At 49.9% G+C, this 115,343-nt stretch carries 106 protein-coding genes (2 of these 106 running past the window's edge); 53 read left to right on the top strand and 53 right to left on the bottom strand.

Annotated elements, in window-relative coordinates; genetic code table 11:
- The 8 genes from M0R33_RS03490 to M0R33_RS03455 form a co-directional block, all read left to right on the top strand.
- Positions 1–2,196, top strand: the 3' portion of a protein-coding gene (locus M0R33_RS03490; protein WP_292565117.1) for an EAL domain-containing protein. The gene continues 1,857 nt to the left of window position 1, outside the view; 2,196 of the gene's 4,053 nt are visible here — the last part of the coding sequence; its start codon lies off the left edge, out of view; it ends in the stop codon at positions 2,194–2,196.
- Complete coding sequence (locus M0R33_RS03485) at positions 2,189–2,668, top strand: DUF4381 domain-containing protein (RefSeq protein WP_292565115.1); 480 nt, start codon at positions 2,189–2,191, stop codon at positions 2,666–2,668. Before M0R33_RS03490 ends, M0R33_RS03485 begins: the two co-directional genes overlap by 8 nt.
- Positions 2,665–3,651, top strand: a complete 987-nt coding sequence (locus tag M0R33_RS03480; RefSeq protein WP_292565112.1) for a VWA domain-containing protein — start codon at positions 2,665–2,667, stop codon at positions 3,649–3,651. Before M0R33_RS03485 ends, M0R33_RS03480 begins: the two co-directional genes overlap by 4 nt.
- Positions 3,651–5,552: a VWA domain-containing protein gene (locus M0R33_RS03475; protein ID WP_292565109.1), complete on the top strand. Its 1,902-nt coding sequence runs from the start codon at positions 3,651–3,653 to the stop codon at positions 5,550–5,552. The genes M0R33_RS03480 and M0R33_RS03475 overlap by 1 nt, the downstream gene beginning before the upstream one ends.
- A 556-nt stretch (positions 5,553–6,108) precedes the next feature.
- Entirely contained in the window at positions 6,109–7,221 is a 1,113-nt protein-coding gene (locus tag M0R33_RS03470) for an efflux RND transporter periplasmic adaptor subunit (RefSeq protein ID WP_292565106.1), read from the top strand.
- A gap of 19 nt (positions 7,222–7,240) precedes the next feature.
- Positions 7,241–10,399 carry an efflux RND transporter permease subunit gene (locus tag M0R33_RS03465; RefSeq protein WP_292565103.1) on the top strand — a complete coding sequence of 1,053 codons (3,159 nt, stop codon included), beginning with the start codon at positions 7,241–7,243 and terminating at the stop codon, positions 10,397–10,399.
- A 6-nt stretch (positions 10,400–10,405) separates the two neighbouring features.
- Positions 10,406–11,842, top strand: coding sequence for a TolC family protein (locus M0R33_RS03460; protein ID WP_292565100.1), 1,437 nt, complete (start codon positions 10,406–10,408; stop codon positions 11,840–11,842).
- 82 nt (positions 11,843–11,924) lie between these two features.
- Positions 11,925–13,616, top strand: a complete 1,692-nt coding sequence (locus M0R33_RS03455; RefSeq protein ID WP_292565096.1) for a BatD family protein — start codon at positions 11,925–11,927, stop codon at positions 13,614–13,616.
- 35 nt (positions 13,617–13,651) lie between these two features.
- Here the strand turns inward: M0R33_RS03455 and fae are convergent, their stop codons facing one another.
- Entirely contained in the window at positions 13,652–14,203 is a 552-nt protein-coding gene (gene fae, locus M0R33_RS03450; RefSeq protein WP_292565093.1) for a formaldehyde-activating enzyme, read from the bottom strand.
- A gap of 106 nt (positions 14,204–14,309) precedes the next feature.
- Here fae and M0R33_RS03445 point away from each other — a divergent pair, with 106 nt between their 5' ends.
- Positions 14,310–14,504, top strand: coding sequence for a hypothetical protein (locus M0R33_RS03445; RefSeq protein ID WP_292565090.1), 195 nt, complete (start codon positions 14,310–14,312; stop codon positions 14,502–14,504).
- 150 nt (positions 14,505–14,654) lie between these two features.
- On the opposite strand, the gene M0R33_RS03440 is transcribed toward M0R33_RS03445, so the two are convergent.
- The 4 genes from M0R33_RS03440 to apaG form a co-directional block, all read right to left on the bottom strand.
- A complete protein-coding gene (locus M0R33_RS03440) occupies positions 14,655–15,350 on the bottom strand; it encodes an OmpA family protein (RefSeq protein WP_292565088.1) in 696 nt (231 codons plus the stop codon).
- A 36-nt stretch (positions 15,351–15,386) separates the two neighbouring features.
- Positions 15,387–15,788 (bottom strand): exosortase system-associated protein, TIGR04073 family, encoded by a 402-nt coding sequence (locus tag M0R33_RS03435; RefSeq protein WP_292565084.1) that lies wholly within the window; start codon positions 15,786–15,788, stop codon positions 15,387–15,389.
- Between the two features lie 289 nt (positions 15,789–16,077).
- On the bottom strand, positions 16,078–16,902 hold the full coding sequence (locus M0R33_RS03430) for a symmetrical bis(5'-nucleosyl)-tetraphosphatase (RefSeq protein WP_292565081.1): 825 nt from the start codon (positions 16,900–16,902) through the stop codon (positions 16,078–16,080).
- Positions 16,902–17,279, bottom strand: coding sequence for a Co2+/Mg2+ efflux protein ApaG (apaG, locus tag M0R33_RS03425; protein WP_013816821.1), 378 nt, complete (start codon positions 17,277–17,279; stop codon positions 16,902–16,904). The genes M0R33_RS03430 and apaG overlap by 1 nt, the downstream gene beginning before the upstream one ends.
- A 67-nt stretch (positions 17,280–17,346) precedes the next feature.
- Between apaG and M0R33_RS03420 the strand changes: the two genes are divergently transcribed.
- Both M0R33_RS03420 and mpl read left to right on the top strand, forming a co-directional pair.
- Positions 17,347–17,889: an ankyrin repeat domain-containing protein gene (locus tag M0R33_RS03420; RefSeq protein WP_292565072.1), complete on the top strand. Its 543-nt coding sequence runs from the start codon at positions 17,347–17,349 to the stop codon at positions 17,887–17,889.
- Between the two features lie 14 nt (positions 17,890–17,903).
- Entirely contained in the window at positions 17,904–19,253 is a 1,350-nt protein-coding gene (mpl, locus tag M0R33_RS03415) for a UDP-N-acetylmuramate:L-alanyl-gamma-D-glutamyl-meso-diaminopimelate ligase (protein WP_292565337.1), read from the top strand.
- A gap of 342 nt (positions 19,254–19,595) precedes the next feature.
- Here the strand turns inward: mpl and M0R33_RS03410 are convergent, their stop codons facing one another.
- Entirely contained in the window at positions 19,596–19,841 is a 246-nt protein-coding gene (locus tag M0R33_RS03410) for an EexN family lipoprotein (protein ID WP_292565069.1), read from the bottom strand.
- A 231-nt stretch (positions 19,842–20,072) separates the two neighbouring features.
- Here M0R33_RS03410 and M0R33_RS03405 point away from each other — a divergent pair, with 231 nt between their 5' ends.
- Positions 20,073–20,720 (top strand): DUF2959 domain-containing protein, encoded by a 648-nt coding sequence (locus M0R33_RS03405; RefSeq protein ID WP_292565066.1) that lies wholly within the window; start codon positions 20,073–20,075, stop codon positions 20,718–20,720.
- Between the two features lie 73 nt (positions 20,721–20,793).
- On the opposite strand, the gene M0R33_RS03400 is transcribed toward M0R33_RS03405, so the two are convergent.
- Positions 20,794–21,363 (bottom strand): YceI family protein, encoded by a 570-nt coding sequence (locus tag M0R33_RS03400; RefSeq protein ID WP_292565063.1) that lies wholly within the window; start codon positions 21,361–21,363, stop codon positions 20,794–20,796.
- Positions 21,364–21,518: 155 nt separating this feature from the next.
- On the opposite strand from M0R33_RS03400, the gene M0R33_RS03395 reads away from it, so the two are divergent.
- The 5 genes from M0R33_RS03395 (at position 21,519) to fdxA (ending at position 26,223) form a co-directional block, all read left to right on the top strand.
- Positions 21,519–21,863 carry a DUF2069 domain-containing protein gene (locus M0R33_RS03395; RefSeq protein ID WP_292565061.1) on the top strand — a complete coding sequence of 115 codons (345 nt, stop codon included), beginning with the start codon at positions 21,519–21,521 and terminating at the stop codon, positions 21,861–21,863.
- Between the two features lie 11 nt (positions 21,864–21,874).
- Positions 21,875–22,567 carry a DnaA regulatory inactivator Hda gene (gene hda / locus M0R33_RS03390; RefSeq protein WP_292565058.1) on the top strand — a complete coding sequence of 231 codons (693 nt, stop codon included), beginning with the start codon at positions 21,875–21,877 and terminating at the stop codon, positions 22,565–22,567.
- Positions 22,564–23,496 (top strand): 2-dehydropantoate 2-reductase, encoded by a 933-nt coding sequence (locus M0R33_RS03385; RefSeq protein ID WP_292565055.1) that lies wholly within the window; start codon positions 22,564–22,566, stop codon positions 23,494–23,496. Before hda ends, M0R33_RS03385 begins: the two co-directional genes overlap by 4 nt.
- 141 nt (positions 23,497–23,637) lie before the next feature.
- Positions 23,638–25,743: an elongation factor G gene (fusA, locus tag M0R33_RS03380; protein WP_292565051.1), complete on the top strand. Its 2,106-nt coding sequence runs from the start codon at positions 23,638–23,640 to the stop codon at positions 25,741–25,743.
- Positions 25,744–25,899: 156 nt separating this feature from the next.
- Positions 25,900–26,223, top strand: coding sequence for a ferredoxin FdxA (gene fdxA, locus M0R33_RS03375; protein ID WP_292565049.1), 324 nt, complete (start codon positions 25,900–25,902; stop codon positions 26,221–26,223).
- A 172-nt stretch (positions 26,224–26,395) separates the two neighbouring features.
- On the opposite strand, the gene M0R33_RS03370 is transcribed toward fdxA, so the two are convergent.
- From M0R33_RS03370 to M0R33_RS03325, 10 genes are all read right to left on the bottom strand, one after another.
- The gene (locus M0R33_RS03370) at positions 26,396–28,648 is read right to left on the bottom strand and encodes an EAL domain-containing protein (RefSeq protein ID WP_292565046.1); all 2,253 of its coding nucleotides are present in this window, start codon (positions 28,646–28,648) and stop codon (positions 26,396–26,398) included.
- A 328-nt stretch (positions 28,649–28,976) separates the two neighbouring features.
- Complete coding sequence (locus tag M0R33_RS03365; protein WP_292565043.1) at positions 28,977–29,597, bottom strand: protein-methionine-sulfoxide reductase heme-binding subunit MsrQ; 621 nt, start codon at positions 29,595–29,597, stop codon at positions 28,977–28,979.
- 2 nt (positions 29,598–29,599) lie between these two features.
- Entirely contained in the window at positions 29,600–30,532 is a 933-nt protein-coding gene (gene msrP, locus M0R33_RS03360; RefSeq protein WP_292565040.1) for a protein-methionine-sulfoxide reductase catalytic subunit MsrP, read from the bottom strand.
- Between the two features lie 147 nt (positions 30,533–30,679).
- Positions 30,680–31,111 carry an SDR family oxidoreductase gene (locus tag M0R33_RS03355; RefSeq protein WP_292565037.1) on the bottom strand — a complete coding sequence of 144 codons (432 nt, stop codon included), beginning with the start codon at positions 31,109–31,111 and terminating at the stop codon, positions 30,680–30,682.
- 38 nt (positions 31,112–31,149) lie between these two features.
- Positions 31,150–31,620 (bottom strand): DoxX family protein, encoded by a 471-nt coding sequence (locus tag M0R33_RS03350; RefSeq protein WP_292565034.1) that lies wholly within the window; start codon positions 31,618–31,620, stop codon positions 31,150–31,152.
- Between the two features lie 16 nt (positions 31,621–31,636).
- Positions 31,637–32,407, bottom strand: a complete 771-nt coding sequence (locus tag M0R33_RS03345) for a DNA-binding domain-containing protein (RefSeq protein WP_292565031.1) — start codon at positions 32,405–32,407, stop codon at positions 31,637–31,639.
- Positions 32,391–33,278, bottom strand: coding sequence for a DUF692 domain-containing protein (locus M0R33_RS03340; protein WP_292565029.1), 888 nt, complete (start codon positions 33,276–33,278; stop codon positions 32,391–32,393). Before M0R33_RS03340 ends, M0R33_RS03345 begins: the two co-directional genes overlap by 17 nt.
- 6 nt (positions 33,279–33,284) lie before the next feature.
- Positions 33,285–33,551 carry a DUF2282 domain-containing protein gene (locus M0R33_RS03335; protein ID WP_292565026.1) on the bottom strand — a complete coding sequence of 89 codons (267 nt, stop codon included), beginning with the start codon at positions 33,549–33,551 and terminating at the stop codon, positions 33,285–33,287.
- A 114-nt stretch (positions 33,552–33,665) separates the two neighbouring features.
- Positions 33,666–34,763: a beta-propeller fold lactonase family protein gene (locus M0R33_RS03330; RefSeq protein ID WP_292565024.1), complete on the bottom strand. Its 1,098-nt coding sequence runs from the start codon at positions 34,761–34,763 to the stop codon at positions 33,666–33,668.
- Positions 34,764–34,808: 45 nt separating this feature from the next.
- On the bottom strand, positions 34,809–35,084 hold the full coding sequence (locus tag M0R33_RS03325; RefSeq protein WP_292565021.1) for a DUF2282 domain-containing protein: 276 nt from the start codon (positions 35,082–35,084) through the stop codon (positions 34,809–34,811).
- Between the two features lie 265 nt (positions 35,085–35,349).
- On the opposite strand from M0R33_RS03325, the gene M0R33_RS03320 reads away from it, so the two are divergent.
- Entirely contained in the window at positions 35,350–37,227 is a 1,878-nt protein-coding gene (locus tag M0R33_RS03320; protein WP_292565019.1) for a sigma 54-interacting transcriptional regulator, read from the top strand.
- A 57-nt stretch (positions 37,228–37,284) separates the two neighbouring features.
- Here the strand turns inward: M0R33_RS03320 and M0R33_RS03315 are convergent, their stop codons facing one another.
- The 7 genes from M0R33_RS03315 to M0R33_RS03285 all read right to left on the bottom strand — a co-directional run bounded on the left by M0R33_RS03315 (position 37,285) and on the right by M0R33_RS03285 (position 44,780).
- Entirely contained in the window at positions 37,285–37,719 is a 435-nt protein-coding gene (locus M0R33_RS03315) for an RNA-binding protein (protein ID WP_292565016.1), read from the bottom strand.
- A 23-nt stretch (positions 37,720–37,742) separates the two neighbouring features.
- Positions 37,743–38,471: a DUF3240 domain-containing protein gene (locus tag M0R33_RS03310; RefSeq protein WP_292565013.1), complete on the bottom strand. Its 729-nt coding sequence runs from the start codon at positions 38,469–38,471 to the stop codon at positions 37,743–37,745.
- A gap of 101 nt (positions 38,472–38,572) precedes the next feature.
- On the bottom strand, positions 38,573–38,878 hold the full coding sequence (locus M0R33_RS03305; RefSeq protein ID WP_292565010.1) for a DUF3240 family protein: 306 nt from the start codon (positions 38,876–38,878) through the stop codon (positions 38,573–38,575).
- Positions 38,875–41,937, bottom strand: coding sequence for a CusA/CzcA family heavy metal efflux RND transporter (locus M0R33_RS03300; RefSeq protein WP_292565007.1), 3,063 nt, complete (start codon positions 41,935–41,937; stop codon positions 38,875–38,877). Before M0R33_RS03300 ends, M0R33_RS03305 begins: the two co-directional genes overlap by 4 nt.
- Positions 41,937–43,028 (bottom strand): efflux RND transporter periplasmic adaptor subunit, encoded by a 1,092-nt coding sequence (locus tag M0R33_RS03295; RefSeq protein ID WP_292565003.1) that lies wholly within the window; start codon positions 43,026–43,028, stop codon positions 41,937–41,939. Before M0R33_RS03295 ends, M0R33_RS03300 begins: the two co-directional genes overlap by 1 nt.
- A complete protein-coding gene (locus tag M0R33_RS03290) occupies positions 43,025–44,338 on the bottom strand; it encodes a TolC family protein (protein WP_292565001.1) in 1,314 nt (437 codons plus the stop codon). Before M0R33_RS03290 ends, M0R33_RS03295 begins: the two co-directional genes overlap by 4 nt.
- Before the next feature lie 88 nt (positions 44,339–44,426).
- The gene (locus M0R33_RS03285) at positions 44,427–44,780 is read right to left on the bottom strand and encodes a hypothetical protein (RefSeq protein WP_292564998.1); all 354 of its coding nucleotides are present in this window, start codon (positions 44,778–44,780) and stop codon (positions 44,427–44,429) included.
- 179 nt (positions 44,781–44,959) lie between these two features.
- Between M0R33_RS03285 and M0R33_RS03280 the strand changes: the two genes are divergently transcribed.
- Positions 44,960–45,910 (top strand): Tim44-like domain-containing protein, encoded by a 951-nt coding sequence (locus M0R33_RS03280; RefSeq protein WP_292564995.1) that lies wholly within the window; start codon positions 44,960–44,962, stop codon positions 45,908–45,910.
- 2 nt (positions 45,911–45,912) lie between these two features.
- Positions 45,913–46,530, top strand: coding sequence for a methyltransferase domain-containing protein (locus M0R33_RS03275; protein ID WP_292564992.1), 618 nt, complete (start codon positions 45,913–45,915; stop codon positions 46,528–46,530).
- A 112-nt stretch (positions 46,531–46,642) separates the two neighbouring features.
- Here the strand turns inward: M0R33_RS03275 and M0R33_RS03270 are convergent, their stop codons facing one another.
- Complete coding sequence (locus M0R33_RS03270) at positions 46,643–46,834, bottom strand: hypothetical protein (RefSeq protein WP_292564989.1); 192 nt, start codon at positions 46,832–46,834, stop codon at positions 46,643–46,645.
- A gap of 379 nt (positions 46,835–47,213) precedes the next feature.
- Entirely contained in the window at positions 47,214–48,059 is an 846-nt protein-coding gene (gene speE / locus M0R33_RS03265) for a polyamine aminopropyltransferase (RefSeq protein ID WP_292564986.1), read from the bottom strand.
- An 86-nt stretch (positions 48,060–48,145) separates the two neighbouring features.
- On the opposite strand from speE, the gene speA reads away from it, so the two are divergent.
- The 5 genes from speA (at position 48,146) to M0R33_RS03240 (ending at position 53,456) form a co-directional block, all read left to right on the top strand.
- A complete protein-coding gene (gene speA / locus M0R33_RS03260) occupies positions 48,146–49,972 on the top strand; it encodes a biosynthetic arginine decarboxylase (RefSeq protein ID WP_292564983.1) in 1,827 nt (608 codons plus the stop codon).
- Between the two features lie 50 nt (positions 49,973–50,022).
- Positions 50,023–50,628: a GDSL-type esterase/lipase family protein gene (locus tag M0R33_RS03255; protein ID WP_292564980.1), complete on the top strand. Its 606-nt coding sequence runs from the start codon at positions 50,023–50,025 to the stop codon at positions 50,626–50,628.
- Between the two features lie 51 nt (positions 50,629–50,679).
- A complete protein-coding gene (locus tag M0R33_RS03250; RefSeq protein ID WP_292565335.1) occupies positions 50,680–51,537 on the top strand; it encodes an NAD(P)-dependent oxidoreductase in 858 nt (285 codons plus the stop codon).
- 21 nt (positions 51,538–51,558) lie between these two features.
- Positions 51,559–52,878, top strand: coding sequence for a UDP-glucose/GDP-mannose dehydrogenase family protein (locus tag M0R33_RS03245; RefSeq protein ID WP_292564978.1), 1,320 nt, complete (start codon positions 51,559–51,561; stop codon positions 52,876–52,878).
- Between the two features lie 188 nt (positions 52,879–53,066).
- Entirely contained in the window at positions 53,067–53,456 is a 390-nt protein-coding gene (locus M0R33_RS03240) for a hypothetical protein (RefSeq protein ID WP_292564975.1), read from the top strand.
- 80 nt (positions 53,457–53,536) lie between these two features.
- Here M0R33_RS03240 and M0R33_RS03235 read toward each other — a convergent pair whose 3' ends face one another.
- The 10 genes from M0R33_RS03235 to hldE all read right to left on the bottom strand — a co-directional run bounded on the left by M0R33_RS03235 (position 53,537) and on the right by hldE (position 61,920).
- Complete coding sequence (locus M0R33_RS03235; RefSeq protein WP_292564973.1) at positions 53,537–54,463, bottom strand: matrixin family metalloprotease; 927 nt, start codon at positions 54,461–54,463, stop codon at positions 53,537–53,539.
- A gap of 414 nt (positions 54,464–54,877) precedes the next feature.
- Positions 54,878–56,272 carry an amino acid permease gene (locus M0R33_RS03230; RefSeq protein WP_292564970.1) on the bottom strand — a complete coding sequence of 465 codons (1,395 nt, stop codon included), beginning with the start codon at positions 56,270–56,272 and terminating at the stop codon, positions 54,878–54,880.
- Positions 56,273–56,284: 12 nt separating this feature from the next.
- On the bottom strand, positions 56,285–57,034 hold the full coding sequence (locus M0R33_RS03225; RefSeq protein WP_292564968.1) for a pentapeptide repeat-containing protein: 750 nt from the start codon (positions 57,032–57,034) through the stop codon (positions 56,285–56,287).
- Between the two features lie 159 nt (positions 57,035–57,193).
- Positions 57,194–58,057: a 4-hydroxybenzoate octaprenyltransferase gene (ubiA, locus tag M0R33_RS03220; protein ID WP_292564965.1), complete on the bottom strand. Its 864-nt coding sequence runs from the start codon at positions 58,055–58,057 to the stop codon at positions 57,194–57,196.
- A gap of 118 nt (positions 58,058–58,175) precedes the next feature.
- A complete protein-coding gene (locus M0R33_RS03215; RefSeq protein WP_292564962.1) occupies positions 58,176–59,006 on the bottom strand; it encodes a hypothetical protein in 831 nt (276 codons plus the stop codon).
- Positions 59,007–59,346: 340 nt separating this feature from the next.
- Positions 59,347–59,514 (bottom strand): hypothetical protein, encoded by a 168-nt coding sequence (locus M0R33_RS03210; protein ID WP_292564959.1) that lies wholly within the window; start codon positions 59,512–59,514, stop codon positions 59,347–59,349.
- Positions 59,515–59,623: 109 nt separating this feature from the next.
- Positions 59,624–59,893: a helix-turn-helix transcriptional regulator gene (locus M0R33_RS03205; protein WP_292564956.1), complete on the bottom strand. Its 270-nt coding sequence runs from the start codon at positions 59,891–59,893 to the stop codon at positions 59,624–59,626.
- 20 nt (positions 59,894–59,913) lie between these two features.
- Positions 59,914–60,180 (bottom strand): antitoxin, encoded by a 267-nt coding sequence (locus M0R33_RS03200; protein WP_292564953.1) that lies wholly within the window; start codon positions 60,178–60,180, stop codon positions 59,914–59,916.
- Positions 60,170–60,448 carry a toxin gene (locus M0R33_RS03195; RefSeq protein ID WP_292564950.1) on the bottom strand — a complete coding sequence of 93 codons (279 nt, stop codon included), beginning with the start codon at positions 60,446–60,448 and terminating at the stop codon, positions 60,170–60,172. The genes M0R33_RS03200 and M0R33_RS03195 overlap by 11 nt, the downstream gene beginning before the upstream one ends.
- Before the next feature lie 41 nt (positions 60,449–60,489).
- Positions 60,490–61,920: a bifunctional D-glycero-beta-D-manno-heptose-7-phosphate kinase/D-glycero-beta-D-manno-heptose 1-phosphate adenylyltransferase HldE gene (gene hldE, locus M0R33_RS03190; RefSeq protein ID WP_292564947.1), complete on the bottom strand. Its 1,431-nt coding sequence runs from the start codon at positions 61,918–61,920 to the stop codon at positions 60,490–60,492.
- A 72-nt stretch (positions 61,921–61,992) separates the two neighbouring features.
- Here hldE and arsC point away from each other — a divergent pair, with 72 nt between their 5' ends.
- The 4 genes from arsC to M0R33_RS03170 all read left to right on the top strand — a co-directional run bounded on the left by arsC (position 61,993) and on the right by M0R33_RS03170 (position 64,713).
- Complete coding sequence (gene arsC / locus M0R33_RS03185) at positions 61,993–62,343, top strand: arsenate reductase (glutaredoxin) (protein ID WP_292564944.1); 351 nt, start codon at positions 61,993–61,995, stop codon at positions 62,341–62,343.
- A gap of 259 nt (positions 62,344–62,602) precedes the next feature.
- Positions 62,603–63,223, top strand: coding sequence for a DUF2490 domain-containing protein (locus M0R33_RS03180; RefSeq protein ID WP_292564941.1), 621 nt, complete (start codon positions 62,603–62,605; stop codon positions 63,221–63,223).
- Between the two features lie 21 nt (positions 63,224–63,244).
- Positions 63,245–63,841, top strand: a complete 597-nt coding sequence (wrbA, locus tag M0R33_RS03175; RefSeq protein ID WP_292564938.1) for an NAD(P)H:quinone oxidoreductase — start codon at positions 63,245–63,247, stop codon at positions 63,839–63,841.
- A gap of 83 nt (positions 63,842–63,924) precedes the next feature.
- Complete coding sequence (locus M0R33_RS03170; protein ID WP_292564935.1) at positions 63,925–64,713, top strand: glycosyltransferase family 2 protein; 789 nt, start codon at positions 63,925–63,927, stop codon at positions 64,711–64,713.
- Positions 64,714–64,753: 40 nt separating this feature from the next.
- On the opposite strand, the gene M0R33_RS03165 is transcribed toward M0R33_RS03170, so the two are convergent.
- The 5 genes from M0R33_RS03165 to M0R33_RS03145 all read right to left on the bottom strand — a co-directional run bounded on the left by M0R33_RS03165 (position 64,754) and on the right by M0R33_RS03145 (position 75,482).
- On the bottom strand, positions 64,754–65,548 hold the full coding sequence (locus M0R33_RS03165) for an FkbM family methyltransferase (RefSeq protein WP_292564932.1): 795 nt from the start codon (positions 65,546–65,548) through the stop codon (positions 64,754–64,756).
- A 33-nt stretch (positions 65,549–65,581) separates the two neighbouring features.
- Positions 65,582–67,396, bottom strand: coding sequence for a tetratricopeptide repeat protein (locus M0R33_RS03160; protein ID WP_292564929.1), 1,815 nt, complete (start codon positions 67,394–67,396; stop codon positions 65,582–65,584).
- Positions 67,397–67,499: 103 nt separating this feature from the next.
- Positions 67,500–72,770, bottom strand: coding sequence for a hypothetical protein (locus M0R33_RS03155; protein ID WP_292564927.1), 5,271 nt, complete (start codon positions 72,768–72,770; stop codon positions 67,500–67,502).
- A gap of 330 nt (positions 72,771–73,100) precedes the next feature.
- Positions 73,101–74,348 (bottom strand): hypothetical protein, encoded by a 1,248-nt coding sequence (locus M0R33_RS03150; RefSeq protein WP_292564925.1) that lies wholly within the window; start codon positions 74,346–74,348, stop codon positions 73,101–73,103.
- Positions 74,349–74,498: 150 nt separating this feature from the next.
- On the bottom strand, positions 74,499–75,482 hold the full coding sequence (locus M0R33_RS03145; RefSeq protein ID WP_292564922.1) for a DUF882 domain-containing protein: 984 nt from the start codon (positions 75,480–75,482) through the stop codon (positions 74,499–74,501).
- A gap of 478 nt (positions 75,483–75,960) precedes the next feature.
- Between M0R33_RS03145 and M0R33_RS03140 the strand changes: the two genes are divergently transcribed.
- The 11 genes from M0R33_RS03140 to M0R33_RS03090 all read left to right on the top strand — a co-directional run bounded on the left by M0R33_RS03140 (position 75,961) and on the right by M0R33_RS03090 (position 85,568).
- Positions 75,961–76,620, top strand: a complete 660-nt coding sequence (locus tag M0R33_RS03140) for a CerR family C-terminal domain-containing protein (RefSeq protein WP_292564919.1) — start codon at positions 75,961–75,963, stop codon at positions 76,618–76,620.
- The gene (locus M0R33_RS03135) at positions 76,617–76,778 is read left to right on the top strand and encodes a hypothetical protein (RefSeq protein WP_292564916.1); all 162 of its coding nucleotides are present in this window, start codon (positions 76,617–76,619) and stop codon (positions 76,776–76,778) included. The genes M0R33_RS03140 and M0R33_RS03135 overlap by 4 nt, the downstream gene beginning before the upstream one ends.
- Positions 76,771–77,880, top strand: a complete 1,110-nt coding sequence (locus M0R33_RS03130; protein ID WP_292564914.1) for an efflux RND transporter periplasmic adaptor subunit — start codon at positions 76,771–76,773, stop codon at positions 77,878–77,880. Before M0R33_RS03135 ends, M0R33_RS03130 begins: the two co-directional genes overlap by 8 nt.
- Complete coding sequence (locus tag M0R33_RS03125; RefSeq protein WP_292564912.1) at positions 77,877–80,984, top strand: efflux RND transporter permease subunit; 3,108 nt, start codon at positions 77,877–77,879, stop codon at positions 80,982–80,984. Before M0R33_RS03130 ends, M0R33_RS03125 begins: the two co-directional genes overlap by 4 nt.
- A 16-nt stretch (positions 80,985–81,000) precedes the next feature.
- Positions 81,001–81,690 (top strand): EamA family transporter, encoded by a 690-nt coding sequence (locus M0R33_RS03120; RefSeq protein ID WP_292564909.1) that lies wholly within the window; start codon positions 81,001–81,003, stop codon positions 81,688–81,690.
- Complete coding sequence (locus M0R33_RS03115) at positions 81,588–81,878, top strand: EamA family transporter (protein ID WP_292565332.1); 291 nt, start codon at positions 81,588–81,590, stop codon at positions 81,876–81,878. Before M0R33_RS03120 ends, M0R33_RS03115 begins: the two co-directional genes overlap by 103 nt.
- Positions 81,879–82,020: 142 nt before the next feature.
- Positions 82,021–82,188, top strand: a complete 168-nt coding sequence (locus M0R33_RS03110) for a hypothetical protein (protein ID WP_292564906.1) — start codon at positions 82,021–82,023, stop codon at positions 82,186–82,188.
- 27 nt (positions 82,189–82,215) lie between these two features.
- Positions 82,216–82,854, top strand: a complete 639-nt coding sequence (locus tag M0R33_RS03105) for a GNAT family N-acetyltransferase (RefSeq protein ID WP_292564903.1) — start codon at positions 82,216–82,218, stop codon at positions 82,852–82,854.
- A 295-nt stretch (positions 82,855–83,149) separates the two neighbouring features.
- The gene (locus M0R33_RS03100; protein ID WP_292564900.1) at positions 83,150–84,238 is read left to right on the top strand and encodes an alkene reductase; all 1,089 of its coding nucleotides are present in this window, start codon (positions 83,150–83,152) and stop codon (positions 84,236–84,238) included.
- Between the two features lie 79 nt (positions 84,239–84,317).
- Positions 84,318–85,109: an SDR family oxidoreductase gene (locus tag M0R33_RS03095; protein WP_292564897.1), complete on the top strand. Its 792-nt coding sequence runs from the start codon at positions 84,318–84,320 to the stop codon at positions 85,107–85,109.
- Positions 85,110–85,154: 45 nt separating this feature from the next.
- Entirely contained in the window at positions 85,155–85,568 is a 414-nt protein-coding gene (locus M0R33_RS03090; RefSeq protein WP_292564894.1) for a GFA family protein, read from the top strand.
- Positions 85,569–85,721: 153 nt separating this feature from the next.
- On the opposite strand, the gene M0R33_RS03085 is transcribed toward M0R33_RS03090, so the two are convergent.
- The 8 genes from M0R33_RS03085 to dnaA form a co-directional block, all read right to left on the bottom strand.
- Positions 85,722–86,126 (bottom strand): VOC family protein, encoded by a 405-nt coding sequence (locus M0R33_RS03085; protein ID WP_292564891.1) that lies wholly within the window; start codon positions 86,124–86,126, stop codon positions 85,722–85,724.
- A gap of 362 nt (positions 86,127–86,488) precedes the next feature.
- Complete coding sequence (locus M0R33_RS03080; RefSeq protein ID WP_292564888.1) at positions 86,489–87,175, bottom strand: uracil-DNA glycosylase family protein; 687 nt, start codon at positions 87,173–87,175, stop codon at positions 86,489–86,491.
- An 84-nt stretch (positions 87,176–87,259) separates the two neighbouring features.
- Entirely contained in the window at positions 87,260–87,430 is a 171-nt protein-coding gene (locus M0R33_RS03075; RefSeq protein ID WP_292564885.1) for a hypothetical protein, read from the bottom strand.
- Positions 87,427–87,699, bottom strand: coding sequence for a nucleotidyltransferase family protein (locus M0R33_RS03070; protein WP_292564881.1), 273 nt, complete (start codon positions 87,697–87,699; stop codon positions 87,427–87,429). Before M0R33_RS03070 ends, M0R33_RS03075 begins: the two co-directional genes overlap by 4 nt.
- A gap of 2 nt (positions 87,700–87,701) precedes the next feature.
- Positions 87,702–90,107 carry a DNA topoisomerase (ATP-hydrolyzing) subunit B gene (gene gyrB, locus M0R33_RS03065; protein ID WP_292564878.1) on the bottom strand — a complete coding sequence of 802 codons (2,406 nt, stop codon included), beginning with the start codon at positions 90,105–90,107 and terminating at the stop codon, positions 87,702–87,704.
- Positions 90,108–90,223: 116 nt separating this feature from the next.
- Entirely contained in the window at positions 90,224–91,297 is a 1,074-nt protein-coding gene (gene recF / locus M0R33_RS03060) for a DNA replication/repair protein RecF (RefSeq protein ID WP_292564876.1), read from the bottom strand.
- A 9-nt stretch (positions 91,298–91,306) separates the two neighbouring features.
- Positions 91,307–92,410: a DNA polymerase III subunit beta gene (gene dnaN / locus M0R33_RS03055; RefSeq protein WP_292564874.1), complete on the bottom strand. Its 1,104-nt coding sequence runs from the start codon at positions 92,408–92,410 to the stop codon at positions 91,307–91,309.
- A 188-nt stretch (positions 92,411–92,598) separates the two neighbouring features.
- A complete protein-coding gene (gene dnaA / locus M0R33_RS03050) occupies positions 92,599–93,915 on the bottom strand; it encodes a chromosomal replication initiator protein DnaA (protein ID WP_292564871.1) in 1,317 nt (438 codons plus the stop codon).
- 151 nt (positions 93,916–94,066) lie between these two features.
- Here dnaA and gmk point away from each other — a divergent pair, with 151 nt between their 5' ends.
- The 13 genes from gmk to M0R33_RS02990 all read left to right on the top strand — a co-directional run bounded on the left by gmk (position 94,067) and on the right by M0R33_RS02990 (position 111,876).
- Positions 94,067–94,681: a guanylate kinase gene (gmk, locus tag M0R33_RS03045; RefSeq protein WP_292564867.1), complete on the top strand. Its 615-nt coding sequence runs from the start codon at positions 94,067–94,069 to the stop codon at positions 94,679–94,681.
- Positions 94,682–94,696: 15 nt separating this feature from the next.
- Entirely contained in the window at positions 94,697–95,164 is a 468-nt protein-coding gene (locus M0R33_RS03040; RefSeq protein WP_292564864.1) for a hypothetical protein, read from the top strand.
- 78 nt (positions 95,165–95,242) lie between these two features.
- Entirely contained in the window at positions 95,243–96,523 is a 1,281-nt protein-coding gene (hemL, locus tag M0R33_RS03035; RefSeq protein ID WP_292564861.1) for a glutamate-1-semialdehyde 2,1-aminomutase, read from the top strand.
- The gene (rmuC, locus tag M0R33_RS03030) at positions 96,523–97,869 is read left to right on the top strand and encodes a DNA recombination protein RmuC (RefSeq protein WP_292564858.1); all 1,347 of its coding nucleotides are present in this window, start codon (positions 96,523–96,525) and stop codon (positions 97,867–97,869) included. Before hemL ends, rmuC begins: the two co-directional genes overlap by 1 nt.
- Positions 97,870–98,257: 388 nt before the next feature.
- Positions 98,258–99,181, top strand: a complete 924-nt coding sequence (locus M0R33_RS03025; RefSeq protein ID WP_292564855.1) for a hypothetical protein — start codon at positions 98,258–98,260, stop codon at positions 99,179–99,181.
- A 193-nt stretch (positions 99,182–99,374) separates the two neighbouring features.
- Positions 99,375–100,448 carry an efflux RND transporter periplasmic adaptor subunit gene (locus tag M0R33_RS03020; protein ID WP_292564851.1) on the top strand — a complete coding sequence of 358 codons (1,074 nt, stop codon included), beginning with the start codon at positions 99,375–99,377 and terminating at the stop codon, positions 100,446–100,448.
- Positions 100,445–103,552, top strand: coding sequence for an efflux RND transporter permease subunit (locus M0R33_RS03015; RefSeq protein ID WP_292564848.1), 3,108 nt, complete (start codon positions 100,445–100,447; stop codon positions 103,550–103,552). The genes M0R33_RS03020 and M0R33_RS03015 overlap by 4 nt, the downstream gene beginning before the upstream one ends.
- A 126-nt stretch (positions 103,553–103,678) precedes the next feature.
- Positions 103,679–104,488: a sulfite exporter TauE/SafE family protein gene (locus tag M0R33_RS03010; protein WP_292564845.1), complete on the top strand. Its 810-nt coding sequence runs from the start codon at positions 103,679–103,681 to the stop codon at positions 104,486–104,488.
- 353 nt (positions 104,489–104,841) lie between these two features.
- Complete coding sequence (locus M0R33_RS24365; RefSeq protein ID WP_366042991.1) at positions 104,842–105,015, top strand: IS3 family transposase; 174 nt, start codon at positions 104,842–104,844, stop codon at positions 105,013–105,015.
- A 160-nt stretch (positions 105,016–105,175) separates the two neighbouring features.
- Positions 105,176–108,781 (top strand): response regulator, encoded by a 3,606-nt coding sequence (locus M0R33_RS03005; protein WP_292564842.1) that lies wholly within the window; start codon positions 105,176–105,178, stop codon positions 108,779–108,781.
- Entirely contained in the window at positions 108,778–109,158 is a 381-nt protein-coding gene (locus tag M0R33_RS03000; protein ID WP_292564840.1) for a response regulator, read from the top strand. Before M0R33_RS03005 ends, M0R33_RS03000 begins: the two co-directional genes overlap by 4 nt.
- 11 nt (positions 109,159–109,169) lie before the next feature.
- Positions 109,170–109,544: a response regulator gene (locus M0R33_RS02995; RefSeq protein WP_292564838.1), complete on the top strand. Its 375-nt coding sequence runs from the start codon at positions 109,170–109,172 to the stop codon at positions 109,542–109,544.
- Position 109,545: 1 nt separating this feature from the next.
- Complete coding sequence (locus M0R33_RS02990; protein WP_292564835.1) at positions 109,546–111,876, top strand: EAL domain-containing protein; 2,331 nt, start codon at positions 109,546–109,548, stop codon at positions 111,874–111,876.
- Between the two features lie 105 nt (positions 111,877–111,981).
- On the opposite strand, the gene typA is transcribed toward M0R33_RS02990, so the two are convergent.
- From typA to M0R33_RS02970, 4 genes are all read right to left on the bottom strand, one after another.
- A complete protein-coding gene (typA, locus tag M0R33_RS02985) occupies positions 111,982–113,790 on the bottom strand; it encodes a translational GTPase TypA (protein WP_292564832.1) in 1,809 nt (602 codons plus the stop codon).
- 73 nt (positions 113,791–113,863) lie between these two features.
- Entirely contained in the window at positions 113,864–114,256 is a 393-nt protein-coding gene (locus tag M0R33_RS02980; RefSeq protein WP_292564829.1) for a rhodanese-like domain-containing protein, read from the bottom strand.
- Positions 114,257–114,259: 3 nt separating this feature from the next.
- Positions 114,260–114,841: a methyltransferase domain-containing protein gene (locus tag M0R33_RS02975; protein ID WP_292564827.1), complete on the bottom strand. Its 582-nt coding sequence runs from the start codon at positions 114,839–114,841 to the stop codon at positions 114,260–114,262.
- Positions 114,838–115,343, bottom strand: partial view of a LysR family transcriptional regulator gene (locus M0R33_RS02970; RefSeq protein ID WP_292564825.1) — the 3' portion only. Its footprint extends 400 nt past the window's final position; only the last 506 of its 906 coding nucleotides appear in the window; its start codon lies off the right edge, out of view — the gene reads right to left on this strand; its stop codon occupies positions 114,838–114,840. The genes M0R33_RS02975 and M0R33_RS02970 overlap by 4 nt, the downstream gene beginning before the upstream one ends.

Genomic DNA, 115,343 nt, shown 5'->3' with positions numbered 1-115,343 from the left:
CTATCCTTAAATTCGGAAATCAGGAACTTTAAAGGAAATACCTGCTGGTTGGAAAGCACGGCGGTCCCGCTGCGCGACGATGAAGGCCATATTACCGCCCTGCTATGCATGGCCAGGGATATCACGGAACGGAAAACGGCCGACGAGAGGCTTAAACTGGCCGCTCGGGTATTCGGCGAAGCCCACGAGGGTATTTTGATTACCGATGCGGCCGGTAATATTATCGACGTCAACCCCACTTTTTGCGACATCACCGGTTACAGCCGGGACGAAGTGATTGGCAAACGGCCCAGCGTACTCAAGTCCGGCCGACAGGACCCCGCTTTTTACCGGGATATGTGGCGAGCCATTAATACAGACCTGCATTGGCAAGGCGAAGTGTGGAACCGCAAGAAAAACGGCGAACTGTATGCTGAATTGTTGAGCATATCGGCGCTATGCGACGACCAGGGCCAGATTATTTATTTCATCGGTTTGTTCTCCGACATCACCCAAATCAAGCACCAGCAACAAATGCTGGAATTGATGGCGCATTACGATCCGCTCACCAGCCTGCCCAACCGTACTTTGTTCAGTGACCGCCTGTCGCAAGCCATTGCCCGCAGCAAACGCGACAAATTGCTGTTAGCAGTCTGTTTCCTGGATTTAGATGGTTTTAAGCCCATCAACGATCAACTCGGCCATGGCGCTGGCGATCAGGTGTTAATCGAGGTGGCAAACCGTATCAAACAAAGCCTGCGCGAAGAGGATACCGTCTCCCGGCATGGCGGCGACGAATTCGCCTTACTACTGACCGGCCTGCATAGCGTGGATGAAATCGGCCAGACCCTGACCCGAATTCATCAGGCCATTGCCAAAGTTTATTCAATAAACGGCCAAACCGTGCAAGTCGGTGCCAGTAGCGGTGTCAGTGTTTTTCCGCTGGATGACGCCGATGCCGACACTTTGATTCGCCATGCCGACCAAGCCATGTATCAAGCCAAACTGACCGGTAAAAATCGCTTTCAGCTGTTCGATACCAGTCAGGATCAGTTGCTGCTTGACCATCAAAATCAACTGCACGAACTGGAAATAGCCTTTACCAAACAACAGTTCTGTTTGCATTACCAACCCAAAATCAATCTAAAAACCGGCCAGGTAACCGGTGCCGAAGCGTTGATACGCTGGCAACATCCCGACCGGGGCATGGTATCGCCGCTGAATTTTCTACCCGCGATGACAGGTACCGAGCTGGAAATCAAATTGGGTAATTGGGTAATCGAGCAAGCCTGGCAGCAATTGTATCTTTGGCGGCAGCGGGGCTTGAAAATCGAAATCAGCGTAAATATTTCCGCTTATCATTTGCTGTGGCCGAACTTTGTTTCTCACTTGGAGACCATACTGGCTAAATATCCGCGGATTGCCTCGCATTATCTACAGCTGGAAATCCTGGAAAGTACTGCCTTGGACGATTTATCGGCGGTCAACCGCACCATTAAAACCTGTCATGAAGCGCTGGGCATCGGCGCCGCGCTGGACGATTTTGGCACCGGCTACTCGTCGTTGACGCATCTGCGGCACTTACCGGTAAACACGGTTAAAATCGATAGGAGCTTCGTTAGGGACATGCTTGACGATCCGGATGATTTTGCTATTGTGGAAAGTGTGATCAGCCTGAGCCAGGCTTTCGGCAATCAGGTCGTCGCCGAAGGCGTGGAAACCCAGGAGCAGGGTTTGGCCCTGCTATTATTGAACTGCTATGTTGCACAGGGCTTTGCCATTGCCAAACCCATGCCGGCAATAGAGATAGTCAATTGGATCAATCATTACCAACCCTTTCCCATCTGGCAAGCCTACGCGAACATGGAGCTGTCGATCAATCAAACCCAAATTGCCTTACGCCGGCTTGATATTCAGCAATGGCTGCGGCGAGTCAATCAATGTCTGACCAGCAATCAGAATAGCATGTCAAACTGGCCGACTATGCATCCCCACAAAAGCCATTTTGGCCGCTGGCTTAAACAAGTTCAACAGCAAGAACAGTATAATAAGGATTGGCTACACCGATTGAACACTTTACATGAACAATTACTGCATAAAGGAGATATGCTTATGCATCAATTCTGGCAAGGAGAAGCGCAAACAGCCAGGGCCGGCTTTGTAGAATTGGAAAATATTCAACAACAATTGGATAATTGCCTTAAGGAATATGTCTGATTTAGCCATGGAACCGTTGCCTTTAAAAGACATCCATTTACCTGAAAATATCGGCTGGTGGCCACCGGCGGTGGGCTGGTGGTTGCTGCCTATCCTGCTGATTTTATTGATTCTGGCTGGCCGCTATGTATATCGCCGCCTGACTCGAAAAACCGCCATCAAACGGGCTCAATTCTTGTTAACCCAACTCCGCCGACAACCGAGCGATCCGCGACAAACCTTGACCGATTTATCAGCACTGTTGCGACGCACCGCCATCAGTACCGATACCCGCAGTGCCGTAGCGGATTTGCGCGGGCAAGCCTGGTTGGAATATTTGGACGGCAGGTTCGCGGATGCGCCTTTTAGCCAAGGTGTGGGTCGCTGTCTGGCGGATGCGCATTATCGTCCCGCCATACCGGAACACACTGACCTTGAGGCCCTGTTTGCCTTATGCGAACGCTGGTTAAAGCAACGGAGCAAGCAGTCATGATGGCATTTCAATGGCCTTGGCTCGGCCTGATACTACCCCTACCGTTTTTATTGCGTTGGCTGATGCCGGCCATACCGCAAACCCAGCAAGCCGCCTTGATCGTACCCTTTTTGGATGACTTTCCCACCAACCAGCCAACCAGTGCGCATACTCAACAACGCTGGCCGCTGCGCTTGGCTGCTTTTGCCTGGATTTTTCTGGTCATTGCCTGTACCCGTCCGCAGTGGTTGGGCGATCCGCTGGAACTGGCCGTGAATGGCCGCGACCTGATGCTGGCGGTGGATGTCTCCGGCAGTATGGAGGAAAAGGACTTCCTGATTAACGATAAACGCTACGACCGGCTCACCGCCACCAAATACGTGGTTAGCGATTTTGTGAAACGCCGGGTGGGGGATAGGATTGGTCTGATATTATTCGGTACCCAGGCTTATTTGCATGTGCCATTGACCTTCGACCGCCAAACAGTTGAAACGCTGCTTAACGAAGCTTTTATCGGCATCACGGAGGATGATCCGCAAACCTCCATCGGCGATGCGATCGGTTTGGCTGTCAAACGCCTGCAGGATCAGAAAAACGATAGCCGGGTATTGATTTTGTTAACGGACGGCGCAAATACCGCCGGCGAACTAAGCCCGTTAAAAGCCGCTGAAATTGCCGCGGAACATCACTTAAAAATCTATACCATCGGCATTGGCGCCGACGAAATATTGGTGCGCAGCCTATTCGGCACCCGCCGCGTCAATCCTTCCGCGGACCTGGATGAAAAAACCCTGCAAGCCATCGCCGACACCACCGGCGGCCGTTATTTCCGGGCCCGCAATACTGAAGAACTAGAGCAGATATATCAAATTCTCGACCAACTGGAACCGGTGGAAAAAGATAAACAGTTTTTCCGCCCGCGCGCCGAGCTATACATCTGGCCGCTGGCCATTTCCATGGCATTAGCCGCACTATTGGCCGTCGGACGCTTGAGGTGGCGCTGATGTTGGCCGAATTCCATTTCCTGCGCCCTTGGTGGTTGCTAGCCATATTCCCGGCGGCAATGTTGCTGTACTTTTTGGCTCAACACACCTATCAGCGCGGCGACTGGACCTCCGTCTGCGATACCGAACTGTTGCCGTTTATCCTGCAGGACAAACCGGATCGGGTTCGCCCCGGTGGATGGATCGCGACCGCACTTGCCAGCTTGCTATGCATTCTGGCTCTGGCCGGCCCAACCTGGGAACGCTTGCCGAGTCCAGCCTTTCGTAACGATTCCGCCTTGGTCATCGCGCTGGATTTATCCAAATCCATGAACGCAACCGATATAAAGCCCAGCCGAATCAGCCGGGCCCGCTATAAAATCAGCGACATACTGAAACAGCGCAAGGACGGTCAAACCGCATTATTGGTGTATAGCGGTGACGCCTTTACCGTCACCCCGCTGACGACCGATACCGCCACCATCAATAGCCAGATAGAGGCGTTGACTACCGACATCATGCCCAGTCCGGGCAGCAACACCGGCGTTGCCATGGAAAAAGCCGTGGATTTATTACATCAGGCCGGACTGGCGAAAGGCGACATCTTATTGGTAACCGACGGTGCCGACGCCGATAGCATCCGTCAGGCGAGCCGCCTATTAGGCGACTACCGTTTATCGGTATTGGCGCTGGGTAGCCCGGAGGGCGCGCCGATTCCTGTCCCTGGCGGCTTTTTGAAAGACCCTCGGGGTAATATTGTGGTAGCCCGGCTGAATAGCGCGGAATTATCGCAACTGGCGAGCAACGGACACGGTATTTTTCAGCCGGTTACCGCCGACGATACCGATGTCGAGCGACTGGGTAGCTTATTTAACCAAGTGAACCGCAACGATTCCGCCCCAAAAACCCATATGCTGCTGGAGCAATGGCACGAAGTAGGGCCGTGGCTATTATTGTTAGTCTTGCCATGGGCGGCGTTACGGTTTCGAAAAGGTTTACTGACGCTTGCCTTACTCTGTCTGCTGCCGCTGCCCAAACCCGCCGCCGCGCTGGATTGGCAAAGCCTGTGGCACACGCAGGACCAACGTGGCCAACAAGCCTTTCAGCAGCAGCAATATCAGCAAGCCGCGGATCAATTCAGCAATCCCGAATGGCGAGCCGCCGCTCAGTATAAAGCCGGGCAATTTCAGGAAGCGGCAGAAACCCTGAAAAACACCCAAACCGCGGACGGCTATTACAACCGCGGCAATGCCTTGGCTAAAGCCGGTCAATTACAAGAAGCCATCCAAGCCTATCAAGAAGCGCTAAAGCTTGATCCTAACCACTCCGACGCCCGATACAACAAAGAACTGCTTGAAAAGCAATTGCATGAACAACAAAAACAGCGGAATCAGAATAAGCAATCTTCCGACCAGAAAGACCAGAAAGACCAGAAAGACCAGAAAGACCAGAAAGACCAGAAAGACCAGAAAGACCAGAAAGACCAGAATCAACCAGATCAACAATCTCCGCAATCGGACCAGCCGAAGCAGGACGATCATAAGGACCAAGCCCAACAGCAGAAACAGAAACAAAACCAAGACAAGCAACAACAACAACAACAACAACAACAACAACAACAACAACAGAATAGCGACCAAGCGGCCAACAAGCCCGAGCAAACTCAGGATAAACAGCCGCAACCAAACCAGCAGGCGGAGCAACCGGACGATGCCCGCCGCGAACCTAAGAATCCCAAACCTGAACAGTTGCCCAACAACCAGCCGGTAGCACGGCCGGCCGCTGAACAGGACGAAGCCAAACGTGCCAACGAACAACTATTAAAACGCATCCCCGACGAACCCACCGGTTTGTTGAAACGCAAATTCAAGTATCAATACGGTCAACGCGACCCACCTCCTCATAGCGGCCCGGACTGGTAAGGGCCGGCAGCTAAAGCATTAAACTTTATCCACTGAAATTCATAGCGCTTGCACACCTGGCAATAGCGGTTATAAATCCAATTTACCGTGGCGCTATCAGCTAGCTGTTACCGGGCCGGAAGAGCGTACTTTCTCTCCCCGGCGGTGATATGACTCGACCGCTGGTTTATCTGAAAAATGTATTGAAAAGAGATACTCAAAATCTTATGATAGAAATTGAAGTTACAAATAATTTTTTTCTTGAAAAATCAACTGATAGCCGATATTTTCTGGCCCAAATTGAGAATATTCAAAAGCTGTTATTTGGCCAGGTTAAATTGTATTTATTCGATATTATTCTACTTTCAAGTTGCCAAAAAATCATCTTTAGCTGGATATGCTTTGTCCCGGCTGAGCATGGACGCAAGTAAATTAATGTTAAGCAAATACACCTGCTTCGCGATGCAGGAGCAAATTCCTAATCCTCACCACGAAACCTTACTAAGCGCGACAGCTGTAAAGCTGGATGCCATAAGTTTCGTTTTGCCGGCAACAACTCATCATAAATCCTTTCAAAATGAAAATTAGTCAATTCCTATTAATGGCATCATGCTTAATCGTAACGGCATGCTCATCGGAAAAAGAAGTTGAAGTACAGCCCGAAAGCTATGAAGTCATCAGCCCCATCGTAAAAGACACACCTTACAGCAGCGAGTATGTGGCTGAAATTCAATCAGTACGATATGTAGAGGTTAGAAGTAAAATTAAGGGCTTCATAGAAAAAAACTATGTGGACGAAGGCCAAACTGTTAAAAAAGGTCAGCTTTTATTTAGCCTCAGCTTTATGGAGCACGAAAAGGAATTACAAAAAGCCAACGCGGATTACAAGGTGGCCATAGCCGACCTGAAAGCGTCCGAAGTTGAATTAAATAACGTCAAGCGATTGGTTGAAAAAGATATTGTCTCGAAAACAGAGCTTGAGGTATTGGAGGCCAAAATCGATGCGCTAGAGGCCAAAATAGAAGAAGCCCAGGCTAATAAAGAGCAAGTGGCTTTACATCTTGATTTTTCGCAAATTAAAGCCCCTTATGACGGTGTCATTAATCGTATCCCGCATAAAGTGGGTAGTTTGATCGAAGAAGGCGACATGTTGACCTCTATTTCAGACAATAGCGAAATATTTGCCTATTTCAATTTATCTGAAATCGATTATCTCAATTATATCAGCAGCGGAGACAAGGAAATAAAAACCGTTAGTCTAAAGCTGGCGAATAACGAACTCTATCCCCATCAAGGTGAAATAGAAATGATTGAAAGTGAATTCGATCGCGAAACCGGCAATATCGCTTTCAGAGCTCGCTTCCCCAATCCTGATGCTATTTTGAAACATGGCGCTAATGGCAAGATCATTATTAACAAAATACTGAAAGAGGCTTTAATTATTCCGCAAAAATCGACCTTTGAAATTCAGGAAAAATTATATATTTTCGTAGTAGATAAAGACAATAAACTAAAGCAGCACAATATCATTCCAAAAATGCGATTTCCTGATTATTATGCAATCGAATCAGGCTTAACCAAGGAGGATAAAATAATATTCGAAGGTGTTGAAAATTTAAAAGATGGCGAAAAAATACAACCGGTTATTATCGATTTATCGAAAGCCATGACCGAAAGCGAACACAATTAACCGGGCCTGATAAACTATTATGACTGCTAAATTTATTCACCGGCCGGTACTGTCCATTGTCATATCGGTGCTTATAACCTTGTTGGGTTTATTGTCCTTGACCCAATTGCCCGTCACCCAATTTCCGGATATAGCTCCGCCCGAAGTCAATGTCACCACCAAATTTACCGGCGCCAATGCCGAGGTGGTAGTAAAGGCCGTCATTACGCCTCTGGAGAGAGCCATCAATGGCGTACCCGGGATGGCCTATATGTCGTCCGTTTCCGGTAATGACGGCAGTGGCGAAATCCAGATTATTTTTAAAGCGGGTACCGACCCGGAGGTTGCGGCCGTTAACGTACAAAACCGGGTGTCTTCGGTATTGGATGAATTGCCGGCGGAAGCAATTAAAGCCGGGGTAATTGTCGAGAAAGTCCAAAACAGCATGTTGTTGTATATCAACATCCTCAGCTCAGACCCGACATTAGACGAGAAATTTCTTTATAATTTTACAGATATCAACGTTTTAAAAGAGCTAAAACGAATCGAAGGGGTCGGTTTCGCGGAGATTTTGGGTTCCAGGGAATACGCCATGCGGGTGTGGCTTAAACCCGACAAATTGGTGATGTACAACATCTCGGCGACGGAAGTCATCAATAAGTTGAAGGCTCAAAACGTGGAAGCGGCACCGGGCAAAATCGGCGAAAGCTCGGGCAAGGAAGCACAAGCACTGCAATATGTTTTGAAATACACTGGTAAACACAATACTCGAGAAGCCTATGAAAATATCGTCTTAAGCAGTACCGAAGACGGTGAGATCTTGCGCCTGAAAGATGTGGCCGAAGTCGAATTCGATTCGCAGGATTACAATGTGCTTTCCAAGGAAAATGGTCATCCTTCCGCCGCTATCTTGTTAAAGCAGCGTCCGGGCAGCAATGCCAAGGAGGTCATCGACAATATCAAAACCACCATGGCGGAAATCAAGGCCAACTCTTTCCCGCCCGGCATGAATTACACCTTAAGTTACGATGTATCCGCGTTTCTGGACGCCTCCATCCATGAAGTACTTAAAACATTGGCGGAAGCCTTCGTATTGGTGGCTTTAGTAGTCTTCATTTTTTTACAGGATTTTCGTTCTACCATCATCCCCATTATTGCCGTACCGGTATCTCTGATCGGTACCTTTTTCTTCATGCAATTATTGGGATTTTCCCTCAACCTGATCACCCTGTTCGCACTGGTGCTGGCCATCGGCATCGTGGTGGACAATGCGATTGTGGTGATCGAAGCGGTACATGCCAAAATGGAACATACCAGCATGGGCCCGCGCCGCGCCACCGAGCACGCCATGCGCGAAATTAGCGGAGCGATTATTGCCATTACCCTGGTAATGTCGGCGGTATTTTTGCCGGTGGCCTTCATGGGCGGCCCCGAAGGAGTGTTTTATCGGCAATTTTCTCTGACCATGGCGATTTCCATCGTCCTGTCGGGTATCACCGCACTGACCTTGACGCCCGCGCTATGCGCAATGTTTCTTAAGAAACATCATCCGACGATCAATGAAAAAAAATCAGCGTTACAAAAATTCTACGATTTATTTAACCGACATTACAACGCATTGTCCGATCGTTACAAAAGTCTGATCCGCCTAATTGCCAATCGACGCATCGTCACCTTTACGATATTACTGGGTTTTTCGATAGGCGCCGGATTGATTGGCCGTTCCGTGCCTACAGGTTTTATTCCCGAAGAAGACCAGGGCACTATCTACGCCAATATCACGGCACCTTCTGGCGCCACCTTGGAACGTACCGAAAAGGTCTCCGATGAGGTACAGCAAGTCGCATCAAGCCTGGATTCAGTGGCGTCCGTTTCCGGTCTGGCCGGATTCAGCCTACTGTCAGAAGGCACCGGCGCGGTTTATGGCATGAATCTGATCAGCTTAAAAAACTGGGAAGACAGAACGGCGTCCGATAAAGAAATCATCCTAGAGCTGGAAGAGAAAACTCGACACATCAAAGATGCCAGCATCGAATTTTTCACACCGCCCCCAGTGCCGGGCTATGGTAATTCCAGCGGCTTTGAAATGCGCCTGCTGGACAAATCCGGTTCGGATGACCTCAAAAAGTTGCAGAAAGTGGCGGACGCCTTTGTCGACGCACTAAACCAGCGGCCGGAAATTATGAATGCTTTCACTACCTACAATGTAGGGTTTCCGCAATTTTTACTGCACATCGACACCGATAAAGCCGCTCAAAAAGGGGTGACGGCCGAAAATGCCATGAGCACGCTACAAACCCTGATTGGCAGCGAGTATGCCACTAACTTTATTCGTTTTGGGCAGATGTATAAGGTTATGGTTCAGGCCTTGCCGGAATACCGCGCTCAACCCGAAGATCTGTTAAAGCTTTATATAAAAAACGACGCTGGACATATGGTGCCGTTTTCCGCCTTTCTAAACCTCGAGAAGGTCTACGGTCCGGAACAGGTCACGCGTTACAACATGTATACCTCCGCCATGGTCAATGGCCAGCCCGCCCTCGGCTACAGCAGCGGACAGGCAATCGCCGCCATCAAAGAAGTGGCCGCAAAGAGTTTGCCGAAGGGCTTCGGTTACGATTGGGCGGGCTCGTCGCGCGACCAGGCAAATGCAGGCAACCAGGCCATTTACATTTTCCTGATCTGTCTGGTTTTCGTTTATCTGCTGCTGGCCGCCCAATATGAAAGCTTCATGTTGCCTTTTGCGGTGATTTTTTCGCTACCGATAGGCGTGTTCGGCGCCTTGTTTTTACTGATGGTGATGGGCCTGGAAAATAATATTTATGCACAAATAGCCATGATTATGCTGATCGGTATTCTTGGCAAAAACGCTATTTTGATCATTGAATTCGCCGTGTTGAAACATAAGGAAGGCAAATCGTCTTTTGAAGCCGCCATCGAAGGAGGGGTATTGCGTTTGCGGCCTATTTTGATGACCTCCTTCGCCTTTATTGCCGGCTTGATTCCATTAATGTTTGCCTCCGGTGCCGGTGAAATAGGTAACAACACCATCGGCTCTGCCGCTGCGGGCGGCATGATTTTCGGCACTATTTTCGGCGTCATTATTATTCCGGGTTTATATGTGGCTTTTGCCGGCATTCAGGATAAACATCATCGCAACGGCAAAAAAGAAGAAGCCCCCTTTACCGAAACTTTTTAATAGTTCATGAAGCGTACACATCACTCACCTTTGGTCATCTCCCTGTTGACGTTAACGCTACAGGCTTGCGGACTTAATACCGACTTATCCATCCAGGAACAGTCCCTACCGATAAACTACCCTGCGCAGGCAGATAAACAGCAGAACGCTAACGTTACCGATATTAACTGGAGAGAGTTCTTTGCCGACCCTCATTTGATCGGTTTGATCGATACGGCTATTGGCAATAATCTTGACATGCAAATCGCCTTGCAACGTATTGAAACCGCGCGTTCCAGCGTAAAGCTGGCAAACGCCGCCATGCTGCCGAAAGTCGACCTTGCCATCGGCGGCAGCATGCGGAAATTTGGGCTGTACACCATGGATGGAGCCGGTAACCATACCACCGAAATTACCCCTGGCAACACCGTTCCGGAACATTTACCGGATATGTTTGTCGGTTTACAGTCATCCTGGGAAATCGATATATGGGGTAAATTGGAAAATCAACGTAAAGCTGCCGTTTCGGAATATTTATCGAGTATCGAAGGCACCAACTTCGTTATATCCAATCTGGTTTCCGATGTTGCCATTCACTATAACGACTTGCTGGCGCTCGATAATGAATTGGAATTTATCAGACAAACCATTAAGAAACAGCAAGAAGCCCTGGATGTCATTAGACTGCAAAAGAAAGCCGGCAGAGCCAACGAATTAGCCGTACAGCAATTCCTTGCGGAACTTCTCAGCATGCAAGTATTGGAAGTCAATGTGTTGCAGCAAATTACCGAAACCGAAAATAAAATTAATTACTTGTTAGGCCGGTTTCCACAACCGATTGAAAGAGCCAAAAATGACTTTTTTAAAGAAAGCTCGTACGAAATCTCGACAGGTATTCCGTCGCAGTTACTGGAAAACCGCCCCGATATTCGGGCAGCGGAATTTCAGATTGAAGCCACAAAATTCGATTTAAAAGCAGCGAAAGCCGCTTTTTACCCGAATTTTAATATTACGGCAACTTTCGGATTTCAAGCGTTTGACCCGCAGTTTTTATTCACCTCCCCGGCCTCAATGGCATACTCGTTTGTCGGTACATTAATTGCCCCGCTAATTAATATGAAAGCTCTGGAGGCTCGCTTCAATACGGCCCAAGCCAATCAATTGAGCGCCATGTACAATTATCAAAAGACTATTTTAAATGCGTATGTTGAAGTAGCCAATCAACTGGCCAACATCAAGAACTTACAGCAAATTAATACCCTGAAAAAACAACAGAGCGAAGTGTTGAAACAATCGGTTGACGTTTCCAAGGAATTATATCGCTCCGCCAAGGCAAGTTACCTGGAAGTGCTTATCGCTCAGCAAAGCGCATTGCAATCCAACATTGAATTAATCAACGTTACCAAGCAACAACGCATATCCAAAATCAACCTGTACAAAGCGTTGGGCGGGGGATGGAAGTAATGCCACGGAAATTATGCCGCCACCTAGATTGCATAGGCTGATTTGTTGGCCGGTTTTAATACCCTAGAGAAATGATACCTTTATGCTGATGCCGAATAGTTGCAATTCAAAAAAATGGCTCTGGATCCTTACAGGCTGGCTGCTGAGTTTCTCGGTGCTGGCCACCGACATACAGGTCAGCGTCGACCGTAATCCAGTCAGCTTGAATGAATCCTTTCAAATTACCTTTACCGCCCCGGAGACCCCGGAAGGTGCTCCGGATTTTACACCGCTACGAGCCAATTTCGACATTTTGAACCAAGAACGCAGTAGCAATATGTCCTGGGTAAACGGCAAAAGCAGCCGTAGCGAACAATGGGTAGTGAGTGTGATGCCCCGGCAAACCGGCGAATTATTGATCCCGTCGATCGCCTTTGGCAGCGATAGCAGTCAACCCAGTAAAGTTTTAGTGAACGACGCTTCGCAAGCCCAACCCAGCAACAACGACGAGATATTTCTCAAAGTAGAAGCCACTCCTGAAAAGCCTTACGTGCAATCTCAAGTGTTGTATACCTTGAAACTGTATAGAAGGGTGCAGATCACCCAGGCCAGTCTGAACGACCCGGAAATCAAGGACGCTTTGGTGGAAAAGCTGGGCGAAGATAATACTTACAGCACACAAGTTAACGGCATGGATTATTGGGTAACAGAACGCAAATACGCCATTTTTCCCCAACAAAGCGGCTTGTTTAGCATAGCTCCACTGACCTTGACCGCCGAGGTAGTCAGCAACGCAAACAACCGGCGCCCGCGATTCAATGGTTTTTTCAACCGCCAGACTACCGAAACCCGCCGCGTCTCTTCAGATGCCATCACCTTAACTGTGTTACCTGTACCACCAAGCTTTACCGATCCGGCTTGGTTGAGCGCCGAATCATTACAGCTCAAGCAAAGCTGGTCTACCGACAACCTACAAACCAAGGTTGGCGAACCCCTGACACGAACCATTACCCTTATCGCAAAAGGCGCGACAGTAGGGCAATTGCCTGAATTGTCCAGGCCCTCGAACATTCAAGGCATCAAAACCTACCCGGACCAGCCGCTGCTGCAGGAAGATAAACAAAACGATGGTTTAATTGCTATACGCGAAGAAAAAATCGCTTACATTCCCAGCCAACCCGGCCAATATACCTTGCCGGCCCTGGCCATCAGCTGGTTCAATACCAAAACCCAAAAAACTGAAGTGGCCCGCCTGCCCGAGGTTAAACTGACTGCATTGGGTGCTAGCGGCAGTCAGCAAACCACCGCGCCTGCCGCTCAGCCGCAACAGCAATCGCCAGCCGGGCAACTCGTCACGAACCCGTCCAATAGCTTGCCCTATTGGCAAGCATTATCGGGATTTTTAGGCCTTGGCTGGCTAACGCAGGCGCTATGGATTTATCGCAACAACAGGATTAATGCCGCTTCCAGGCCTAGTAAGCCCGATAAACAAGCTGCGGTCGACCGACAAAAGCCCTTAAAAACAGCCTGCCTGCATAATAACCCTCAAGCAGCCAAACTAGCCTTATTGCAATGGGGGAAACATCATTTTGCCACGGACAACTTAACAGCCCTTGCCCCCCATTGCGCCGAACCGTTGCGGACGGAAATTCTGTTATTGAATCATTATCTGTATGCCGAAGTGCACACCAGCTGGGACGGCAGACCGCTCTGGGATGCATTTACCAAAAACAGTACCGCCCTTAAAACCGATTCCCGGCAAGATGATGTTTTAGCGCCGCTATATAAAATTTAAGCGCCCAAAGCCAATATCGGTGGGCCCGAGATTTTTTACCATTGAGATTCGCCGGTTTCCGGATCGTACATCTCATGCGATATTTTATGCCGATTGGCGATTAATTCCTCGATACTGGGCGAATTGGTCATGGCCCGCTGAATGGCCAGCTTCATGGCTTCGTAATTGGTTCTATATAAATCTTTTCGGTCCAGATCCGGGTTGATGGCGCAAGCGGGATCTATCCATAACATGGCAATAATGCATAATTCATTGGCTTGCAGACGAGGGATTACGCCATTAGCAACACTATCTATCACCGCGTCGGCCACAGCCGATTGCACAGGTCCACCCAGTAAGTTGACGTACGCCGACGATTTGATGGTCACCTTCGGCACCATGATGGTGGCGGGCCTTACCTGCTGGTTACAGGCACGAATGGCAAACATACGCGTGTGGCCTTCGGTCTGCCCCATCAAATTGGCAAAGGCATGCCCTGCGGGTCCTTTTACGTCGCCGATTAAAATTTCCGGCATGGCGTCGGTGCCTTGTCCCTCGCTGGAAAATACCGTGGCTTCGCCAGTTCTGAACCAATATGAATCTGACATAGAATTATCCTTACGCTGATGAAATAAAGAGCGCATTCTATGCTCTCGATCTGGCACTCGGCAACAGCCGAACTCAATGTTTAATGCGTTACAGGAGAGAAAACTTATGAACCCTTTAATATCGGCAACATTGACCACCCTGCTGATAGCCGGCTGCTCTTCATCCAACGACTCGGAGGTTAGCGGCAGTAATAAAGAAATTGTCAATAATATCCATCAGCCCTTGGAAAAAGCCAACGCTGTGGAGCAGGAAATTCTGGACAGAGCAGAAATGCAACGAAAACAAATGGAAGATTTATAAGCTCAACCAAGCTAATTTGCTCCCCGTACACACTGTTTACGGAAGGGACTCAATATTACCTTGTTATAGACACTGATTAGCAGAAGGGGCGGCGGTTTAAACAGGCCACTCCGGCAAGTGTGTTTGGACTTGCGGAGTGGCCATTAACCCTTATTTCAGATTAGGGCAATCGACATAGCCAGGGTGAGAGGTAATCACGATTGCCACCCGGTTTTCTTGATTGGCGGTGTTATCCGGGCCCAAAGCTTCACCAATGGCTTTAACTTGCAATTGGCTAACGCTGGCTCCTTTGGAAACTAACCGATCGACGATCGCCTGAGCGCGTCTTTCCGACAGGGCTTGGTTGTAGGCAGGTTTGCCGACCGTATCAGTCGATGCGGTGACAGTCGCACTAGCATCGGGATGATGATGCAGCCAATGGGCGACATGGGCGATTGACTCGTCCTTGATTCTGAACGGCACCGCACTAGCGGTTTTAAAATAGGCCACGGTTTCATGAATCGGCTCATGAAGATGATGATTTTGCTTGTGCACTTCCGTCAACCACAAGCACATCTCTTTTTCAGATTCCAGACGGTGTTCCGCTGCCGATTTCGCGGCATCCAGACCTTTTTGCTTTTCGTTAATGTTCCAATAGTAGTCTTTTTCGATATGCTCCAATACGTTATTGGCTGCTTCCAGTTGTTCTTCCGACATTTCCTCATGCAGCATGGCTTGTCCATAGTGCCCCGCTCTTGCCGAATCAATTTCGGCTTTTAGATCGGCGGAATCCATTTTTGGTGTTGAACAAGCTGTCAGCGCGAGAGCCAAAGCCGCAAGCGGCAGGTATAAATATTGTTTTTTCATGATGTTATCCTCGTGATTCAATTAGTCGCAATTCGTTTACTCGCCATCATCCAATGGACCGTAAGTAGTCCAATAACCTGGATAATGCAGGCCGAAATAACGACTGTCCTCACTGAAACGATCCCAGACATAGGCTGGAGCGGCAAATTCACTGGTTGGAATGGGCGAAGTCACAAGCTCCGCGGTTCCGACCAATGTACGCCCAACAGTATGTCCAACTCCGCGCAAAAGTCCCCAGGTCATGCCGACAAAAATATTTTGTTCACTCGAGATATTGATGACATTTTTAGGGATTTCGACAAATCCAAACGCAATATTTGCGAAACCTTGGCTAACTTTATTGGAAAAGCCCTGAATATAACTTTCCGCATGAGCAGTTGGTGCCGCCATTAATGCGCCGGATAAAACGCAGGCGGCCAATATTTTATTTTTATTCATGAGTAGCTCCTTGTTTTACAGATTTATACCACCCGATACTGCGCAGGCTGGCACTAAAAAAACTTGCATCAGTTGTCTAGACCCTTCAACCCTAAGCATAGACGCTAACCACGAGATTGGAAAGGTTGTAGGGCAACAATGCGCTCTAGCATGGGCATTTGTCAAATTTGATTTACCCGAAATTGCATGGCATTAACGCCTAGCACGACACTTGGCATTCTAACGCATACCGACATATTGAAGACGGTTTTTGGAACTAACACAACACTTGCTTAACTGTCCGATTAGGCTAATTCGGGATTTGTGCACACCGACAATCGATACTGATTCGCAGGGGATTGACGGCATCCAGTTTTAAAGCAGTTAATTGCCCGCCCCATAAACAGCCCGTATCTATCGAATAGACGTTGTAGCCGTGGTAAAAGCCCAGTGTCGACCAGTGACCAAAAATTATGCGCATATCCAAACTTTTGCGCCCCGGCACCGTGTACCAAGGCAATAAATTCGGCCCCTGGCTGCCAGGCGGGCCTTTTTGATGGAAATCCAGGTCGCCATCGGGCGTGCAATATCGCAAACGGGTAAAGCAATTCACCGCAAAGCGTAGCTTTTCGGTTTTGGGGAAATCATCCTGCCAAGCCGTCGGTTTATTACCGTACATAGATCTGAAAAAGCGCCGATAGTCGTCACCCCGAATGGCCTGCTCGACTTCCGCAGCCATGGCTTTAGTCTGTTGAAAATCCCATTGCGGCGGCAAACCCGCATGCAGCATGCAAAAGTGTTCATTAAAATAAAACAGGCGCTGCCGGCGCAGCCAATCGATTAACTCTTCACAATCGGCGGCGCGCAAGATAGGACCTAAGGTATCTTTTTTACCGGCTTTACTTAATGACACCACGGTCGCAATCAAATGCAGGTCGTGGTTACCTAACACACTGATTGCAGAATCACCCAAGCCCTTGATAAAGCGTAAGGTTTCCAAGGAATGCGGGCCCCGGTTGACCAAATCGCCCGCCAACCATAATTGGTCGTCGCCCGGATCGAATTTAATAAGGTCCAGCAGGCGACGTAATTCGTCATAGCATCCCTGAATGTCGCCAATCGCATAAATCGCCATCAGTGCAGGGTTCTGGGAATTGACAAGGTAAATTTTGGAATGGCGGCACTGAAATTTTCGCCCGTGTCGGACACCATCTTATATTTACCCTGCATGACTCCCACCGGAGTTTCAATCATGGCCGCACTGGTATATCGAAACGAATCGCCGGGATTTAAGTGCGGGTTTTCGCCCACGACCCCGTCGCCATTCACTTCCTGGACCTTACCATTGGCATCGGTAATTAACCAATGTCTGGTCAGTAGACGCGCGGGTACGGCACCGACATTCGTGATAGTGATGGTATAAGCAAACACAAAACGATTTTGCTCAGGCGACGATTGACTCTCGATGTATTGAGGCTTTGCCTCAACTAATACTTTGTTTTTTTCGCTCATTGATAGATTATGTCATTCTGTATCCACTGTATTTCAACCCAACTGATTTGCAAACGCAAGCCAACTCATGAAGATAAACCGCCTCTTGTTTGCTTTAACACTGGCACTATCACCCGTTTTATCAACAGCCGAAGACGGCAACGACTTATTTGCGGCTGCGTCCACCGGAAAATTCGAGCGGGTGCAAGCTCTGTTGGCGCAAGGTATTGACGTCAACAGTAAAATCGAACAGGACAGAACACCCTTGATGGCCGCCAGTTTCAACGGCAATCTCCGCATCATCAAGTTGCTGATGGGCTACGGCGCAAATGTTAACCTTGCCGATAAACTTGGCTCAACAGCACTTTCCGATGCGGTACTTTTTGGTAATGCCGACGCAGTCAAACTACTGATTGTCGCAGGCGCTAATGTCAACGCGGCCGACAGCCAAAACGCCACGATTCTGGACAAAGCTAAAAAAATCGGCCGCGCCGACATTATCAAGTTATTGGAAGATGCCGGCGCAAAAGTGGCCGAGGCAGCCACAGAAAATAATCCCGCGGCCGCTACCGAAGCACTGCCGGACTCGCAGCCCGCGGCAGAAGATAAACCCGCAGAACCTAATCCATGACATCACAACGACCTTTGCACATTCACATCCTCGGCATTTGCGGCACCTTTATGGGCGGCCTGGCTCTGATTGCCCGCGAGCTGGGTTATACCGTTAGCGGTTCCGATCAAAACGTCTACCCCCCCATGAGCACCCAGCTTGAAGAACAAGGCATCCGCTTAATGAACGGTTATCGGGCGGCAAATCTGGATTGCAAACCCGATCTGGTGGTGATCGGCAATGCCTTGTCGCGCGGCAATCCCGAAGTTGAAGCGGTTTTAAATAGCAATCTGCCCTATATCTCAGGCCCACAGTGGTTGGCGGAGCATGTCCTGCAAAAGCGCTGGGTGCTGGCGGTCGCCGGTACACACGGTAAAACCACGACTACCAGCATGCTGAGCTGGATCCTGGAATTCAACGGTTTCAAACCGGGCTTTTTAATCGGCGGCATTCCCTTGAATTTCGGCATTTCCGCTCGGTTGGGCGAGTCGGATTTTTTTGTCATTGAAGCTGACGAATACGATTGCGCATTTTTCGATAAACGCTCTAAATTCGTGCATTACCGACCCCGCACAACGATCTTGAATAATCTGGAATACGACCACGCCGATATCTTCGAAAATCTGGATGCAATTAAAAAACAATTCCATCATCTGATTCGTACCGTACCCAGCGAAGGCCTGATCATCGCCCCATCCTGCGAACAGCATATCGCCGAAGTGCTGGAAATGGGTTGCTGGACACCAGTGGTAAAAACAGCAATCGGCGTCGAAGCCGACTGGCACGCTGAATTAATTAAAGCGGACGGCAGCGGTTTTAGGGTTCATTTCGCTGGAGAAGAGCAGGGCACGGTGAGATGGGAACTGAGCGGCCAACATAACGTATACAACGCGCTTTCCGCTCTGGCGGCCGCTCGCCATATTGGTATTTTGCCTCAAGACGCAATCGCCGCCCTACAACAATTCCAAAACGTCAAGCGTCGGATGGAGGTCATCGTCAAAACCAAGGGCCTTACGGTATACGACGATTTTGCCCATCACCCGACCGCAATCAAAACCACGCTGGACGGTTTGCGAAAACAAGTAGGTAACGAAAAAATCCTTGCCATCGTCGAACCGCGCTCCAATACCATGCGTCTGGGCGTTCACACGCAATCGTTGGCCGAATCGTTGGCTGAAGCCGATCAGGCCATTGTGTATCAGCCGGATAATCTGGGGTGGGACTTGAGTCAGTTACTGCAATACGCCACCAACATTCGAATTTGTAACGACTTGGAAACCATCATCCGAACTATCAAAGCCGAAACGGGTAATGACTGCCATATATTGTTAATGAGCAATGGTAGTTTCGGCGGTATCTATCAGCGCTTAAAAGCCGAATTGTAATCCGGAGCGACAAGCTTAAACGATAGGCAAAAAAAAAAGCGGCCTGGAGAGGTCCGCTTAAAGAAGAAGGGTAAAGCAACTCAGTTGCGCATAACAATACTTGAGTTAAGCAAATTATAGACTAGGAGTAAATAATCTAAAATGTGACCGATTGTCACGTGCGTCAAACTGTCGCACATCAATAATAGAATTAAGTAACTGTCTATATTGGCCGTCAACTATTTATGCCTACAAGCAAGCCGGAAAGATTCTGGGCCAAATGAAATTATCTAGCGTTAAAAAAGGGTGGATAGACTTACCGGACAACCCACCCATCATGCTCACATGAAGGGTTAATTCAGCCTAATTACCGCCCTTAAAACTGATTTGTAAAGCGTGTAAGGCATTTTCACAATCCTCCGTTGCCTTCAGGCCGGGATTATCGAAACATTGTTGATTTTTGGCCTTTGCCTCTTTGACATTAGCCACATACCAGGCTATGGATTTAGCCTGTTCCGCCGGTTTAGTTTTTTCCTCGCTGATCACTTTAAATGCACTTAACATTAATACCAATGACGCGACAAGCAGGATAATGCTGTTTTTTTTCATGGTTTATCTCCCTATAAAAGTGGTTGGATGTACGCTCGCAAACGCTAAGCCTTCGAGCGGTCTAAAGTCTAATCAATTAACTTGCCGCAGAAAATGTGGCGGATTGCCGCGCGGCAAATTGTCACGAGTTTTATTACTAGGAAAATGCCTATTCCACTTAAACCTAAAAGCGGTATTTAGCGCGCCGATCTTATTTATCTATAATGCTATTCATGTTCAAAGGAGATCACTATGAAGTTTCTATTGCGTCTGGCTTTATTTTGGCTGGCGATAAATTTAACGGCTTGTTCCAGTATTTATTACAGCGGCCTGGAAAAAATCGGTATTCCTAAAAGAGAAGTGATGGTGCACCGGGTGGAAAAAGCCCGTGACACCCAACAAGAAACCAAGCAGCAATTTAAATCGGCCTTAGAACAATTTACCGCGGCCACCCAATTTAAAGGCGGCGACCTGGAAGCCACTTACAATAAACTCAATGCCGAATATGAAGCTAGTGTCAAAAAGGCCGATGAAGTTAATAAGGGTATTGGTGACATTGAAGACGTTTCCGAGGCCTTGTTTAGCGAATGGGAAAAAGAGCTGACCGAATACAGCAATGCTTCGCTCAGACAAAACAGCCAGCAAAAATTAGTCTCTACCCGTCAGCATTACAAACAACTGATTACCGCCATGCGCCAGGCCGAAGCCAAGATAGAACCGGTCCTAAGCGTATTCCGCGATCAAGTATTGTTCTTAAAGCATAATTTGAATGCGCAAGCCATCGCCTCATTAAAAGGCCAACTGGGTAGCGTACAGTCGGATGTTACCGCACTAGTGGCTGCCATGGAGAAATCCATTAACGAGGCCGATGCGTTTATCCAAACCATGGAAAAACCATAATCGGTTTACCGCGCATAACAACTTTAAAGCATTGGCTGTTATGCGCTTTCGCGAAGGTATTCCTTAAAATGGCCTAATCCCGAGTCGCTTCAACCTGAATCGATACCTTAACCTGGTCGGAAATCATGGGCACATATTTGTCGATACCGAAATCGGAGCGTTTGATAGTAGTCACTGCATTCGCTCCACAGGTATATTTCAACCGGATCATGTTCATGCCGCAGAAAAAATGATCGACCGTCAAGTGCACCGGCTTGCTGATGCCATGTAGCATTAACATGCCATCGGCGCCGATCAGCTTATCGCCGGCAAAGCTAAGTTTATCCGCTTTAAAACGCATGGTCGGGTACTGGTTCACATCGAAAAAATCCTTGCCGCGCAAATGCTCTTCCAATTCCGCCAATCCGGTGCTGATGGACGCCATGTTAACGGTAATATCGATACTGCCTTTTCCGGCCGCACTATCCAGCACGACTTTGCCGCCGGTTTCGTTAAACCTGCCGCGCTGAATGGAAAAGCCTAAATGATTGATTTCAAAACTGGGAAACGTGTGCCGGTTATCAATGGTGTAACTGTCGGCGGCTGTAGCCGAAAAACTCAGTAATAAACCGGCAACAGCGGCCGCAAAAACTGTTTTGATCATGATCACATCCTCACTAAAAGTATGAAAAATAGGCTTTAACGGCCGCAAACAATTATCTTATAGCTAGACCGACAGCATACGCGCAACATTCTTTACCAGACTTTGTGATAATAGGCCTTCATTTGCTTATCTATCGCCCGTTCCGATACCCACTCATGCAACGAATTCATTTTTACCATGCCGGCTTAACCGGTTTTTTCGGCTTGTTTCTATTGCTGATGGCTTGGCATACCGTTTTATCCCCATCAACCCAGTTACCGACGGCGCTATTACTGATTATCAGCGTCGGCCCATTATTATTGCCTTTTAAGGGGTTTTTGAACCGCAACCTGAAAAGCTGTACCTGGATGAGTTATTTAAGCCTGCCTTATTTCGTACATGGCGTAATTGAGGCGTATGTAGACCAAAGCGAAAGGCCCTATGCACTGCTTGAAGTTCTATTTAGCCTGTTGCTATGTTTCGGGGCCGGTTTTTATGTGTATAAAGCCGAAAAAGCCTGATCGATTTAGCCATGCAGGTTCCATTACAGTTTGAATTTCAAAGCAATCTGACCTTTGCCAGCTTTTTTGCCGGCAATAATACCGAAATCATCACCAACCTGCAGAATCTAGCTGATGACGGTATAGAGCAACAGCTTTTTATCTGGGGAGAACGCGGCTGCGGCAAAAGCCATTTACTGCAAGCCAGTTGCCAACACGCCAAAGCCAAGGACAAAGATCCGTTTTTCTTGAAATTTACCCCAGATCAACTGCCCTCACCCCAAATGCTGGAGGGTTTGGAAAACATGGAACTGGTTTGTTTCGATGATATACAGTACATCGCCGGCCATGCGGACTGGGAAACCGCCCTGTTTGGCTTCTACAACAGCCATCGCCAGAACAACCACAAACTGCTGCTGGCCGCCGACTGCCCGCCCAAGTATTTGCCTTTTGACTTACTTGATTTAAAAACCCGCATGAGTTGGGGGCTGACGCTAAAAATACAGCCCTTGCGCGACGACCAACTGATCGATGCTCTCACCTTCAAAGCGCATTTTCTGGGCTTCGATATTCCTCCCAAAGTCGGCCGCTTTCTGCTGAACCACTACGTTCGCGATTTACCGGCTTTATGGTTATTATTGGAAAAAATCGATCGCGCCACTTTGGCCGCGCAACGTAAACTAACGATTCCGTTTTTAAAACAGATTTTGGCGGAGCAGCCATGAGCGACAAAATTCTGATTGTTGGGGCCGGAGCCATCGGCGGTTTTTATGGCGGCTTACTGGCCAAGGCCGGCGCCGAAGTATCGGTGGTATGCCGGTCGGACTATGAGACAGTCAAACGACGCGGCTTTCAAATAGATAGTTTTAAGCTGGGTTGCTGGCAATTTCAGCCTAAGCAGGTGTTGCAACATTGCGCCGACTATCAAGATACCGCAGATTATCTGATTTTGTGCAGCAAAGTCACGGCCGAAGTTGATCGCATTGGCTTGATTCGGGCTGCCGTCAGTAAAAATACTGTGATTGTATTTATCCAGAACGGCGTTGAAATCGAGGCCGAATTGCAGGAAGCCTTTCCGGACAATGAATTGGTCAGCGGCTTGGCTTTTATTTGCTGCAATCGACTAGCCGCGGGCGAGATCAGTCATCTTGCTTACGGCAAACTGTACCTAGGCAACTTTCCTAGCGGAGTATCAGCCAAAACCCGGCATTTGCAACAGTTGTTTACGCAGTCAGGCATTGAATGCATCGTCAGCGAAGACATCATCGCCGGCCGCTGGCAAAAATGCGTCTGGAACGCGCCGTTCAATCCCTTGTCGGTATTATCGGGCGGCTTACCGACCCTGACCATTTTGCAACAACAAGAAAATATGGTTCGCCGCATCATGCGGGAAGTGTGCGATATTGCCGCTGGTTGCGGACATCCGCTTACCGATGACGTTATAGAAACCAATATCCAAAATACCTATGTGATGCCGCCTTATAAAACCAGCATGCTGCTGGACTTTGAACGCGGGCACGCGATGGAGACCGAAGCCATTTTAGGCAATCCCGTGCGCGCTGCTCAGCGCCTTGGTATTGCCTGCCCAAGCCTGGAAACCCTCTATTCTTTGATGAAGTTGAGGGAGTTGCAAATACAGAGTCAACACCAATAATAATCCTGAAACATAATTGACATTCTGTTTTTTTTGATTTTCGGGTAGAATGGGCGGATTTTTCATTGACACTGTTCAAGAAGAAGCTGCGGCAATGGTGCCAAGGGTTATAACGTTTTCATCTCCATTTAGAGTACAACCATGACTGATCTATCGCTATACAGAAACATCGGTATCTTCGCACACGTCGATGCCGGTAAAACCACCACGACCGAGCGGATTTTGAAGCTGACCGGAAAAATCCACAAAATCGGCGAAGTTCATGATGGCGCAGCGACCACAGACTTCATGGAACAAGAGCAAGAACGCGGCATCACCATTCAATCTGCGGCCACTTCCTGTTTTTGGCCGGGTAGCACTGGTCAATTCAAACCACACCGTTTCAATATCATCGACACCCCGGGCCACGTTGACTTTACAATCGAAGTCTACCGTTCACTGAAAGTATTGGATGGCGGCGTGGGTGTATTTTGCGGTTCCGGCGGCGTTGAGCCACAATCCGAAACCAACTGGCGTTATGCGAATGACTCTAAAGTTTCTCGTGTTATTTACGTCAACAAATTGGACAGACTGGGTGCGAACTTCTACCGAGTCGTTAAACAGGTCGAAGAGGTATTGGGCGCGAAACCCATTGTGATGACATTGCCGATTGGTGAAGAGGAAAACTTCGTCGGCGTGGTCGACTTGCTGACTCGTAAAGCCTGGGTTTGGGATAACTCCGGCGACCCGTTGAAATACGAAATCCAAGACGTACCCGCGGACATGTTAGAGTTAGTCGAAGAATGGCGGGCGAAATTGATCGACCAAGTCGCCGACCAAGACGACGACATCATGGAGAAATATTTGGACGGCGAAGAGCCGACCATCGAAGAAATCAAACATTGCATCCGCAAAGGTACCATCGCGATGGAATTCTTCCCGACTTTCTGCGGTTCGTCTTTCAAAAACAAAGGCGTGCAGTTGGTGCTGGATGGCATTATCGAGTACTTGCCGAATCCTACCGAAGTTAATCCGCAACCCGAGACCGACCTCGAGGGCGTCCACACCGGTGAGCATGCGATTGTCGATGCCGACCGTCCGTTGCGCGCCCTGGTGTTTAAAATCATGGATGACCGTTTCGGCGCCTTGAACTTTGTCCGCATCTACTCCGGTCGGATCAAAAAAGGCGACAGCGTATTGAACACCTTTACCGGTAAAACCGAGCGTATCGGCCGTATGGTGGAAATGCACGCCGACGACCGCAACGAGATCGAAACCGCGCAAGCAGGCGACATCGTGGCGTTGATCGGTTTGAAAAACGTACAAACCGGTCATACCTTATGCGATCCAGACAAGCCAGCGACTCTGGAACCTATGGTTTTCCCTGATCCCGTCATCTCGATTGCGATTTCGCCGAAAGACAAAGGCAGCAACGAAAAAATGGGTATTGCGATCGGCAAAATGGTGCAAGAAGATCCATCCTTCCGCGTCGAAACCGACCAGGAAAGTGGCGAAACCATCATCAAAGGTATGGGCGAGCTGCATTTAGACATTAAAGTGGATATCTTAAGAAGAACCCACGGTGTCGATGTCAACGTAGGCAAACCTCAGGTTGCTTACCGCGAAACCATTACCCAACGCATCGAAGACAGCTACACGCACAAAAAGCAATCGGGCGGTTCGGGTCAATACGCGAAAATCGATTACATCATCGAGCCAGGCGAGCCGGGCAGCGGTTTCCTATTCGAATCACAAGTGACCGGTGGTAACGTACCACGCGAATACTGGCCCGCGGTTGAAAAAGGCTTTAAAGCCAGTATCGACAAAGGTGTGCTGGCAGGCTTTCCTTGCCTGGACTTCAAAGTCATTCTGACCGACGGTGCTTTCCACGCGGTTGACTCCTCGTCCATTGCGTTCGAAATCGCCGCCCGCGCCGCATATCGTCAATCAATTCCGAAAGGCAATCCGCAATTGCTGGAACCGATCATGAAAGTTGACGTATTCACTCCTGATGCGCACGTCGGTGACGTGATCGGTGACTTGAACCGCCGCCGCGGCATGATCAAATCGCAAGATCCAGGCGTTACCGGCGTAAGAATCAAAGCGGATGTGCCGCTAAGCGATATGTTCGGATATATTGGCGATTTGCGTACCATGACGTCCGGTCGCGGCCAGTTCTCCATGGAATTTTCACACTACACCGCGTGCCCGAAAAACGTAGCGGAAGAAGTGATTAAAGAAGTGAAGGAACGCGAAAAAAATAAATAATCCCGGATACTACAGTTGAGGCGGGCATTTGCCTGCTTCAACCGTTTGGGATTAATGTAATTCAGCACTCTGCCGCCGATGCGGCAGTTTCTTTTTCAAGCATAAAGTTTCCGAAAAAAGGAAACTTGTTCATTGACCTAACCTTGGAAGAACATTATGGCTTTTGTAATCACCGAGAACTGTATCAAATGCAAATTCACCGACTGCGTCGACGTCTGCCCAGTCGATTGCTTTCATGAAGGCCCAAATTTTCTGGTTATCGATCCCGACGAATGTATCGATTGCACCCTGTGCGAACCGGAATGCCCGGCTAACGCCATACATGCAGAAGACGAAGTACCCGAAGACCAAGAGCATTTCATTGCCCTGAATGCCGAATTGGCTAAAGTATGGCCAACCATTACCGAAGTGAAAGACGCCCTACCAGACGCTGATGAGTGGAATGGTAAAGCGGGTAAATTCGAATTATTGGAAAAATAATTGGTTGGCTGGTTATCTCCAACACAAATTGGAGATTTCCAGCTCCCAATAGCACAGGCAACTTGCCGCTTGCTTGCGCCCTTTCCCAACGTCGTGCTTAGGCCGGCTTCACAGCGGTGCAAGAAATGCTGCTGGCAAGGTTGGTTATTGCGAGAAGTATTTACCGCATGCGCTATACCTTGTTTAAAATAAATGCCGCGAAGGCCTCCGGAGGCATAGGCTTTGCGTAATGATAACCTTGCACTTCGTCGCACTGACAACTGCTTAGATATTGCTGGGTTTCCTCATTTTCCACGCCCTCGGCAATAACGCGAAGGTTCAGAGTATGCGCCATTTGCACGATAGCTCGCACAATGGCCGCATCGTTTGGATCAATGGCTATATCACGTACAAAAGACTGGTCGATTTTTAGCCGGTCGATCTTAAATTTTTTAAGGTAGGCCAAGCTAGAATAGCCGGTACCAAAATCATCAATGGCGAGCTTCAGTCCGATATCCTTTAAGCTGTTCAGCAAAGACAGCATGTAATCCATATCATGAAGCAAAATCGACTCGGTGAGCTCGATTTCAAGAGATTGCGGATCCAGTCCGCTGCTCTCCAATGCGCTATGTAGCAAATTTTCGACATTACCGCGCTTGAACTGAACGGCGGACATGTTGACCGCCATCACCAGCGGTGGCAAGCCTGCCTGCCGCCAAGCCGCGGCCTGTCGGCAAGCCTCATGCAGTACCCATTCGCCGATCTCGACAATTAAGCCGGTCTGTTCGGCAATATTGATAAACCGTCCAGGCTGGACTAGTCCCTCTACCGGATGATTCCAACGAACCAGAGCTTCGGCACCCACTACATCGCCCGTGGCAAGGTCGATCTGCGGTTGAAAATGCACAGTGAATTGATTGCACTTCACCGCCTCGCGCAACTCATGCGTGATGCGCATGAACTCAAGACTATCGCTATTAAGTTGCTCGGTAAAATACCGGTAGGTATTACGGCCGGCGTCTTTTGCCTGGTACATGGCCTTGTCCGCTAGCTTCATCAGCGTCTCGAAATCACCCCCATCGTCAGGGTAAACAGCGATGCCGATGGAACAGGACAGCGATAAATGCCGCCCTTCAAGCAAAAAAGGTTTGGAGATCTGCTCGAGAATCTCGTCGACTATGGCGCTGATCGAATCGGTATCCGGCATATTGGCCAGCGCGATGAAAAACTCGTCTCCTCCGGAACGGCATAAGGTATCGGTATCGCGCACAAAGTTTTTCAACTGGGAAGTCACGCAACGCAACAAATCATCACCGGCGGCATGCCCCAACGAATCGTTCAGCATCTTGAATTGATCGAGATCAAGACTAAGCAGCGCGACTTTACAGTGCCCGCCCGCCGCAAAAGCTATCGCATTTTCCAATCTGTCCTTAAGCAACATGCGATTAGGTAACCCTGTCAATAGGTCGTGGGACGACAGGTGGCGAATCTGCGCCTCGGCATTTTTGCGTTCGCTGATGTCGCTAAAAATGCCGATGTAGTGCGTCGTATTGTCTGTCAGGTCGTTGACGGCGGAGATAGCCAGCCATTCTGGAAAAACCTCACCGGTTTTACGGCGGTTCCAAATTTCGCCATGCCAATGGCCAAAAAGGTTTATGCTGCTCCACATTGCCGCATAAAACCCCCTATCGTGATGCCCTGAAGCCAGTTTTTTGGGCGTCTCACCCAAGAGTTCGTCGATGGTATAACCCGTCACTTTAGTGAACGCCGGATTTACCAACAGGATGGCCTTATTGGGATCCGTGATCATGATACCTTCTTCGCTGCCCTCGAAAACCTTCTGGAACAGGCGAAGCGACTCTTGCGACTTGTTGCGTTCAAGCACGATGCCGATAATCGAAGAACCGATTTCAAGAAGTTTGCGATGGAATGGGCTGGGGGAGCGATATTCAAAACTAGACAGTGCGAACGTGCCCACCACTTTGCGCTCTCCAGAGTAAATCGGCACCGACCAGCAAGCACAAAGATTGAAATTGTAGGCCAAATTCCTTAGGTCCCGCCAGCGCGGATCGGTGAAGGTATTGCTAACAAACTGCGCTTCTTGCCGATAGATAACATTACCGCACGACCCGCCGCCCGGCCCCGGCCGCAAGCCATTCAGCTGGGCCACACCTTCGGAGGGGATACTAGGTGCGGCGTAGACATTTAGAAATTCATAAGCATCATCCATCAGCATGACCGAGCCGACTGCGTTTGGCAGGAGTTGTTCTTCCAGCCGACAGACCTGATTGATGACTTCCATATGATCGGCGCCGCGCGCTACCGACTCGAGAATAGCCTGCTGAAGATGCAGGATTTTTTCCTGCTCCTCGCTCGACAGCGTGCTGTATTCGACGGTCAATCCGGTAGAACAGCTGAACGGCTGAGCCTTCTCAAGTTTTTTCATAGGATGGACGCTTAATTTTAAGTAGTCTCAAAAATACGGCCTCAAGAGTTTCCGCATCGTTTAGGCCAAAAAACGATTAATCCGGCTTCAAGTTTACCGTTGCTCGCCGTGACTACTATTTTAGACGGTACTGGCGTCGAATCATAAGTTCTTAAAAAGTAATGTACGAATGAAACCCCGGTTGCAAGTAAATAACGCCAATGCCCACGCAATGGATTCTAAGTTTTATAAGACTATCAACGGAATACGCCCTTTTTTCACCTGTAAGGGATAGCTTGCTTTGTGTTGATGAGTTTCCTTTTTGGAAAAAAGTGATTGGGCGTCCTATTTAGCTTAAAAATAACGTAATAGTCCGCAACCGGTAAACCACCCGGATAGCCAGCAGTACGCCTAGTAGCGCCGCAAAGATAATGGGATTGGTGAGATCTTTTTTGACCAGCCACCAATAATGCACCACACCGCCAATGGCGCTGGGATATATCAGGGTATGCAACATGCGCCAGTATTTGCCGCCCAGCCGGCGGATCATGTTATCGGTAGAGGTGACGGCCAGCGGGATCATCATCACAAAAGCCGGAAAACCCACGGTAATATAGGGCCGCTTGACGATGTCCTTGACAATGCTGTCCCAGTCGAAAAACTGGTCCAACACCAGATAGGTTAAAAAGTGCAGGCAACCGTAAAAGAACGCGAACAAGCCCAGCATACGCCGCAAACGTACCGGCCACGCCCAGCCCGACAGACGCCTGAGCGGGGTTGGGGTCAGGGTAATCAGTAAAAAAGTCAGCGTCCAGTAACCCGTGATGTGGCTGATTTTTTCAATGGGATTGGCGCCCAGCTTATCCAAATAAGCACTAAAACAGAGCTTGAATAACGGGATCAAGGCCAGCATAAATGCTGCAAGCTTGATCCGGCCCATGGTTTTATTGCTGAGATTTTTGGTCGGCATGCCTAAAAATATCTTTGTAAATCCATGCCGGCATACAGCGACGCCACTTCTTCGGCGTAACCGTTGAACATCAAGGTTTTGCGCTTTAAAAACTCGCCGATGCGCCGTTCCTTGGCCTGACTCCAACGCGGGTGATCCACTTCCGGATTCACGTTAGCGTAAAAGCCGTATTCATTGGGGCCTGCTTTCATCCAGCTGGTGGTGGGCTGTTTTTCCATCAAACGTATGGCGACGATGGATTTGGCGCTTTTGAAACCGTATTTCCACGGCATCACTACCCGGACAGGCGCGCCGTTTTGATTGGGCAACACTTCGCCGTACAAACCCAGTGTCAATAAAGTCAAGGGATGCATAGCTTCGTCCATGCGCAAGCCTTCCCGGTACGGCCAGTCCAGCACAGAGGATTTTTGCCCCGGCATTTGGCCCGGATCATACAGGCTGACGAATTCGACATATTTGGCGTTACCGGTGGGCTCCACCCGCTTGAGCAGCTCCGCCAGCGGAAAACCCACCCACGGCACCACCATCGACCAGGCTTCCACGCAACGCAGCCGGTAGATGCGTTCTTCCAACGGCGCCATTTTTAAAATCTCGTCAATATCGAACACTTTGGGCTTGTTCGCTTCGCCTTCGACGCTTATCGTCCAGGGCCTGGTTTTCAAGCTGCCGGCGCGAGCGGCCGGATCTTCCTTGCCGGTGCCGAATTCGTAGAAGTTGTTGTACGAGGTGATGGCTTTCAGCGGAGTTAATTCTTCCGTAGCGCTGAAGGTTGACTTTTTAATATCGCTGAACGGACTGGCGGCCCACAAGGCTTGCGGCAGCAGAGCCGCCAAGGTCGCTCCGCCGACGCTCCGCATAAACTTGCGGCGGGCGTAAAACAACTGTTTGGGGGTAATTTCCGAAGCGAGTATCGCTGGCACTTTATAAGGTTTCATTGAGCGTTCCTCGGCAATAAAAGTGAAAGGCCGGCGTTTTTCCGCGCCGGCTGTTTACGTTAACAGCGGATGATGATTTTGTAATCAAGTTCCGCGCATTTATACAATTAGTTTATTCACTCAGTCTTGGGCCTCAGTGAAAACCGTTCAGGTTGGATCGGCTTCATCGTCCCGGCAACCCGCTAATCCGGCTAAATAGCGAAACACACCGACACAGTCGAAACAGGCCACCGCGCTCGCGCGCTCAGGGCCGATTACCGCCAACACCGACTCTGCCTGAAAACCGGAATCGTCGACCAGGATATCCAGACTTCCCCAATAGGCCGCTAACACGTCACACATGCTTATTAATTGGCCGGTTTGGCTTACATCGGCCTGAAAGATCATGGCTTGGCCCTGTCGCCGACGGATGCGCTCAGCCAGTCGTTCCGCCTCCTGCCGCCGGTATAAATAATTCAACAGCACTTTGGCCCCAGCGGCGGCCAAGGCCTCGGCCGCCGTCGACGCTTCGGGCGTAGTGGCGGCCAGCACTAGGGCCACACGACCTTGTAAAGGCCTGAAAACGTCAGCTGCAGGCATGGCTTAACCGAACCGGATTGATTGCCCGACCAATATACTTAATCCGCAGCCGCAAAACAGCCCTGTTTAAGCCAGGCATCAATCGAACACTTACCGGGACCATGCAGCGCGCAAACCATTAACATCACGCCCCAGACTTTATGCTGCTCGATACCTGCTGCGCCCAATTCCGGGTAGGAAATTACCGCGACGATGTTAAACAGAAACAGTAATACCGCCGCACCGCGTCCGAACAAGCCCACCGCCAACAATACCGTCCCGCACAGTTCGATGGCCGTCGCCATAAGCGCCGCTATTTCCGGCGGCAGAAAGGGCACGGCGTATTCATACTCGAACAAGTACAAAGTACTGTCCCAATTCCGCAGCTTGAGTAAACCGGAGATCCAGAAGGCATAAGCCACCCACCCGCGCAGCAATAAATCGCCGATCGGACTTAAGCGGTTGAGATTACTTGCCGGGTTGGCCGGACAATTCAGCGGTTTATAGTAGTTGATGCCGAGTGTGTTCATAATCTAAGGTCCTAAATTATATAAAGTAAAAATCGGTCAGCAATCCTTGCGATAAGCCATCCCGTAACAGGTCGCCCACCGCAAAATCGGGCCAATTGGTCATGACGGCTTCGACCGCGCGCACCAAACTGATGCCGGCAGCCAGCGCGGACAGGCACTGAAAATGCGCTTCGCCGACACGGTTCATGATCACGTCCGTTTCCGGACGGAACAGCAACAACCGACAGCCGCCTTGGTTCAGATCGATCAGTCCATCGCCGGTATAATCGGACTGATTACTAAGCCAGATACGATCTATCGGATACAGCGATGCCGCCAGCCTGACGCTCGGATGTAACTTAAAAGCCAGTCTGGCATAGTCGGCCGGATCGACGCGCGCCAAGTCCGACAACGCCAGCGGTGAGATATTCTCTGCATGGTAAGCCTCGTTAAAAAGCCATTCCAGTCGGGCGATGTCCGGCAAATACGCCAAGCTTCGGGCATCGGCAAACTCGGCTATCAGCACCGCGAACTCGGCGCCGAACTGCAGCAGGCAGGCGGATTTTGGCGGCCGGCTATCCAGATACGCCAACGCGAGCCGTTTGAAAAAATCGTCGCCCACCAAGCGGTTGACGACCGGATACAACTCCCGCAAGGCCTCGGTCAGTCCGGCCAAAGTGTTATTGCGGTAAATGGCCATTCGTTGCTCAACCGCCAAACCGTTAGCTACGATGTCGTCCGGGACCAGGTCGGATTCCCGAAACACGAACCGGGCAAAATCCCGCTGGGTATCACGCAGCCTGTGCATAGCCCTGCCTCAGGTAAGTGTCCGCTCGCCCGGCCTCGTCAATTAAAAGTCGCCAAGCCGGTAAATCCGCATCCCACTCGATCAAGGTGGGGCGACGCCCCATGATCCGTATCGCGGTTTGGTAGAGTTGCCAGACCGCCTCGCACACCGGGCCGTCGTGGGTATCGATCAAAACGCCGCCTTCTCCGGCAGGGTTCTGGCTGTGGCCCGCCAGATGTATTTCCGCCACCCGCGCCGCATCAATGTCATGTAAATAGGCCGAGGCATCCCAGCCATGGTTTTGGCAGGATAGGTAGGCATTGTTAACATCCAGCAAAATACCGCAACCGGTCTGCTTAGCCAATTGGTTGAGGAATTCCGTTTCGCGGTAAGTTGAAAACCGGTACTCGAGATAACTGGAAGGATTTTCAAGTAGAATTTGCCTGCCCAGACAATCCTGCACCCGGGAAACCCGTGCCGCTACATGCGCCAATGCCGTGTCCGTATAGGGAACAGGGGCCAGATCGTTCAAATACCGCCCGGCAAACGAACTCCAGGCTAAATGCTCCGATACCAATCCCGGCTCGATCCGCGCAATCAAATCCTTAAGCTGCCGCAGGTGCCGACCGTCCAGTTCGTCCACAGAACCCAACGACATCCCCACCCCATGCAGGCTAAGCGGATAATCGGCCCGGATCGCTTCCAAATATGACAACGGCGCCCCGCCTTTACCGAAATAATTTTCGCTGTGCACTTCCAGCCAACCCGTTCTAATCGGACTGTGCAAGGCGTCGAGATAGTGTTGCGAGCGCAACCCGACGCCGGCGCAAGCTGGAATGGCAGCGTCCGTGTAACGGGTTTGCGGGTTTCGATGCGATTGAATCATAGCCATCTCTGTTTACTTGCCAGTGGGACCTGTCAGGCTGCCGCCGACGATACGCTCGCGGGTACCCGCCGGCAGGACGACAAAACCATCCGTCTGATGGTCGGCGAATGCGTGTCCCGCGCAAGCGGTAAAAACGGTTCTGCAATCACTCTTGCCTGCTTTGACAATGCCGTAACATTTCTCCCGGCCGGGTATTTCGTTGGCAAGGGCCTCGGCTTGCATGCCCAAAGCAATCGCCGCAGCCAAACCGGCGGTTATCATGGTATTGGAATTTCTCATCGGTAATCTCCAAAAACACTTTGTAAATGCTTGTCTCGGCCCGTATGCACTCCGCCATACCGTTCACTGCAACTGAAGCCCACCTGAACGGAACGCCTCGGGCCGAATGCATTGCTATCGCACCACCAGACCGGTGACGCCGGCCGGCAGATTATCGAAGCTGTCCAACTTGTTAAGGGCACCGGCTTTATTGACACGGTAAATCCCTATGCTTTGATCACCGCCGCTGAGGGTGTAAAGCACCGAACCATCCGGCGCCATGGCCAGATCGGTCGGCCTGATTTCTTCAGCCGCCTTCGAGTTCAACAATGACAAATGCCCGGAACGGTCGATAGCGAAGGCCGAAATCGCACTAGCAGGGGTATCCGCGGTAAAGGCCAGTTTGCCATTGGGCGTGGTGACCAACCAACAAGCGGCGGTTTGGCCGACCGCGATGGCGCCATCGATCAATTGGGCCGTGCCGTCATGCCGGAGCGTATAAGCGGAAACGGTGGCGCCATTGACGGCACCGGCTTGCGCTTCCGAGACGAAAAACCGGTCGCGTTTGCCGAAGGAAAATCCAAACGGCGTTACGCCGGCTGAATCGATGACATGTCGCTGGCGGGGAATACCGTCGTCATTCAACGAGAAGCTGGTGATCTTATTGGTGGCTTTTTCGGTTACCACCAAGGTTTCCGCGTCACGATCAAAGCTGATTTGCGCGGGGCTGCTGCCGTCCGCGCTAAGCTTACGGTAGGATTTTGGCAAAGCTTTCAACTTGCCGGTACGGTGATTGAATTCATAACCGAAGATAGAATCGTCGCCTGAATTCACTACATAGACCCGATCATGGCTAGCGGTAACACTGACCGGCGTTAAGCCCTTTTCCGCAACCCGGTCAACCAGTCTGAGCCCGTCCCGCTCGATGCGAAACACCGACAAATCATTACTGCCCGCATTGACTGCAAACAAGTAACGCTTGTTGTCGCTTAGCGCCAGCGCTCCTTGATTACCCAGGCCGGCACCGGTGCCGACGCCACCCGTCGGATAGCTACCGGCCGCTTCCATATGGCCGTTGCTGTAGCGCTCAAAAACCAATACTTCGTTTTGCTCGGGGTTATTGGAAAGGGTATAAACCATGTCGTTGACATCGCGAGAATCGGCGCTGACCACCGCCGGCAGGGCTACGGCGATGCAGGCTGCAATTGCCGCATATTTAATTCTGTTTTTCATAATATTCATTTGAAATAAGTAAGGAAAGGAATGCCATACTAATCGCTACATGGCGGCCGGGGCTTCCAGACTGCCGCCGACGATACGCTCGCAGGTGCCGGCGGGCAGGGCGATAAAGGCATCTTTTTGATTGTCCATGCTGGCGTGCCCGGCGCAGGCGTTAGAAAGCGTTTTACAATCGTTTTTACCGGCTTTGGCGACGCCGTAGCATTTTTCGAGGTCTGGCTTTTCGGCTGCAAATGCATCCGCCTGCATACCTAAAGCGCCGAGTGCGAGTATGGATGCCAGAGCGGTGGATACGACAGTGTTAGGGTGTGTCATGCGTGTTCTCCAATAAGTCAAAAAAGGGGTTGTTATCCCGACAGCAATGACTGTGGGACAGCTGAAATAGAGCAATCGTTATGCCAGCTATAAAATCCCAATAAAATCAGTATATTAAGTTTTGTTCGGCGTTCCCCCACCGGGAACCCACAACGCGAAGCCGCTAATATTTGCGGGATCCGCTAAATATGGTGGCTTGCTTTGCTGTAGACGGCTAAAATGCCGACCGAGGTCCGGCTACTTTTGCCGCCCGCCACCCGGCTCAATGTCATTTATGCAAGCTATTGATTCATCGGAATTATCGATATTGCAGACTGTCGTCGAAGGTACAGTACAGACCACCGGAGAAGACTTTTTGCGTTCGCTGGTGCGTAACCTGTGCCTGGCCACCGACGTATCCAACGGTTTTATTGCGGAATTTACCGAGGCCAAAACCCGGGTAAGATCCCTGGCCTTCTGGACCGAAGGTGGCTTTCTGGAACAGCAGGAATGGGATCTGCCCGGTACCCCGTGCGAGGACGTGTTACGCGGTAACCTGTGCCACTACCCATCCGACCTTAGCAAGAAATTCCCGCAAGAACAGGGTGTGGAAAGTTACTTGGGCGTACCTCTGCAGGATAACGACGGCCGGATTCTCGGCCATCTGGCGCTGTTCGATCAAAAAGCCATGCCGGAACAATCCCGGCTGCTCTATACCTTCAAAATATTTGCGGTTCGGGCTGCCGCCGAACTGAACCGGCTGCGCATGGAAGAGCAATTGCGGCTGAGTGAACAACGTTTTCGGACACTATTCGACGAGGCCCCAATCGCCTATGTGCACGAAGACAGGGATACCCGTTTTCTGCAAGCCAACCATGCCGCACTGCGCATCCTGGGCATCTCACCCAAGCAAGTGCCGGACATACGGGGAATTTCCCTGGTGCCCGATACGCCCGAAGCTCAAGCCCGTCTGCGGGCGGCTTTTGCTTCGGTCGAAGAAGGTACCGACAGCGCAGGAGTGGTGCTGGAATTACGCCGCCAGGATAATGGCCGGCCAATCTGGATCCAATGGTGGTCGAAAGTCGACCCCGGCGGCCAATTCCTGCATACCATGTTTATCGACATTACCGAGCGGGTGTTGATGGAACAGGAGCAAGCCAGGCTAAAGGCGCAAAACCAGTACCTGCAGGAGGAAATCAAGTCGGCGCATAATTTCGACGAGATCGTCGGCCGCAGTCCGGCGCTACGGTCTTTATTAAATCAAGTGCAACGAGTCGCGCTGACGGACGCCTCGGTTTTAATCCAAGGCGAATCCGGCACAGGCAAGGAACTGATTGCCCGAGCCATCCATTCCGCCAGCAAGCGTAAAAGTCGGCCCTTGATCAAAATCAACTGTGCGGCACTGCCGTCTAATTTGATCGAGAGCGAATTGTTCGGCCACGAAAAAGGCGCCTTCACCGGCGCGGTTAATAAACGTATCGGCCGATTCGAATTAGCAGAGGGCGGCACCTTGTTTCTGGATGAAGTGGGCGAGATTCCGGCGGATATTCAGGTGAAACTATTGCGGGTGATTCAGGAGCGCGAATTCGAGCGGGTCGGGGGGCAAACCTCGATTAAGATGAATGTCAGGGTGATTACCGCCACCAACCGCAATTTACTGCGGGAAGTTGCGGAAAAAAACTTCCGCGAGGACCTATTTTACCGGCTGAATGTCTTCCCCGTCACCACGCCGCCGTTACGCGAACGACTGGAAGATATTCCCTTGCTGGTGGAGTTTCTGATCGGCAAATTCGCGCCGAAAATCGGCAAGAAAATAATAGCTATCAGCGCTAAATCCTTGCAACGTTTGCAAGATTACCACTGGCCTGGCAATATCCGCGAACTGGAAAACATCATAGAGCGTGCCATCATCCTCGCCGATGGGCCGACCCTGGAAATCGACCCGGACCAGTTTCCGGCCGGTACTGACCAGACCGCGCTAAAATCCGCTCAAAGCAGCAATTCCAGTCTCGATTCGATAGCACGCGAACACATTCTCGGCGTGCTCGAGCAAACCCGCTGGGTTATTGAAGGCCCCAACGGGGCGGCGACTAGACTCGACCTGAAACCCAGCACCCTGCGCTACCGCATGCAAAAACTAGGCATAGTCAAAGCGAATCGATAAATTTAAAATCGGACTTTAGCAGGCTTCCCGTACCGAGCATTTTAAGTCGGAAGAATTTTAAATATTTTTACGGACAAAGTCCCCGCTACTACTAAAATTTTCGGAAATATCGCGCACCAGCTCAAGATCCTTGCCGCGGCGGCGACAGACCTTGCGTCGATCCGACAAATGTTGGGTAACGGTTATTTTATGATTTTGGCGCGGATCGTTGTGCCAGTCTCTTTGCACGTATTGCCTGACAACAACCAACTTACCCTTAAAACGTTGTCCTTTCAGGCGTTTAATGGCTCTTACGGCCACCGCATCGGGCTCCACGGTAATCAAGCCGTGAAACTCCAGTGCTCTAAAACGCTTATCTTGCAATTCAAGAATCGACACATCTAAAATTCTACCCGGCGTTCTAAAAAGCCCACCCTTTATTGCAGGCTTGATAAATTCCAACAGATCGCTGAGTTGAGTGGTGGCGGGTATCCGTCTCAGGAAAATGATCATCGTAAATATTTATGTTCGCCGATTCAAATAATCCCAAACTCAATGACAGGGGTTATCCAATAATAAACGCTCTTACTGGAAAATTGGCTTTTGATCTTTTCCAAAACCTCGGCAATCACCAATTTACTGGCAAAAAACTGAAACCGGCGCGATTTTTTCTCCGGCCCTTCCAGTTCGGTCATAAAGCGGGTAATGCGGTGGTCGGGCGAGTCCAACTCACCCAAAGCGTCGGTGTGTTCAATCTCAAAGCCTACCAAACATTCAGCCACGGCCATCTCGATTTCAGCAGGCACAATAAATGTCACCTGAAATTGCTGGTGATGCAGCGCGTTGCAAAATTCGTCCTTGGAACTGAATTGATCGGAAACGTTTTTTATGACTTCCAAATGTTTACCTCGACGCCTATCACCATGGCGCTTTTCTAAAAAGCCGGCGTCGTCGGTATGCTTTTGCTGTTGGCGATGGTCATTGTTCCAACTGCGATGATAATACGGTCTAACCAATACATAACGCCCGTTCAACCGCCGATTTTTCAGATTCTTCACAGCGCGTTTAACGCTCCACTCTGAATCCAAAGTCACCAAACCGTGATATTCGACCGAATCGAGCCGGGAATCCCGCAAAGCCAAAATTTCAATATTCAATATCTGCCCGCTTTTATTAAATAAGCCTGTTTTCAGAGCAGGGCTGACAAATTCGGATATTTCGGCATGCTGAGTATTAGCAGGAATTCGTCTTAAAAAAATATTCATATCGGATGTCTGCAGAAACATAACTCCCCGCAACCAAAAACTAAAAATTACGGCACCTCGAAAAGCATAGCATTCAAACTTAAAATCTGCTTAAGATTTGACTAAATTTCGCCATGCTCCTGTACCGGCACCACCCAGTAATGCAGCCCGGTACCGGCAAAGTTTGCTTTTATTTTGGATAAAAATGCGGAGACATCCTCTTTATCGATATACATCTGAAAACGAATTTTGCGCTGGCGGCCGGTTACTTGTTCCGCAATCGATAGGCCCTGATTGCGGTGGTCGTGCGCATTAATCGGAAAACTTGAAAACCCCTGTGCCGTTTCAAAAGTTAAGAGGCAGTCGACCATGGCCTCTTCTAGTGCCGGAGAGACATTGATGGTTATCAGATAAGCTTCGTGCGTCATGCGGCTTGCTCCCGAACCTGCCCGAATAATTGATACAGGATAGGCAATAAAATTAAGGTTAAAAACGTCGATGAAACCAGTCCGCCGGTTACCACAATAGCCAATGGCCGCTGTATTTCAGAGCCGGGCCCGGAGGCGAACAACAATGGAATTAAACCGAAAGCCGCGATACTGGCGGTCATCAATACCGGCCGTAACCGCCGCGCCGAACCGACGATTACCACCTTGGATACGGCCATGCCGGTGGCGCACAGCTGATTAAAATAGCTCACCATCACCACACCGTTTAATACCGCAATACCCAACAACGCAATAAAACCCACCGAGGCCGGCACGGATAAATATTCCCCCGAGGCCCACAACGCAAACACGCCGCCTATCATGGCCATGGGAATGTTGGCCAACACTAAAACAGCCTGTCTAACCGAGCCGAAAGTAGTAAACAACAACAAAAATATCAGGCCCAACGAAACCGGAATCACCAACGATAATCTGGCCGCGGCACGCTGTTGATTTTCAAACTGCCCGCCGAATTCAACCCGGTATCCGGTGGGTAAAGACACTTTTTCGGCTACCAGTTTACGCGCCTCTTCAACAAAACCTACCAAATCGCGCCCTTCCACATTGCTGCGGATCACTACGAATCGCTGGCCTTTTTCCCGGCCTATGGACACCACGCCTTCGACTTGCTGTATTTTCGCCAGTGCGGTGATCGGAACATGATCACCACCTGGCAGGGTGATTTGCAAATTGGCGAAATTAGCCGTGTTGCTATCGCCTCTCAACAGCAGCGGAGTACGTTTTATGCCTTCCTGCACGATACCCAGCTGTACACCTTCTATCTGCGCCCGCAGCATGTTTTCGATGCTGTCCGCATCCAAGCCGAACCGGCCGGCCGCTTGCCGATCTATGCTCAATTGCAAAAATTGCATGCCTTCGTTTTTACGCATGAATACATCACTAGCACCATGGATGGTATGCAAGAGCGCTTCGATTTCTTCGCCTTTGAGATTCAGCATATCCAAATCGGTGCCGAATAATTTGATTGCCACGTCACCGCGAGTGCCTGTCAACATTTCCGATACCCGCATTTCTATCGGCTGCGTGAAACCGAAAGCAATCCCCGGGGTATGCGACATGATCCGGCGTATGGATTCGATCAAATCCTCTTTGCTGGCTGCCTGCCATTCGTCCTTGGGTTTAAGCACCAAAAAGGTATCGGTTTCATTCAGGCCCATGGGGTCCAACCCCAATTCGTCGGTACCCACCCGCGAAACCACGGTCTCGACTTCCGGGATGTGTTCGAGAATGTTTTTTTGCACTTGTATGTCCAACTTAACCGAATCCTGCAAGGTGATAGACGGCAATTTTTCCAGTTGCACGATAATGTCGCCTTCGTCCATGGTCGGCATAAAAGTACTGCCGATTCGGGTAAACACTATAACCGTCAACACCAATAAGCCACCCGCCGTTATAAAAATTTTCTTACTGTTGTCCATGCACCAGACTAATAACGGCTCGTATAAACGTTGCAAATGCCGCGGCAGCCAGGGTTCTTCGTGCGAAACATGGGTAAGCAAAAAAGAAGCCAACACCGGGATCACGGTCAGGGACAAAATCAACGAACCGCTTAAGGCAAACACAATGGTCATGGCGACAGGACCGAATAATTTGCCTTCCAGCCCCTGCAGTGTCAGCAAGGGCAAAAATACGATGATGATGATCAATATGCCGGACGTAACCGGCGCCGCGACTTCCCGAGTGGCACGGTAAATCATGTGCAATCGGGGCAGGCGCTCGGCTTTTTCATGATCGGCCAGCTGGGTAATAATGTTTTCCACCACCACTACCGCACCGTCCACCAGCATACCGATGGCTATCGCCAAGCCCCCCAGGCTCATCAAATTAGCCGACATCCCGAATGCCTTCATCAGAATGAAAGTCACCAGTGCTGCCATCGGTAAAGCCAATGCCACCGTCAACGCGGCCCGCAAATCGCCTAAAAACAGAATCAGTAAAACCACGACCAGGACGATAGCTTCCATCAAGGCTTTGGTCACGGTATGCACAGCCTTGCCAACCAAAACCCCCCGGTTGTAGAACACATTGACTTTCACACCCTCCGGCAAGGTAGCTTGCATGTCCGCCAATTTGGCTTCGATATGTTCCACCGTTTGCCGGGCATTGGCGCCACGCAAACTCAAGATCACTCCGGTCACGGCTTCACCCAGGCCGTCTTTGCTGACGGCGCCGTAGCGTGTCAACGCACCGATGCGCACCTCGGCCACATCGTCTACCCGTATCGGCTGGCCGTTGTTTTGGGCAATCACAATGGCCCGGACATCCTGTTCGGTTTTGATTCGCCCTTCGGCGCGCACAATCAGCGCTTCCTCGCCTTCGGTCAAACGGCCTGCGCCATCGTTACGGTTATTGGATTGCAATGCCGCCGTCAACTGGTTCATATTGATATTGCGCGAAGCCATGCGCATGTTGTTTGGAACCACTTCGAAACTTCGCACCAATCCACCCAAGGCATTGACATCCGCTACGCCCGGCACGGTGCGCAGGGCAGGTCGCAACACCCAATCCAGCAGGGTGCGGCGCTCCATCAGACTCAAATCGCCGCCTTCGATGGCAAACATGAACATTTCGCCCAAGGGTGTGGTCATCGGTGCGATACCGCCCTGCACCCCCGGCGGTAAATTACTCCACATGCCGTTCAAGCGTTCGGCCACCTGCTGTCTGGCCCAGTAGATATCGGTGCCTTCCTCAAAATCCAGGGTGATGTCGGTAATGGCGTATTTGGCCAATGAACGCAACATGGTCTGATGCGGAATACCCAATAACTCCACTTCAATCGGCGCGGTAATACGGGTTTCCACTTCTTCCGGGGTCATGCCGTTGGCTTTGACAATGATTTTGACTTGTGTCGGCGAGACTTCCGGGAAAGCATCGATAGGGATGTATTTAAAGGCGTAATAACCGCTACCCGCCAGTAATACCACTAACAGGCACATCATCAGGCGTTGCGATAGCGCAAAGCGAATAAGTGAACTCATTATTCGTCTCCACCCATGCCCAACCAATTGGCTTTTAATGCCACCGCACCTCGCACCGCAATCTGCTCTTGCCCGGCCAATGGTCCGCTAATCAATGAATCCGCATCCTGGCGGCCTAATACCTTGACTTCGGTCACCGTAAAGCCATCCGCATTACGCACAAACACATAGCTTTTGCCGCTATATTGGGCAATGGCGGTGTTCGGCACTTTAAATCCCGTCTGCTTATCGCCCTGCATGATTTGTACGCTAAGATTTTGCCCAACCCGTAGCAGCTCCACTTTCCCCTCTATCACCGCGCGAGCCAACACGGTTTGGTTATCCCTGTTCACACTTTGTCCTATAAGGGTGATTTTGGCACGTACCTTGCCGGTTTCGTCCTGCACCCAATCGCCGATATGCAAGCTATCCATACGCTCCTGCGGAATATTAATCTCTAACCACAGCTCCGACAGATCCCCAATCCGGTAAATGGCCTCCTGTATGGCCAGTCGCGACCCCAAGGTTGCCATGCGTTCTAAAATCACACCATCGATGGGTGCCCGCAGGCTCAACAGACTGTTGAGTTTATGGGTTTTGTCCAGCTTATCTATTTCCGTGTCCGTCATACCCGCCATCAATAAAAGCTGTTTGGCTTCATCCGCAAGCGCAGCTTTACTGCTAAGCATGGCCAGGGTTTCCTGCCAGCGCCGCTCGGCTATCACACCTTCCGCAAGCAGGGTTTTGTCCCGCCGCTGCTCCAGACTCACCAAATGTAAATTACTACGTGCCGTCAAATATTGCTGCTGCAAAGCCACCAGCTCTGGACTATGCATCTGCCCCAGAATCTGGCCTTTTTGCACTCTATCTCCCATATTGGCTTGTAATTGGGTCAGTAAACCGGGTTGCGAAGCCGTCAGCAATAGGTCACGGTTGACGGGTACCGTTACCCGAGCCGGCGCATAAAATACCGACAAATGCTGGCTCGGCTGCAACGACCCTATCTTAATAGCCAGGTTATCGATTTGTTCGGCACTAATCTGGATTTGCATATCTTGCGCAACAACCCTGAATGCGCAGCAAATCAACAAGCTGAAAATGACTGTTCTCATGGCATGACTCCGACTGCCTGGTTATATAAGGCTATGTTGCGTTGTAGTTTCACTTCCTGCTCGTTGGCATTGCGAACTGCTTCCAAGCTGCGGGCCTGTACTTTCAACAAGTCCAGCAAGTTGATTTCCCCAGCTTCAAAACTGATTTGCATCATTTTGAAATGCTGCTCGGCAATGTCCTTCATTTGCCGGGCAATGGCCAGTTCCGCCTTTGTCACTTCCAAGGCATGCTCGGCTTCGTGCAAGCCTTTTTCCAATTGCCTGAGCAGATGTTCCCGTTGCGCCATCACATGATTAAGTTCCAAGTTGGCCGCCGCGATTTCAGGGGCATCGTAAGTACTGTGCCCAAAAGGAATGAGCACCCCGACGCTGGCGCTTTGCATGTCTTCCGCGCCGCGCTGGCTACGGCTGGTTTTACCGCCGAGGAACACTTTGGGTTGGTTGACCGTATCAGTGGTTTTCGCCCACTCTACCGACGCTTGTTGTTTGGCTATCAAGGCATTAATGGCAGCCAGAAAGGGATGGTCAGGCTGAATGGCTTGCAGATTGCTCTGCTGCTCCAAGTAAGTTGCCGGCAAACGGGTCGTTTGAGTCAGACTGGCGTAGCTCTTGCGGCTATGCATGACTTCGGCTTCGGCTTGAGCTAAAAGGGTTTTATTCTGCAAATGTTCACTTTCCGCCAGTAATAAATCCGCGCGGGGTAAGTCACCCAGCTCTACCCGCCGTTCAACTTTACGCAACAACTGCGCGGAAATATCCAGATTGATTTGCGCCTGCTGCAGGCGGTTTTCCGCCAAGGCCATGGTCCATAAGGCTTCACGCAATAATTTGGCCACTTCCAATCGAACGGCAACCGATTGCTTGCTGGCCGATTGATGCGATTCGTAGGCCAGCTGTTGGGCTGCATCCCGCTGCCCCCATAGCCAGACGGTAAACTCTAGATTTGCTGATGCGTCGCGGGAGCCAGAGTCATTGGCCATCCGATCATCGGCATAATCCATAGCCAGAACAGTGGAACCGGCGAACCAGCTATCTCCTCGCATTTGCCAAGCTTCGGCTTGTTGCATTAAGGCTTCGTTGATCAAGCGATCGGGATATTTCTGCAGGGTTTCTTCCAGCAATTGCGGCAGAGTCAGCGCCGGATCGATTTCGATCGGGTCGAGATGCTCAACCAATAGTTTTTGCTCATCCGCCATAATCGGTATGGACAGACTAAGCGTGTTCGGCGGCGAAATATTCTCTGCCCGGCAAGGAAAAACCGCTAGCCAAACCATGGGTAGACAATACGTAATATGACCTGAGACTGTCATATTGAACTCCAAAACAATAAGAAAACGGGGGATAAGACCGTTTAACGGTCAAATAAAACGGCGGTATCGGATTGATACCAAAAGAAAATTAGACGGGAGGGGCGCGGCAGGGGTGTTGCTTGTATGCAGGCTCAATCAGGTTTCCTGCCTCGTGAGGCGAAAAGTTAATCACTTTCAGCAATGGTTGAGCTACTAAACCCAGGCTATCGCTGTGCGGATAACAATTTGCAATAAACTCATCAGCGGACGATTGCAGCTTAACCGCCGAACCGAGCTCTACAATGACCGACTGCACACAACTGATATGATCGAGCGTTGCTTGAGCAAAGGTCCCGGTTTGTTGCAAATGCAGATTTTCAAACTCATGCAGGTGCAAGCCCTGAACAGCGTTGGATTCGCCAATGTGCGCATGCACCAGCGGCGCTGCAAATTGCAGTAACACTAGTATCAGGACTAAAAATTGACGAATCAGTGCAACCATTACGGGATTCAGGATGTCTCGGTATGAGTTTAAATACTCTGCAGTATTGTAGTGATAACAACGAAAGGCTATTCTACTTGAAATTACTGTTAGTGCCCTAACTAATCGTTTTACGTTTTCTTAACCAGGCAACAAACATTATGAACACAAAACTCCGTATTCTGGCTTCTATCTTTTTCACCTTGACCTTGCTGATGGCGGGTATCCAGGAAGCTCAGGCCAAACGTTTTGGCGGCGGCGGTTCGTTCGGCAGCAGGCCAAACTTTAGCGCGCCTTATAAACGTTCAACATCGCCAGCCGCCAGCCAGCCAGTCCGTTCCGCCAGCCAGCAACAAGCGGCCGCTAAAAACCAAGCCGCTCGGCAAAGCTGGGCCGGTCGAGGCGGATTAATGGGTATGCTGGGCGGATTGGCACTCGGCGGTTTGCTGGGCTCGCTGTTTTTTGGCGGCGCCTTTGAAAACATCAATTTTATGGATATCTTGGTATTTGCCGGCATCGCCTATTTGCTGATGCGCTTGTTCGCTTCCAAAGCCCGCCAGTCTCAACCTTCAGCCGACACTGCTTACGGTAGGAACAGTAATTCCGACCAAAATCGCGCTACCGGTTTCAACAGTCCCCCGACTGAAGACTCAAGTAAAACCGGCTTTAATACCGACCTGTTGTTCGGAAAAAATGCCTCCGCAAACGCTGCCGGTTTTAATGCGCCTGCTTTCGATGTGCCTGCCGATTTCGATCAAGCCGCATTTTTAGCCGGCGCCGAAAGTGCATTTCGTTATTTACAATCCGCGTGGGACAGCGCCGATCTCGCCGCTATTCGCGGCCTGACCACCGATAAAGTCTTCGCGGAAATCCAGGATCAGTTAAAAGCGTCCGGTGCCAGTAACAAAACCGAAGTGTTAAAAGTCATGCCGGAATTGCTGGAAATTCGCGAAGCGGGCAATGAATTGGAAGCCGTGGTGTTGTTCGATTGCATCATGCGGGAAGATGAAAGCGATACCGAACAAGTGCGGGAAGTGTGGCATTTCATTAAGCCCATCAATAGCAAACAATCCAAATGGTTTTTAGACGGCATCCAGCAACTGGAAATATAAGCGTGTCGGTTAACGGCGACAAAATTCGCAAACGCTACGATAGGTTGGCGCCCTGGTTCGATGGTCTGGAAGGTTTTCTGGAAGGCCTGATTTTTCGCCGTTTACGCAAAAAACTTTGGGCCATGGCGGAAGGCCAACACATTCTGGAAGTAGGGGTGGGTACCGGGAAAAACTTTAGTTTTTATCCACCCCAGGCTCGCATCACAGCGATAGACTTTAGCCCAAAAATGCTGGAACAGGCGGACAAGAAACGCGAACGCAAACAGCTGGACGTCCATTTGGATTTAATCGATGTGCAATCACTTTGCTATGCGGATAACAGCTTCGATACTGTAGTGGCCAGCTTCGTGTTTTGTTCGGTACCTCAGCCCAGAAAAGGCCTAAAAGAAATTTATCGGGTATTAAAACCGGGCGGTCAATTATTATTGCTTGAACATGTGCTCAGCTCTAATAAATTCATGGCTGCATTGATGAATTTGCTAAATCCGCTAATAGTCCGCTTGGTCGGTGCCAACATTAACCGGCAAACCGTGAAAAATGTTCAAGCCTGTCAGTTTCGCAGCATTTTCATCGACCCTAACAGTAGCGACATGATTAAATTGATTCGGGCGGTCAAATAACCTACAGGCTGTTAATGAAAATTAACATCAAATCCAGCCCATAGGGTTTGAAGTTCTATCTACTTGGATGTGTCTTTGTCGCTGCGGATTCCCTCTCTTACACTAAATTTTCTCAAGCCGAGCGTAAAAAATGTCCTCTGATTGTTTGCTGATTCGCTTTCTGCGTAACGCCTTTTTGAGTTGAGTATGCCTGAGGCTTTTGCTCGGTAGCGCCTGCATCGTCTTTTTCAGCGGGTAACAATAGGAACAACGCCGCAAATGCGGCCGCCGTTAATACAACATTGAAAGCTTTGATCTTTATCATTACCTATACCTATTTTTTCATTATTATTAATCGCATCAGGTGGTTAACAAACCAAATAACTACCTGCTGACCAATTGAGTAAAGCGATTAACGTGCCATATCCGTCAATTGTACTTAGCGATTTATTTACTTCAAAGCTTAGTAAGTCCCATAGTTTAACAGACATTCCATAACAGCCTGTTTTTAAATGATTAATTATGCGGCTACATAATTTTCTTAGTATATGCCGCACCATCAACGCCAAACTTGGCGAATACGGTTCGATAAAATGATCCATGTTGAGCATTCTGACGACTGCCAATCGTGACCAGTACTGACAAAACTGTCAGCACTGCCAGACGATAATCCGACTGATGCGCCGGATTATTCTATATACCTGTTATGCAAAGGCCTTCTTAAAAAACTCCGGCATTGCCAAACTGGCTTTATGTATATCGCTATTGTAATAAACCGTATCAAAACTTTTATCGGACGCATCTTGCTCACGAAATGCGGAAAGTGCCCTTTTGCCGGCCATCGTAGCACTCCACCAGCCTGAAGGATAAATACATTGTGGAAAAAACACGGTTTGCAGGTGCGTGAAACCGCCTGCCAGCATCTCGTCGCGCATTTCCTTCAGAATTTTCATGTGCAACAGCGCCGATTCGCTTTGCTGTACCACAATGCCGTTTTCGGTCAGACAATTAAAACAGTCTTTATAAAAGTCGGCGCTAAACAAGCCTTCCGCCGGACCGACCGGGTCGGTACTGTCAACAATAATGATATCGACACTATTGGGCGGCGCATCTTTCACCCATTTGATACCGTCGATAAATTTCAAATCGGCACGCGGATCGTTATTGGACTCGCATAATTCCGGAAAATAAATCTCGGCCAACCGGGTCACCCGTTCGTCGATATCGATTTGTACCGCTTGCTCAACATGCGGATGTTTCAGAACTTCCCGCAGGGTCCCGCAATCGCCGCCGCCGATGATCCAGACCTTTTTCGGATTAGGGTGAGTATACAACACCGGGTGACTCATCATCTCGTGATAGAAGAAGTTGTCGCGGGTAGACACCATGGTACAGCCATCGATTACCATGAGGTTGCCAAACTGCTCGGTCTCGTAAATTTCCAGAAATTGAAACTCGGATTGCTCCTCGTGCAGCTTGCGAGTGATTTTTAAAGAAAAGCCGGTACCGGAGGCAATTTGCGCTTCGCTGAACCATTGATCGTCGAGCATGATGAAAGTCCTGTAAAAAGTCATATAAGCGTCGCCATTATACTTTAGAATTTCCGCACCTTTATGACAGTCCTTTAGGAGCGTGCGTGCAAACACCATCATGGTCGATTGAACAATCCAAACAGCTTTATGCTATCCGACAATGGGGAAGCGGTTATTTTTCCATTAACGAGCAGGGCCATGTCAGTGTCAAGCCGCAAACCGACTGTACCACCGAGATCGATTTGCATGATATTGCCAAGGCCTTGCAAAACAAAGGCTTACACTTTCCGGTTCTGGTACGGTTTACCGATATTTTGCCCGATCGCATTCGCCGACTACAACAGGCCTTCGATCAGGCCAGACTAGCCCATGATTACAGCGGCCATTACACTCCGGTATATCCGATTAAAGTCAATCAACAAGGCAATGTGGTCGAAAGCATCGTCTCCGCCGAACACATCGGCCTGGAAGCCGGCAGTAAGCCGGAGTTGCTGGCGATTCTGGGTCTGGCTAAGCCCGGCGGCACCATCGTTTGCAACGGTTACAAGGACAGGCTGTATATCCGCATGGCCTTAATGGGGCAACTGATGGGTTTGTCGGTATTCATAGTTATCGAAAAGCCCTCTGAATTGGCACTGATCATTGCGGAAGCAGCCAAGCTAAACGTGCGCCCCTTGATCGGCTTGAGGGTACGCTTATCTACCATCAGCGCAGGCAAATGGCAAAACAGCGGTGGGGAAAAATCCAAATTCGGCCTGCATGCCAGCGAAGTATTGCAACTGATAGCCGGTTTGCGGGAAAAATCCATGCTGGATTGCTTGCAGCTAATGCATTTTCACATGGGCTCGCAAATCGCCAATATCCATGACATCAAACTGGCGCTCAAAGAAGCAGGGCAATTTTACCTACAACTGCATAAGCTTGGCGCCAATATCACCACCGTAGACGCCGGTGGCGGCCTGGGAGTGGATTACGATGGCAGCGGCTCGCGCCGGGAATGCTCGATCAATTACAGCATGAACGAATACGCCGAGAACATCGTGCGCAGTTTTGCGGAAGCCAGTCGCGAGCACAACCTGCCGCAACCGCATATCATTACCGAATCCGGCCGGGCCATCACCGCCCACCATGCTGTATTGATTACCAACGTCACCGAGGTGGAAAGTCTGCAAGGCGCCGATAATGTACCAATCGCTGTTTTCAACAATATCAGCGAGGCCTACCATAACGCCCAATTCGATATGGCGGAAGCACGGGCGCGTTTTGTGCAGGGCGATTTGTCGTTGCCTGAACTGGCGGAAACTGAAAAAAACTATGTCAGCTTGTGCCAGCAAATTCAAAACAACCTGAATCCGCATAATCATCAGCACCGCGAAATTCTGCGGGAACTGGACGAAAAGCTGGCCGATAAAGTGTTCTGCAATTTTTCCCTGTTTCAATCCATGCCGGATATCTGGGGCATAGAACAGATTTTTCCTATCCTGCCGATTCATCGCCTGGAACAACAGCCCACCCGCCGCGCGGTATTGCAGGATCTGACCTGCGATTCCGACGGCCGCATCGACCAATATGTGGATCATCAAAATATCAGTAATACCTTACCTCTGCATGCCATTACCGATAACGAGGAGTATCTGATCGGTTTTTTCATGGTCGGCGCCTATCAGGAAATTCTCGGTGACATGCATAACTTGTTTGGCGACACCCATTCCATTAACATCGAAGTGGACGGCGACGGCTACCGTTTTGGCGAATTCATGGAAGGCGAAAACGTCAGCGAATTGCTGGACTACGTGCATATCAATACCTCTGCCTTAAAAGTCGCCTATCGGCACAAGCTCGATAACACCGCTCTCAGTGCCGCGCAAAAACAAGCCTTCGAGCAGGAATTATTAGCCGGATTAAACGCCTATACTTATTTGGAAAAGTAATAGCGACGCGATGGCCTAACATGCGGTTTGATCAACAAGGAGCTCAAAATATGAAAAAATGGATTATCGGTTTAACACTACTGAGTTTAATGGCATGCAACAAGGAACCGCCCATGCTGAGTAAATTACCGGATGATGCGGCCATTCTGGCCTTCGGCGATAGCTTGACCTATGGTACCGGCGCTTCGACGGATCATGATTATCCCAATATACTGACGACATTAACCGGCCGCGAAGTCATTAATGCAGGTGTACCGGGCGAAATCAGTAGCGAGGGCCGGCAACGCTTGCCGGAATTACTGGATGAATACCAACCGAATTTATTGATTTTGATTCACGGTGGGAACGACATTTTGCGGCAAATCAAGCCCGAGGAAACCCGCGAAAACCTTAAGGCCATGATTGCGGAAGCCAAACAACGCAACATTTCGGTAATGATGCTGGGCGTACCTAAGATTGGATTGATTTTATTACGTAGCGCCGAAATCTATGCCGAACTGGCCCAATCCGAGCATGTAGCGGTCGACCTTGAAACCATACCAACGATACTATCTAGCAATGATTTAAAATCGGACACCGTACATCCAAATGATCAGGGTTATCAAAGGTTAGCCGAAAATATTGCCGCTTTCTTGCATGAGCAAGGCGCTTTGTAGACCGGTTAAGTGATGAAAACATTATTTATTACTCAACCCGGAGCACGCCCCATGCGGACAGGCTTGATCGGTTTAGGCAGCATGGGCCAAGGCATGGCACGCAACTTGGCAAAAGCGGGATACCTGCAAGCCGTTTATAATCGCACCTCCAGCAAAGCCGATGCGTTAGCTGTTGAATTACAGGTTCAAGCAGTTGCCAGCCCGCAAGCATTAACCGAGCAAATTGATGTGATATTGCTCTGCGTTTCAGCCGACCAGGATGTGCTGGAAGTGGTTTCAGCGCTTTGCGAAACAATCAAACCCGGCTCTGTCGTGATCGATATGTCGACGGTGAGTAGCAATACTGCTAAAGAAGCGGCCGCCTTATTAGCCCGCAAACAGGCCGATTTTCTGGATGCACCGGTATCCGGCGGCGTGGAAGGCGCCAATAAGGGCACCTTGGCCATGATGGTCGGTGGCGATTGCGCCGTACTTGAGCGGGTACGGCCCATATTACAAGCCATGACGGCCCGCATCGAACACTTGGGGCCGACCGGGTCCGGGCAGGCCTGTAAAGCGGTCAATCAAGTCCTGTGCGCCGGTATCAACCAGGCGGTCACCGAGGCGCTGGCTTTTGCACAAGCACAAGGTCTGGAGATGGAAAAAGTCATCGATGTGGTTTCCGGCGGCGCCGCCGGTAATTGGTTTTTACAACATCGCGGTAAAACTATGACAAATGGCGTATTTCTACCCGGTTTTAAGTTAGCATTGCACCACAAGGATTTACTGATTTGCCAACAAATGGCCGAGCAAAAACATCTGGATTGCCCGTTAACCCAAGCAACGTTGCATGATTATCAATTGCTGATGCGGCAGGGTTTTGGCGACGAAGATATTTCCGCCCTTTATCGGCTAAAACGGCCAAACTAAATTATTTTTTTAGGAGTGAAAATGAAAATTACGGTATTTGGTAGCGGCTATGTCGGCCTAGTAACAGGTGCATGCTTGGCCGACGTTGGTAATCAAGTCATGTGTATGGATGTGGATCAAGGCAAAATCGACAAACTGAAGCAGGGTGTGATTCCGATATACGAGCCCGGCCTGGAAGAAATGGTCAAAGACAACATGATGGCGGGCCGCTTGCAATTTACCACCGACGTCAGGGAAGCAGTGGATTTCGGGTTATTCCAATTTGTTGCTGTCGGCACTCCTCCGGATGAAGACGGCTCGGCCGATTTGAAATACGTACTGGCGGTCGCCAAAAGCATCGCCGAATATATGACCGATTACAAAATTATCGTCGACAAATCCACGGTACCGGTGGGCACTGCGGACAAAGTCAAACAAGCCGTGCTGAACGTATTGGCCGAACGCGGCGAGTCACAAGAATTCGATGTGGTATCCAACCCGGAGTTTTTGAAAGAAGGTTCGGCGCTGGACGACTTTATGAAACCCGACCGTATCATTATCGGCACCGATAATCCCAGAACCGCCGAATTATTGAAAGCCTTGTACGCCCCGTTCAACCGCAGCCGCGAACGGGTCATCACCATGGACATTCGCTCCGCCGAACTGACTAAATATGCCGCCAATGCCATGCTGGCCACCAAGATCAGTTTCATGAACGAATTGGCCAATCTGGCGGAAAGATTGGGGGCGGATATTGAACACGTCCGCCATGGCATCGGTTCCGACAGCCGTATCGGCTACAGCTTCATTTACCCCGGCTGCGGATACGGCGGCTCGTGTTTTCCGAAAGACGTAAAAGCCTTGGAACGCACCGCCAAGGAAATGGGTTATCACGCCGAATTATTGAGCGCGGTTGAAAACGTTAACGACAGGCAGAAACATCGCCTGTTCGAAAAAGTTTCCGCGCATTACCCAGACGGCGTGAAAGGCAAAATTTTTGCTCTATGGGGCCTGGCATTTAAACCCAACACGGACGATATGCGGGAAGCGCCCAGTCGCGTGTTAATCGATGCCTTGATCGATGCCGGTGCCAAGGTACAGGCTTACGACCCGGAAGCCATGCACGAAGCCCAGCGCATATACGGCGACAAAGCCGGTTTGGCATACTGCGAGATGCAACCAGACACGTTGCAAAATGCCGATGCTTTGCTCATCGTTACCGAATGGAAACAGTTCCGCAGCCCGGATTTTGAACAATTAAACCACCAGCTAAAAGATAAAGTGATTTTCGATGGCCGTAATATGTATGAACCCAAATTGGTCAAACAAGCGGGCTTGAAATACTATGCTATTGGACGTTAACAAGAAATTTATGGTGCAATAACCCGGCTTTGAAAAATATATCAGCCGGGTTTCGCTGGCCTCCAAGCCGGCAGAAAATGCTTTAATTTCCATTGCCATGATGCAAGCCGAGCGAATTAAGCCACCTGGAAGGACTGGCTGCCGGCAATATACCAACCCTAATTTAAAAAAATGTCATTGGAGAATTTATGCAAATTTTATTGATCGGTGCCGTGGCGTGTATGGCCGCGTTAATCTTATCGGCATGGCTGATGACATTCGCACGCTGGTTTCCCATCAAAGGTATCGACGAAACGTTTTTAGTCGATTACAAAACCATGATCAGGGCGCATATCGACTATGCGCTGATGGCCTTGTTTAACTTGGGGTTTTACGGCATAGGTATCGATTTGCCGGTATTTGCCTGCTGGTGCGTGGCAATCGGCGGCTTTACCAATCCCACTGTTTTTGTTGTAGCGGCCTTCGATCCGGATTTTTGGAATAAAACCAAATGGAAAGTTTATTCGGCCATCAGTTTTATCATTACCACAATAGGCTTTGTCGGGGTTGGCATAAGCTTGTTGCAACATGCTCTATAAACGGTAGCTGAGCTCAGCAATTTTTAGCACCTTCGCTTTCACCCGGCGGGGTACGGCCCCGCCAAGTGCCAAGAGAGGGATCAAGCTGCCGTAACTCTCCTGCGAGACAGAGTCATAAAGGCGAACAAAGCCGAACCGAATAACCAAGCCGCGCCAGGAACCGGCACAGGCACCACACCGACTTGCCACCCGATATCACTCAGCGCTGCCAAATCAAGGTCGGTAAGACGCTTGCGCACGCCGCTGCCTATAGTCGGGTCGAAGTTGGTCTCCAGGCCGCCGCTGGTAGTGCCTTCTGTCCAATGATCCTTGCCGGCATTCAAAGGCACCGGCCCACCAAAAGCGGCAACCGATTCACTGCCGGCAAAGGTCTGGTTAATAATTTGATTTTCCCAGACATCGGCAATGCCAAACCCCAATACATGGCCGATCTCATGCAGAGCGACCGAGAAAAAGTCAAAACCCGAAAAACTCTCATCCGTGCCGACATCGTTATCAAAATACCAGTTACTTTCGGTATTAAAGCTAATAGCCCCGCCCCAGGTCGCAAAATCAATCGCACCGCCGCCTTCCACAGAAGCGCGAGTGCCATCACCCTGGCCGCGCGATATCGAGTTATCTACAAAGCTTGTGGTATTGAAGCTGATCTCGTAGCTTCCCGGTCCGCCCACACCCAGCGTAGTTCCAGCTAAATTTTGACCGCCAACAAAAATTGTCATTGTATTAGCGGCCACATCAAAACCGTTAATAGTCTGTTCAAAGCCGGTATCGGGGCGATCAAATATTGCATTGAATCGATTGGAGCCCGTCGAACTGATTGCCAGCAGATTGTCTCTGATGCTGGTTTCGTAAAAATCCGCCGCGGCTTCGAAAATATCCCGTCTAATTTGGTCGTTAAAGAAATTATTGCTATCAAAACTGTAATCGATATTCAAGGTAATGGCTTGAGCGCTTGAGCTACCCAGCCCCATCAATCCCGCCACCAACCATATTTTCATTTTATCCATGAGTCAGTCTCCCAAAATAAGCACACCTCATTGTTTCAGACCTGCCGTGCAGCAACAGCATACACAAACCGGCCCGCTAATTATAAACCGGATCGGCGAACCGGCAATTTCTGATTCGGCTAAACTCCTAGCACCCTTAATCCGAGCACATATTTAACAAGCTCCGCACCGGCCAGACCATAGGCTGTTCCAGTCAACCTTACCGGCAAGCAAGCCTTCCAATCCGTTTCAGGCTTCGCAAAATTCAATGCTAAGGCTTGATGCCGGTCTCAATCCAGCCTTGCAATCCCTCTAAATCAACGCCTCCGGTAACGCCGGCTAACCACTACTCTTTCCGGGTCCAGATCGACCGATAAGCCCCGCCAACCTTTGTTTACGCAAGGTGTTTATTAGTAGTAATTCTCAAAATCGGTGTTAAAGCACCCGCAATTTGCTATGCCTGATGCCGTACCCGAAGTAAATCCCAAAACCGATCAACAACCAAACCAACAGCCTTAACCAGGTGTCCAGCGGCAGGCCCGCCATCAAAGCCAGGCAGACTAATATTCCGGCAAGCGGCACATACGGCGATGCCGGGCAGCGAAAATGCCGTTCCAGCTCGGGATGGCTGATCCGCAATACCAATACCCCGGCACACACCAGAACAAACGCGAACAAGGTACCGATACTGACCAATTCGCCGAGTTTCTCGATCGGCATAAATCCGGCCAATAAAGCTACCGCAACGCCCACCATTAAAGTCGAAAGATGCGGAGTTTGAAATTGGGGATGCACTTCGGCAAAAACCGGCGGCAATAATCTGTCTTTGGCCATCGCAAAAAAGATGCGGCTTTGCCCCATTAGCAGTACCAACATCACCGAGGTCAACCCGGCTATCGCGCCAATTTTGACGATAGGCGACAGCCACAGCATGCCGGCGCGATCCACCGCTATGGCGATCGGCGCGGTAACGTTGAGCTCTTTATACGAAATGATACCTGTCAACACAGCCGCGACCAGAATGTACAAAAGGGTGCAAATTACCAATGAGGCGATAATGCCGAACGGGACATCTTTTTGCGGATTGACCGCTTCCTGCGCGGCGGTGGATACGGCATCGAAACCGATATAGGCAAAGAAAATCACCCCGGCTCCGGTCAACACGCCGCCAAAACCGAAGGGGCTAAAGTCCGCCCAATTGTCCGCCTGAATATGCCCGGCCCCGGCCAAGATGAATAGAATGATGACGGCCAGTTTGATCATCACCATGGCTAAATTGAACATGGCCGACTGACGGATGCCCAGCACCAAAAGACCGGTCAGCAATAATATAATTGCCACCGCCGGCAAATTGATAAAACCTGCGGCCGGGTCGGCTAAATAGGTGGTGGTTAAGTACCGAGGCAAATGTAGACCTAGCGATTCCATAAAACTGATCAGATAGGCGGCCCAGCCTATCGCCACCGTACTGCTGGCCAAGGCATATTCCAATACCAGATCCCAACCGATGATCCAGGCCATCAGCTCACCCAAGGTGGCATAGGCATAACTGTAAGCACTGCCGGAGACCGGAATCATGGCCGCCAATTCGCTGTAACACAACGCCGCCAACGCGCAGGCGATGCCGGCCAGCACGAAGGACACCACGATCGCCGGTCCGGCATACCGGGCCGCCGCTATACCGGTCAACACAAAAATCCCCGCGCCTATGATGCCGCCGACACCCAGTAAGGTCAGATCTTTGGCGGTCAGGGTTTGTTTCAGGCTGTTTTCAATGGCGGTTAAGGCATCAACCGATTTACGTTGCAGTAATTGCTTAGGAATCCGCATGGCCGCCTGCGCTTATTTGGGGCCGAATCCGGCCGGCTTGCGTTTGGCCCCATCAAACCGGGTGCCAGTGGTTTTAGCATTTTTGTAAATCACGTCATGTAGTTTAGTTTCGGACAGATTAGCGCCGCTAAGGTCGGCATTGGTCATATCGGCACCGTCCATATCCGCCGAATACAAGTCCGCGTTCCGTAAATTGGCGTTGACCAATTTGGCGTGTTTCAACATCGCCCGGCCCAGCTTGCTGTTGCTGAGATCGGCGCCGCTGAGGTTGGCGCCTTTCAGATTGGCGCGCATCAAGCCCATGGACTGGTTTTTCATGTCCGCCGCCCAATCGGCGTTACTGATATTGGCATTACTGAAGTTGGCGCCTTCCATGACTGCGATCACCCGACTGCCGCTGAAATTAGCGTTGGAGGCGTCGGCACGCATCAAGCTAACCCCAAATATACTGGTGTTGGACAAATCGGCACCCACCAATTTGATCCCGGTCATGACCGTCAAGTCCAGATTCAGATTCGCCAAATTGGCATGACTGAGGTTGGAACGGCGCAAATCCGCCCCCCATAAATCGGCGTTGCGAAAATCCAGACCCGACAAGTCCAGATCGGTCAAGTCCTTGCGCCGTAACTGCGCGGGGTGGTCTTTATCGGCTTTTGCCAGCAATTTTTCGACTTGTTGACGGGTCATTTCGCCGGCCTGCGCCAGCGGATTGCCGACCGATAACGCCAGTAACAACGCCGTGATGTTGATAAACAATTTCATGTAGGCCTCCTGATGTAGTCATTTTTATCAATACATCCGCCCGGCTCTAGCGCTGCTGACGAATACCAGCGGCAAACCGATTCGGCTGTATGCCATGGATCGTCAGTCTAGCGCAATTGATGACACCGCCCCATCAAAAATCAACGCTGAGAACTTAACTTATATGGCGTAAGCCGCCAGCAGGCCAGCGAATACCGCCAAGCCGAACCAGTTGTTATTCAAAAAGGCTTTGAAACAATCGGGCTTATGAAAATGAAAAATCAATATTTGTTGGTAAATGCCCAAACCGGTGGCCACCAGCAAGCCGGCGTAATACGGCCAAGCCAATTGCCGCATCAGGCCTACGCTGATCAATAATCCTAAGATAACCAACTGCAAGCCGGCGGTGATTTCCCGCACCCGTTTGCCGAACAAAATCGCCGTGGATTTCACGCCTATTTTCAAATCGTCATCGATATCCACCATCGCGTACATGGTGTCGTACACCAACGCCCACAGCAGCACCGCCAGGTACAGTATCCAGCCGACCAACGGAATACTATTGGTCTGCGCCGCAAACGCCATCGGCACCGCAAACCCGAATGCCGCTCCCAAATAAGCCTGCGGCAGATGGGTGTAGCGTTTCATGAACGGATAGCTGGCGGCCAAAAACGCACCGATAAAGGACAGAGCTATGGTGTACCAATTCATCAGTGACACCAACCCGAATGAGGCTGAGCACAACACCGCGAATACCAGCAAAGCTTCCTTGGGCGACACCTTACCGGCGGCAATAGGCCGCAATTTCGTGCGGTCAACATGCGGGTCGAAATCCCTGTCTGCATAATCGTTGATCACGCACCCGGCCGCGCGCATCAGCACCACGCCGGACGCGAATACGAACAACACCAACCAATCCGGCTTACCGTCGCCGGCAATCCACAAGGCCCACAAGGTCGGCCACAGCAGAATGAAAATGCCGATGGGTTTATCGAAACGGGCCAGGAGCCAGTATTGGTGGAGACGGTCGGTAAGTTTTTCCATGAATCGGGATTTTCGGTGTTGTAAGGGGATGTTTGCCACTCGGATATTGTTAACGCTAATATTTAAAGCAAATTGGCGCGCGAATCGGCTTGGGATATGGAAATACTAGGCTCGATAGTCAGAGCAGCGCGAGTAATGACGTTACAATGGTCGCAACGTTCGCTACATTTGGTAGCGCTGCTAATAGGGCTGCTATGACAGATTTTTTAGGGTGCCCAGATTGAAACTGAGCATCGACTGCGTCAATTACGTCCAAGGCAGACTGCTCATCGTGAATCGAAAAGCAGGCTTCTTGAATTGCACTTCTGAGAGCCATGATATACGTTGCGGCGTCAGTATTGACATTTACGACATTCGTTGAGTTATCAACGGAGCTTTGGTTAATCCGCGCATTGTGACCGGTAATGTTGTAGCTGATGTGCTGAACTGCCTTCTGGGCCTCTGGGATTCCAAGCTTCTTTACGGCCATCTGATAGCCTGCTGGAATGCCGTGAAATTCTTCATGAAAGCCCGGATCAATGACTTCGAATGTCTCTTCCCCGCCATTTGACATCTTTCTCTGGATTAGATCGCCAGACTCAATCAATGGGGTACACTCACTAATGAATATACCACCTGACTGAACGCTTGCCTTAATGCCATCAATTCTGTTTCCGTCTTTTTTAAGCACAGATATAGTGTCAGTCATCAGAGATGAAAACCCCATTTGTTGCCTCCTGCTAGAAGAATAAAGTTGAAGTTCCGTCGATATATTTCGACGTGCTGTGCGTAGTAAATTTATGACACCGCATTGATAGGCGGCGTTGGCAAGGTCCGTGCTACGACTGGCCCCAGGATTGCGATTGCAAGGTATACCATAAGACGATGCCTTTCTCTCTACTCCTTCAACAAACCGTTTCAGACGCTCACTATATAAATTGTCTTGAAGAAAGCCTTCAATAGTAGCCATAGCATCACACAATTGATTCTCGTCAACAGCCATTATTGCGTCTAGGACCCTTTTAGTCTCATCAATGAATTCTTTTTCTTTTCGTTGAATGAGTTTCAGCCAAACACTTCCGACTTCTTGTAAAGAGGGATATCGAAATTTAGACCCGTCGTACAGAACTTCCCGGTAGAAGTTGTCAATTTCATTTCGCGCGCGCCTCGCATTCATTGTCGATGGTTACCAGCTTGGTTTTCAGTATGGATGAAAGCATCTTATGCAATAAGATTTGAATGAGCCTAAAAGAAAATATGTGGGTTCTATATATTTCTGTATTAGTAGATATCATGCGCCCCGTTACTAATCAACGCCACATCCTCAAACCCAGGCGATAAGTGGCATTCTGCAACTTTAATAGATATTCTTTAGCGGCTTGGTTTGCTAAAGCAATTTCTTCTTCCGCGTTGACGCTGTGTACCAGTTGATCATTTTCCAATGCGGTTAAGATCGACATTTCTTCGTTATAGGACATAGCTTCCCTCCTTGGTAACGTTTTTTGGCTTTACAACTTTAAATAATGGCTTTAAAGGCATAGGATATGCCTATTTTAGAAGGAGTAACAATCGCGAAAATCAGAAAACCTAAACCAAATCATCCAAATCCACATCCAACGTTTCGGCTATTTTTTTCAATGCGGCAACGGTTCCGGTTCGCTTACCGCTTTCCATTTGCGCAATGCTGGCTTGAGCCATTTTGCAGCTTTCTGCCAGCCCTGTTTGAGTCAGACCGCAATGCTCGCGCCATACTTTGATTTTATTCTCGCCATTCAACAGCCGATTTACGATTTCGGCGGGAACCAGTTCGTCTTCGCTGGCCAGGGCTTGGTCATAGGCTATTATGTCATCAAGCATTTCAGCCTTATTCCACTATTTTAAGTTTCCAAACGAATTTTGCCCGTCGCATATTGATGGACTAATGAAGAAATCAACGTTTGGTAAGGGATGCCGACATCTTTCGCGCGGTTTTTAATCAACGTCACATCCCCCAAACTCAGGCGAATAGTGACATTTTTGGATTTTGACAGGTACTCTTTAGCTGCCAGTTTTGCTAAAGCAATTTCTTCATCCGCATTGACGCTACGTAACAGTTTGTCATTTTCCAATGCGTTTAATATCGACATTTCTTCGTCATCGAACATCGCTTTCCCCTTTGTAACGTTTTTTGGCTTTGCGACTTGGAATGATGGTTTTAAGAAAAATGCCGTCTTCGTTCTGTAAAAACGGCACCAGATAAACATAATCAAGCGCCTCTACCACATAAATTTTTTGCTGCGGATACTGTATTTGATCGGGATGATCGAACACATCTAATATCTTCCCTGAATTGATTGCCGCGATAATATCTTCAAAGCCGATACCTCGGCTTTGCTTCAGCAATTCATTTTTCTCGCGACCAAATGAAATCATTGAACGCCACTTTTATACATACATTGTATTGGCGGCATGGCTTAGTTGCCAGTTTTTTCCTTAATCGTCTGAATAATCGCCGTAGTCGAGTGCCCTTCGATAAACGACAGAATCTTCACCTCGCCGCCATTGGCCAGCACGCTTTCGTGACCGGCGATGCTGCTTATATCAGTGTAATCGCCGCCTTTGACTAAAATGTCCGGCAATAACTGGTCAATGACGGCTTTGGGCGTGTCATCCTCGAACTCCACAACCCAATCGACACAATCCAGTGCCGCCAGCATTTCCATACGGTGGGCCAGATTGTTGACCGGCCGCTGCGGGCCTTTTAATCGTTGTACCGAGGCATCGCTGTTGACCAGCACCACCAATCTGTCGCCCAGGGTTTTGGCTTGCTGCAAGTAACGGACGTGGCCGGGGTGCAGAATGTCGAAGCAGCCGTTGGTGGCGACGATTTTTTCGCCGTTTTGTTTGGCGGCAGCGCGCTCTTTTAACAGCTCAGGCAGCGAACATACGCCTTTATGATGGGCGCGAGGGCCGAGCAGGGCATTTTCCAACTCTTCCGTGTTGACGGTGGCGGTACCCATTTTGCCGACCACGATCCCGGCACCAATATTGGCCAACTGGGTGGCTTCGGCTAAGGATTTTTTTGCGGCTAAGCTGGCGGCCAATACTGAAATGACCGTGTCGCCGGCACCAGTGACATCGAACACTTCACGGGCATGGGTAGGCAAGTGCAAAGGTTCGGTATCTTTACTTAACAACGACATGCCATGTTCTCCGCGAGTCACTAACAGGGCATCCAGTTCCAGTTCGCTTAACAGGTTTAAGCCACGTTCGACGATTTGTTGCTCATCGCTACAACGTCCCACCACTGCTTCGAATTCACTCAGATTCGGCGTAATCAGAGTCGCTTGTTTGTAGATCAAAAAATCACAGCCTTTGGGATCGACCAGCACCGGCTTTTTCAATTGTCTAGCCAATCGAATGAACTGCTGCACCTGGCTCAAAGTGCCTTTGCCGTAATCGGACAGCACCACTACTTGCGATTGCATCATTTCCGCGTGATATTGATGTAGCAGCATATCGGTATCGACATCGTGAAAACCATCTTCAAAATCCAGCCGGATCAATTGCTGATGTCGGCTCATTACTCGTAGTTTGGTGATGGTCGAATGGTGCGGCACACCTTGAAACAGACACAACACCCCGGCTTTTTTCAGCAACGTTTCCAACGCCATTGCCGCTTCATCTTCGCCGGTAAAACCCAATAGCGATGCCTTTGCGCCCAACGCGGCGATATTTAAAGCCACGTTGCCGGCTCCGCCGGCGCGTTGCTCATCCTGCTTGACATGTACCACCGGCACCGGCGCTTCCGGTGATATGCGTGAAGTGGGGCCGTGCCAATAGCGGTCCAGCATCAAGTCGCCGACCACCAGCACGCGGGCTGCGGAATAATGAGGTAATTGCATAGCTTTACACGCGGTTTATTAAAAACAGAGTGCTATTATAACTATTTGTCGAGTTCCTAAGAGGTGTAAACCATGCGCGTCAAAATCTATCACAATCCGCGTTGCAGCAAATCCAGAGAAACCTTAAAACTGCTGGAAGCGCAAGATTTGCAACCGGAAATTATCGAGTATCTAAAACAGCCACCCACAACCGCTGAATTACAGGACATTTTGCAAAAACTGGGGCTAAAGCCTCGTGAACTGATGCGCACTAATGAGGCCGAATACAAGGACAACGGCCTGGATGATCCGTCTTTAAGCGATGCTGAACTGATAGAAGCCATGATCCGCATCCCTAAATTGATCGAACGCCCCATCGTATTGGCCAACGATAAAGCCGCTATCGGTCGACCGCCGGAAAACGTGTTGGCCATTGTTCAATAAGGTGGTCTGCAACCCATATTTTTACACCCTTTTTACAGTTGTTGCTTTAAAGTACCCGCGGTCGGAAACGGGTAATAAATTGGTAGAATTTCATGTCGGTTTTTCCGGGTCAAATCCTGATTTAACAGGTTTACGACATTGACTACCTACTGTTTCCAACCCATTGCTTTCGGTACTTATGTTTAAATCCGCAATAACCCTGATTCCCGCACTAACGCTTATATCCCTACCCTGCCTTGCGGCGCCGCTCAAAGACGACATGAGCGCGTGGGTCAGCAACACCTTTCAGACCGATTTCGGCGGCAGCCGTTATCTGGCATTTTTAGAGCTGCAACCGCGCACCAAAAGCGACAACAACCAGTTTAGCCAAGTGATCGTAAGACCTTTATTCGGCTATAAGGTCACCAAAAATCTTCAACTATGGGCCGGCTACACTTGGCAGGGCGAATACAACGATCAAACGGATTTCGAACTGGCTACCAACGACATCATGGAACAGCTGCAATGGATCGATAACTGGACGCCGCAATTGAATTTTCAATATCGCGCCCGCCTGGAGCAACGTCTTTTCGCTCACGAGGGCGATGTTGGTCATCGCACCCGGCACCGGGTACGCTTCATGTATTCGATACCCGATTGCAAAGCCTATTTGATTGCCTCCGACGAACTATTCATCTATTTCAACGATATAGAAAACGGTCGGCTGTCGCATTCGGTGCAGAGTGGTATCAATCAAAACCGCAGCTACGTTGGCGTCGGCTACAAAATGGCGCCTTTCTTGAATGTCGATACCGGCTATCAATTACAATACGTGCACAATTACGGGATACCGGATTTGACCAATCATATTTGGATGACCAACTTGAATTTCAATTTTTAAGGCACCCGCATCGATTACACCATGGCCAAAATTCTGATCATTTTTTACAGCCGCAACGGCAGCACCTTTAAAATGGCGCGGCTGATTGCCCGTGGCGTGGAATCCGTACCCGGCGCGGAAGCATTATTGCGCACCGTACCGGAAGTATCGGCGGTTTGCGAAAAAGTTGCGGACAGCATCCCGGCTTCCGGCGCACCGTATGCCACATTGCATGAATTGGAAAGCTGCGACGGCTTGGCCTTGGGTAGCCCGACCCACTTCGGCAATATGGCCGCGCCATTAAAACACTTCATAGACGGCACCACCGCCATGTGGATCTCGGGGGCCTTGTCCGGCAAACCGGCCGGCGTGTTCACCTCCACCGGCAGTATGCACGGCGGTCAGGAAACTACTTTAGTATCGATGATGTTGCCACTGATACATCACGGCATGCTGATGGTGAGTTTGCCCTGCAACGAAATCGCCTTGCGGGAAACCACCAGCGGCGGCACGCCTTACGGCCCCAGTCACCGCTCGGAAACGGATAGCGAGTTGACGGAACACGAGAAGCGTTTATGTTGGGTACTGGGAGAACGCTTGGCAAAAGTAGCGCTGGCTTTGAAAACAACACCTGTATAGCAACAGATCATCCAAGCTGGAAATATTCATGCAAAATGCGGATTGCATTTTACCGGGCAACTTAAAACGCTGAGGAAGCTTTGTTGTTTACCATTATCATACCCACCCATGATAGGCCGTTTCTGCTACAACGTACCCTTGCTTCTTTGGCGGCACAAACCTTCACGGATTTTACGACGATTGTCGTCAGCGACTCGGACAAATATGTTGCGCCTTATCAGGCCTTACAATCCTTACCGGGCCCTTACCTTTATCTGTTGCGCAACAATACGCCTGGCCCCGCAACCAGTAGAAATTTAGGTATCAAATTAACGGATGCCGACTACGCTTTATTTCTGGATGACGATGACACTCTGGAACCGACTCATCTGGAAGCAATCGCAGCCGCCATTAACAACCGGACTGACAAAGCCAAGTCTATTTTCTATTGCGACTTCAATATCATAGAGGAAGACCGTAGCTTTACACCGCCCAAATTTCTAAATCAAAGACCTATTAGCATCCCCAACCTGAGCCGGGAAAACATTTTCGTCCAAAACAATATCCCTAATAGTTGCCTGATCTACCCGCGGAGCATATTGCAATCCGCGCAGTTCGATACATCACTAATTTTGTTTGAAGATTGGGATTATTTATTAGGCTGTCTGAAAAAGGCTGCCCTGGTCTATCTCCCCATTTCTTCGGTAAATATCCATAAGAGCTATCTGGCCGGCGAGCAAAATATCCGCCGAGGTAATGTCAACAATGAATTGCTGATACCGACCACGCATGAAATTTATCGGCGGCATCGCTCTTTAAACGAAACCTCGCGCCAACAGCGCATAAAGCGCTTCGAAGATCTGGGCATACAGCTCTCGACAGATCAGTTTTAACGGAAACCGGGAGTTACTCAATCGGCTAGGAACCACCGGTTTATCTAACTTGCTCCATGCGGATGGTGCCATCCGGATCCGTGTAAAATTTTATAAACCGAGTAAAGCCGGGATGTTGAGCAATCACTTCATCCATGATTTCGAAAATTTCGTAACCTAACTGTTTAATAAAATCGAGCAGTTCCTGTCTATCTTTTTCAAACCAATCGTTAGTCCAGGCTTCCAATAAAATGGGGGGATAGCCATGTTTTTCCAAAAACCGCATCCCGCCTTTAAGCACTTTGAGTTCCAAACCTTCGACATCGATCTTAATCAGACAAGGCGATTGGGGCACCGACAAATTGTCTAGCCGCAAAAGCGGCACTTCTGGTTCAAACCCGTGTTTGATAGTCTCTACCGGCTGCGTGATGGCCCGAATTTTCTCGTCTAACGAAAAACCGCCGATATTGGCGGAATTGCCATAGTTAATGGCAGGCAGCGTTATCATTCCCTCCTCATCGCCTAGCGCCTGGCAAAAAGCAAACACATTATCCAGGCGGTTTAAAAACACATTGCCGCAAAGCTGGTAAAAAATAATCCGCTGCGGTTCAAATGCGAAAATCGAGCCGCTCTGCGCCTGTATTGCTTTAGCTATAGGAATACAGTAAGCGCCAAGATTAGCGCCGATATCTAAAATAAATGGGTTATCAATACCATGGTAAAAAAGCCGGCTAATCGTCAATAAAGGTTTGGCCCAATCGCCATTAAAATAGATAGTGGACGAAACCGCATCTCGTGTTGAGAAAAGCAAGTAATCAGCGTCTTCGCAACGGATCAGACTAACGCGTGGCAGCATAGCTTAATGCTCCGGGATATTGGTCGATTAAAGTCAATTTAATTCCGTCACGAGCCGTTTGAAATGCTGCTCCAGATTATCTACGAAACGCGGTGTATCAAATAACACCCCATCGGTTCTAACCTTTTGCAAGTGAGCCTTTAACCGGACGCAATGTTCCGGCGATTGCGCCAGCTCGACCGCCTTGCTTTCATAACTGAGCAAATCGTAAGTAATCAATTCCGGCAAATCGGCGGCCGTCAGCAAAGCACCCGCCATGCGCGACGCAAAGGACCGCCCGGTCAGGGTCAACACCGGCAAGCCCATCCATAAGGCGTCATTGGCGGTTGTACCGGCATTAAACGGGAAGGAATCTAGAAACAGATCGGCAACGGCGTAACGGGCCAAATAATCCTCGGGTGCCACACGTGGCGCGAATATCAGGCGATTAGGATCGATACCGAAATTCTTAGCGTGATTTCTTAAATTGATCTCCGACCAAGGGTTGTCCGCCAGCAACCAGAGCACACTGTCAGGTACTCTGCGCAAAATATTCATCCAAACTTCGAATAACTCGGGAGTGAATTTGTAGTTGTTGTTGAAGGAGCAAAATACAAAGCCTTCGGCGGGCAACTTGCAGCTTTCCCGACTAGGGGCCGGATTGATTTTACGCTGCCGGTCGCTGACCTGATAGACATCCGGCATATAGAGGGGCGTTTCGGAATAATAACAAGCGTATTCCTCCGGAATCAGAAAACGGTCTGCAATCACGTAATCGATGGAAGGCAAGCCGGTAGTGGCCGGCAGCCCCAGATAAGTGATTTGTATCGGTGCCGGACGATAAGCGAGTAGATCGGCGCGCGCGCCCAGCGTCTGTCCATGCAAATCAACCAGAATATCGATTTCCTGATCCCTAATCAGCTTGGCGGCAGCCTCATCGGTCAGCGATTCGATGCGCTCGAAATGGTCCATGGCGTCGATAATACGCTGGCGCAACGGGGAATGCCCTTGCTGTGTCCAGCAGTATCCGTACACTTCAAATTGCGCTCTATCGTGTAACTCGAATAATTCCGCGGTCAGCATGGCTACCGGATGCAGACAAAAATCCGAAGAACAATAACCGATCCGTATTTTGTTATGCCCATAGCTAGTGGTCGCAGCCAAGCGAGGTAAATTTTTTCTCAGTTTGTGCTCAACATAATGCCGGGCGGCAGCCAATTGCGCTTCCGGGTCATCGGACAGACTGAGCATGGCCAACGCAGAGGTAGATTGGCGCATCAACTCCGAACTGACCCCGTTAACAGGCGCATAAACCGGCCATGCGCACTGCTTTTCTCGCAGATAAACCCAGTGGTGAATCACATCGGGCTGTTGGGCCTCAAGAGCCAGACTTCTGGTCAAATAATCTAACGCCGAGCCATATTGTTTGTTATTTTCCAAAACCCGGCCCAGGTTGTTTAACGCAAGCAATAATAGAGGACGATGCTCTATTGAGTTAGGCGGGACATGGTCGTCAATCCAGCGCCATTCTTCAACTGCGGCGTCTATTTTGCCTTCCCGTTCATGAATCAGGCCCAGATTGAAATGCGGTTGTACGAAAGCCGGTGCCAACTTCATCGCTTGCAGGTAGGCCTCCTTAGCACCCGACAAATCGGCTTGATTAAACAGTACCGTGCCTAGATTGAATAGCACAATATGGTTATAGGGCGTTTGATTGCGCCGCAGCCACGTTTGATAAAGCACCGCAACCAGTGGCGCCAACCCGCTTTTTTCTAACTTTTCCGCCTCTCCCAGCAACAGGTTAAACTCAAGCTTGCCTTGCCAAGCATTGAGTACCAACGTTGCAAATTGATTTTCAAGCCCCGGCATTTGTACTCCATTTATCAATTTTCAATAATCCACAACCAAAAAGTAGCGGCCGACGGGTTGTCGGTCGCTACCTTGCAGCGTAAAGAATAGTCGTTAGTTGAGATTAAGGAAGCGCGGCGATCTGGTCTGTACTCATGGCAGCCAATTGAGTCGCACCGAACGCAGCCGATTGATCCGTCGTCAAGCCGGCAATTTGAGTGGTCGTCAATGCGCCAATTTGATCGGTGGTCAAGGCCCGTACTTGGGTAGTTGTCAGTGCGGTAATGTTGTCGGTAGTCAGACCGCTCAGTACTTGATCGGTGGTCAAGGCGCCGATTTGGCGGGTAGACAATGCGGCCAAGTCTACGGTTTCCATATTGGCGATTTGAGCGGTAGTCAATGATGCCAACTGCGCGGTTGTCAGCGCGGTCACTTGATCGGTGGTCAGGGCTTGGACTTGATCCGTTGTCAGACCACTTTGCAATTGGTCTGTGGTCAAGGCGTTGATTTGAGTACTGGTCAATGCTTGCAGATCTGCATTTTCCATGTTTTGAATTTGCGTGAACTTCATCGCTGCAATTTGCGACGTACTCAAAGTTCTGACTTGACCGGTGGTCAGTGCGACCACTTGATCGGTGTTCAAGGCTTGGATTTGATCGGTGCTCAGCTCTCTGATTTGAGTGTTTTCCAATGCCTGGATTTGATCGGTAGTGAGACCTTGATCTATCTGGTCGGTAGTCAACGCACTAATTTGTGTGCTGGTCAAGACGCGCAGGTCGTCTGTTTCCAAGGCGGCTATTTGCGCAAACTGCAATGCTGCGATCTGACCACTGGTTAAAGCTTTAGCCTGCGCGGTCGTCAGCGCCACAATCTCGTCGGTGTTGAAGGTGTTAAGCTGATCGGTGGACAGCGCGGCCAGCTGCTGCGTTGTCAAGCCGGAGGTTTGATCCGATGTCAAAGCGGAAATCTGATCGGTCGACATCGCCACTAGTGCCGATGAGTCCAACGCTTGCAATTGACCAACCGAAAGCTTAGTCACTTGATCGGTGGTTAAAGCCTGGATTTGCCCGTTAGTCAACGCGCCAACCTGCGTAGTGGTCAGGGCGGTCAAATGGTCGGTAGACAACGCGGCAATGTTATCGGTACTCAACGCTTTGATCTGATTGGTTGTCAATGCCGTGAGATTGTCTGTACCCAGTACACTGATTTGATCGGCTGAAAGTATGGCTACTTGACTGGTGGTTAAGGCCCGGGTTTGGGCTGTGGTCAGCGCAGGAATATCGTCGAAAGCGAACACCTTGATTTGATCGGTACTAAGTGCCGCGATTTGCTGCGTTGTCAGCGCGGCCAATTGGCCGGTCGTTAACGCATCGACTTGATCGGTTGATAAAGCCACCAAGCCTGCCGTGCTGAGCGCCTTTATCTGATCCGTAGTGAGTTCCGCAAATTTATTGGCTGACAAAGCCCGGATTTGGTCGGTATTCAAAGTATTGATTTGCGTAGCGGACAGCGATTTAAGCTGCTGCGCAGTCAATTCAGCCACATTGTCGGTAGTCAGTGCCGCAACTTGCGAGGTTGTCAAAGAGGCGATGTTATCGGTTGATATAGCGCTAATTTGATCAGCAGTCAGTGCGGCTATCTGGCCGGTAGTTAATGCCGCGGCTTGAGCACTTGTCAAAGCGGCAATATCTTCGAAAGAAATCGCTCGGACCTGGTCGGTTCCCAAAGCTACCAGCTGTTGCGTGGTCAAAGCGGCGGTTTGATCGGAAGTCAATGATGCAATCTGATCGGTGGTCATGGCGGATAGATCTGCTTCATCCAACACTTTAATCTGGGCGGTGGTCAGTGCGGCAACCTTATCCGGAGCCAACGCTTTGGCTTGATCGGAGCTTAGAGCTCTGACCTGACTAGTGGTCAATGCTTGGGCTTGGGCAGACGATAAACTGGAAATATTATCCGTGCTGAGCGCCGCGACTTGCGATGTTGTCAACGCGGCCACTTGATCTGTGGTTAACGCCGCGGCTTGTTTGGTTGTCAGGATGGCAATATCGCCGGTTTCTATCGCTTCGACTTGCTTAGTGGTCAACGCGGCGACATTGTCGGCGGTCAAGGCTTGCAGCTGACCGGTAGACAGCGCTTTAATTTGCGTTGTAGTTAAGGCCTTGGCTTGGTCGGATGATAAGGCCGAGATGTTATCCGAGCTAATTGCCGTGATTTGCGCCGTGGTCAGCGCGGCAAGATCGCCCGTCTCCAATGCCGAGATTTGGCTGGAAGTCAGGCTTGCGATTTGATCGGTACTCAGCGTTTTGGCCTGCGAAGTCGTAAGAGCAACGATGTCTTCGGAATCAAATGCTTTGATTTGATCGGTGCTCAATGCCGCTAATTGTTGTGTCGTCAGAACCGCCGTTTGATCGGAAGTCAACGCCGCTATTTGCTCGGTCAACATACTGGCAATATCGTTCGACTCCAAGGCTTTGACTTGGGTTGTGGTTAAAGCAGCCACATTATCCGCCGATAGCGCTTGAATCTGATCGGTAGTCAGTGCTTTGATTTGCGAAGTAGTCAATGCCCGCGCCTGGTCGGTCGACAAGGCGGCAACGTTGTCGGTGCTAATTGCGGCAATTTGCTCGGTAGTGAGCGCGGCAAGGTCGGCAGTTTCCAACGCTACGATTTGGCTGGAGGTCAGGTTTGCGACTTGCTCGGTACTCAGTGCTTTGGCCTGTGAAGTGGTAAGCGCCACAATATCGTCGGAATCGAATGCATTAATCTGATCGGTACTCAACGCGGTTAATTGTTGGGTCGTCAAAACCGCCGTTTGATCGGAAGTCAGCGCCGCAATTTGCGCGGTTGACATGCTGGCGATATCGGTTGCTTCCAAGGCTTTGACTTGAGCCGTGGTTAAGGCGCCGACGTTGTCCAACGATATAGACTGAATCTGATCGGTAGTCAGCGCTTTAATTTGCGATGTGGTCAACGCTCGCGCCTGATCGGTCGATAACGCGGCAACATTATCCGTGCTGAGCGCAACGATTTGCGCGGTGGCCAGTGCCGCCAATTCGGTTGTTTGCAACGCGGCAATTTGACCGGTGGACAACGCGGCGATTTGGTCTGTCGATAAAGATCTGGCTTGTGAAGTGCTCAATGCGGCAATATCCACCGAATCGAATGCACGAATCTGGTCGGTATTCAGCGAGGCTATTTGTTGGTTGGTCAGCGCCGCGGTCTGATCCGAAGTTAACGCATCGATTTGAGCGGTTGACATGGCACTCAGATCGGCTGTTTCCAATACTCTGATTTGTGCTGTCGACAAAGCGGCGATATTTTCAGCCGAGATCGCTTTGGTTTGGTCGGTCGTCAGGGCTTTAACTTGCGCGGTAGTCAACGCACGGGCTTGATCGGTCGACAACAAGCCGATGTTATCGGTACTGAGAGCAGCAATTTGTTGCGTGGAAAAAGCGGCAAGATCATCGGATTGTAGAGCGAGGATCTGATCGGCTGTTAACGCGTTAACCTGATCGGTGGTCAACGCCCTGGCTTGAGCCGTGCTCAGTGCGGTAATGTCACCGGAATCGAAGACCCTGATTTGATCCGTACTCAATGCCGCCAATTGCTTGGTGGTCAGCGCGGCGGTTTGATCTGAACTCAGTGCCTCGATTTGATCGTTGGACATGGCAACCACGGCATCCGTCTGCAACGCTTTAATCTGAGAAACCGAAAATTTTGAAATATTATCGACGGATAAAGCCTGAATCTGGTTGCTGGTTAAGGCTTTAATCTGCTCGGTGGTTAAGGCTTTAGCCTGATCAGAGGATAAAGCTGCAATATTATCCGTATTGATTGCCACAATTTGGCTGGTTTTCAAAGCCGCCAAATCTTCGGTTTCCAGAGCGGAAAATTGATCTACCGACAAGGAGTCAATTTGATCGATAGTCAATGCTTTTACTTGGGCGCTACTCAATGCGGAGATATCATCCAGATCGAATGCACGAATTTGATCGGTGCTGAGGGAAGCTAATTGCTGGGTGGTCAGTGCTCCGGTTTGATCCGAACTCAAGGCTTCGATTTGAGCAGTGGAGAGGGCCGCCAGCTCAGTTGCTTGCACTACTTTAATTTGAGCCGTGCTAAGCGCGGAAATGTTATCGGGCGTCAGCGCCAGCATTTGGCTGCCGGTCAAAGCTTTGGTTTGCGCCGTGGTCAACGCCTGTACTTGACTTGAGGCCAACCCGGCAATCTTGTCGGTACTGAGCGATGCGATTTGCGCATTAGTCAGCGCCCTGACCTGACTGGTCGACAATGCGGCAATACTTTCAACCCCCAATACATTTAATTGCGCGGTAGAGAGAGCTGCTAAGTCCTTGGTTTCAAACGCGGCGATCTGGGTGGTTGATAATGCGGCCAGTTGGCTGCTATCAAGAGCCTTGGCCTGAGCGGTGGTAATGGCGGCAATTTGATCGGTCGATAGCCCCTGGACCTGATTGCTACTCAGCAGTTTGAACTGAGCCGTGGTCAGCGCGGCAATTTGATCGGTAGAAAAGTTGGAGACTGCTTCGTCGGTGAGCGCGGAAATCTGCGCGGTGCTTAACCGGGCGATATCTTGTGTATCCAGCGCGCCGATCTGATCGCTGGACATGGCATTGATTTGGTCCGCAGTCAGTACTCTGGCTTGCGATGTAGTCAAAGCAGCAATGTCTTCCGTGTCGAGGGCGCTGATTTGATCTGCTTGCAAGGCAGCTATCTGTTTGGTTGATAGCGATTTGACCTGATCCGACGTCAACGCGCCAATCTGATCCGTACTCATCGCGGCTAGATCGATATCGTCCAACGCTTTTATTTGTTTAATCGAAAGACTTGCGACGTTATCCGTACTCAGTGCTTGAATTTGATTGCTATCCAGCGCTCTGATTTGCGTGGTGGTCAAAGCTGCAACTTGGTCACTTGAAAGCGCGGCGATACTTTTCGTTCCTAGCGCCTGAATTTGTACTGTGGATAGTTTGGAAAGATCGGCGGGATCGATGGCGGCGATTTGATCGGTCGACAATGAAGCAAGATCTTCGACTTCCAGTGCTTTAATTTGCGTGGCTGACAACGCCTGGATATTATCACTGGTAAAGGCCTGAATTTGGTCGACGGACATGGCCTTGATTTGTGCCGTTTTCAGAGCCTGAGCCTGATCCGAGGTTAGCGATTGGATGTTATAAGTTTGTATCGCTTCGATCTGGCCGGAACTCAACACGACCAAATCTTCCGTTTCGATAGCTTGAACCTGGTCGGTCGATAGCGCTTGCAGTTGCTCAGCCGTTATGGCTTTGAAATCGGCCGTATTAAGTTCTTTGATTTGCTGTGTTGTCAGCGCGGCTACTTGTGCCGTACTCAACCCTGTAATTGTTGTAGCCATAACCCAATCCCCTTATTCTTAAATTCTTAAACTTATCGCCTCGGAATGAATAGCGGATTTGGTTAATCTGTCGACTCAACCCGTTTTCATTGTCCTTTTACAATCTCTCTTTATAGCCAATAATTGAAACTGGCATGTTTCAAAGTTCTCATAGAGAGCAGCATCGAAACAGGTATCGGCAGCTTCATTGAAGTCTTTAGCAAACTTAACAAAACTTTCTTAAAAACATTGATTTGGAAACTTATTTTTCTTTTCCTTGTTTGTTGACACCGGAATTAAGTCTGCTGCCGTGTGCCGGCATGCCGTTTCAGAAAAGGGTGAAAGGTTTTGTTAGCGGTTGATCGGTAACAACGCAACGCGGCGCTCAATCTCTTTCATCATGTTTTGGTAGCCATCGCTTTCCAACCCGCCATAGCGGCGCTTAAATTCCGCTTCGGGCATAAATTCCGGCAAATCGGCTGTTTCCGGCATGATGTCCGATTCGGTAGCCGCCACTAAGAATTTCTGTATCGATCCGGCGGTCTGTTCGCCAATGGCTCTTTCACCCATTTGCGTTCCGGCCCGGTCCGCAGCCAAATCGTTGAAGGAAAAACCACTGCCTCCGCGCGAATCCTGAATTTCCTTATATAAACCAACCGCATTCGCCAAAGGCGAGCCGGCATCCGCCGCCAATAATGCCGACACCAAATAATGTTTGGTAAAATCGTCTCGATTTTGCAATAAAACGCTACGCCAAACCGGCCTGGGCCAACGCGTGTTTGACGGCATCAATTGCCCTAAATCCTTGTGAGTGACATAAAAAGCCAACACTCGAATCACCGCACGGTTTTCCTGTATGGCTGTTGTTTGTTCGCTGCGCTGCTCGGCTAATTGAAATAAAGCATTCAGCAGCGTGATTAAGCCAATTGCATGCTTGCCGGTGCGGGTTAACTCGGCTAATCGGGTTTGATAAACCAATAGTTGCTCACGTTCGCGGCTGGATAACAACACGCTACCTAATTGGGCCTGCAAATCACCTTGCCAGGTGTAGGTTACAGCCATTCGTCGCATGGAAAACCGGACTGTTTTTACCATACGGCCAAGCTGATGCCAGTCTATTGCGACCGGCATCAGCCTGAGGCCGAAATTGACCAAGCTATTGGCGATGAAACCCGGTACCGGCAAATGCCCCACCGTCATGGTGCTAATTTCCGGAAGCGTATTGGTTTGTTTGAGCTGAATGTGAAAATTCAAAAAACCACCCGACATATGCCAAGGTAGCGGCAAGGTCGCCTGAACACGCGCTTTGCCTTGCTCGACAATTACCCGAGAAGCGCCGCCGGCATATTGATTTACCGCATAATTCAAAGCCAAATCCAGCTCTTCCTGGCCTAATATAGCTTTCGCGACACTGCCTGCCCGCAAACGACGCGGATCGTTGCGCTCCAACAACCGCTTTACCTTTGCAATTTGCTGCGGACTCAGACTTACCCGCGGATTGAGTTGCGGCGTGTCTTCTATCGCCAATAAGCCCATGATTATTAATAGCGATACCAACAGACAGACAAGCAAAAGCAAGTGATGTGAAATGAACTTCATTCTGAATGTGTCGGAGTTTGCTTCTCGCAGGGCAATGCTAACGGCCTTGCGGCCGTTATCACCACGCTTATCGACTTTGTTCTAACGGCGTACACTCAACCGGATACCTATGCGAAACCCGCATTAGAAATGTTCGGTGCTATTCAGTATTTATAGCGACCAGGTTCTGAAAGTTCCGGTATCCAGATGGATAAAATTGGACTCCGGATAATAACCCACCCCACCACGGTGCATGGCAATAGCCGCGTTATGTATGCGGCGCAGATCAAAACGCTCAATGCGAATATCCACTGCCCGACCATGTATATGGAAGCTGTTATTGGCTACGCCGGCATTCTCGGCATGCAGTCTGGCATTGGTCAAAGGAGACCGGTAACCGCTGATCACCCCAAACGGTTGGCTTAACCCCAGCATTTGTTTCAAATCGTATAACTGATCTAGTAGGCCCGGATCGATAGCATGCACATCCCCGGTACGATAGTCGCGCAATAAAAAGTTGATTTCAGCCAAGGCATCGCTCACATAGCGGCCTTTTTCAAAATAAGTCAGACTCAATTTATCGCCGGTATGCGGATTTTGAAATGCTAAAGAACGATGGCTGGAAAAACGGCCTTGGTCCGCCGAAGCCATGGAGCCCTGTGAGGAGTGAATGATGGGGTCTCTCTGACCGGGACGAATAATGGAATGCACTCTGCCGCTGTGATCTTGAGCATGGCCGGATGCAACATGTACCGGCTGATTTTTACCCGTGTATACGTCGCGCACCCGGTTATTTTGCTGTGCGCGGCGATCCGCATGAGCGGTCTTTAAAAGTTTTTGTTTGGCGGAATGGCTCGCTTTAGAAGATTTTGCAAACTGCGCTTGATTGGTTTTAGCCTTGCCGGCGCTCTTACTCGTGGAAACCTTGCTGGTTTTCCCGGTGGCTTTAGCCGCTTTATGCGCGCTTTTCTTGGGTATACGCACCGCGCTTCTCGATTGCGCCGGTTTGTTTTTTTCCGGTTTTGAAGCATGAACTACGCCGGGCATCCCTATAGACAAAACAGCACCAACCGCTAAACGACCGAAAAAGCTGCGCCGAGACAGCTCCACTTCGTCAGGCTCATTACTATTGTTTTCTACATTATGTCTCAGCATCCACAATCTCCCAATTCGCCGTTTTCCGGAAAGTAATTGATTCCGAAAGATTAAATCTAAAAAGATACGCTGTGAGTATAGCATCACATTCCTAAATAAAGGACTCTTGCCCTAATTCAGACGCGGCGATTTTCTTCGGCCGGAATGGCCCGCTGTCTTGCCTATATATAAGGTTGTGCTGCTTCAACGACACAAAAAAATAACCCCATAGGACGGAAATCGCATTGCCAAACCGGAAAGGCTTAGCCGCCAAGCCCAATATATAGCATTCGCAGATCAAGTTTAGGCACATCAATTCCCTCTCCTGCTGGAGACGGTTTGGGTGAGGGGAATCGAAAAACCGAAATTCGCAGTGTAATGAGTATATCTGTAGCAGGAACATAACATTGTCGACGCATAATTGACAATCAATCGATTGATTGATATTTTTTTTTAAATCAATCGATTGATTTTTTCAGAAAACACCTCCCGAGGCAATATGGTTAAAAACGCAAACACCGAAGCGGAAATAAATGATGCACGCAGCAGACTAGTGCGTTCCGCACTACGGTTGTTTGCCGAAAAAGGCTACGAGGCCGCCTCAACCCGGGAAATCTGCGAAGCGGCGGGCGCGAATATTTCGGCAATTCGTTACTACTTTGGCGATAAGGCCGGCCTTTACCGAGCCGCTTTCACCGAGCCTATGGACGATTCACCCTGCGGCTCCGATATCTCGGCATATGCCGATTTACCGTTACCTGAAGCGCTAAGCCGGTTTTTCAGCGAATTTCTAGAACCGCTAAAAAAAGGCGAAGAACTTGGTTTGGTTATGAAACTGCATTTTCGGGAAATGATAGAGCCGACCGGAGCCTGGCAGCAGGAAATCGATGCGGAAATCAAACCGCAACATACCGCACTGGTTTCACTGCTAAAAAGCCATCTGGGCTTGCAGCGCAGCGACGCCGATGTACAACGATTAACCTTCGCGATTATCGGCATGGCTGTGTATTTTTATGTCGGCCAAGACGTGGTCGCCGCCATCGCGCCGCAACTGTTGAGCACCCCCAAAACCGTTGATAACCTGGCAGAGAGCTTGGCCGGTTACGCCTTATCCATGATCGAAGGCGAAGCCCAGCGGCGCGGGACAGGTAACTTATGACCCGTAACGCGCATCATCCTTTCGGCCATACTGTTACGTCTGTCATGTTTCCAGCATGGACTACCGGCCAACGCCGACTCAAGCTGCCAATTGCCGCCATTTTCGGACGGGTGGCCAGCAAACCCTCAACGTCAGAGGAGGAGGATCATCATGTCTAAGGGAAAAATTATCGCCGCCTGCAGCACCCTGCTTTTATTGGTCGGCTTAGGCTTGGCTATCGGCGGCAGCAAACAGCCAGGCCCGACCGTGGCCGCCACCGCCAATCCGACCCTCAGTGTTTCGGTAATCAGCCCGGAAATCCGCCAGATTCCGATCGATTTAACCGCCAACGGTTCGATTGCGGCCTGGCAGGAAGCGGTTATCGGCGCCGAAGTCGGTGATCTGCGCTTGAACACGGTGAATGTGCAAATCGGCGAAGCGGTCAAAAAAGGCCAGATCTTGGCGACGTTTTCGGATGAAAGCGTATTGACCGATGTCGCGCAGAGCCGGGCGATGCTGGCCGAAGCCGAGGCCAACTTGGCGGAAGCCAAAGTTAACGCCGCCCGGGCATCCAAGATATCGCCGGTCGGAGCGCTCAGTGCGCAACAAGTCGACCAGTACCTAACCGCCGAAAAAACCGCCGCCGCCAAAGTACAATTGGCCAAGGCTCAGCTGGATGCGCAATTATTGCGGCTGAAATATACCAAGGTATTGGCCAGCGACGACGGCGTGATATCGTCCCGCACCGCCACTTTAGGTGCCGTGGCGACCAAGGGCCAGGAACTGTTTCGACTGATTCGGCAAAACCGGCTGGAATGGCGCGGCGAAGTCACCGCTGCCGAAATGACCCAACTGACCCCCGGAGTTGCCGTCACGGTCGAAGTACCCAATGTCGGCAGCATAGAAGGCACGCTGCGCTTTTTAGCGCCGACTCTGGATGAGCAAAGCCGTAACGGCCTGGTTTACGTCGATTTGCCGCATGCCGCGCGAAGTGGATTACGCGCCGGCATGTTCGCCCGCGGCGAATTCCATTTGGGCAGCAGCAGCGGACTGACCGTGCCGCAAGATGCCCTGTCGTTAAGGGAAGGCTTCAGCTATGTATTCAGGCTGGCCGAACAGAGCGGCGACCGGGCCCGGGTCAATCAAGTCAAAGTGCAACTCGGCCGTAGAAGCGGCGCTAAACTGGAAGTGCTGTCCGGGTTGAATCCGGAAGACCGGCTGGTCGCCGGCGGCGCCTCCTTTTTGGCCGATGGCGACAACGTCAGGGTAGTCGCTCCATGAATGTTTCCGCCTGGTGCATCCGCAATCCGATTCCGGCCATGATGCTGTTCGTGCTGCTCAGTTTCGCCGGCTTGCTCAGCTTCAAGGTCATGAAGGTGCAGAATTTTCCCGATCTGGACCTGCCGACTGTCACGGTGTCGGCGTCCTTGCCCGGCGCTTCGCCGTCGCAGCTGGAAACCGAAGTGGCGCGCAAAATCGAAAACGCCATCGCCACCTTGCATGGGCTTAAACACATGACCAGCAAGGTGCAGGATAGCAACGTCACCATTACGGCGGAATTCCGCCTGGAAAAACCCGTCCAGGAAGCCTTGGACGATGTGCGCTCGGCGGTGTCCAAAGTGCGCACCGATCTGCCCGGCGACCTGCGCGATCCGGTGGTTACCAAGCTGGATTTGGCCGGTTCGCCTATCCTGGCCTTTACCGTAAGCTCAGCGCAACGGGATGACGAAGCATTGTCCTGGTTTGTGGAGGACACGGTGGCCAAACGCTTGCTGTCCGTGCGTGGCGTGGGCGCGGTCAATCGGGTCGGCGGCGTCAGCCGCGAAGTGACCATTGCCCTCGATCCACTCAAACTGCAGGCGCTCGGCGCCACGGCAGCCGATATTTCCCGCCAATTGCGCGAAATGCAGCGCGAAAGCGCCGGCGGCCGTATCGACTTGGGTAGCGGTGAACAGCCGGTACGCACCTTGGCCAACGTTGCATCCGTGGCGGAAATGCGCCCGCTGCAACTGTCCTTGGGCGACGGCCGCCGCATTCGTCTGGATCAAGTGGCGCAAATCGATGACGGATTCGCCGAACCGCGTGCCGCGGCACTGCTGAACGGCAAGCCGGTGGTGGGTTTCGAAGTCACCCGTAGTCGCGGCGCCAGCGAAGTAGAAGTCGGCGCCGGCGTGCAAACAGCCCTGGCAGAACTGCGCGCCGGCAATCCGGACATCGAATTTACCGAAGCGTTTAATTTCGTCACCCCGGTCAAGGAAGAATTTCAAGGTTCCATGACCATGCTCTACGAAGGCGGTTTACTGGCGGTATTGGTGGTCTGGCTGTTTTTGCGCGACTGGCGCGCCACCTTTATCTCCGCCGTGGCCCTGCCGCTATCGGTGATTCCAGCCTTTTTAGGCATGGAATATCTAGGCTTCTCTCTGAACGTAATTACCCTATTGGCATTGTCCTTGGTGATCGGCATCCTGGTGGACGACGCCATTGTCGAAGTGGAAAACATCGTCCGCCACCTGCGCATGGGCAAAACCCCTTATCAGGCCGCAATGCAAGCCGCCGACGAAATCGGTTTGGCCGTGGTCGCCACCACCTTTGCGCTGGTCGCGGTATTTCTGCCCACCGCCTTCATGAGCGGCGTGGCCGGGCGCTTTTTCAAACAGTTCGGCTGGACGGCGGCCCTGGCGATACTAGCCTCGTTGCTAGTGGCGCGAATGCTGACGCCGATGATGGCCGCCTATCTGTTAAAGAGTAAAGACCATGCCGAGCAGCCGGAAGGCCCGATTATGCACCGTTATATCCAACTTGCGGCCTGGTGCCTCAAGCACCGCGTGACTACCATTTGCGGCGCGGCGGCATTTTTCGTCGGCTCGCTGTTTTTGATTCCATTACTACCCCAAGGCTTCCTGCCAGCCGATGACAATCCGCAAACCCAGGTTTTTGTGGAATTGTCGCCGGGGGCCAGCCTGGCGCAAACCAAGACAGCTGCGGAAACCGCCCGCCGCTTGGTCGCTGGCATCCCTTATGTAAACAGTATTTACACTACCATAGGCGCCGGATCCGCCGGCACCGACCCGATGGCAAGTTCCCAGGGTAGCGGCGAAGTACGAAAGGCCACCTTGACGATAACGTTGGCCAATCGCCGCGACCGACCCATCCGCAAACAGGTCATTGAACAACAAATCCGCCAGGCGTTGGAAAAACTGCCCGGCGTACGCACCAAGGTCGGGCTAGGGGCTTCGGGCGAGAAGTACGTGCTGGTGTTGAGCGGAGACGATCCGCAAAGCTTGAATACCGCTGCCCGTAATGTGGAGCGCGACTTGAGAACCATTTCCGGCCTGGGCAGCATCGCCTCCAGCGCCGCGCTGGTGCGGCCTGAAATCGCAGTGCGGCCCGATTTTTCCCGCGCCGCCGACTTGGGCGTCACCACCGCCGCATTGGCGGAAACCCTGCGCATCGCCACCATGGGAGACTACGATTGGTCGCTGTCCAAACTCAATCTGGCCCAACGGCAGATACCGATAGTGGTTAAATTGGCGGCTGCAGGCCGACGCGATTTAGCCGTGCTGGAACGACTGGCGGTACCTTCCGCAAAGCCCGGCATTGGGGCGGTGATGGTCGGCCAGGTCGCCAAATTGGAACTATCCAGCGGCCCGGCGGTAATAGACCGCTATGACCGCTCGCGGAATATTAACTTCGAAATCGAACTCGCCAGCCTGCCGCTGGGCGACGTCACCACGGCGGTACAAAATCTGCCCAGCATCAAAAACCTACCGACCGGCGTCAAGCGCATCGACATTGGCGACGCGGAGATGATGCAGGAGCTGTTCGCCAGTTTTGGCCTGGCCATGCTGACCGGCGTGCTGTGCATTTTTATCGTACTGGTGCTGTTGTTTAAAGACTTCTTTCAGCCCATCACCATCCTGGCGGCGCTGCCGCTATCGTTCGGCGGCGGCTTCGTGGCGCTGTTGCTGACCGGCAAGGCCTTTTCGATGCCGTCGCTGATCGGCCTGGTGATGCTGATGGGAATTGCCACCAAAAACTCCATCCTGCTGGTCGAATACGCCATCGTGGCCCGTCGCGATCACGGCATGAACCGCATGGAGGCCTTGCTGGATGCTTGCCACAAACGGGCCCGGCCTATTGTAATGACCACTATCGCCATGGGTGCCGGCATGTTGCCGATTGTATTGGGCACCGGCGACGCGGATTCATCCTTCCGCAGCCCGATGGCCGTGGCGGTAATCGGCGGCTTAGTCACCTCTACCTTCCTCAGCCTGTTGGTGATTCCGGTGGCCTATACCTATCTGGATGACTTCAAGGAATTGGGAAAAGCGTTGTGGCGGCGTTACAGCGGCAGCAAACCGTCTGCCGGTGAAGCCAGAGTTTAGAATTTACGAGGTAGCGATGCGTTTACATCATCTGGGCTTGGCATTATTAGTAGTGGCTATTTGGGGATTCAACTTTGTAGTCATCAAAGTGGGCCTCAAGGAGATTCCGCCCTTGCTGTTTTGCGCGGCCAGATTTTTTTTCGCTGCCTTTCCTGCGGTGTTTTTTATCAGGCGCCCAAACCTGCCTTTGCGGATGATAGCCGGCTTCGGCCTGACCATGTTCAGCTTGCAATTCGCCTTGTTGTTCTCCGGCATGTACGCAGGGACCAGCGCCGGGCTGGCCTCCTTGCTGCTGCAAATTCAGGTATTCGTCACTATCCTGCTGGCGGTGGTATTTCTTGCCGAACAGCCCTCCGGCTGGCAAATCGGCGGCGCAGTTATTTCATTTTCCGGTATTGGACTGGTTGCCGCGAACTTTGGCGGCGACATTTCGTTTTTCGGCCTGATCCTGATTCTGTTAGCCGCCGTGGCCTGGGGCTGCGGCAATCTGATATTCAAAAAACTCGGCAAAATCGATATGTTCGCGCTAATTATTTGGGGCAGTTTATTTGCCTGGCCGCCGTTGTGGCACTATCGTTTCTGCTGGAAAGCGGCAGCTGGAGCATCGAAACCTTATCCCATATTACCTGGCCCACTATCGGTGCGATCGGCTATGTCGTATACCCGTCCACCCTGTTGGGTTATGTGGCCTGGGGCCGGCTGTTGAGCCGCTATCCGGCCGCGACAGTCGCACCCTTCACCTTGCTGGTGCCGGTATTCGGTATCTCCGCTTCCGCTTTGGTATTGGGCGAGCCGCTGACCGACTGGAAGATATATGCCGCGCTTCTGGTGCTGTCCGGTTTGTGTATCAATCTATTCGGCGCCCGGCTGGCGGTCCGCCGCCGTATTGCTTGAATAGCATGGGTAAATCTTCGCCATAGACGCATCCGCCCATCGGGTTATGGTCACCCTGATCGCCGACGCAGCCAAGAACCGAGTACAATCATGAACGCGCTTTTTGTCCGTCAAGCAATGTTATGTCAAGGAGAACCGAGATTTGAAACATCACATCATCAGCGTAGCGATTTTATTGGTTGCCTTGGCGTGTTATCTGGCGGGATACTCCGGTGCCGGTAACCTTGCCTTCGTCGGCGGGGTGATTTTCGAGACCTGGTTCTGGATTCGGCTGATCATCAAACCCCCGTCCGCTGATAGCGACTCTTGATCCCGGCACTTCCGACTGAGCATGAACATGCAGCGCAACTATTTCGACAGCATCAACGGTTTTAGCGTGGCATTGGCAGATGGCGAGCGGATCGATTTCAGGCCGGTCAGGCCGGACGACTGGCAAATCGTGCAAGACGGTATGTTGGCCTTATCCTCGCGCTCGCGTTATCTGCGGTTTTTCTCGTATATTTCCCAGCTGTCGGATCAGCAATTACATTATTTCACCGACGTCGATCAACATGACCATGTGGCATGGATTGCGCTAACCCGCAATCAAACAGAGCACACGGGGGTGGGTATCGCCCGCTTTATCCGGTTGCCGAAGCAACCCAACGTTGCCGAGTTTGCGGTGACGGTGATCGATAGTTATCAGCACCGGGGCATCGGCAGCCTGCTAATGGCTATCCTGTACAGAATAGCCAACCTGAAAGGCGTACAAATACTGCGCGGTTTCGTGCTGCCGGACAACCAGCTGATGGCCGATTGGTTGAGCAGACTCGGCGCGGTCAGCCATTACGAAAACGATGTGTGCCGGATGGACATAACGGTTCACGACGATTTATCGGTTTTGCCGGCACCGCGCTTGCTGAATTTACTTCACAGTTACGCGGACCAGATGATCCCCATAACCCGGCAAAAGCCCGATCAGCCAGGAAAAAACTGATTTTAGCTTTTAAACTATTAACTGCCCTTGAGTTGCCGCCAAACTGATCGTCGGATTCGATACCTGCCAAGAGAATGACCTTGTTTTTCATCCAAAAGTGCTTCCTTGGAATGCTTATGCATACTGGCTGAAACCGCCGGTGTGAGCAGATTTCTGGCCGGCCCGGACAGCGGATGGATAAAAGCGCTGGTTTGGCGCGCCAATGGGGTTATAGTCGACCAACCCGCGGACCGCGCATGTAAAATCAATCTCCGTATAATCGGCACGCAAAGCAACCCGCAACAGGAGGCGACACATGACCAATGCCCTTTTATCACCCTATACCTTGCATGATCTTAAGCTGAGAAACCGCGTGGTACTTGCGCCGATGACCCGGGCGCGGGCCGGAAAAGAACGGCTGGCGAATGCGCTGATGGCTGACTATTACAGCCAAAGAGCCACGGCGGGATTAATCATCACCGAAGCCACCACCATCTCCGCACAGGCCAACGGCTGGAACGAGTCGCCGGGTATTTATACGGATCACATGGCAATGGCCTGGCGTCAGGTGACCGACGCGGTACATGGCACAGGCGGTACGATCTTCATGCAACTTTGGCATTGCGGCCGAGCATCGCACAGCAGTTTTCATACCGGCGAACCGGCGGTGGCGCCATCGGCCATTGCAATTAACGGCGACTATATGCATACCCCGAACGGCAAGGAACCATACGAAACCCCGCGCGCACTGGAAACCGAGGAATTGCCCGGCATCGTCGACGACTACCGCCGGGCAGCCGAGCGCGCCAGACAGGCCGGATTCGACGGGGTGGAGATACACGCCGCCAATGGTTACTTGCTGGACGAGTTTTTACAATCGAAAACCAACCAACGTAGCGACCGCTACGGCGGCAGCATTGCCAACCGCTACCGCCTGCTAGGCGAGGTACTTGCCGCCGTCAGCACAGTGTGGCCATCTCAACGAGTCGGGGTCCGATTGTCGCCCAACGGCGTGTTCAACGACGTGGGTTCAGCGGATTACCGGGCACAATTCAGTTATGTGGCGCAGCAGCTTGACACCCTGAATCTGGCTTATCTGCATGTCATGGACGGACTAGCCTTTGGCTTTCACGAACTGGGCGAAGCGATGAGCTTGACGGACTTTAGGCAGCTGTTCCACGGCCCGTTGATGGGTAACTGCGGTTATCAGCAATGCAGCGCGGAAGCGGCTATCGCATCCGGCAATGCCGACTTGATCGCCTTCGGCCGACCGTTTATCAGCAATCCCGATCTGGTCGAACGTTTTGCCCGCGATGCCGAGTTAAACCCGATCGCGGACATGCAGGACTGGTATTCGCCAACCGGCGCCGCGGGCTATATCGACTTTCCTTATCTGCAAAACTAGCCGGCGGCTGATTGCTATAGGCATTTCTGATTTTGTAGGGTAATGTTAGGCCAAGGTTCACCAGCTTCTTGGAGGTAGCATGGATCTTAAATTAAACGGCAAAACGGCTCTGATTACAGGCAGCACTGCCGGAATCGGTTTTGCCATTGCCAAGGCATTGGTTCAGGAAGGCGCAAAGGTTATCGTAAACGGGCGTTCGACCGATTCGGTGCAGCGCGCAATCGACGAATTAAAGCCTATCGCGGTGGGCGAATTAGCCGGCTTTTCCGGAGACTTATCCCAGGAGAGCGCGGCGTCAGAGCTGTTCACCGCGCACCCGAGCGTGGATATCCTGGTCAACAATCTGGGTATTTTCGAACCGGTCGCGTTTGAAGACATCCCCGATCAGGATTGGCGGCGCTTGTTCGAGGTCAACGTACTCAGCGGCGTACGCTTGTCCCGCTTGTATCTGCCGGCTATGCAGCAACGCGATTGGGGACGGATTATCTTTATCTCCAGCGAAAGCGGTGTGCAAATACCCGCGGAAATGATTCATTACGGCATGACCAAGGCCGCGCAAATCGCCGTGGCCAGGGGATTGGCCGAGCACGTGGCCGGCACCGGCATTACCGTGAACTCGGTGCTGCCCGGTCCGACCCGTTCGCGCGGTGTCGGCGATTTCGTCAACGACTTGGCGACGCAACAAGGTTCGACCTTAGTGGAATTCGAACGGCAGTTCTTCGAAAAAGTCCGCCCGACTTCGCTGATCAAACGCTTTGCCAGCACCGACGAAGTGGCATCGCTGGTTTGCTACCTGGCCAGCCCGCTGGCCTCGGCAACCACCGGTGCGGCTTTGCGAGTCGACGGCGGTGTGATAAAAAGCGCATTTTGAGGTTGAGCAAACCCGCCCCAGCCCTTTTAAATAACGGGAGAAACTATGTCGGAAGTTACCTTAAAAGGCGGCTGCCTGTGCGGTGCCGTGCAATATCAAGCCAGCGGCGATCCACAACGGTTTTACCACTGCCATTGCGCGCGTTGCAGAAAGTCGTCCGGCACCGGACACGCCAGCAATTTATTCCTATCGAACGCCGCGTTGGTCTTTACCCAAGGCGAATCGCTGTTGAAGTGTTTTAAAGTGCCGGAAGCCAAACGTTTTACCCGCCAGTTTTGCAGCGAATGCGGCAGCTCGGTGGCCCGATTTGTGCCGGAACTCGACGGCGTCATGATTCCGGCTGGCTCCCTGGACGACCAAGCGCCGATAGAACCGCAGGCACGCATTTTCTGGGATTCTCGCGCCGACTGGTCGTGCGACGGCGACAGTTTGCCGCGTTATGCCGAATATCCTGAATGACGGCCGCAATGGCTTAATCCCAAGTCATAAACGGCATGCTGCCGGCAATCTGCTTTTTCGATGCTGAACGGGTAAGTTGAGCAGTATCTGCGGGATTTTGCGAAGTACGAGCGCTGCGAGCGATTCTGACAACTGCGCTGGTTAAGCGATTGTCTAAATAACTGAACGTAGTTCAATATTATTGCCGGCTATATCTTTTAAATAGATTGATCGCCCCATACCCTGAGCGCCGTACCTATCCTGAAACTCACTATATTCGACCTTACAGTCGTCTAAATAAGCCTTAAGTTCGTGCTCTTCAAAAGGTTCTATTTGCAGACAAAAATGATCCAGATTGTTACCTGTGTTTTGTGGTGCTGCTCCACCGGACTTACCTAGCTGTCCGTTTACATCCACAATATCAATTAATGCATTTCCCGCCCTAAGTTGTGTAAGCCCGAATTCATCGGACGTTTCCCGCTCGAGGGAACAGCCAATTACATTGCAGTAAAATGCAATAAGTTCCTGATAACGGTCTGTGCGTAGAACGATGTGATCAATTGCTTTAGGTTTAATCATATCTATGTACCTTCTGTATCTTAGCCCGTTTGTAGTGGAGCGTTTTAGGCTAGGGTGTGATTGGCATGGTAGTCAGCTAGCTGGTGAAAGTCCAGCCTTTGCCCTGTGAGAAGGGAAGAAGTCTCCAACAAATCAACGCTTATTCACTATTGAATCGTCCGTAACGTTTTGCACCAACCAACCCTGCCTCAGACAAGAGGCGTGAGCACGGGATTTAAAACCTATTCACGCCGAGTTATTAGATAAAAGCCTGAAAATTGCACCAAAGGTTTAACCCTCGTAGCCGCGTCATTAATAAACATTCGTCCGATTACGCCAGGCTAATCGGACCTACGGGCTGTCACGTCCGCTTCAACTTCATGTTATGGGACGATCGCATGATCTCTCAGCTTCTGACGTAGCAGCGATTTTGCCTCATTGAAAAGCTTTCTATTCTGGAGATCATTCAACCATCGTGAAGAGCCAGAAGTGTGCGGAAAGAAAATGATAGAGGCGTCAAAAGCTTCCTCCGTTCGACCGATGTAGGTCTGTAGGTTCCCCGAATACTTCCGTCCAAGAAGTCGAAGGTATCCATCTATTGCAGTCTTTCCAAGGAGGACAATGACACTCGGTTTAATGACAGAGATCTGACGTTCCAAAAATGGTATGCAGCTTCTGATCTCGGCAGATGAAGGCTGAAGATCTTCTTCTCGTTCGACGACTTCTCCATTCTTTTTATCCTTGCGCCGAGCTAATTTTCTGCCGGGGAAGCATTTTGTCACTGATGTTTGGTATACGATCTGATCAAATTTGTCGGCATCAACACCAACGCCATTGAAAATGAGACGAATGTCTTTGCCAGCTTGGCCCTGAAACGCTTTGCCCGACTTATATTCGTCAATTCCAGGTGCCTGTCCAACCAACATGACTGAGGCAGTACTTGCACCTGCAAATATGGGCCTCACTTGAAGCCGATTAGACTTCGTCAGCGGATCAACGAAGCGCTCTGAGAATATATCTCGGCACTTCGTACATCGACGCATTTCAGCGTTTAACGCTTCACCGTTCATCGAGCAACCTCAGAGTCGCATAACAAAGAATTATATGGATCCGTATATCATCCAATCTCAGATGATATACAGAAATTAACTGTATCAAATACTGTCACCGCCATCACGCAAGCTCGACAGTTTATCCAACAACTCAGGCAAGGCAGAACCTACCGTTTCCCACACCATTTCAAACTTGATCTTGAAATAACCACAAGCGTCAACTGCCGCTTGTTGTATGTGATCCAAATAGTCGGCAAGACGATTAACGATCATACGGGTTTGGCTTCCGCCAAAACTTGTTGGCGAAATTTTCTCGGAAGATCGACGGGTACTGCCAATAAATCTTCCAACTCATCTTGCAAACCGCCAAGATCGAACAGCGTCGCTCCCGGTAAGGTATCGACTAACAAATCCAAATCGCTGCCATCGCTGTCCGTCCCATATAGCACCGAGCCAAAAACCCTTGGATTGGCCGCGCGGAAATGGGCAACCAGTTGCCTTATTTCCGTGCGTTTGGTTTCAAGCGCTTCGGACGGTTTCACGGCTAAACATCCAGATTCGCCACATCCAACGCGTTCTTGACGATGAAATCCCGTCTAGGTTCGACGACATCGCCCATTAGCGTGGTGAAGATTTCATCGGCGCCGATGGCGTCTTTGATGGTGACTTGCAGCATGCGGCGGCTGTTGGCATCCAGGGTGGTTTCCCAGAGTTGTTCCGGATTCATTTCACCCAGTCCTTTGTAACGCTGAATGTGCTGGCCTTTTTTGACTTCCTTCATCATCCATTCGAATGCTTGTTTGAAGTTGCTGACCGACTGTTCACGTTCGCCCATCCGCATTATGGAATCGGCGCCGAACAAGCTTAGGGTTTGCTCGGTGTAATGGGCGATTTTTTGATAATCGTTGCCGGTGAAGAAGGTTGAATGCAGTACAAAGGTTTTGGTAATGCCATGCAGACGTTTGTTGATGGTGACATCAAAATCGTCGCTGCCGTGATATTTCAGTTCGGTGCTGAATACGGCCTTGTGATTGCCGACATTCAGATTGGCTTCCAGCTGGCTAAACCAGGCACGGAGTTTTTCCTTGTCGGCCTTGGTGTCTTCGCTTAGCGGAGGTAAATAAGTCATCTGTTCCAGATACATGTCGTCGTAACGTCTGGATAAACGATTGATTACCGCCATCACATCGGCAAATTCGGTGGCCAGTTTTTCCAGTCCCTGACCTTGAATAATCGGGGTATCGGCGTCGGTTTGCAGTTGGGCTTTATCCAGCGCCAGTTGAATCAGGTATTGGTTTAAGGCGCTATCGTCCTTGACGTAATGTTCCTGCTTGCCTTTTTTGACTTTGTACAAAGGCGGCTGGGCAATGTAGATATGGCCGCGTTCAACTAGCTCTGGTAATTGGCGGTAGAAGAAGGTCAGCAGCAAGGTGCGAATATGCGAGCCGTCGACATCGGCGTCGGTCATGATGATGATGCGGTGATAACGCAGCTTGTCGATGTTGTATTCATCTTTGCCGATACCGCAGCCCAAGGCGGTAATCAGGGTGCCGACTTCTTCGGAAGAGATCATTTTGTCGAAGCGGGCTTTCTCGACGTTCAAAATTTTACCTTTCAACGGCAAAATGGCCTGGGTGCGGCGATCGCGACCCTGTTTGGCGGAGCCGCCGGCCGAGTCCCCTTCCACTATGAATAGTTCGGACAAGGCCGGGTCTTTTTCCTGACAATCAGCCAGCTTACCGGGCAACCCAGCAATATCCAGAGTCGTCTTACGCCGAGTCATCTCGCGGGCCTTACGCGCGGCCTCTCGCGCTCTGGCGGCATCTATTATCTTGTTGACGATGGCTTTAGCGACTTGCGGCTGTTCCAGCAGGAATTCCTGCAGTTTTTCGTTCATGGTCGATTCCACCAACGGTTTTACTTCAGACGAGACCAATTTGTCTTTGGTTTGCGAGGAAAACTTGGGGTCGGGTACTTTCACCGACAATACTGCGGTCAAGCCTTCGCGAGCGTCGTCACCGGTAGTGGCTACTTTTTCCTTCTTGGCCAAACCATTTATTTCAATGTATTGATTGATGGTACGAGTCAATGCACCTCTAAAACCGGCCAGATGCGTACCGCCATCGCGCTGCGGGATGTTGTTGGTGTAGCAATATACGTTTTCCTGATAGGAATCGTTCCACTGCATGGCCACTTCGACTGTGACACCTTCCTTTTCCGCTATAAAGTGAAATACTTTTTCAAATAACGGGGTTTTGTTTTTGTTGAGGTGCTGCACAAAGGCGCTGATACCGCCTTCGAATTCGAAAACATCTTCCTTGCCGCTTCTTTCGTCTCTTAAAGAAATCCGCACCCCGGAGTTCAGGAACGACAGTTCGCGTAAACGCTTTGCCAATATGTCGTAATGAAATTCGATATGAGTAAAAATGGTGGGACTGGGTTTGAAGTTGATATAGGTGCCGCTTCCTTCGGCATCGCCTATCACAGCCATCGGAGCCACCGGTTCGCCCAGCATATATTTCTGCATATACAACTTGCCGTTCTTGCGAACCTTCAAGGTCAATTCTTCGGATAAGGCATTCACCACCGATACACCTACACCATGCAAGCCACCGGAAACCTTGTAAGCATTATCGTCAAACTTTCCGCCGGCATGCAGCACGGTCATAATCACTTCGGCAGCGGAGCGGCCTTCTTCCTGATGGATGTCAACCGGTATACCTCGACCATCATCGTAAACCGATATCGAGCCATTTTCGTGAATCACCACATCGACACCTTTACAATAACCGGCCAACGCTTCGTCAATGGAATTGTCGACAACTTCGAACACCATATGGTGTAACCCGGAACCGTCGTCTGTATCGCCGATGTACATACCGGGACGTTTTCTTACCGCGTCCAGTCCTTTAAGTACTGTGATATTCGAACTATCGTATTGTTCACTCATGGTGTTGTATCCATTGTCTGCCGTTGTAAAGCAATGCTCCGCGTACTTTTGTCTGTAAAACAAAAGAATCCAAACAAACGGGCTTGCTGTGTTTTATTGATGTTTCACGTGAAACGCTATACCTGCTGAATGCAGCCGTGTTCCACGTGAAACACTTTGTAATTATTAAGGGTGCTCAAGTCACCGAAATCAGATAACTCGGTTCCGGTGATAAAAACCTGACAACCGAGATCAGCCATGTATTTTAGCAATTTTGACCTGTTTTCTGTATCCAATTCAGCGGTTAAATCATCCACCAAAATACAGCAGTTGTTTTGTGCGTCGTTATTCAGCAAGCTAACTTGCGAAAGCAGCAATGCCAACACTAATAATTTTTGTTGGCCGCGAGATAAATAATCCTTAGCTAGACGTTTGTTATGAAAAGTAAGGAAGTCCGCGCGATGAGGGCCGGCATGGGTAAATCCATACCGCAAATCTTTTTCCAGATTGCCAGCAAGGATGTGTTCCAAACTGAGCTGCTCATCCCAGCCAGCGATAAAACGTAAATCGATATGTGTGGTATCAAGGAAATAGCAAGCCATCCGCAAAAATACCGGTGCTAGCAGCTGTATGTAATCTTTACGAAAAGCATTGACCGCATTGCCGTATTCGACCAATTCCTTGTCCCAGGCCGGTAATTGTTTGGTTTGCCGAGTTCTAAGCAATACATTTCGCTGTTGCACGGCTTTGCTATAGCGACGCCATGTGGGTAAAAAATTGCGGTTATGATTAAAAATCCCCCAATCCAAAAACTCACGGCGATTTTGCGGACCTGCGTCAAGCAAACGATAACTTTTGGGATGGATCAACTGTACAGGAAATAAATATGCCAGATCGGCTTTTTGGCGGTTTTCCTGGTCGATACGTATTTCGGTCTGCTTGGTGTTTATCTGAATACCGAGGTTACTGACGGAACCTTGGTGCTGCCGGTGCTGGGCGGCAACAATCAACTGGGCTTGCTCGAAGCTGATAGCCTGTTTAACGTATTGAGTACGAAAGGAACGCGCTCGGCCTAATATAAAAATTGCTTCCAGCAACGAACTTTTGCCACTGGCGTTTGCGCCCGTTACAAAATTAAGGCTCGGCGAAGGTTGGATCGTTGCCGAATGGATGTTTCTTACCGAGAACACATCCAGTTTCAACAAAGTCATAAATGCGAATTACATGCGCATTGGCATCACAATAAATTTAAACAACGGATCTTCGGGCTCCTCGATAAAACAACTGCTGGCATTACTGGCAATCGTGATTACCGCCAATTCGGAATCCAAATTTGATACCGCATCCAGCATGTATTGGGAGTTAAAGGAAATGCTTAATGCCTGGCCTTGATAATCGATAATCAATTCTTCCTCCGCTTCGTCATGCTCGGGATTATGGGTACTGAGTTTTAGCAAGTCGTTGCTCATATCGAAGGTGACGCCTTTATATTTTTCATTGGACAAAATCGCCACCCGGGTTAACGCATCTCTAAGCAATTGCTTCTGGATCAACAACGGCGTCATGAAAGATTGATTGAACACTTTGCTGAAATCGGGGAACTTGGCATCGATCAGTTTTGAAGAGAACACCACGTCTTTGTAATAAATTCTTATGTGGTTGTTGGAAAACTGAATATTCAATTCCGCATCGGCATCATCCAGTAAGCGGCTTAATTCTTGTACCGCTTTTCTCGGCAAAATGATGCGCGCTTCGTGTCCGGTAGGCTGGCCGATGTCGTCCTCGAAGATCGATAAACGATGACCGTCGGAGGCCACCAATTTTAGACGGGAGTTGCTGATATGCAGCAATAAGCCATTCAGGTAATAACGAACATCCTGATTAGCCATGCAGAATAAGGTTTTATCCAGACCTTTTTTGAACTTGCCGGCATTCAATAAAAATTGGTATTCGAATTCCGATTCATTGAATTCGGGGTAATGTTCGGCAGGCAAAGTACTTAAGGAAAACCGGCTACGTCCCGACACCAGCTTGACTTTGTCTTCATGCAATTCAAATTTGATTTCCGCACTGGTGGGTAGTAAACGGCAAATATCTAAAAATTTCCGTGCTGGTACGGTGATTTCCCCGGCATCGCTTGCCAACTCAAGATTGAGTTTACTGACAATCTGAATTTCCGTGTCCGAGCCAATCATGGTTAATTGGCCGTTAGCTACGTGTAGCAGAACATTGGAAAGAATCGCCATGGTCTGGCGTTTCTCAATGACGCTGACAATTTGCTGCAGCGGTGCTAATAACTGATCTCTGTTAATAATAAATTTCATATAAATATTTTTTATTTATTGTTACTACTACACAATCAAAAAGCTGTGGAAAACACTGTTTTGTAATTATAAAACATAAACTTATTTAAATTTTAACTTGTTGCTTAGTGCAACTTCCGCTTGTTGGCCGATTGGGGATAACTTCACCAGTAAAAAATAACCTCAGTTTATCCCCAGCTTATCCGCAATTAATGCGATAGCGTCCTCAACAGGTTTTTGTAGTCTTCCGCGATTTTCACATCATCTTCCTTTAACTCGGCAACACGCTTACAGGCATTGATGACCGTGGTGTGGTCGCGACCGCCAAAAGCATCGCCGATTTCTGGATAACTGTGCGAGGTCAATTCGCGGGCCAAGGTCATGGCAATTTGTCTGGGTCGGGTTAAAGACTGTTTGCGGCTCTTAGACGATAAATCCGCCACGCGAATTTTGAAATACTCGGCCACGGTTTTTTGAATGTTATCGATGCTGACCAGTTTGTCCTGCAGACTAATCAAGTCGTGTAGGGCTTCCTTGGTAAATTCCAAAGTAATTTCTCTACCGGTAAACTGCGAGTTAGCCACCACGCGCCGTAAAGCACCTTCTAAATCCCTAACATTGGAAGGAATACGTTTGGCAATGAAAAATGCAATTTCCTGTTCCAGTGTTACGCCGGCTTGAGTAGCTTTTTTAATCAGAATCGCTGTACGGGTTTCCAGGTCGGGCGGTTCTATGGCAACCGGGAGGCCCCAGCCGAAGCGGGATTTCAAGCGGTCTTCCAGACCATGAATTTCCTTGGGATATTTATCACAGGTCAATACCACCTGATGCTTTTGATCCAATAAATTATTAAAGGTGTGGAAAAATTCTTCCTGAGAACGTTCTTTGCCCGCTAAAAACTGGATGTCGTCCATTAACAGCACATCGATATTGCGATAGTAATCTTTAAAGTAGTTAATGCTGTTTTGCTGTAAGGCTTTGACCATGTCTTGCACGAATTTTTCCGAGTGCAAATACACGATGTTGGCATTGGGGTTTTTCAGTAATACCGCGTTCCCTATGGCGTGCATCAAATGAGTTTTACCCAAGCCGGAGCTACCATAAATAAATAATGGGTTGTAGACTTTGCCTATGTTATCCGACACTGTTACCGAAGCAGCCCTGGCCAACTGGTTAGATTTACCCTCTACAAAACTTTCAAAGGTAAAGGCTTTGTTGAGAAAGTTAGGCTGATTTTTTTTCTGAGTCGGCGTTTTTATTAGGGTTGGGGCTTTAATAGCCGGAGCTTTTTTACTGCCTATTTCAAACTGCACCGTTAAAGTCGCATTGGAAAACTCATTGACGGCATCTTCGATAGTGGCAAAAAAATGCTGTTTGATATGGTCGATAATGAAACGATTAGGTGCAAGCAATTTCAGTTGGCTATCGGTTTCCACAGCTTGCAGCGGTCTAATCCAGGTACTGAAATCGGTAGTGGGAATTTCGTGTTCAAGCTTGGCCAGACAATTGTTCCAAATAGCGCTCATCGGCATTAATAGATGGGGTTAGAAAGGCCGTTCATAATACCACAGCACCCCTATCAGACGGTTTTTTGGCTTGACTCTTAGCCATTAACAGAAAAAAATGTCGGTTGCGCCGATTAAACCTTTACCCGCTCCGAACCACAAGCAAACTCAAATGATTACTGGCAAACTTTATATTATTTCCGCTCCGTCCGGAGCCGGCAAAACCAGTCTGGTTAAACAGCTTAGACAAGAAATGGCTAAACTGGTGGTTTCAGTGTCGCATACCACTCGCGGCATGCGCGCTGGAGAAACCCATGGCAGCGATTATTTTTTCGTTTCCATCCAAGAGTTTAAGGACATGATCGAGCAACAGGCTTTTCTTGAACATGCCCAGGTATTCGATAATTTTTACGGTACCGCGCAAAAAACAGTCGAAGATAATCTGGCTCAAGGCCTGGATGTGATATTGGAAATCGACTGGCAAGGTGCGCAGCAAGTCAGAAAAATGTTGCCCGATAGTGTCTCTATTTTTATCCTGCCACCCTCCATTGAGATCTTAAAACAACGTTTGCAAAAACGCGGTCAAGATAATCAGGAAACCATAGCCCGTCGCATGCGCGATGCGGTAACGGAAATGAGCCATTATCCCGAATTCGATTATTTAATCGTTAATGATGATTTCGAGTTGGCGTTGAGCCAGCTAAAAAGTATCGTCACCGCCAATCGCTTATTACAAACCACTCAGCAACAAGCAATTGCGCCGTTGCTTCAAAATTTACTCAACTAAAACAATTATAAAATTATGAAAATCAAATCCCTCCTATTAACTTTATTGGCCAGCCTGAGTGTGGCCGCGTTTTTAACTGCCTGTTCCGATGACCAATCACTTGAAGACAGGGCGGCAGCGACTGTTGAGAAACCGAGTGCGGCGGTTAACAAACCAGCTCATAATCCTTTCGATCATTCTCATGATGAGGTTGTCACGGATGTAGTTAAGCATCAGTTCGAACATGAATTTGCCGATCAATGTGTCGCCCGCGAACTAAGGGGTTCGGCTAATCCGGATGTGGATAAGCCTCGCTTGGATAAAGATTGCATGTGTATCGCCAAATACATGATGAAAGATTTGTCATCCGAAGAAGCGAAACATTTTCTGAAACAACATGAAAATCCGCATTCACTGCAAATTAAATTCGATGCGGCGGCTTACTTTTGTGTACAAAACAAACAACAACCGAAAGGCCCGCATCTTTTCGGCAAGCAACATTAATTAATAAACATTTTAAACAAGGGCACGCAGATACACTCTCCGTGCCCTTTATTTTTTCCGATCTGAACTATCAAAAATATGACTCAAGCAAGCGAATTATTCTTTGAAGCTAAAAAATTTATTCCTGGTGGCGTCAATTCGCCGGTGCGTTCTTTCAGTGGCGTCGGCGGTACGCCGGTGTATTTCGACCACGCACAAGGCGCTTATGTGTACGACAGCGAAAACAAGCGCTATATCGATTATGTCGGTTCCTGGGGACCGATGATACTAGGTCATGCCCATCCGCAGGTAATCAAAGCCGTCAAGCAAAGCGCCGAAAAAGGGCTGAGTTTTGGTGCGCCCACCGAAATCGAAACCCGCATGGCTGAAAAAGTCTGCGAATTAGTGCCGTCCGTGGAAATGGTACGCATGGTAAGTTCCGGCACCGAAGCCACCATGAGCGCGATACGTTTGGCGCGCGGATTTACCGACCGGGACAAAATCGTCAAATTCGAAGGTTGTTACCACGGCCATTCCGACTCGCTACTGGTCAAGGCCGGTTCCGGTGCTTTGACTTTCGGTGTACCCAGTTCACCCGGCGTTCCGGTATCCGTTGCCGCCGACACGATTACCCTGACTTACAACGACAGCAATGCGGTTCGGGCATTGTTTGCCGAATTGGGTGAAAAAATTGCCTGCGTCATCGTGGAGCCCGTGGCCGGCAACATGAACTGCATTCCCCCCGAATCCGTCTTTTTGCAAACGTTGCGGGAAGTATGTGACCAGCATGGCGCCGTGCTGATTTTTGACGAAGTGATGACCGGTTTTCGGGTCGGTTTGCACGGTGCCCAAGGTTTATACAACGTCAAACCTGATTTGACCACACTGGGTAAAATCATCGGCGGCGGCATGCCGGTGGGTGCTTTTGGCGGTAGTCGCAAAATCATGGAACATTTGGCGCCGTTGGGTCCCGTTTATCAGGCGGGCACTTTATCCGGTAACCCGGTGGCGATGGCGGCTGGATTGAAAACACTGGAATTAATCAGTGCCGCCGATTTTTACGATAAGCTGACTCGACAAACTACCCGGCTATTGGCCGGTTTGCAACTCCGCGCGGATCAAGCCGGCATTGCCTTCACCACCAATCAGGTTGGCGGTATGTTCGGACTGTTTTTTAGCGAAGAAAAAAACGTGAGTCGCTTCTCTCAAGTAATGCAGTGTAACCAAGAGCGGTTTAAACGGTTTTTTCACGGCATGCTGGAGCAAGGCATTTATCTGGCACCGTCGGCATTCGAAGCCGGCTTTGTCTCCGCGGCACACACAGACGCTGATATTCAAGCCACTGTTGAGGCCGCTGGCGCGGTTTTCAAAACTTTGTGATGACTCAATGGCTTTGGCCGCTGGCAACCGTGCTGGCGGCTTTGTTAGGATTCTTAATCGGTGCCTGGCTGTTCAATAAAAAACGCCGGGCATTAGATGAATTCATTGCCACGCAACACGCACAATTGCAACAACAAAGCATTAATTTGGCGGTGGCCGGGGAAAGGTTGGCTTTGTTGGGTCAAAAAGAATCTGAAATTCAGAACTTGCAACAGTTATTGCTTGAATTGAAAACCCAAAACGCGGATCTAAACGCCCGTCAGCAGGAACAGCACAAAAGTAACGCCGAAAAAATCCGTCTACTTCAGGATACAGAAAATCAACTTAAAACCCAGTTTGAAAATCTGGCTCATCGCATTTTTGAAGAACGCGGCAAACAGTTTGTCGAACATAACAAAACCAGCATCGAAAGTTTAGTTGCTCCCTTAAAGCAACAGCTAGGCGAATTTAAAAATCGCGTCGAGAGCGTTTACGACAACGAAACCAAAGACCGAGTTTCCTTACGTGAAGAGATTGTCTCCTTGCGTCGCGATACCCAAAAAATGAACCAGGAAGCTCTGAATCTGACCCGGGCGCTAAAAGGGGACCATAAAACCCAAGGTAACTGGGGCGAGATGATCCTGGAAAAAGTGTTGGAACAATCGGGTTTGCGCAAAGGCATGGAGTATGAAACCCAAGGCGCCTTCCGCGATGCGGACAATCGTTTGTTCAAGCCCGATGTGATTATCCGTTTGCCGGACAATAAAGATGTGATTATCGACTCCAAAGTGTCTTTATTGGCTTACGAGCGTTATTGCTCGGCGGAAAATGATCAGCAACGCGTTGAGGCATTAAAACAACATACCGAAGCAGTTCGAAATCATATTAAAGACCTTAGCCAAAAAGATTACACCAGCCTGAAAGGTTTGCGTTCCTTGGATTTTGTATTGCTGTTCATGCCCATCGAAGCAGCATTTATGGTAGCGTTTCAAGCGGATGAAAAACTTTTTAACGATGCTTTCGAACACAAAATTGTGGTAGTCACTCCAACCACATTGCTAGCCACCTTACGTACCATTCAAAACATCTGGCGTTATGAACAGCAAAACGAGAATGCCCGTTTAATTGCCGATAAAGCCGGTACCTTATATGACAAGATTCGAGGCCTGGTTGAGGACATCGAAAAACTAGGTAATCAGCTGAATACCGTACATAAGACTTATGACAGTATCGTCAACAAACTGAGTACCGGCAGCGGCAATTTATTACGCCAAGCCAGCGCTTTTGAAGAGCTTGGGGTAAAAATCAAAAAAAAATTGCCTAAGAGTTTTACAGAACAAATGCAAATTGACGATAAAAGCGATTGAGGCCGAGTTGAGCCAAAAGACGACTTGATTTTTGCACGACGTGAATGGCTAATAATAACAATATATAGATATCTTTAGTTTATTATTACTATTAAGGTGGGCAGTTGTTGTGGGTAACACTATTTTTAGCTTAAAAATTATAGTGTTGGTATGAAAATAAACTTGTGTTTTACCGCCCTTTAGGCTTGTTATGCAATTGTGGATAACAAATAAGCGCTCTCTTACCGGTTATTTATCCACAGTTATCGTAGCCTAAACCACACAGGTTTCTAACAACTGTTGTTAAGCATGCTTCATTTTTACTCGAGATTTCATATCAAGTGAATAAAACGATAAAGTGGTGGAAATTTCCACCAGACAGTCAATTGCTTATTACCGGGAACTTGCAATGTATGAGATAAGTACAGATATTTTTACCCAGCTTCATATCGACGTTGCTCGTAACGCCACGGACGATTTCAATCTGTTTCACGACAGTAAGCATTGGCATAAAATTAAAGACAATCCTTTTCAAGGACCCATCACATTAGGTTTTCAACTGGAATCGCTGGTCGAAGGCAAGCTGACCGTTTTTCGTCGCGAAGCCGATGAGCAGGCTTTGATCATTGAGCACAAGCTGAACTTCAGTAATTACCAATTCTCTTTTGCCAACGCTATAAAAGCCGGACAGTTTGTAGAGGTGGAAATCAAGTCTTCACAATTTAAACGCCAGCCTTCGCCTATGTTGAGCAATCGCATCATGGTTAAAAGCGATAACAATTTGGCTTTGTTGGGGTTTAAAAAAGAAACCACTGAACCGCTTTATCTAGCTAATCCCTGTTTTCCCGATTGGGGTGACTTACGCCGCCAAACCGACCGCGGCAATCTTAGCGGCGGTTATTTTTTAAAACGTAAATTCATGACCACCAGTAATGCCAAGAACTTTCTGTGCGGTTCCTTACGCGACCAAACCGAATTTTTTGACGAATTACAAGACAAGGTGATATTTCCGGAAATGTTTCCTTGCGCCTTGCTATCAAGTGCCTTATTGGAAAAAGCGCAAAAAAAAGCCCATGATTTCGAGAAAAACCCCATGGTGTATACCTCGCATAAAATCAGTATCGATAGACGGCTGCTTTCTGAACTGAAAAGCAATGATGCCTTACATATACTGATCAAACCGGCCGACAACTCGGCGGAACATGATTTTGGCGAAGCTTCCGCCACGGCCTTGGATTATGAATGCTATGGTATGGTGTCTAACAATGCCTTGTTGTTTCGCGCTTTAATTTCTTTGGCGCCTTTAGAATTAATTCTGCAATCTTTGGGATAAAGAAAACCATTTTCATATCCGGCAATAGCCGTATACCAAGCAGCTTTGAATTGTTTTGCTAAACTTCCAGACTGTGTGGCAGCGGGGTAGGAACAAGGGACAATATTTTTGCGCTCCAGTTGCTTTTTGAATGTTTTATGAAGCCATCGGAATTACGCAGAGTTGCGGGTAGCCAAGCGGTAAAGGAATTTTAATGAATAGGTTATTACTGGTATTGGCTGGTTTGTTTCTGATTGGATGTGAACAAGCGCCACCACCACCTTCCCAACCGCGGCCTGCCTTGGTTGTAAACGCCGGAGATCGTTTCGCCGCCGCCCCCACCATCTTAATAGGCGAAATCAAATCCCGCTATGAAAGTGCGCAGGGATTTCGCATCGACGGCAAAATCATTCAGCGTTATGTGGAGGTCGGCACTACAGTTAGTAAGGGCCAAGTATTGGCTAAGTTGGATAATCGAGATACCGGTTTAACGGTTAAAGCGTCAGAGGCACGAGTGCAAGCCGCTAAAGCGGATCAGGCATTAGCGCGCGCTGAACTAGATAGGCTGGAAAAGCTTTATCTACGTAAATTTATTTCCAGCCAAGCCGTTGATATTCAAAAGGCTAAATATCAATCTGCTGTGGCCTTAGTTAAGCAAACCGTTGCGGAAGCCGCCGTATCAACCAACCAGTCGGCTTATACCGACTTACGAGCGGAGCGGGATGGCGTGGTTATCGAAATTCACGCCGAGCCTGGTCAAGTGGTGGCCGCTGGGGAAACCATCGCCCGAATAGCAGTACCGGATAGCATGGAAGTTGAGGTTTCCGTCCCCGAATCACGTATGCAGAGTATTGAAAAGAATTTAACCGCGGAAGTACGATTGTGGGCGGAACCAACTCATATATATCAAGGTAAGATCAGGGAAATAGCACCCGCGGCCGATAGCGTTACCCGAACTTTTCAAATTCGAATTGCGTTAACGGAGGACGCCTCAAATCAATTACGGCTGGGGATGACAGCGGCTGTAATATTTAAAGATCATAATCATCACGATTTTTTGCTGCCTTTGCCAGCCGTTAGTCAATATGAAGGTAATACAGTGGTATGGGTAGTCAATCCGGAAACCGATCAAGTTTTCCCGAGGATAGTGCAAACGGGTATGTACAGGGAAGATGGAGTAGTGATTACTAAAGGTTTACAGGATGGCGACAAAGTCGTAGTGGCTGGAGTCCATACCTTGTTATCGGGCCAGAAAGTACGTCCTCAAATAGCGCAGCAAAATCCATGAGGCGCTTCAATCTTTCAGAATGGTCTCTGGATCATCCGTCATTAGTACTGTATGCGGTGCTCATGTTGACATTAGTGGGTGTGTTTTCCTACTTCAAGTTAGGGCAATCCGAAGACCCGCCGTTCACCTTTAAAGTCATGGTGATACGCACCGGTTGGCCGGGTGCCAATGCCAGCGAAGTCGAGCAACAGGTTACGGATAAGCTGGAAAAAAAACTTCAGGAAGTACCCTGGCTGGATAATTTGCGCAGTTATTCCAGGCCGGGAGAATCGCTGATTTTTTTATTGGCGAAAGACTCCGCGCCCGCCACGGAAATTGCCAATATCTGGTACCAAGCCCGTAAAAAAATCGGCGACATTCAAAATACCCTGCCAAACGGTATCGAAGGGCCTACCTTTAACGACGAATTCGGCGATGTCTACGGTAACTTGTATGCATTGACAGGCGATGGTTACGATTATGCGGAACTAAAGCGACAGGCCGAGGTGGTGCGCGCGGAATTGTTAAAAGTAAAAGACGTGGCCAAAGTCGATTTTTTTGGTGAACAGAAACAGCGCATTTACATCAATTTATCCAACGCCAAGTTGGCGACTTTAGGTATCGACACTGCTGATTTATTACGGACATTGCGGCTACAGAATTTGGTGACCAGCAGTGGCAATTTCGATTCCGTGCAAGAACGGATTCGTATTGCCGTCACTGGACGATACGATCAGGTACAGGAAATGCGCGATATTCGATTGCGTGCCAATAACCGAGAATTTCGTTTGGGCGATGTCGCGACAATCACTCGAGGCTATGAAGATCCGCCCAAGGATCGGGTTCGTTTCAAAGGGAAGGAAGCTCTGCTAATTGGCGTATCGATGCGGCAAGGTGGTGATGTAATCGAATTGGGGGTTAATCTGGATAAAACTATCCAGCTTGTGCAGTCACAATTGCCGGTAGGTTTGGATTTGCAAACCGTTTCGTCTCAACCTAGAGCCGTCCAACGTTCGATTAATGAATTTATCCGGTCTTTGACGGAAGCGGTAATCATCGTGTTGGGCGTTAGCTTGTTGTCATTGGGATTGCGCACTGGAATTGTTGTAGCAATCAGTATTCCGGTCGTACTGGCTATTACCTTCTGGTTGATGCATTTGTTTAATGTCGGTCTCCATAAAATTTCCCTGGGTGCATTGATTTTGGCATTGGGATTATTGGTGGATGACGCCATTATTGCCGTTGAGATGATGGCGTCTAAAATGGAGCAGGGCTGGGAGCGAAAACGTGCGGCCGCCTTTGCTTACACTTCTACCGCCATGCCCATGTTGAGCGGCACCATGGTAACGGCGGCCGGATTTTTGCCTATCGCTACCGCCGCATCCTCTACCGGCGAATACACCCGCTCGCTGTTTCAGGTGGTAGTGATTGCGTTGTTGGTATCGTGGTTGGCGGCGGTAATATTGGTGCCCTATCTGGGTTATCGATTACTGCCGGATTTTAAAACACACAAAAACCACAAAAGCAATCCACTAACAAAATGGACGATGAAGTTCGCCGGCCAGAATATGGATCTTGCTGTTCAGGAAAGCTATAACACGCCTTTTTATCGCTATTTCCGTGGCATGGTAACTTTATGCGTCAAACGACGCTGGTGGGTGATTGGGTTTACATTGGTCCTTTTTGTCACCGCAATGTTGGGGTTTTCTGCAGTACAACAGCAATTTTTTCCGGATTCGACCAGGCCTGAATTGATAGTCGATTTACGCTTGGCCGAAGGTGTTTCGTATTACGCCACCGAAACCGAAGTCAAACGATTGGAAGCTTGGATAGATCAACAAACCGGCGTTGAAAATTACGTGGCATATGTAGGTAATGGTAGCCCGCGATTTTATTTACCTTTGGACCAACAACTGCCGCAACGTAACTTTGCCCAGTTGGTGATATTGACCAAGGGATCCAATGATAGGGAACGCTTACGAAAACAACTCATTGATTTGTTCGAACAGGATTTCACCAATTTGAGAGCCAGCGTATTGCGCCTGGAAAATGGACCCCCGGTGGGATTTCCGGTTCAGTTTCGGGTTTCCGGACCGGATATTACCACCTTGAAAAATCTAGCCCATCAAGTTGCGCAAGTCATGCGCGCCAACCCGCATCTTTCCAATGTGCAATTGGATTGGGAAGAGTTGGTGAAGGTGGTTAATGTGCAAGTCGATCAATCCAAAGCTCGCTTACTAGGTGTGAGCTCCAATGACATTGCCAATCTGGTGAACGGTGCTTTACAGGGTTTATATGTGACCGAATTCAGGGAAGGCATTGAACGCATTGAAGTCATGGTGCGTGGGGCGGAAACCGAACGCAAGCATTTATCGCGTTTACCCAACTTGATGATTCCAACCGCCAGCGGGAAAAGTGTGCCATTATCGCAAATTGCCCATTTTGACTATAGTTTCGAGGAAGGCTTAATCTGGCGGCGAAACAGGTTGCCGACCATTACGGTGCGGGGGCATTTATACGGCACTATTCAAGCTCCGACAGTTTCGGGCCAGATAGAAGCCGATTTGGTAGACTTTAAAAAACGGCTTCCGATTGGGTATACCCTGGAAACGGGTGGGGCTGTGGAGGAATCGGCTAAAGGCAGCGACTCTATAGCCGCCGGGATGCCGCTTTTTTTATGCACCGTGTTAACGGTGCTGATGATGCAGTTGCAAAGTTTTTCCCGCGTGGCGTTGGTGGTGCTCACCGCGCCGCTGGGAATGATAGGTGTCACGCTGTTCTTGTTGATATTTAACCAACCGTTCGGCTTTGTGGCCATGCTGGGTACCATTGCTTTGTCCGGTATGATCATGCGTAATTCGGTTATTTTGGTCGATCAAATCGACCAGGATAAGCAAGCAGGGCTGTCCGATGTCGATGCGATAGTAGAATCCACTGTGCGCCGTTTTCGCCCTATCGCTTTGACTGCGGCCGCGTCCATATTAGCCATGATCCCACTCACGCAAAGTTCGTTTTTTGGACCAATGGCCGTAGCGATTATGGGCGGATTAACAGTAGCCACGTTGTTAACCTTGCTATTTTTGCCGGCATTGTATGCGGCTTGGTTCAAAATACAGCCGGCTTAAGGAAATGGGGGAGTAGGACTGCTTATATCTAATAATTGAATGCCTATATGTTTTTTTATCATGAAAGTTAACAGACTTTGGCTGATATAGTATTTTTAACTTAACGATATTGAAGGAACGAAGGGCATGAATTTACTGTATTCGGCATCCGGGTTTGCGGTTGGCTTATTGGTAGGTATTACCGGTGTCGGTGGCGGTTCGTTAATGACACCCTTGCTGGTATTTTTATTCGGTTTTAAACCGGCGATAGCAGTGGGCACCGATTTGCTATATGCCGCGATTACCAAATCCGCGGGTGTGTTTGTACATCATGGCAAACATAAGTCGGTGGATTGGAAAATTGTCTGTTTCCTCTCCATGGGCAGTTTGCCGTTTGCCGGCATGACACTGTATGTATTGAAAAACCTGATGGCGGTAGACAAGGATATTACCGGCATGATTACCTTTACCCTCGGTATCGCTTTATTATTGACCGCGTCGGCATTGATGGTACGTAGCGTGTTATTACACAGAGCCGCAAAGCTAAAATTGGACGATGCGGTCAGTGATGTCGACAATAGCGGTCGCTTTTCTCCACGTTGGGAGAAAATTGCCACGGTATTTACCGGAGCCGTATTAGGCATATTGGTGACGCTGTCATCCGTGGGAGCTGGCGCGTTGGGAACGGTAGCTTTACTGTTTTTATATCCGCGGATGAGTACCTTGAAAGTCGTCGGCACGGACTTGGCGCATGCCATTCCATTAACCGCAGTGGCGGGCTTGGGTCATTTAAGCTTGGGTAACTTTGACCTGGAATTATTAGGCAGCTTGTTATTGGGTTCCGTGCCAGGAATTTGGATAGGCAGTCATTTCAGCGCTAAAATCCCCGAGTATTTTCTTCGCCCGGCCTTGGCGACGTTATTACTGGTGATAGGCGTTAAATTTGTGATGGTTTAATAAACCCGTACACTTTTCAAGGCAGAATTTATACGGTCAGTAGAGGTAAAAATCAGTAACAGTCAAAACTCAACACGATTAAAATTTAATTTGAAACTTGAGCAAGTTGCGGCTCGATTAGTAATCGCAAAGGGTTATACCCAGCAAGAAGCCGCAGCTGATTTGGGCGTTTCAGCGAGCGCATTTAAGGCGACAGGTGCGCGCTGATCGACCTTGGCAAAGGATTAGTCGTTATCAAAGCCCGGTTATTGAAGCCAAGAAAGGTAGACTGGTGAGACTAAGAAAGCAAAACGAGCGGCTGGATATAGCGCGCGAAATCTTACTGGTGCCCCTTGAGTAAAACGCGTCAACAGATGCTTTTCCGCAACCTAAAACATGAACAGGCCAACTACGAAACATTCAAACCCCAGGATGAGGCGAAACTGAGCGTGTTCGACTATTTGGCTTTCTATAAGCGATCACATTCGACACTGGGCTATCAATCCCCGTGCGAATGCGAGCGAGAATATTTTAAAAACGCCGGCTGAAGAAGTGCCCGGTTTTTGTTGACCAACACAGTTTTTATCGGCATGATCTTTCATTAAATCCTACTCAGCTAAGCGCAGTCCAAAATGGAGACAAAACAGGGTATGTTTCGGATGGATACCAGCCAACAGCCGCTCAGTCTGGCCGTTTTATATGAAATTTATGGCTAGTCTACGCGGTCGACTGTTGCTGCTGGTATTGTTGTCCGCGATTCCGGCGATTGGGTTAATCGTTTATTCCGCCATGGAGCAGCGGGCAGCCGCTGAGCTGGAAGCCCAGCGCAAAACCAGAGAATTAGCCACTCTGATCGTCGATAAGGAAAATCGCCTGATCGACCAGACTCGGCAAATGTTGGCTGTCCTTGCAAATATTCCATCCCTGACAGCGCCCCAATTTATTCCGCGTTGCCGGGAGTTGCTTGTCAGTATTCAGAGCCAAAACCCTTTATTCGCCAATATCGGGATAGCCGATGCCGAAGGTAATTTACGGTGCAGTGCTTTACGGTTCGATAAACTTATCAATATTGCCGATAAGCCTGAATTCCGCCGTGCCATTGAAAGTCATGGTTTTGCGGTCGGCGATTATCTGGTCGGCCGGTTGTCGAAGGTGTCCAGTTTAGGCATGGGACTTCCTGTTTATAACGATGCGGGTAAGCTCATCAGTGTGTTATATGCCAGCATCGATCTGGCCTGGTTGCAAGAAATGGTCAAAAAAATACTATTGCCGCCAGGCACCGTGGTGGCCGTGGTCGATGCTAACGGCATCTTATTGGCGCGCCTACCCGATCCCAACCATGAGTGGACCGGCCAAGAGGCACCGGAAAGAGAGAGTTTAGCCGACCTTCTGGCCAACGATTGTCGGGGTTATGCCGAGTTCATGGGACAGGATAATGTCTTACGTTTATATGCCGTCGAACCACTGCAATGGGTCAGTGATCAATGTATTTATGTGCGGGTCGGAGTACCGAAGCACGGAGTCTATAGCTTGATCGAAGCGCGTACCTTGCGCAACATCACAGCTTTACTGATGCAGACCATACTGTTGCTGACCATTGCCTGGATCGGCAGCAACTGGCTGGTACTACGGCGTATGTCTAAACTGACCGATGCCGCGAAGCGATTGGGCGAGGGCGACCTGAGTGTTCGGGCTAATTTACCGTTATCGGGCGACGAAATCGGCCAATTGGCGCAGTGTTTCGATGAGACGACCGCGCGCTTACAGGATCGTGAGACACGACTTTTAGCAACCGATAGGGCGCTATCCCACGCCAACCGGGCGTTGATAGTACTCAGCGCAGGCAACCGGGCGATGCTGCGAGCCGAAAATGAGCAGAACTTGTTGGATGATATGTGTCGGATGATAGTCGATAAGGCTGGTTATCGTATGGTCTGGGTTGGCTTTGCCTGCCCGGGTGTTAAAAAAAGCATCCTACCCGTTGCCCATGCGGGTTCGGATCGAGATTATGTCGACCATCTGAATCTCAGTTGGGGAGAGGACAGACAACGCCACGGTGCTTGCGGTACGGCTATCATCGAAGGGCAGCCTGTCGTGGTGCGCGACATCGCTTCGGCACCCGAATACAAGCTATGGCGTCAATCCGCATTGCAGTGCGGTTTTTCCTCATGCGTCGCCTTGCCGCTGATAGCATCGCACGGGACGCTTGGCATGGTCAGTATTTATGCCAGCGATGTCGATGCCTTCGACGCCGGTGAAATCGAATTGCTGAATGAAGCCGCGGCCGATCTGGCCTATGGTATTTGCCGGCTGCGCGATCAGGCACGCAGCCGGCAAGTTGACGAAATCGAAGATCTTTATAACAAAGCCCCATGCGGCTACCACTCGTTGGATGCGGACGGCCGTTTCGTCAGCATCAACGACACCCACTTGGTCTGGCTGGGTTATCGACGCGAAGAAATCGTAAATAAGATGCGCTTTGTCGATTTATTGAGCCCCTCCAGCCAAAATCTATTTTGGCGGGAGTTTCCTACATTCAAGTCCAAAGGATCTGTTAGCGATTTGGAATTCGAGATGATAAGGCGTGACGGGTCGATATTGCCGGTTTTGCTGAATGCCACCGCAGTCCTGGATCAGGATGGACATTATCTGTCCAGCCGATCTACGTTGCATGACATCACCGACCGTAAACGGGCTGAAGAGGCCTTGCGACAAGCCAAGGAGGCCGCAGAGCAAACCACGCGTATCAAAAGTGAATTTCTGGCCAATATGTCGCATGAACTGCGTACGCCGCTGAATGCGATCATCGGTTTTTCCGAAGTGCTGAAGGATGGCTTGATAGGTGATTTATCAGCGGAGCAGCAGGAATATGTGAGCGATATTTTCGGTAGCGGTCAACATCTGCTCTCACTAATCAACGACATCCTGGATTTGTCAAAGATCGAAGCCGGCAAAATGACGCTGGACCTTGAACCACTAAATATAGATTTGTTGTTGAATAATAGCCTGTCTATCATCAAGGAAAAGGCGGCGGCTCACCGTATCCAATTATATAGTGATCTTGGCCACGGATTGGGCAATGTCACTGTTGATGCGCGCAAGGTTAAACAGATTGTTTACAATCTGCTGTCGAATGCGGTCAAATTCACCCCGGCAGGCGGCAGCGTCACTTTGAAGGCCGGCAAGGTTGGCCGGTATGCTATCGAAAACTGGCGGGCGACGGAAACTACCAGTTTGCGTATGCCGCTGCCGGCCAATGAATGCAAGGAATTTCTGGAAATCACTGTCGAAGACAGCGGGATAGGGATTGCTGCCGAGGACGCTCCGCGCTTATTCCATGCCTTTTCGCAACTGGATTCGTCACTGTCCCGGCAAGCGGAAGGTACCGGACTGGGCTTGCTGTTGGTGCTGAAATTGGCCAATCTTCACGGAGGCAGCATGGCTTTGGCTAGTAAGGCGGGACTTGGCAGCCGTTTTATCGTTTGGTTACCCTGGCGGGAAGCAAGGGACTTCAAGATAAAACAACAAATGGAGACGCGATCAGATCAAAACGCGCCTGATCATCCGCTGGCGTTGGTGATAGAGAACAGTGAACGTGCCGCCGAACTGATACGTCTGCAATTGGAGCCGGAAGGCTTCGAAATTGTCATTGCCAGCAATGCCGAAGCAGGGCTGGAGCTACTGAAAACCCGGCAGCCCAGCGTGATTATTCTGGATATTTTGCTGCCGGATATGGATGGCTGGAATTTGCTGGCTCGCATCAAGCAATCAGATCTGCCCGCGGCACGGATTCCGGTGGTGATAGTCTCCATCGTGGCCGATACTGAAAAAGGCTTTTCACTGGGCGCCAGTGCCGTTCTGCAAAAACCGGTCATTCGCACCGTCCTGATCGATGCCTTAAAAAACCTGGAGCTAACTCGGAACAACCAACCCTTGAAAGTACTCGTGATTGACGATGACCGCAAAGCGGTTGAATTACTCTCGGCCTATTTGTTAGAGCCCGGCTATACTGTGTTGCGAGCCTACAGTGGCCGGGAAGGTATAGCCTTGGCGCGGCGGGAGCTACCCGATTTGTTGGTGCTGGATTTGATGATGCCGGAAGTGAACGGTTTCGATGTGGTGGAGGCACTTAAAAATGATCCGGACACGGCAATGATTCCGATCGTAGTGATGACGGCAAAACTATTGACGGATCAGGATCGTGTCATTCTTAACGGCAATGTCGCGGCCATCCTGGAAAAATCCTGCTTTAATCACGGCCGCTTTACCAAAGAAGTCAGGCGAGCGTTAATGATGAACAAGCAGGCAATATGACGGCGCAAATACTGGTGGTGGAAGATACGCCGGCCAACATGAAATTGGTCAGCATGTTACTGGTTAAATCCGGCTATAGGGTGTTACAAGCCGACAATGCCAGGGATGCTATTGCACTGGCGCAATGCCATCAACCCGATCTGATTTTGATGGACATCCAGTTGCCTGGTATGGATGGATTGACCGCAACTCACTTGTTGAAAGCCGATCAAGTCACCCGACATATTCGGGTAGTGGCCTTGACCGCTTTAGCCATGAAGGGCGACGAGGAAAAAATTATGGCGGCGGGATGCGACGGCTATATCGCCAAGCCGATCGCATACAAAAATTTTCTGGTCGAGGTGAAACAGTATTTGGCTGGCGGCGCCAGTCTATAGGATGCAATGCGATGAAAATGCCCAAGAAAATTCTAGTTACGGATGACGATCCGCTTAATCGAAAATTGGAAACGACCCTGTTGCAAGCCTATGGTTATCAAGTCCGCAGCGTCGCATCGGGACAAGCTACCCTGGACCAGGTAAAGCTCGACCCGCCCGACCTGATCTTGCTGGATCTGATGATGCCTGGCATGGACGGTTTCGATGTAGTAAGACACCTGAAAGCCGACCCTGCCAGCGCAGAAATACCGATCATCATGGTAACGGCCCTGGATGATGGCGGCTCCCGTGCCCGGCTGGCGGCGGTCGGAGTCTTCGACATCATCACCAAACCACTGGACCGTTGGGCACTGCAAGCCTGTATCACCAAACTGTTGGGAGAATAATATGGACGCTATTCAATCCCCCAACGAATTGTACAAGTTGCAGGTCGAACTGGAACGACAGAATCAGCTGTATGCGATGCTGAGCCATATCAACAGGACCATAGTGCGAACCAAGGACTCTCAGGAGCTGTACATGGCCGCTTGCCGAATCGCAGTCGAATATGGTGGCTTCGCCTTGGCCTGGGTAGGCTTGATTAATCCGGATAATGGGGTTGTGGTGCCGGTGGCTTGCGCCGGAATGGCGACCGTTGCCCAGCTTATCAGCTTACATAAAGCGGAGACAGAGCATCAGGTCAACGCATCCGGGCTCAATGCCGAAGCCTTTTTCATCGGCAAGGATAGCCCGTCGGATTTATGTCATCCTTCCTGGACCAGCATACCCGAGCAATGGGGGCTGAATTCCGGTGGTTCGTTTCCGATTCGCACGGAAGGAAAAATCATCGGTGTTTTCAATGTCGCGGCTAAGGAAGCCGGTTTTTTTCGCGAAGCCGAAATCAATCTGCTGGCGGAAGTGGTGGACGATATCTCGTTTGCGTTAGAGATGATTCGCAATGAGGAAAAGCGTATGACGGTTGAAACCAAAACGAAATATTTGGTCAACTATGATCCCCAAACCGGTATGCCCAGCCGCACATTATTCGAGGAACGCCTGTGCGAGGCCTGTGAGGATGTCGGAACCATTCAGGTGAGTGTATTGGTGGTGAATATACGCCGTTTTCACGGCATCGTACAATCATTGGGTCAGGACGTCGGACAAAATATTATTCGCGATATGGCTAACAGACTGCAGTCGGTAGCGGCCACTCTGCCGATCGCCCGTATCACGGAATCGAACTTTGCATTAATATTGCGTAACTTCGATGGACTCGAGATAGCCGAAGAGTTTGCCTGGCAAATTCATCGCGCATTAGCCGAGCCCATTATATTCAATGAGCAGGAATTTTTCCTCGATCCTTTTATCGGTATCGCCTGTTTTCCATTGGATGGGGAGCCGCGCGATGTGCTTAAGCATGCCATGCAAGCGGCGGCAATCCAGGATACGTCCAGCATTTGCCGCTTCTTTTTTGCCGATATGGATGAAAATTCGCGTCGGCAACTCAATCTGGATACGTCGCTACGTCGGGCCTTGGAACGCAACGAGTTCATCCTGCATTATCAGCCGCAACTGGATTTGGCCACTGGCCGGATTATCGGCACCGAGGCTTTGCTGCGCTGGCAGAGTCGCGATTACGGCTTGGTGTCGCCGCAGGATTTCATTCCGTTGCTGGAAGAAAACGGCTTGATCTGCGCGGTTGGTGAATGGGTGTTGCTAGAGGCGTGCCGTTGTAATCGACAGTGGCAGGATCAAGGCCTGCCACCTTTGCGCATGGCGGTTAATTTGTCGGCCCGGCAATTTTTGAACGGCGACATCCAGGCCCTGGTAAAACGGGTGCTGGAGGAGACTGGGCTCGACCCGAGATGGCTGGAGTTGGAATTGACCGAGAGTATCGTGCTGCTGAATGCCGATAATGTGATTCGTACCATGAGCGAGCTAAAACAAAATGGCGTCACTATGGCGCTGGACGATTTCGGCACCGGCTATTCATCCCTCAGTTATTTGCAGCGCCTACCGGTAGCGCGCATCAAGATCGACCGATCGTTTGTCACCAATATTACGTCAAATCCAGGTGATGCAGCCATCGTCCGGGCCGTGGTCGGTATGGCTCACAGCCTGAATTTGACAGTGATCGCCGAAGGCGTGGAAACCGAAGGCCAATTGGGGTTTTTGCGCGGAGTCGGCTGCGAGGAAATTCAGGGTTATTTCTTTAGCCGGCCACTGCCGGAACAGGATTTTGCCTTGTTATTGCGTGAAGGCAGAGGTATCAAGCCTGGGCACGTCGAGAAACCGGAGCGGGTTTTATTGTTGATGGATGACGAACCGAATATTCTATCCGCCCTGAAACGGGCTTTACGCCGCAAAGGTTTTCGCATCGTCAGCACTACCAATGCCCGCGAAGGTTTCGATTTGATGGCAACGCATCAGCCTGGCGTGGTACTTTGCGATCAACGCATGCCGGAAATGACCGGTACCGAGTTCCTGCGCCGGATCAAGGAAATTTATCCCTATACCATACGTATGATACTGTCCGGTTATGCGGATCTGAATTCCGTGATCGACGCGGTTAATCAAGGCGCGGTATATAAGTTTCTGACCAAACCCTGGGAAGACGAAGCACTGTCCCAGCATATCAATGATGCTTTTGAGATTTATGAGTTGCACCGCGAGAATCGGGAATTATCTCAGATGCTGCAAGCCAATCAGACCTTGCTGAATAGTATGCATGATGTCTGAATTTACCTGTCTGGCAGTCTGTAAATTGCTGGGTGGATTTAGTTCGGCAAGCCGTCCCCATAGTCGGGCGTTGATGGGAACGGATCGCCGAATAGTGTAATCGGCCTATCTGGATGCGCGTTTTCTTTCGTTTTCAGTCAATAAGATTTTACGCAGGCGAATCGACTTGGGTGTGACTTCGACCAACTCATCATCGCTAATAAACTCTAACGCTTGTTCTAAAGTCATTTTTTGAATCTTGGCGCAGGTCAAACTATCGTCAGTGCCTGAAGCGCGAACATTCGTCAATGGTTTTGGTTTGGTTGGGTTAACCACTAAATCATTATTACGTGAATGGATGCCGACTAATTGACCTTCGTAGATTTCATCGCCATTAACTACTAATAACTCACCGCGAGCTTGTAGTGGATATAAAGAATAATCCACTGCTTTACCTTTAGACATCGAGATCAAAACACCGCGAACTCGATTACCCACGGCACCTTCTTTTACCGGGCCATAATGATCGAATACGTGATAAAACAAACCCGATCCGGAAGTAGCCGTTAAGAATTCAGTTTGGAAGCCCAATAAGCCGCGAGAAGGCACGATATATTCCAAGCGGATACGGCCTTTACCATCCGGAACCATGTCTTTTAGATCACCTTTACGGTCACCTAATTTTTCCATGATAGTGCCTTGATGTTGTTCTTCCACTTCAATCGTTACATTTTCATACGGCTCCGATTTAACACCATCAATTTCCTTGATAATTACTTGCGGACGCGATACGCCAAGCTCGAAACCTTCGCGGCGCATATTCTCTATCAGGACCGATAAATGCAATTCGCCGCGGCCGGAGACTTTGAATTTATCCGGATCATCGGTTGTTTCAACACGTAAGGCTACATTGTGTTGCAATTCTTTTTGCAAACGATCAAAAATTTGACGGGTGGTAATGAATTTACCTTCTCTGCCTGCAAACGGTGAATTATTGACTTGGAACGTCATGCTCACAGTCGGCTCATCGACCGATAATGCGGGGAGTGCAACAACATTGTTGGGATCGCATAATGTCTCCGAAATCTTTAGATTTTCTATGCCGCAGAAAGCAATAATGTCGCCTGCTTGCGCGGTTTCCACTTCAATCCGCTCTAAGCCATGGAAACCATAGAGTTTCAGCATGCGACCGTTGCGGACTTTACCTTCATTATCCACGATGGTTAGCGGCATATTACGTGTCACTTTGCCGTGCTGAATACGACCGATACCGATAACGCCGACATAAGAGTTGTAGTCCAAGCTGATAACCTGCATTTGGAAGGGTGCATCAATATCTACTGGTGGCTGCGCGACTTTATCAACAATAGTTTGAAAAAGTGGTGTCATATCGCCACTCGATACATCGGCTTCCAATCCCGCAAAACCATTTAACGCAGAGGCATACACAATCGGGAAATCCAATTGCTCGTCGGTTGCGCCTAAGTTATCGAATAAATCGAAAGTTTGATCGACGACCCAATCAGGGCGAGCGCCGGGACGGTCCACTTTATTGATAACCACAATGGGTTTTAAACCTAAAGCAAAAGCCTTTTTGGTGACGAAACGCGTCTGCGGCATCGGGCCGTCAACGGCATCGACTAGTAATAAAACCGAATCGACCATGGACAACACACGCTCAACCTCACCGCCGAAGTCGGCGTGGCCGGGGGTGTCTACAATGTTGATGTGATAGCCGTTCCAGTCTATCGCGGTATTTTTGGCCAAAATGGTAATGCCCCGCTCTTTTTCCAGGGCGTTGGAGTCCATGACGCGTTCGTCGACTTTGGTGTGGGCGTCGAAGGTACCGGATTGTTGTAAGAGTTGATCGACTAATGTGGTTTTGCCGTGGTCGACGTGAGCGATGATCGCGATATTTCTGAGTTTTTCTATCACAGGATTTACTTGGGATTTTGAAGGAAAGAATGGGCCGGATAGCAATTAATCAATCCAGCAAAATATAAAAAAATTAGCTTTGTTGCCAGGGTAGACCATGGAAACGCCAGCCGCCGACAGTGTTGCGATGTTGGTGTTCATCCAGAGGGCCTTCAAAGCCCTCCAGAATATTGATAAGGTGTTGATAGCCATCGGCTTCCAGAGCTTTGGCCGCATCCACCGAACGCACACCACTTCGGCACAGCAATAAAACCGGGGTGCTTTTATCGGGCGCGTGCGGTCGGACTTGTTCGACAAATCCGTTATTCAGTTGCATGCCGGGAAATTCTTTCCAGGCCACATGAATGGCTTTGGGCGGATGGCCGACGAAGCTATGTTCGATGGCGGTTCTAACGTCGATCAGCACCGCCGAGGCGTTATTAAGTAATACATCCCAGGCTTGTTTGGGGTCGAGATTTTCAATCATGTTTTATACCGGTTTTAATTTTTGTCCGATGTAGCAGGCTTCGTTTCTATTGCCATGTCGCCGGTCGCCGATGCGGGCATCTTCTTGATAAAAGACCAGAGTTAATGGAGAGAATAATTGGAGCAGTTCATTACAATCCAGTAAATAATCAGGATTGCTGGGGCCTTGTTGATCAAGTTTGTCGCGGGTAAATGTTTGATAAAACAGCAGGCCTTCGGTTTTTAAAGCCGCCATTATCGCATTACACAGGGAACGGTCAAGAAAACGACTGATGACAATCACATCATAATTGCCCCGAGGGAGATTGTCGGGGTTAATAAATACCTGTCGGGTTGTTATTGGTAACCGCCTTTGTTCGGCCTGACTGCGTAAACCGGACAGTGCAACCGGCGATATATCCCATGCATCAACCTTTAAACCCCGCTCGGCCAACAGCAGGGCGTTGCCGCCCATACCGCAGGCTAAATCCAGCGCATTGCCTTGTGCGGGTAACAGGTAGCGATGATTCGATAACACCTCCGAGGCATTGGACGCTTGGCGACAATCCGCATAAATGTTGTCCCATTTGCTTTGCAGTGCGTTCACGGTGGATCCATACCTATTCGATGCGGAAGCCAGCCCTGGATGAAATCCAGAAACGAGCGCACTTTGGCGGACAAGTACTTACGGTGCGGATACACGGCATAAATGGCCAGCGGACTGATCGCATACTGTTCCATAACTACTTGTAGACGGCCTAATTCTATATCGCGGCCGACGATATAGCGCGGCAGCATAATCAGCCCCAAACCGTTAACCGCCGCATTGCGGATGGGATCGGCCATATTGGCCTGCATACGCCCGGTTACCGTCACGGTTCTATCCCCCAATATGCCTTTGAATCGCCATTTATTACGGGGTGGAATCGCCCAATTGATCAAGCAGCTATGGTCTTCCAGATCCTCGGGGTCTTGCGGTGCGCCGTGCGCTTTAAGGTAATCCGGCGACGCGCATACCACTAACGATGAGCTGGCCAGCTTGCGCGCTACTAAACTGGTGTCGTTGAGCTGGCCCAGGTAGATAGCAATGTCGACACCTTCGTCGATCA

Source organism: Methylomonas sp. (assembly GCF_023228165.1).
Taxonomy (GTDB): Bacteria; Pseudomonadota; Gammaproteobacteria; order Methylococcales; family Methylomonadaceae; genus Methylomonas.
This window is presented reverse-complemented; position numbering and strand designations above follow the sequence as displayed.

What these genes read in the sequence shown, in the direction of transcription:
- M0R33_RS03485 (WP_292565115.1), top strand. Translation starts at nt 2,189, where the DNA reads ATGTCTGATTTAGCCATGGAACCGTTGCCTTTAAAAGACATCCATTTA.
- M0R33_RS03480 (WP_292565112.1), top strand. Translation starts at nt 2,665, where the DNA reads ATGATGGCATTTCAATGGCCTTGGCTCGGCCTGATACTACCCCTACCG.
- M0R33_RS03475 (WP_292565109.1), top strand. Translation starts at nt 3,651, where the DNA reads ATGTTGGCCGAATTCCATTTCCTGCGCCCTTGGTGGTTGCTAGCCATA.
- M0R33_RS03470 (WP_292565106.1), top strand. Translation starts at nt 6,109, where the DNA reads ATGAAAATTAGTCAATTCCTATTAATGGCATCATGCTTAATCGTAACG.
- M0R33_RS03465 (WP_292565103.1), top strand. Translation starts at nt 7,241, where the DNA reads ATGACTGCTAAATTTATTCACCGGCCGGTACTGTCCATTGTCATATCG.
- M0R33_RS03460 (WP_292565100.1), top strand. Translation starts at nt 10,406, where the DNA reads ATGAAGCGTACACATCACTCACCTTTGGTCATCTCCCTGTTGACGTTA.
- M0R33_RS03455 (WP_292565096.1), top strand. Translation starts at nt 11,925, where the DNA reads ATGCTGATGCCGAATAGTTGCAATTCAAAAAAATGGCTCTGGATCCTT.
- fae (WP_292565093.1), bottom strand. Translation starts at nt 14,203, where the DNA reads ATGTCAGATTCATATTGGTTCAGAACTGGCGAAGCCACGGTATTTTCC.
- M0R33_RS03445 (WP_292565090.1), top strand. Translation starts at nt 14,310, where the DNA reads ATGAACCCTTTAATATCGGCAACATTGACCACCCTGCTGATAGCCGGC.
- M0R33_RS03440 (WP_292565088.1), bottom strand. Translation starts at nt 15,350, where the DNA reads ATGAAAAAACAATATTTATACCTGCCGCTTGCGGCTTTGGCTCTCGCG.
- M0R33_RS03435 (WP_292565084.1), bottom strand. Translation starts at nt 15,788, where the DNA reads ATGAATAAAAATAAAATATTGGCCGCCTGCGTTTTATCCGGCGCATTA.
- M0R33_RS03430 (WP_292565081.1), bottom strand. Translation starts at nt 16,902, where the DNA reads ATGGCGATTTATGCGATTGGCGACATTCAGGGATGCTATGACGAATTA.
- apaG (WP_013816821.1), bottom strand. Translation starts at nt 17,279, where the DNA reads ATGAGCGAAAAAAACAAAGTATTAGTTGAGGCAAAGCCTCAATACATC.
- M0R33_RS03420 (WP_292565072.1), top strand. Translation starts at nt 17,347, where the DNA reads ATGAAGATAAACCGCCTCTTGTTTGCTTTAACACTGGCACTATCACCC.
- M0R33_RS03410 (WP_292565069.1), bottom strand. Translation starts at nt 19,841, where the DNA reads ATGAAAAAAAACAGCATTATCCTGCTTGTCGCGTCATTGGTATTAATG.
- M0R33_RS03405 (WP_292565066.1), top strand. Translation starts at nt 20,073, where the DNA reads ATGAAGTTTCTATTGCGTCTGGCTTTATTTTGGCTGGCGATAAATTTA.
- M0R33_RS03400 (WP_292565063.1), bottom strand. Translation starts at nt 21,363, where the DNA reads ATGATCAAAACAGTTTTTGCGGCCGCTGTTGCCGGTTTATTACTGAGT.
- M0R33_RS03395 (WP_292565061.1), top strand. Translation starts at nt 21,519, where the DNA reads ATGCAACGAATTCATTTTTACCATGCCGGCTTAACCGGTTTTTTCGGC.
- hda (WP_292565058.1), top strand. Translation starts at nt 21,875, where the DNA reads ATGCAGGTTCCATTACAGTTTGAATTTCAAAGCAATCTGACCTTTGCC.
- M0R33_RS03385 (WP_292565055.1), top strand. Translation starts at nt 22,564, where the DNA reads ATGAGCGACAAAATTCTGATTGTTGGGGCCGGAGCCATCGGCGGTTTT.
- fusA (WP_292565051.1), top strand. Translation starts at nt 23,638, where the DNA reads ATGACTGATCTATCGCTATACAGAAACATCGGTATCTTCGCACACGTC.
- fdxA (WP_292565049.1), top strand. Translation starts at nt 25,900, where the DNA reads ATGGCTTTTGTAATCACCGAGAACTGTATCAAATGCAAATTCACCGAC.
- M0R33_RS03370 (WP_292565046.1), bottom strand. Translation starts at nt 28,648, where the DNA reads ATGAAAAAACTTGAGAAGGCTCAGCCGTTCAGCTGTTCTACCGGATTG.
- M0R33_RS03365 (WP_292565043.1), bottom strand. Translation starts at nt 29,597, where the DNA reads ATGCCGACCAAAAATCTCAGCAATAAAACCATGGGCCGGATCAAGCTT.
- msrP (WP_292565040.1), bottom strand. Translation starts at nt 30,532, where the DNA reads ATGAAACCTTATAAAGTGCCAGCGATACTCGCTTCGGAAATTACCCCC.
- M0R33_RS03355 (WP_292565037.1), bottom strand. Translation starts at nt 31,111, where the DNA reads ATGCCTGCAGCTGACGTTTTCAGGCCTTTACAAGGTCGTGTGGCCCTA.
- M0R33_RS03350 (WP_292565034.1), bottom strand. Translation starts at nt 31,620, where the DNA reads ATGAACACACTCGGCATCAACTACTATAAACCGCTGAATTGTCCGGCC.
- M0R33_RS03345 (WP_292565031.1), bottom strand. Translation starts at nt 32,407, where the DNA reads ATGCACAGGCTGCGTGATACCCAGCGGGATTTTGCCCGGTTCGTGTTT.
- M0R33_RS03340 (WP_292565029.1), bottom strand. Translation starts at nt 33,278, where the DNA reads ATGGCTATGATTCAATCGCATCGAAACCCGCAAACCCGTTACACGGAC.
- M0R33_RS03335 (WP_292565026.1), bottom strand. Translation starts at nt 33,551, where the DNA reads ATGAGAAATTCCAATACCATGATAACCGCCGGTTTGGCTGCGGCGATT.
- M0R33_RS03330 (WP_292565024.1), bottom strand. Translation starts at nt 34,763, where the DNA reads ATGAAAAACAGAATTAAATATGCGGCAATTGCAGCCTGCATCGCCGTA.
- M0R33_RS03325 (WP_292565021.1), bottom strand. Translation starts at nt 35,084, where the DNA reads ATGACACACCCTAACACTGTCGTATCCACCGCTCTGGCATCCATACTC.
- M0R33_RS03320 (WP_292565019.1), top strand. Translation starts at nt 35,350, where the DNA reads ATGTCATTTATGCAAGCTATTGATTCATCGGAATTATCGATATTGCAG.
- M0R33_RS03315 (WP_292565016.1), bottom strand. Translation starts at nt 37,719, where the DNA reads ATGATCATTTTCCTGAGACGGATACCCGCCACCACTCAACTCAGCGAT.
- M0R33_RS03310 (WP_292565013.1), bottom strand. Translation starts at nt 38,471, where the DNA reads ATGAATATTTTTTTAAGACGAATTCCTGCTAATACTCAGCATGCCGAA.
- M0R33_RS03305 (WP_292565010.1), bottom strand. Translation starts at nt 38,878, where the DNA reads ATGACGCACGAAGCTTATCTGATAACCATCAATGTCTCTCCGGCACTA.
- M0R33_RS03300 (WP_292565007.1), bottom strand. Translation starts at nt 41,937, where the DNA reads ATGAGTTCACTTATTCGCTTTGCGCTATCGCAACGCCTGATGATGTGC.
- M0R33_RS03295 (WP_292565003.1), bottom strand. Translation starts at nt 43,028, where the DNA reads ATGAGAACAGTCATTTTCAGCTTGTTGATTTGCTGCGCATTCAGGGTT.
- M0R33_RS03290 (WP_292565001.1), bottom strand. Translation starts at nt 44,338, where the DNA reads ATGACAGTCTCAGGTCATATTACGTATTGTCTACCCATGGTTTGGCTA.
- M0R33_RS03280 (WP_292564995.1), top strand. Translation starts at nt 44,960, where the DNA reads ATGAACACAAAACTCCGTATTCTGGCTTCTATCTTTTTCACCTTGACC.
- M0R33_RS03270 (WP_292564989.1), bottom strand. Translation starts at nt 46,834, where the DNA reads ATGATAAAGATCAAAGCTTTCAATGTTGTATTAACGGCGGCCGCATTT.
- speE (WP_292564986.1), bottom strand. Translation starts at nt 48,059, where the DNA reads ATGCTCGACGATCAATGGTTCAGCGAAGCGCAAATTGCCTCCGGTACC.
- M0R33_RS03255 (WP_292564980.1), top strand. Translation starts at nt 50,023, where the DNA reads ATGAAAAAATGGATTATCGGTTTAACACTACTGAGTTTAATGGCATGC.
- M0R33_RS03250 (WP_292565335.1), top strand. Translation starts at nt 50,680, where the DNA reads ATGCGGACAGGCTTGATCGGTTTAGGCAGCATGGGCCAAGGCATGGCA.
- M0R33_RS03245 (WP_292564978.1), top strand. Translation starts at nt 51,559, where the DNA reads ATGAAAATTACGGTATTTGGTAGCGGCTATGTCGGCCTAGTAACAGGT.
- M0R33_RS03240 (WP_292564975.1), top strand. Translation starts at nt 53,067, where the DNA reads ATGCAAATTTTATTGATCGGTGCCGTGGCGTGTATGGCCGCGTTAATC.
- M0R33_RS03235 (WP_292564973.1), bottom strand. Translation starts at nt 54,463, where the DNA reads ATGGATAAAATGAAAATATGGTTGGTGGCGGGATTGATGGGGCTGGGT.
- M0R33_RS03230 (WP_292564970.1), bottom strand. Translation starts at nt 56,272, where the DNA reads ATGCGGATTCCTAAGCAATTACTGCAACGTAAATCGGTTGATGCCTTA.
- M0R33_RS03225 (WP_292564968.1), bottom strand. Translation starts at nt 57,034, where the DNA reads ATGAAATTGTTTATCAACATCACGGCGTTGTTACTGGCGTTATCGGTC.
- ubiA (WP_292564965.1), bottom strand. Translation starts at nt 58,057, where the DNA reads ATGGAAAAACTTACCGACCGTCTCCACCAATACTGGCTCCTGGCCCGT.
- M0R33_RS03215 (WP_292564962.1), bottom strand. Translation starts at nt 59,006, where the DNA reads ATGGCTACTATTGAAGGCTTTCTTCAAGACAATTTATATAGTGAGCGT.
- M0R33_RS03210 (WP_292564959.1), bottom strand. Translation starts at nt 59,514, where the DNA reads ATGTCCTATAACGAAGAAATGTCGATCTTAACCGCATTGGAAAATGAT.
- M0R33_RS03205 (WP_292564956.1), bottom strand. Translation starts at nt 59,893, where the DNA reads ATGCTTGATGACATAATAGCCTATGACCAAGCCCTGGCCAGCGAAGAC.
- M0R33_RS03200 (WP_292564953.1), bottom strand. Translation starts at nt 60,180, where the DNA reads ATGTTCGATGACGAAGAAATGTCGATATTAAACGCATTGGAAAATGAC.
- M0R33_RS03195 (WP_292564950.1), bottom strand. Translation starts at nt 60,448, where the DNA reads ATGATTTCATTTGGTCGCGAGAAAAATGAATTGCTGAAGCAAAGCCGA.
- hldE (WP_292564947.1), bottom strand. Translation starts at nt 61,920, where the DNA reads ATGCAATTACCTCATTATTCCGCAGCCCGCGTGCTGGTGGTCGGCGAC.
- arsC (WP_292564944.1), top strand. Translation starts at nt 61,993, where the DNA reads ATGCGCGTCAAAATCTATCACAATCCGCGTTGCAGCAAATCCAGAGAA.
- M0R33_RS03180 (WP_292564941.1), top strand. Translation starts at nt 62,603, where the DNA reads ATGAGCGCGTGGGTCAGCAACACCTTTCAGACCGATTTCGGCGGCAGC.
- wrbA (WP_292564938.1), top strand. Translation starts at nt 63,245, where the DNA reads ATGGCCAAAATTCTGATCATTTTTTACAGCCGCAACGGCAGCACCTTT.
- M0R33_RS03165 (WP_292564932.1), bottom strand. Translation starts at nt 65,548, where the DNA reads ATGCTGCCACGCGTTAGTCTGATCCGTTGCGAAGACGCTGATTACTTG.
- M0R33_RS03160 (WP_292564929.1), bottom strand. Translation starts at nt 67,396, where the DNA reads ATGCCGGGGCTTGAAAATCAATTTGCAACGTTGGTACTCAATGCTTGG.
- M0R33_RS03155 (WP_292564927.1), bottom strand. Translation starts at nt 72,770, where the DNA reads ATGGCTACAACAATTACAGGGTTGAGTACGGCACAAGTAGCCGCGCTG.
- M0R33_RS03150 (WP_292564925.1), bottom strand. Translation starts at nt 74,348, where the DNA reads ATGAAGTTCATTTCACATCACTTGCTTTTGCTTGTCTGTCTGTTGGTA.
- M0R33_RS03145 (WP_292564922.1), bottom strand. Translation starts at nt 75,482, where the DNA reads ATGCTGAGACATAATGTAGAAAACAATAGTAATGAGCCTGACGAAGTG.
- M0R33_RS03140 (WP_292564919.1), top strand. Translation starts at nt 75,961, where the DNA reads ATGGTTAAAAACGCAAACACCGAAGCGGAAATAAATGATGCACGCAGC.
- M0R33_RS03135 (WP_292564916.1), top strand. Translation starts at nt 76,617, where the DNA reads ATGACCCGTAACGCGCATCATCCTTTCGGCCATACTGTTACGTCTGTC.
- M0R33_RS03130 (WP_292564914.1), top strand. Translation starts at nt 76,771, where the DNA reads ATGTCTAAGGGAAAAATTATCGCCGCCTGCAGCACCCTGCTTTTATTG.
- M0R33_RS03125 (WP_292564912.1), top strand. Translation starts at nt 77,877, where the DNA reads ATGAATGTTTCCGCCTGGTGCATCCGCAATCCGATTCCGGCCATGATG.
- M0R33_RS03120 (WP_292564909.1), top strand. Translation starts at nt 81,001, where the DNA reads ATGCGTTTACATCATCTGGGCTTGGCATTATTAGTAGTGGCTATTTGG.
- M0R33_RS03105 (WP_292564903.1), top strand. Translation starts at nt 82,216, where the DNA reads ATGCAGCGCAACTATTTCGACAGCATCAACGGTTTTAGCGTGGCATTG.
- M0R33_RS03100 (WP_292564900.1), top strand. Translation starts at nt 83,150, where the DNA reads ATGACCAATGCCCTTTTATCACCCTATACCTTGCATGATCTTAAGCTG.
- M0R33_RS03095 (WP_292564897.1), top strand. Translation starts at nt 84,318, where the DNA reads ATGGATCTTAAATTAAACGGCAAAACGGCTCTGATTACAGGCAGCACT.
- M0R33_RS03090 (WP_292564894.1), top strand. Translation starts at nt 85,155, where the DNA reads ATGTCGGAAGTTACCTTAAAAGGCGGCTGCCTGTGCGGTGCCGTGCAA.
- M0R33_RS03085 (WP_292564891.1), bottom strand. Translation starts at nt 86,126, where the DNA reads ATGATTAAACCTAAAGCAATTGATCACATCGTTCTACGCACAGACCGT.
- M0R33_RS03080 (WP_292564888.1), bottom strand. Translation starts at nt 87,175, where the DNA reads ATGAACGGTGAAGCGTTAAACGCTGAAATGCGTCGATGTACGAAGTGC.
- M0R33_RS03075 (WP_292564885.1), bottom strand. Translation starts at nt 87,430, where the DNA reads ATGATCGTTAATCGTCTTGCCGACTATTTGGATCACATACAACAAGCG.
- gyrB (WP_292564878.1), bottom strand. Translation starts at nt 90,107, where the DNA reads ATGAGTGAACAATACGATAGTTCGAATATCACAGTACTTAAAGGACTG.
- recF (WP_292564876.1), bottom strand. Translation starts at nt 91,297, where the DNA reads ATGACTTTGTTGAAACTGGATGTGTTCTCGGTAAGAAACATCCATTCG.
- dnaN (WP_292564874.1), bottom strand. Translation starts at nt 92,410, where the DNA reads ATGAAATTTATTATTAACAGAGATCAGTTATTAGCACCGCTGCAGCAA.
- dnaA (WP_292564871.1), bottom strand. Translation starts at nt 93,915, where the DNA reads ATGAGCGCTATTTGGAACAATTGTCTGGCCAAGCTTGAACACGAAATT.
- gmk (WP_292564867.1), top strand. Translation starts at nt 94,067, where the DNA reads ATGATTACTGGCAAACTTTATATTATTTCCGCTCCGTCCGGAGCCGGC.
- M0R33_RS03040 (WP_292564864.1), top strand. Translation starts at nt 94,697, where the DNA reads ATGAAAATCAAATCCCTCCTATTAACTTTATTGGCCAGCCTGAGTGTG.
- hemL (WP_292564861.1), top strand. Translation starts at nt 95,243, where the DNA reads ATGACTCAAGCAAGCGAATTATTCTTTGAAGCTAAAAAATTTATTCCT.
- rmuC (WP_292564858.1), top strand. Translation starts at nt 96,523, where the DNA reads ATGACTCAATGGCTTTGGCCGCTGGCAACCGTGCTGGCGGCTTTGTTA.
- M0R33_RS03025 (WP_292564855.1), top strand. Translation starts at nt 98,258, where the DNA reads ATGTATGAGATAAGTACAGATATTTTTACCCAGCTTCATATCGACGTT.
- M0R33_RS03020 (WP_292564851.1), top strand. Translation starts at nt 99,375, where the DNA reads ATGAATAGGTTATTACTGGTATTGGCTGGTTTGTTTCTGATTGGATGT.
- M0R33_RS03015 (WP_292564848.1), top strand. Translation starts at nt 100,445, where the DNA reads ATGAGGCGCTTCAATCTTTCAGAATGGTCTCTGGATCATCCGTCATTA.
- M0R33_RS03010 (WP_292564845.1), top strand. Translation starts at nt 103,679, where the DNA reads ATGAATTTACTGTATTCGGCATCCGGGTTTGCGGTTGGCTTATTGGTA.
- M0R33_RS24365 (WP_366042991.1), top strand. Translation starts at nt 104,842, where the DNA reads ATGCTTTTCCGCAACCTAAAACATGAACAGGCCAACTACGAAACATTC.
- M0R33_RS03005 (WP_292564842.1), top strand. Translation starts at nt 105,176, where the DNA reads ATGGCTAGTCTACGCGGTCGACTGTTGCTGCTGGTATTGTTGTCCGCG.
- M0R33_RS03000 (WP_292564840.1), top strand. Translation starts at nt 108,778, where the DNA reads ATGACGGCGCAAATACTGGTGGTGGAAGATACGCCGGCCAACATGAAA.
- M0R33_RS02995 (WP_292564838.1), top strand. Translation starts at nt 109,170, where the DNA reads ATGAAAATGCCCAAGAAAATTCTAGTTACGGATGACGATCCGCTTAAT.
- M0R33_RS02990 (WP_292564835.1), top strand. Translation starts at nt 109,546, where the DNA reads ATGGACGCTATTCAATCCCCCAACGAATTGTACAAGTTGCAGGTCGAA.
- M0R33_RS02980 (WP_292564829.1), bottom strand. Translation starts at nt 114,256, where the DNA reads ATGATTGAAAATCTCGACCCCAAACAAGCCTGGGATGTATTACTTAAT.